This window comes from Allorhizobium undicola ORS 992 = ATCC 700741 (assembly GCF_000621665.1).
GTDB classification, from domain to species: Bacteria; Pseudomonadota; Alphaproteobacteria; order Rhizobiales; family Rhizobiaceae; genus Allorhizobium; species Allorhizobium undicola.
The window spans coordinates 228,262-343,604 of sequence record NZ_JHXQ01000001.1 but is presented as its reverse complement, the minus strand read 5'-3'; the positions used below and the strand labels follow the sequence as shown (position 1 = coordinate 343,604).

The window sequence follows — 115,343 nt, the reverse complement described above, 5'->3', positions numbered from 1 at the left end:
CCGATGCAGAAGCCGTTGCGTCGCCAGCACTTTCCACCATGGACCCTACCCTTTATTCGGCCGCTTCCATCACAGCGCCATGATCGGTGGCGTTGCGGGTATATTCGTCGATGCGCTTTTCGATCTCAGGACGGAAATTGCGGATCAGCGCCTGGACAGGCCATGCAGCGGCATCGCCAAGGGCGCAAATCGTGTGCCCCTCGATCTGCTTCGTGACCTGGAACAGCATGTCGATCTCGCGCTTTTGCGCCTGCCCCTTCACCATACGCGCCAATACGCGCATCATCCAACCCGTGCCTTCGCGGCAGGGCGTGCACTGACCGCAGCTCTCGTGCTTGAAGAATGCCGAGATACGCCAGATTGCCTTGATGACGTCGGTGGACTTGTCCATCACGATCATCCCACCCGTACCGAAGGACGACTTGACCTCCCGCATTCCATCGAAATCCATGATGGCATCAGCCATGTCTTCACCGCGAACGATCGGACAGGAGGCACCACCGGGAATAACAGCCTGGAGATTATCCCAGCCGCCCCGGATGCCGCCACAATGGCGCTCGATGATTTCACGGAAGGACAGGCCCATTGCCTCTTCGAAGGTGCATGGCTTGTTGACATGCCCCGACACCATGAAAAGCTTGGTGCCGACATTGTTCGCGCGACCAATGGAGGAAAACCAGCTTCCGCCACGACGCAGGATCGTCGGTGCAACCGCAATCGATTCCACATTGTTCACGGTGGTCGGGCAGCCATAAAGACCCATATTGGCCGGGAACGGGGGCTTCAGACGTGGCTGCCCTTTCTTCCCCTCAAGGCTTTCGAGCAGCGCCGTCTCTTCGCCGCAGATATAGGCACCTGCGCCGTGGTGGACATAGATGTCGAAGTCCCAGCCATTCTTGTTGTTCTTGCCCAGCAGGCCATTGTCGTAGCATTCGTCAATGGCGGCCTGAAGTGCTTCGCGCTCGCGCATATATTCGCCGCGCACATAGATATAGGCCGTGTGGGCGCCCATGGCAAAACCGGCAATCACGCAGCCTTCGATCAGCGTGTGCGGATCGTGGCGCATGATTTCGCGGTCTTTACAGGTGCCGGGCTCCGACTCATCGGCATTCACCACGAGGTAATGCGGACGACCGTCGCTCTCCTTGGGCATGAAGGACCATTTCAGACCCGTCGGGAAGCCAGCGCCACCGCGGCCGCGCAGGCCGGAGGCCTTCATCTCGTTGATGATCCAGTCGCGGCCTTTTTCGATGATCTGCTTGGTGCCATCCCAATGGCCGCGGCTCATCGCGCCCTTCAGGGACTTGTCCTTCAGGCCGTAGATATTGGTAAAGATGCGATCCTGATCCTGTAACATATCTCAACCCTTGGCCTTGTCGGCGTTATCGCCGGAGACTTTCGCATTATCAGCAGCAGCCGCCTTGTCTGTTGCCGGCGTCTTCAGCTTGGGATCCGTGATCGGCGTATCCGTCTGTGGCCGGGCGGCGTTCGAAGGCGGGACTTCAGCTGCATCCGCGACAGGTGCGCCATTGCCATCGGCCCAGCGAACCGCCTTGATCTCTTCCGTCAACGTCACGGCGCCACCCGCGGGCGCAGAGAAATGCCGGTCGGTCTGGGGACCGGTCTTGACCTCGGCGCCCTTGCCTGCCTCGAACGCATCGATGATTTCTTCCAGACGCTCGGGCGTCAGGTCTTCATAGGCATCCTTGAAGATAATCACCATCGGTGCGTTGACGCAGGCGCCCTGACACTCGACTTCTTCCCAGGACAGCGTGCCCGACGCATTCCGCTCCAGCGGCTCTGCGTGGATCTTGTGCTTGCAGACCTTCATCAGGTCTTCGGCGCCACGCAACATGCAAGGAGTCGTGCCGCAGACCTGGATATGGGCGCGCGTGCCAACCGGCTTCAACTGGAACTGGGTGTAGAAGGTCGCAACCTCCAGAACACGAATATAGGGCATTTGCAGCTTTTCAGCCACGAACTCGATGGCAGCCTTTGTGACCCAGCCATCCTGTTCCTGCGCCCGCATCAGCAGCGGAATGACCGCCGACTGCTGACGCCCCTCCGGATATTTCCGGATTGTTGCCTCTGCCCAGGCAGAATTTTCCGCATTGAAGGCAAAGCCCGCAGGCTGAAATTGATCTTCGGCTAAACGACGAACGGACATGCTTCCTCACGCCTTATTCAGTTTATCGGCCGGGGCCAGGGCTTCGCTCAAACGAAGTGGCACATGGACCGTTTTGTCTTGAAGGTTGGGTGTCGTGAACGGCGCGCACGAAACGGCAAGGCAAGCCGCCCTGCCCTTCGCACCAGCCACCATAGACAACAACCCGGACGGCATCAGCGGTCCACCTCTCCGAACACGATGTCGAGAGAGCCAAGGATTGCCGTTACGTCGGCCAGCTGATGGCCCCGCGTCAGGAAATCCATGGCGGCAAGATGAACGAAGCCCGGAGCGCGGATCTTGCAGCGATAGGGCTTGTTAGTGCCATCGGAGACAAGAAACACGCCAAACTCGCCCTTCGGCGCTTCCACTGCCGCATAAACCTCACCGGCAGGCACGTGGTAGCCTTCCGTGTAAAGCTTGAAGTGGTGGATCAACGCTTCCATTGACCGCTTCATTTCACCACGCTTCGGCGGCACGACCTTGCCATCGAGTGACGACACCGGACCCGTCCTTGCGTCGCCCAGCAGGCGGTTGACGCATTGCTTCATGATCTTAACGGCTTCGCGCATTTCCTGCATACGGATCAGATAACGGTCGTAACAGTCACCATTCTTGCCGATCGGAATGTCGAAATCGAGTTCCGAATAGCATTCGTAAGGCTGCGACTTCCGCAGATCCCAGGCAGCGCCGGAGCCCCGCACCATGACGCCCGAAAAACCCCAGCGCCAGGCATCTTCAAGACTCACGACACCAATATCGACGTTGCGCTGCTTGAAAATCCGGTTCTCCGTCAAAAGCCCCTCGATGTCATCGAGAACTTTGAGGAAAGGATCGCACCAGGCGCCAATATCTTCGACCAGCTCCGCAGGAATATCCTGATGGATGCCGCCGGGACGGAAATAGGCCGCGTGCATACGGGCGCCTGAGGCGCGCTCGTAGAACACCATGAGCTTTTCACGCTCTTCAAACCCCCAGACCGGCGGCGTCATCGCACCGACGTCCATGGCCTGCGTCGTGACGTTCATGATATGCGACAGGATACGGCCGATCTCGGAATACAGAACGCGGATAAGCTGGCCGCGAATTGGGATATTGAGGCCGAGAAGCTTTTCCACCGCCAGGCAGTAGGCGTGCTCCTGATTCATCGGCGCGACGTAATCGAGCCGGTCGAAATAGGGCAAGGCCTGAAGATAGGTCTTCGCTTCGATCAGCTTTTCGGTGCCACGATGAAGCAGGCCGATATGCGGATCGACGCGCTCGACGATTTCGCCATCCAGTTCCAGCACCAGACGCAGAACGCCGTGGGCCGAAGGATGTTCGGGGCCGAAGTTGATCGTAAAATTACGGACGGAATGTTCGGTCATGAGCCTGACTTACTCGCCCCCTTACTTGGCAGCTTTCTCATCGCCCGGCAGCACGTAATCCGTGCCTTCCCAAGGCGAGAGGAAGTCGAAATTGCGGAATTCCTGCTTCAATTCGACAGGCTCGTAAATCACGCGCTTCGCGGTGTCGTCGTAGCGAACCTCGACAAAGCCCGTCAGTGGGAAATCCTTGCGCAGCGGATGGCCTTCGAAGCCATAATCCGTCAGGATCCGGCGAAGATCCGGATGGCCGGTGAACAGGATTCCATAAAGATCCCAGGCTTCCCGCTCGAACCAGTCGGCGCCGGGAAACAGCGGACAGATCGAGGGAACTGGCGTCACCTCATTGGTTTGCAGCTTGACGCGGATACGCTGGTTCTGGCGGGGCGCAAGAAAGTGGTAGACCACATCGAAACGATCGGCGCGCTTGGGATAATCAACCCCGCAAACATCGATCACATTGATGAAGCCGCACTTCGGATCGTCACGCAGAAAGGTGACAAGTTCGATCAACTTGCCTGCGGTCGTCGATACGGTCAGCTCGCCAAAGGCAACATCGCAGCCTGTCACCAGCGCCGCGGCCTTTTCGCTGATATGGTTTGAAAGCTCCTGAAGGGCTTCACTCATGGATTCGGTCCCTCGCCCTTACCGTTCGATCGTGCCGGTGCGGCGGATCTTCTTTTGCAGAAGCAGAACGCCGTAAAGCAGTGCTTCTGCCGTGGGGGGACAGCCCGGAACATAAATATCCACAGGGACCACCCGGTCACAGCCGCGCACGACGGAATAGGAATAGTGATAATAGCCACCGCCATTCGCGCAGGAGCCCATCGAAATGACATAACGCGGCTCGGGCATCTGGTCATAAACCTTGCGCAGGGCCGGAGCCATTTTGTTCGTCAGGGTGCCGGCAACGATCATGACATCCGACTGGCGCGGCGAGGCGCGCGGCGCAACACCGAAACGCTCCATGTCGTAACGCGGGCCGGAAGCCTGCATCAGACCTTCCACGGCGCAGCAGGCAAGACCGAACTGCATCCACATCAGCGAACCTGTACGGGCCCAGGTAATCAGCGCCTGGGTTGACGTGACGAGAAAGCCCTTGTCGGCAAGCTCGTCATTGATTTCACCAAAGAAGGCGCTGTCACTGCCGATCGGCTTGCCGGTTGACGGATCGATAATACCCTTGGGCTGAGGCGCCACGAGGGTTTCAGTCTGACGGGTCACTCCCATTCCAGGGCTCCCTTCTTCCATTCATAGATAAAGCCGATGGTCAGCACACCAAGGAACACCATCATCGACCAGAAGCCGAACCAGCCAATGGCACCGAAGGAAACGGCCCAGGGGAACAGAAACGCCACCTCGAGGTCGAAGATGATGAAGAGGATCGACACCAGATAAAAACGGATGTCGAACTTGATACGCGCATCGTCGAAGGCGTTGAAGCCGCATTCATAAGCCGAGAGCTTTTCAGCGTCCGGCGCCTTGAAGGCCACGGCAAACGGGGTAATCAGGAGAGCGAGGCCTATGACCATCGCAATAGCGATGAAAACCACGATCGGAAGGTAAGAACTGAGCAGTTCAGTCATCATATCCATCCCTGCCTGCTGGAGACACCTGGCGACGTCCCTGGCCTCTCGGCCTGCAAGCGAAAAAAGACTGTTGCAACGCGCCGTGGTTAGCGCAGCCTGAGAGGTTGCGCAAGTGCACGGAGCGCATTTCGCACATGCACATGAAGAGTTTAACAAACACACTAACGGGGGACAAAAGGGAACGCAAACCCAATTAAATCAGAGCGTCCATAATTATAAGGGAGATTGAAAATGGCGCGAGTGACGGGGCTCGAACCCGCGACCTCCGGCGTGACAGGCCGGCACTCTAACCGACTGAGCTACACCCGCGCATATTTCAAGGCCAAATGGCCAGGGGACCGAGATCCCATTCGGGGAAACAAGATGGCGCGAGTGACGGGGCTCGAACCCGCGACCTCCGGCGTGACAGGCCGGCACTCTAACCGACTGAGCTACACCCGCTGATCTTGCAAAGGAAGCTTCCCTCCCCCGACCGAAGCGACAACCGCCGTTCGATGAGCGGCTAACTAAGTGGTTCCTGCATGGGTGTCAAGCAGCATCGAAGACAAAAATGCGACGATTTGAAAAAACTTCCATACCCCCTTGGGGAAAAACAGATGCCATCTCTAAGCGTGTGAAAAGACAGGAATTTAGAACTATTTTGTTTCAGGCATTTAGGCTGTTTTTGGCACAGATTACCCGAAAAATTGCTTTTTGCCTCTTGCGGTTTTTGCGAACAACGAATAGATCACACCCATCGACGCGGCAGCGACAAGCTGCAAAACGCGCCGGGCGATTAGCTCAGTTGGTAGAGCGCCTCGTTTACACCGAGGATGTCGGGAGTTCGAGTCTCTCATCGCCCACCATTTTCTTCCCTTTTTCGTTTGTGTTCGGTTTTGCAGCTACATCGGTTGCGTTTCGCCGTTGCTCTTGTGGTTTGGTCTTCGGCTGCTTGGATCGCCTGTAGGGTTGCGATTTCTCGACCCGAACTACTGCATAATTCCTTAAATCGGAATCGATTTAAGGAATTATGTAGCAGATTTAAAGTGTTACAGCGTCCTTCGTGCGTTTGATAAAACGCACGGCGCTGTAATGTCGGCGTGAATCGAACACCGGGAAATGTGAATCGAAAAAATCAGTCCTCAGAAATGATTCCGACACAGCTCGAGATGCTGGAAGCGCCGTGGATTTTATCAGACCGACGGCGCGGTAGGGGATTGTAGCTGAAAGCGGAAAGTAATCGTCGCTTCAAAAATGCGTAGAATCAAAAAATTAGAGCGGTTCAGTAAAACACTGAACCGCTCTGTTACGCAGCGCCTGAAGCGTCAGGCTCTTAAAAGTCTGGATCAGCCGTTTACAGCGTCCTTGAGGCCCTTGCCTGCCGTGAATTTCGGCACATTGCGAGCCGGAATATCGACTTCTGCGCCGGTAGAAGGGTTACGGCCCTTGGAGGCTTCGCGGTGGGAAACGGTGAATGCACCGAAACCAGCCAACCGAACGTCGCCGCCATTCTTCAGTTCGGCCTGAACCGTTTCGAATACGGCGTCAACTGCGGAAGCGGCATCGGCCTTGCTCAAGCCAGCCTTCTCAGCGACTGCGGATACGAGTTCAGTCTTGTTCATGTTTCCAACCTTTCTGTATGGCATGAAACGATTCAAAAAACGTAAAACCGGGACGACATTAATCATCCACCGGTCCGTCACAAGCCAAAAGCACTTGAATGGCCTGAAAAACAAGGGTTTTGGCGGCATTTACACAAAAAAAGGGCTGACCCTTGGGTCAACCCTTTCGTTTTTTCGATGCAATGGGAGGATCGCCGCAAAGCCGCCCTCAATGGGCCACGGTCGTGCCTGAATCCTCGGTTGATTCGACCGTGCCCAGCGCCGGGGTTTCGATGCTGCCATCCCATTCGATTGGTTCCGGCACACGGGTCAGGGCGTGCGAGATCACCTCCCCCATCCGCGAAACCGGCACGATCTCCAGACCGTTCTTCACGTTATCGGGGATGTCGGCGAGATCCTTGGCATTCTCCTGCGGAATCAGCACTTTCTTGATTCCGCCGCGAAGGGCAGCCAAAAGCTTCTCCTTGAGGCCGCCGATTGGCAGCACGCGGCCCCGCAGAGTGATTTCGCCGGTCATAGCGACATCCTTGTTGATCGGGATGCCCGTCATCACGGAAACGATCGCTGTGGCCATGGCAACACCGGCAGACGGACCATCCTTTGGCGTAGCGCCTTCCGGAACGTGAACGTGTATATCCGACTTGTCGAAGCGCGGCGGCTCGATGCCGAAATCCACGGCACGCGAGCGCACGTAAGAGGCGGCAGCGGAAATCGATTCCTTCATCACGTCCTTGAGATTGCCCGTCACCGTCATGCGACCCTTGCCGGGCATCATGACGCCTTCGATGGTCAGCAATTCCCCGCCAACCTCCGTCCAGGCCAGCCCCGTGACGATACCAACCTGATCTTCACCCTCGGCCTCGCCGTGGCGATAGCGCGGCACACCCAGATAATCCGAGAGATTGGCGCCGGAGACCGCGACAGAGGTGGTCTTGCCCTTGATAATCTCCGTAACCGCCTTGCGGGCCAACTTCATCAGTTCCCGCTCGAAGCTGCGCACGCCGGCCTCACGGGTATATTGCTGGATGACCGCAAGGATGGCATCGTCGGAAACCGAGAACTCCTCGGGCTTCAATGCATGTTCCTTGATCGCCTTGGGCAGAAGATGGCGCTTGGCGATCTGAAGCTTCTCATCCTCGGTGTAACCGGCAATGCGGATGATTTCCATGCGATCCATCAGCGGGCCGGGAATGTTGAGCGTGTTGGCCGTGGTGATGAACATCACATTCGACAGGTCATATTCCACTTCGAGATAGTGGTCCATGAAGGTTGCGTTCTGTTCCGGATCCAGCACCTCGAGGAGTGCAGAAGACGGATCGCCGCGAAAATCCATGCCCATCTTGTCGATCTCGTCGAGAAGGAAAAGCGGGTTGGACCGCTTGGCCTTTTTCATCGACTGCACGACCTTGCCCGGCATGGAGCCGATATAGGTACGGCGATGGCCGCGAATTTCCGCTTCGTCGCGCACGCCGCCCAGCGCCATGCGCACATATTCGCGGCCGGTTGCCTTGGCAATCGAGCGCGCCAATGAGGTCTTGCCGACGCCGGGAGGGCCGACGAGGCAAAGAATCGGCCCCTTGATCTTGGTAGCGCGCGCCTGAACAGCAAGATATTCGACGATGCGCTCCTTGACCTTGTCGAGACCGAAATGGTCCTCATCGAGGATCTTTTCAGCAAGGTTGAGGTCAACCCGCACCTTGGATTTCTTGCCCCAGGGAAGACCGAGCAGCCAATCCAGGTAGTTGCGCACAACGGTCGCTTCCGCAGACATCGGGCTCATATGGCGAAGCTTCTTGAGTTCCGCATCGGCCTTTTCCTTGGCTTCCTTGGAAAGCTTGGTCTTGGCAATGCGCTCTTCCAGCTCGGCCATCTCGTCGCGGCCATCCTCGCCGTCGCCAAGCTCCTTCTGGATCGCCTTCATCTGTTCGTTGAGGTAGTATTCGCGCTGGGTCTTTTCCATCTGCCGCTTGACGCGCGAACGGATGCGTTTTTCCACCTGAAGAACCGAAATTTCGCCTTCCATGAAGCCGAGAGCTTTTTCAAGCCGCGTCTTCACGCTCACCGTTTCCAGCATCTCCTGCTTTTCGGTGATTTTGATCGACAAATGTGAGGCAACCGTATCGGCAAGCTTGGAGTAATCCTCGATCTGGCTTGCCGCACCAACGACTTCCGGGGAAATCTTCTTGTTGAGCTTCACGTAGTTTTCGAATTCCGACACCACCGAGCGGGACAAGGCTTCGACCTCGACGGCATCTTCCTCGGGCTCGGCAAGCAAAGCCGCATGGGCTTCATAGAAGTCTTCGCGCTCGGTATAGGTCGAAATTTTTGCACGCGCCTTCCCCTCGATGAGAACCTTTACGGTGCCATCGGGAAGCTTGAGCAATTGCAGCACGTTTGCAACGGTGCCAACCTTGTGGATCGCCTCCGGGGCCGGATCGTCATCGCTGGCATTGATCTGGGTGGCCAACATGATCTGGCGATCGGAGCCCATGACTTCTTCGAGCGCGCGAATGGACTTCTCGCGCCCTACAAAGAGCGGCACGATCATGTGTGGAAACACCACGATGTCGCGCAGCGGCAACACCGGATAGGTGCTGGTTTCGCCGGCGACAGAGGTCACTTTAGTCATTCCATTTCCTTTCATTGTCCCGTTGCCGGGACCCAAGACCGCGCTTGAAAAGCCGCGGGGGACATGGCCCTGTCTCTCCCCTCAAGTGGAGAGTGCAACGATAGAATTCAAGCCCAAGGGCCGGCACCGCCGAAGGGCGGCTTCCGGCTGACGGGCAATGACGAGATGAAGCCAACACCCGGTTCAGCCGCAATCGGCATCCGCGCAGCTACTCGGCGAACACAATACGCAGCCTGGGCAAATCACCTGAAAACTCTTCACCATTCATAGCCTATTCACATGCCCGTGCAAACGGCGCGCATCCGCCAATTTGTCGGAAATACGTAAATGAAAGGCCGCAACCAGCGCATTCCGGACATGAAAAAGCCCGCACATGGCGGGCTTTAAAATCTCCAGAAGACAGACCGCTCTCAGGCGGAGGCATTTGCCTTTTCTTCCTGGCGATCCGCGTAGATGTAGAGCGGGCGTGAGGCCCCCTTCACCACTTCGTCGGAGATCACCACTTCGCGCACGCCTTCAAGCTCCGGCAGCTCGAACATGGTATCCAGAAGGATTTTTTCCATGATCGAGCGCAGGCCGCGGGCGCCGGTCTTGCGAACGATGGCCTTGCGGGCAATCTCGCGAAGTGCGTCTTCGTGGAAGGTCAGCTCGACATCTTCCATCTCGAACAGCCGCTGATACTGCTTGACCAGAGCGTTCTTCGGCTCGGACAAGATCTGGATCAGCGCATCCTCGTCAAGGTCTTCCAGCGTCGCAAGCACCGGCAGACGGCCAATGAATTCGGGGATAAGGCCGAACTTCACCAGGTCTTCCGGCTCCAGCTCGCGCAGCACTTCGCCGACACGGCGGTCGTCCGGGGCGGCAACGGTGGCGGCAAAACCGATGGAGGTCTTTTCGCCACGGGCGGAAATCAGCTTGTCGAGACCAGCGAATGCACCGCCGCAAATAAACAGGATATTGGTGGTATCCACTTGCAGGAATTCCTGCTGCGGATGCTTGCGCCCGCCCTGCGGCGGAACGGATGCCACGGTCCCTTCCATGATCTTCAGCAGGGCCTGCTGCACGCCTTCGCCCGAAACGTCACGGGTGATCGACGGGTTGTCGGACTTGCGGCTGATCTTGTCCACTTCGTCGATATAGACGATGCCGCGTTGCGCGCGCTCGACGTTGTAATCGGCGGCCTGAAGCAGCTTCAGAATGATGTTCTCGACATCCTCGCCCACATAACCGGCTTCGGTCAGCGTGGTGGCGTCGGCCATGGTGAAAGGCACGTCGATGATGCGGGCCAGCGTCTGGGCAAGATAGGTCTTGCCGCATCCCGTGGGACCGACCAGAAGGATGTTGGACTTGGCCAGTTCGACATCACCGCCCTTGGAGGCATGAGCCAGACGCTTGTAGTGATTGTGAACGGCGACAGAAAGGATCTTTTTCGCCTGTTTCTGGCCAATCACATATTCATCGAGAATCTTGATGATGTCCTGCGGGGTCGGCACGCCTTCCCTGGACTTGGCCATGGAGGATTTGTTTTCCTCGCGGATGATGTCCATGCACAGCTCGACGCATTCATCGCAGATGAATACGGTCGGCCCGGCAATCAGCTTCCGGACTTCGTGCTGGCTCTTGCCGCAGAACGAACAATACAGGGTATTCTTCGAGTCACCGCCGTTGCTTCCGCTGACTTTGCTCATAACTTTTTCCTTCCAGCACGCCGCGCCAGCCCATCAGGCACGCGGTCCACTTACACCGCCCCGGAAACCACCCCTTTCAGTGGCCGGGGCGAAATTCAATCGAAGGGACTATCCAGCTCACAACCTTCACATAAGCGAACCGGCGGCAACGACAACCTCCGACATTCCGAGACTATGTCATAAAAATTCAACATAGCCTTAATAGCCGTTCCCTGCGCGTTCGGCCACCCTATAAAAGCAGCTCCCCTTTCACACCTTGGTGCCATGATGCAAAAGGGGCTGCCGGGCAACGGCCGCTCAGGAGGCCGCCGCACCTTCGATTTCGGCGCGGGTCGTGAGGATGCGGTCTACCAGACCCCAGTCCTTGGCCTCCCCGGCTTCCATGAAGTTGTCGCGATCCAGTCCGCGCTCGACTTCCTCATAGCTGCGGCCCGTATGCTTCACGTAAATCTCGTTCATACGGCGCTTCATCTTGATGATGTCGCGGGCATGGCGCTCGATATCGGCTGCCTGGCCTTGGAAACCGCCGGAAGGCTGGTGCACCATGATGCGGGAATTGGGGGTGGCAAAACGCATTCCCTTTTCGCCGGCCGTCAGCAAAAGCGAGCCCATGGATGCCGCCAGACCGACGCAAAGCGTGGAGACAGCCGGGCGAATGAACTGCATGGTATCGTAGATCGCCAGACCTGCCGTGACGGAACCGCCCGGCGAATTGATGTAAATGGCGATTTCCTTCTTCGGATTTTCCGCTTCGAGGAAGAGAAGCTGGGCGCAGACAAGCGAGGCCATGTGATCTTCAACCGGGCCGGTCAGGAAGATAATGCGCTCCTTGAGCAGGCGCGAATAGATGTCATAAGAGCGTTCGCCGCGATTGGTTTGCTCCACGACCATCGGCACCAGTGCCATGGCGGTATCAACTGGATTTCTCATGTCCGTCCTTTTCAACCCATTCCAGACCCACCGGGTGCAGGAATCAATCCAATGCTGTCAATCCCTACATAGAGCGTCCGGTCCCTCCACTTCAAGACTGAAGGCCCTCATATCCTTAATCCAGGCTCAATCGGTTGCAAGACTGATGCCTGACCATTCCCGGCCCTTGTGGATTTTATTAGCACGAGCCGTAAAGATTGCCGCTCCCATGCCGGAGCACCGGGTGCAAATGCCCCTTGCCGCGCACAGGAAAAACAACTTATGGTGAACAACAGGTAAGAAAACCGTTTGCACCGGATTTGGTCTCTCCGGCTTGCATAAACAAGTGCTGAATAGAGTTATAATTTAAGAATTCGTTAAAACTTCGGGTTCGATAAGTCATCCATCTCCTGCCCAAGAGGCGACTACCTTGTTCGACGTCAGAACCGCATTCCTGATATGGGGCGTTCAATCCCTTACCCTCGGCGTCCTGCTGCTGACGGTGTGGCTGCATGAGCGCAGCAGAAGTTATTATTTGTTTTTTGCGTTTGGCGTTGGCCTGCAAGGCGCAAGCATTCTTTTGTTCGGTATTCGCCACGACCTGCCCTTTACGATGCCGCCTTATGCGGTAACGGTTCTGACCATGCTTGGTTTTGCAGGCTGGATTACGGGTCTGCGAAGGCTGGATGGCCGCAAGGCCTCCCTTATTGCCCTGACGCCTTTTGTCGCATGGATTATCGCGCTGGCTTTGCCCCTTTCGGATGGCAGCACGGCCGGGCGCATCCTCGTGCATCAGTTTCCAAGCTTCACGGGCTTCGTTACCATGGCCTGCACGGTGCTGAACAGCCGTTTCAGCACGTCGAGCTACCGGCGTCTGCTGTCCTCGCTCTGGTTCATCCAGGCCGCCAACAATGCCGTGACCGGCATATACACCCTGCAACTGGAACCGAGGGACATCAGCGAGCTGCGCTTCCTGCCCTATCTCGGGCTGATCGGTATTGCCTGCCTGCTGGCAGCCATCGTGCTTCTGGTCAAAATCATCATGGACAGCAATGAGGCGTCCCTGCGTCAGCAGGCGCTGACGGACCCGCTCACGGGCGCCCTGAACCGGCGAGGCCTTATCGAGTCTCTGCCGCGCGTGCTGACCGAATGTGGCAAGTCAAGGCAGATTGCCCTGCTGATCTTCGATCTCGACTACTTCAAGCACGTCAACGATAACTTCGGGCACCAGGCCGGAGATGCCGTCCTGACCTGTTTTGCCACCATGGCGCGGGGCGTGATTGGCAAAAGGGGGCTTCTGGCGCGGAGCGGTGGCGAGGAGTTCAGCGCCCTGCTTCCCGTTTCCGATCTGCGGGAGGCAGCCTTCTTTGCCGAGCAGATCCGCCAGATGATCGCCATCACCCCTGTTGCCACCGAACGGGGCATCGTTCGTCTCACGGTCAGCGCCGGCGTCTGCGCCAGCAATTGCGACAGCTTCGATTTCGACCGTATCATGAGCCGCGCCGACAGCGCACTTTACACGGCCAAGGCCGAGGGCCGCAATCGTGTGGCCGTTGCAAAGGAAAACAGCCTCTTCTGCCTCACGCCAAGCGAGGAAAGCGGCACGCCTGCGGCAATCGACAACGAGGCAGACCGGCAGGTGGCGGCGCTGCGCAGGCTTTCGAAAAAGCGGCCGCAGGCTCCGGCCTGAAATCTTCGCGCTCTATGGATCAGGCATCATGTCCGCTTCCTTTCTCTCGATCGACCCCGGTACGCGGCGTGTTTGGCTCGACGCCCGCAATCCCGGCTTTTTCGAAAATCCGAACCGCAGCTATGCGGAGCTTCATGCCAGCACGCCGACATTCTTCTGGGAACAGCAGCAGCAATGGTTCTTTGCGGGATATGACCATGTGAACAGCCTGCTGCGCGACAAGCGCTTTGGCCGCCAGATTCTGCACATCACCAGCCGCGAAGCGCTCGGCTGGCCCGAACCGCCAGCCCATACCCGCCATTTCGACAAGGCTGAGGAATGGTCGCTGCTCGAACTGGAGCCGCCGGAACACACACGCCTGCGAACCCTCGTCAATCGCGCCTTCGTTTCGCGGCATGTGGAGAAGATGAGCGGCGACATCACCGATCTCGCCAATCGGCTGATCGACGGGTTCGAGGCCGATGGCAAAGTGGAGTTGCTGTCACGCTTCGCCGACATCATTCCGGTGACGATGATTGCCCGCATGATCGGCATACCCGACGAGATGGGGCCGCAACTTCTGAAATGGTCGCATGACTATGTGGGCATGTACATGTTCAAGCGCAGCCGGGCCGATGAAGAGGCTGCCGACCGCTCGGCCCGCGAATTTGCCGATTACCTGCGCGGCATCATTGCCGAACGGCGGGCGGCGCCGCGGGAAGATCTTCTGAGCCAGATGATCCACACCCGGCACCGCGATCAGTTTCTGACCGAAGACGAGCTGATTTCCACCACCATCGTTCTGCTCAATGCCGGTCACGAGGCGACGGTTCATCAACTCGGCAACAGTGTGCGGATCATTCTGGAAAGCGGGTTTGATCCATCGACGCTTTTTGCCGATGCCGCGACAACCGAACGGACGGTGGAGGAGTGTCTGCGCATCTGCGCGCCGGTGCATATTTTCCAGCGCTATTGTCTTGAGCCTTGCGAGATAGACGGCGTTTGCTTGAAAAGAGGCGACAAGATCGGGCTCATTCTGGCCGCCGCCAATCTGGACGGCCGGAAATTTCCCGACCCTCTCACTTTCCGGCCGGAGCGCAATGACGGCGCCAACCTGTCCTTCGGGGCGGGCATCCATTTCTGCATCGGCGCGCCGCTGGCCCGGCTTGAGCTGAACATCGTGCTGCCCCTGCTCTTTCACAGGTTGCGGGGCATGAAGCTTGCCTCCACGCCCCGCGTCAAGGATGTCTATCACTTCCACGGGCTCGAGCGTCTCGATCTTGTCTGGTAACGGACCGCCGATGACTAGAGCCTTTCACTGTTTCACGGAAACGGTGAAAGGCTCTAACTATTTGTTTTTACGCATTTCCGGACGGAAAACCGGTTTCCACTTTTCCTGAAAATGCTCTAAAGCCGGATAACGTAATCCTTGGTGGTGGTTTCGATCACCTCCCAGATGCCGGTAAATCCCGGCCGCAACACCAGCCTGTCGCCCTTCCTCAGGTGAATGGGCTCACCACCCTCCGGCGTCAGAATGGAATAGCCTTCGAGAAGGTGGAAATATTCCCATTCGTCATAGGAAACCCGCCAGGCGCCGGGGGTGGATTGCCACACCCCGGCGTAAAGACCGTCCTGCTCCTCGATATTCCACGTCAGGAATCGCGGATCACCGGAAACGAGCCGGTCGGGGGCTGGCGCCCCCTCTTCCGGTGTCAGGTTCGCGAGATCGAATCCGGCAAACGGTTTCATCCGTTATGTCCTTTCCAGCGCCTGCCCGAGATCGGCGATAATATCATCGGCATCCTCGATGCCGATCGAAAGGCGCACGACATCCGGTCCCGCGCCTGCGGCGATCTGCTGTTCCGGCGTCAGCTGCGCATGGGTGGTGGACGCGGGATGAATGACCAGCGAGCGCGTATCGCCGATATTGGCCAGATGCGAAAACAGCTCGAGGCCTTCGACGAGCGCCTTGCCCGCTTCATACCCTCCCTTGACGCCGAAGGTGAAGACAGCCCCGGCCCCCTTGGGCGAATAGCGCTGTTGCAGCGCGTGGTTGGGATCATCCGGCAAGCCCGCATAGCTTACCCAGGCCACCTTGGGGTGATCTTTCAGCCACCGGGCCACCTTGAGCGCATTTTCGCAATGCCGCTGCATTCGAAGCGGCAGGGTTTCGATGCCTGTTTGCAGCAGGAAGGCGTTCATGGGCGATATGGAGGGCCCAAGATCGCGCAGGCCCAGCACGCGGGCCGCGATGGCAAAGGCGATATTGCCGAAGGCCTCACCGAGGACCACGCCGCCATATTCGCTGCGGGGCTGCGACAAGGCCGGATAGCGGCCCGGTTCCAGCCAGTCGAACGTGCCGCCATCAACAATGATGCCGCCCATGGAATTGCCATGCCCGCCAAGGAACTTGGTGGCCGAATGCACCACGATGTCCGCACCATGCTCGAGCGGGCGAACCAGATAGGGGCTTGCCATCGTGTTATCGACAATCAGCGGCAGGCGATGGCGGTGGGCAACCTCCGCAATGGCTTCAATATCGACGAAGGTTCCGGCGGGGTTTGCAAGGCTCTCGATGAAGATGGCGCGCGTATTCTCATCCACCAGCGCGGCAAAGCTTTCCGGATCGGAGGTATCGGCCCAGCGTACTTCCCACCCGAAGCTCTTGAAAGAATGACCGAACTGGTTGATCGAGCCGCCATAGAGCCGCTTTGCGGCAATGAAATTTTGCCCCGGCATGAGCAGCGTGTGGAAAATCAGCAATTGCGCCGCATGGCCCGAGGCCACCGCCAGCGCCGCCGTACCCCCTTCAAGCGCGGCAACCCGCTCTTCCAGAACGGCCTGGGTGGGGTTCATGATGCGCGTATAGATATTGCCAAACTGCTTCAGCCCGAAAAGAGCGGCAGCGTGGTCGGAATCCTGAAAGACATAGGCCGTCGTCTGGTAAATCGGCGTGGCGCGAGCGCCGGTGGTGGGGTCCGGCTCTGCCCCGGCATGAACGGCAAGTGTGGCAAAACCCGGATTTTTCTGAGACATTACGTCCTCCCTGCGCCGGCCCTGGCCGGTCTTTCCAAAACATGGTCAGGTGATGGAACCCATCACCCTTGCGTGACGATCATATCCGCAGGTTGCAGACCTTAAACAAATGGTTTTGCCTTTTTTCCACATAAGGACAAAAAACTCTCGCCCATCACCGCAAATTTGAGAGAAGATCCGTTTGATCGATCCCGGCGGTCCAGAACTCGTTTTTTAAGGCATATGCATCAGCGATGCGCTTCACCGCCGATGAGACGTGGATATTCGATTGCCGGGCAGCGGTTCATCACCACTGCCATGCCCGCCGCCTCGGCCTTCGCGGCCGCCCGTTCGTCATAGACGCCAAGCTGGGTCCAGATGACCTTGGGGCGCACCGGCAGGCTCAGCGCCTCATCCACCACGGCATCGACATATTCGGAGGCGCGAAAGACATCGATCATGTCGATGGGCTCGGCAATATCTGCAAGACTGGCCATAACCGGCTGGCCGTGAATGGTTTTGCCGGCCTGACCCGGATTGACCGGAATAACCCTGTAACCCCGTGACAACAGGAAACCCATGACTGCAAAGCTCGGCCTTTGCGGGTTTGGAGAGGCGCCCGTCAGGGCAATTGTTTGCACGGATTGCAGGATACCGCGCAACCAGGCATCACTATAGGTTTGATGATCCATAATTCCTCCTGGTTTTCGCCAGCAGCGCATGAAACAAAAGGCCTGCTCGGCCGCTTTGCGATAATGCCCTATATGAAACCGCAGCCAAGGGAGAAAAACATGAAATCGCTATTTTACCCGGCCTTCACCGTCGCCTGCCTTTGCCTTGCCGCCAGCAATGCCTCAGCCATTGGCCGGTATGATACACCCGCAATGGATTGCTCATCCGTCCGCAACCTGTTGCGCCAGGAGGGGGCGGCCATTCTCCGTCATCCATCGACCCGCGTGGCGGGCATGACCCTTTACGATCGATATGTGAGCGAAACCGGCTTCTGCCAATCCGGCGAATATGCCGAACGCGCCACGGTTCCAACGCGCGACAATCGCGCCTGCCCCGTGCTGAATTGCCAACCCGTAGACAATCTCGATGACGGTTTCATGCGGATCATTCCACGGCATCGATTGTGAGCCGAGCCGGTTCCCGTCACGACTTCCGACGATGTTTTCTCAAAGCGAGGCGACGGCCCTGTGCTGGGCCTCGTAAACCAGCGGATATTCGGCGACCAAAGCCCGGTTCATCACCACATCTATTCCCGCTTTCTCGGCGCGAGCGGCGGCTTTATCGTCTCGAACCCCCAACTGACCCCAGATCGCGCGCGGACGCGGCTGAAGCGCCAGCACCTCGTCTACCACCGCGCCAAAAGCATCGCTGCTGCGGAAGACATCCACCAGATCGATGGCAACCGGGATGGCGGCGAGACTTGGCAAAACCTTCCTTCCATGAATTTCATGGCCCGCAATCAGCGGATTGACGGGGAAGACCCTGTAGCCTTTGCCAAGCAGAAAACCCATTACCCAGTGACTTGGCCGGTCATCGCGCAGCGATGCGCCGACCAGCGCCACCGTGTGGGACGAAGCCAGAATGTTTCGCAGATAGGCATCTTCGTAGGAATCGTGATTCATGACCTGCCTCCTTCCACCGGCCATGCGCCGGTTTTAGAGCATAATCCGACCGGAGTGAAACGAGGATCGGCAAGATTATGCTTCGAAAAGAAAAGGTTACAGCGCCGTGCGTTTGTTAAAACGCACGGCGCTGTAATCTCAAGGCTCGGTGATGCTGCCACATCCCGGCGCGCAATTAACTGCCTGCCCGGCAAGTCATCGCAAACTTGAAGATGCGAAGCCGGGAAACGGCAATTTTGCTCGTCCTGTATGTGCGATGATAGACCCAATTGTTTAAGGAGATGCGAAAAGACAACGAAACAAGTCTCGGCGATCCGTCTTGTTATGGTACCATAAAAACCCTGGACGTCACTCGGTGACGCGACTTCAAAACCATGAGTGCTATTTCAGTTTTTTCTTGATTATATTTCATTACTCAACTAATGTTAACGCTAACATTGCTTCTGAGCGTAACGCTTGTCAAATTTAGCCTGTGACACGCATCACATCTGCGTGATTACGTTGTGTATTTGTATGAGATTTAATCTTGTTTTGTTCTTGTGAACTTTAGAGATGAGCGAAATATCACCCGCGCTCACCTCGTTTTTGGCCGCGCTCGAAACCTATTGATCAGGGCTTCGCGGAATGACCCGGCAGGGACGCTTTTCGATCTGATCGAATGGAAGCGACGTTCCTGCTTTTTCCGGCGATAGTCTGGTCCGTCCACCCTCAAGCTCGGAATAAACAGGCGAACGAGGCCAGAAATATCCAAACAAACAAATGGTACCCAAATACCACATAATTAAACGTCTGTTTTTATTGATATTTTTTCAAAGCCATGCCTCAGCCCGTATCTTGACGGCGTTTTCGCATCTGCGTATAAGGCCTCGCAACATGCAGATCCTGTGATCGGCGTGTCTTCTTGCTGCACCAACGGCAAGACAAGCAACAAGAAACGCCCCGGGCCCTTGCGGCTTTCGGGGACCAGATGGAAAGAAAACTCCATGTCTACTTTCGTTCAGAAGCCCGCCGAGGTGGAGAAGAAGTGGGTCATCATCGACGCCGAAGGCCTCGTTGTTGGTCGCCTCGCCACGCTGATTGCAAACCGCCTGCGCGGCAAGCACAAGGCTACCTACACCCCCCATGTTGACGACGGCGACAACGTCATCGTCATCAATGCCGAGAAGGTCGTCTTCACCGGCAAGAAGTATCACGACAAGAAGTATTACTGGCACACCGGCTATCCGGGTGGCATCAAGGAGCGCACCGCACGCGCGATCATCGAAGGCCGCTTCCCGGAGCGCGTTCTCGAAAAGGCTGTCGAGCGCATGATTCCGCGCGGCCCGCTTGGCCGTCGCCAGATGAAGAACCTGCGCGTTTACGCCGGTTCCAACCACCCCCATGAAGCACAGCAGCCGGTCGCTCTCGACGTGGCAAAGCTGAACAGCAAGAACGTAAGGAGCGCCTGATCATGGCAGACCTTTCTTCCCTCAAGGATCTGGGCACCGCTCAGGGCTCCGCTCCCTCGCATGAGCGCAAGGTTGACGCCCAGGGCCGCTCCTACGCCACCGGCAAGCGCAAGAACGCCGTTGCCCGCGTATGGGTTAAGCCCGGCTCCGGCAAGATCATCGTCAACGGCAAGGAATTCGGCGCTTACTTCGCCCGTCCGGTCTTGCAGATGATCCTTCAGCAGCCGATCGTTGCTGCTGCTCGTTCGGGCCAGTTCGACATCATTGCCACCGTCAATGGTGGCGGTCTTTCCGGTCAGGCCGGTGCCGTTCGTCACGGCATCTCCAAGGCCCTCACCTACTTCGAACCGGGCCTGCGCTCCGTTCTGAAGAAGGGTGGCTTCCTGACCCGCGACAGCCGCGTTGTCGAGCGTAAGAAGTACGGTAAGGCCAAGGCCCGCCGCTCCTTCCAGTTCTCCAAGCGCTAATCGCTGGAAATTGCCGAAATTGGAAAAGCGGGGCCTTGGCTCCGCTTTTTTCGTATCAGGCTCCCGGCAAAAGACATTTGGCTTTTTTCAGTGCCTTTGCGGAGAATCAAAAAATTCAATCTTGCCTCCGGCAAGGCAAAGGCCAGATACCGCACCATCGTTACAGACACTCGCTGCCGATTGCCCAACAGGAATGTGGGGTTTGATTTGGGCAAAAATGATCTTGATCAAAGCTCTCGCGCGAACAGAAGACTATACAGCCCTACTTCGGGTTGCTCGATTCGGAAACACGATGGCATTTCCCGCAGTAGCGTGTTCGCTTTTGCGTCCGCCAATGCGTAGAAACAGAAAGTTGGAGCAGGTCGCGGCATAGGCCTTTTCGAAGAAAATGCAGATAAGAAGAAAAAGAGCAAGGCAGACTGAGCATGGCAGAAAAATCGATCGATCACGCCTTCACGGCCAATAATCTCACCAGCGCGGCAAGTGACCCGACCTATGCAGGCGCCCTTTCCTTCATGCGGCGCCGCTTTACCAAGGATTTGACCGGCGCGGATACGGTCGTGTGGGGTATTCCCTTCGATGCGGCGACATCCAACCGTCCGGGCGCCCGCTTCGGGCCGCAGGCCATCCGGCGTGCATCGGCGATCTTTGACAATGATCCGCAATATCCCTTTGACATCGATCTTTTTTCGCGGATGCCCGTGATCGACTATGGCGATTGCCGGCTGGATTACGGCAACCACTGGCAAACGCCCGCCACCATCGAACGCGAGGCCAGCGCCATTCTTTCCAGCGCCAATTACCTTCTGACGCTGGGCGGCGACCATTTCATCACTTGGCCACTGCTCAAGGCGCATGTGGCAAAGCACGGTCCGCTGGCTCTCGTGCAGTTCGATGCCCATCAGGATACCTGGTTCGATGACGACAAGCGCATTGATCACGGCTCCTTCGTTGGCCGCGCAGTCCATGAGGGGTTGATCGACCCGGCCCGATCGATCCAGATCGGCATTCGCACCCACGCGCCGGAGGATTGCGGTATCCGGATTCTGTTCGGCTACGAACTGGAAGAGATGAGCGCCGCGCAAGTGGCAGAGACCATTATACGCCATGTCGGCGACATGCCCGCCTATCTGACCTTCGACATCGATTGCCTCGACCCCGCCTTTGCGCCGGGCACTGGAACGCCGGTGGCAGGCGGGCCTTCAAGCGCGAAGGTCCTCTCCATTCTGCAACGGCTGGGGCCGCTCAATATCTGCGGCTCGGATGTCGTTGAGGTTGCCCCGGCCTATGACCATGCCGATGTCACCGCCATTGCCGGAGCAACCATCGCAATGTATATGCTTGGCCTGCGGGCCCGGCGTTTGCGGGCGCGTTAAAGCTCGTTGAGGCTTATCGGCTTCAAGCATCGTGCTTTAAGGTCTCGTTTCAACGCATGTTGTCATCGCAACACCGCTTCACAGTTTTGCGCGACATGCTTTGAGATTTTGAATCAAGATCCTGCCGGAGTGATTCCAAAAACTGCGGCAACAGCCTGTAAAGCGAGGAAAAAATGGCAGCGAAGATCTTCATCGATGGCGAACACGGCACGACCGGCCTGCAAATCCGCAGCCGTCTGGCTGAGCGCCGCGACGTGGAGCTGCTGTCCATTCCGGAAGCCGAGCGCCGCAATGCCGCCATGCGCGAAGACCTGCTGAACAGCGCCGACATTGCCATACTGTGCCTGCCGGACGATGCCTCGAAGGAGGCTGTGTCCATGCTGTCGGCCAACAATCGGGTTCGGATTATCGATACCTCCACCGCCTTCCGGGTTTCGCCGGATTGGGCCTATGGCTTTGCGGAAATGGACAAGGCGCAGGCTGAGCGCATTCGTTCGGCACGCCTGGTTGCAAATCCCGGCTGCTACCCCACGGGCGCCATCGGCCTTATCCGTCCGCTGCGGGCTTCTGGCCTTTTGCCACAGGACTATCCGGTCAGCGTCAACGCCGTTTCCGGCTATACGGGCGGCGGCAAGCAGATGATTGCGCAGATGGAGGATGCGAGCCGGGAAGATGCCATCTCCGCCAATCATTTCCTCTACGGCCTGACATTGAAGCACAAGCATGTGCCGGAAATGAAGGCTCATGGCCTGCTGGAACATGCCCCGCTGTTTTCCCCCTCGGTCGGCCGCTTTCCTCAGGGCATGATCGTTCAGGTGCCGTTGACATTGGCCCGCCTTGCGCCCGGCACGTCACTCGAAAGCATCCATGCCGCCCTCACGGCCCATTATGCGGGACAGAACATCGTCACTGTCGCGCCGCTGGCCGAAAGCGCCAGCCTCGCCCGGATCGATGCGGAGGAACTGGCGGGCCAGGACAGCATGAAACTCTTCGTCTTCGGGACGGATGGCGGTGAACATGTCAATCTCGTCGCCCTTCTCGACAATCTCGGCAAAGGCGCTTCGGGTGCAGCGGTTCAAAACATGAACCTCATGCTTTCGGCCTGATAATCGTTCACCGTAGTTTGTGAAAATTCGTCGGATCGTTCTCATTCCTTGAACGATCCGTCATCGGTTTGCAGCGTCGCCATGGGTTAAGGAAGTTGCTAGACCTGTCTCCAGCGATGGAGCAAAAGATGAGCGAACGCTTTCCGGTATATTTCATTCCGCATGGTGGCGGCCCGTGGCCCTTCATGGATTTTCCGAAGGACGCTGCTGGCCGGGGGCCCTGGGACGACCTTGCTGATTTTCTGACCGGCATTGATGCCGAACTCGGACGCCGGCCCAAGGCTGTCCTCGTCATATCCGGCCATTGGGAACGGGAGCCTGTGCCAACGGTCAGCACCGCCCCGGCACCGGGCATGTTTTTCGACTACTATAATTTTCCTCCGCACACCTATCAAATCCGCTATCCCGCCAGCAACTCGTTGCCGCTTGCGGCGCGCGCGCGCGCGCTTCTGGCAGAATCAGGCATTGCCAGCGCCGAAGATGGCGAACGGGGCTTCGATCACGGCGTCTTTATTCCCCTCATGATGATTTATCCCCATGCGGATGTGCCAATCACCATGATTTCCCTGAAAAACACGCTGGATGCCGAAAGCCATTTTGCCATTGGCCGCGCCTTGGAACCCTTGCGGGATGAGGATGTGCTGATTCTCGCCTCGGGCATGAGTTATCACAATATGCGGGAATTTCGCCGCGCCCTGCCTGACCATGTTGCAGAAGCCACCCGCTTCGATGAGTGGCTAACCGCAGCCGTCGAGGACGCGGACCCGCAGACAAGGGCCGCACGTCTGGCAAGCTGGCACCAAAATCCCGATGCCCGCGCCTGCCACATGCCCGATCATGACCACCTTGTGCCGTTGTTCGTTGCGGCAGGCGCTGGCGGATCCGACGCCGCCAAATGCGTGTTTCGCAGCACCATTCTCGGCAAGCCCTATTCCGGCTACCGCTTTGGCTGAGGCAATTGCTGAGGCAATTCCCCGGCATCAAAGAGGCGCAGGCTGCGCCTCGCTCGAAAGGTCTCAGACGGCCAGCCGGACCTCCGTTTCCCGGGGATATTCGCCGTAGAAGCCGCGCAGATGCGCCACCGCAAATCCCAGCACGATCAACGCCCCGCCCTGATGCGACAGCGCCACGTCCAGCGGCACCTGCATGAGCAAGGTGGCAATACCGATGGCGGCCTGCCCGCAGACCAGCGCAAACAGCACCACGGCGCGCCGGGCGTGCGCGGAGCCCGGAAGGTCGAAGCGACAGCGGAACATGTGGCCCAGCGCCACGATCAGCAAGGTATAAGCCCCAAGCCGATGAACGAACTGCACGGTTTTCGGATTTTCGAAGAAATTCACCCAGGCGGGCTGTTGCGCCAGCAGGCCGCCCGGCACCAAAGCACCATCCATCAATGGCCAGGTGTTATAGGAGAGTCCGGCATCAAGGCCCGCGACCAGCGCGCCCAGATAGATTTGCAGGAAAGCAAGCACCAGCAAGACACCGGCAAGGCGGCGTGACCCGCTGTGAATAGCGGGACTTTCCGTGTGACGGGAAAGGCCGCGCATAACCCAGACGGAAGAGGCAAAGATCAGGCAGGCCATGACAAGATGCGTTGCCAGACGATATTGGCTGACCTCTGTCCGCTCGGTGAGGCCGGACGACACCATCCACCAGCCAATAAAGCCCTGCAAACCGCCAAGCGCCAGAATGCCGAGAAGCGGCAGACGCAATTGCCGCTCGATACGTCCTGTAAGCCAGAAAAACGCAAGCGGCAGCGCAAAGATCACCCCGATGCTGCGGGCCAGGAAACGATGCGCCCATTCCCACCAGAAAATCGTTTTGAACTCGTCCACCGTCATGCCTTTGTTGACAAGCTCATATTGCGGGATTTGCTTGTAAAGGGCGAATTCCTCTTCCCATTCGGCAGCATTCAGCGGCGGAATCACCCCGTGGATCGGCTTCCACTGTGTAATCGACAGGCCGGAATTGGTAAGCCGCGTTGCCCCCCCGACCAGCACCAGCGAAAACAACGCGACGATCACCACCCATAGCCAGATCCGCACGGCGCGGCGGTTCCGGCTCTGGCGATCCATGCTTGCAACGATGGTTTCATGGTGGAGGGTGCTGCTGATTGTCATGTGTCAAACCTCTTCATGGTGGAAGATGTGCATCACCCCGCCCCGGCTGGCAAGGGGTATGCCCCTTGCGACAAGGCGTCGCGGCTGCGGAGCGTCAAACCCGTGACGATACTCTAACGGCGGAAGAGTTCACCGAGAGGCTTTCAAGCGCAATGTTTGCGGCAGATATTTTTCTCGCACAGGGTTATATACGAAGGGTCAAAACCCCATTCGGACTTCGGCCCGGCGCGCATGAAAGGATGTTCAAATGCCTGTGAGACTACGCAAATTTATCGGCACAGTCGTCATCGTGGCTCTTGTCATTCTTTATGCGCTGGTGGCCACCACCATTGCCACGCTGACGCTGGCGGCCCAGCCCTGGTGGGTGCATCTTCTCTATTTCCTGCTATCGGGCGTTTGCTGGATCGTTCCGGCCATGCTCATCATCAAGTGGATGGCAGGGCCAGTGCGCAAATCCTGAGCCGATGTTTCCCCTGCCGCTACGTAGGAATATCTTAATGCTGTTTTCACTTCCCTCGCACCGTGAACCGGCGCTGAGGAGAAGGTTAAGCGCTGCCATGGCAAAGTTGCGCCATGAGCAACCACAAACAGGATCGCGGCGTGGCGGGCATCTCCGGGATTGTCATGGAAAAACCGGTCAGATCGGGCGATCCGCACATTCTTTGCGTGCGGGCGGTAAGCAGCATGGAGCCGCTGGAACGGGAATGGCGGCGTTTGCAGCGCGACCCGCTGAACTCGCTGCATCAGGGCTATGACTGGTGTCGCGCCTGGGTAAAGACCCATGGCAGCAAGCTTGCCATTCTCCATGGCAAATATGGCGATGAAACCGCCTTCATCCTGCCTCTGGAGGTTCATCGGCTTCACGGCATAAGGCAGGCGCAGTTCATCGGCGCGCGGTTCAGCAATATCAATACGGGCCTTCTTTCCGCCCGCTTCCGGGAAAGCGGCGGGCGTGTCGGCAATCTCTCAGAACTGCTCACCACAGCGCTGAAGGATGAGGCCGACCTTCTGGCACTTGCCAATATACCCTTCGACTGGCGCGGCATTCGCCACCCCTTTTGCGGGCTCCCGGCGATTGAACATCAAAATCGCAGTTTTCAGCTTCCGCTTGGCGCCACCATGGCGGAAACGATCGCCCCACTCAATGCCAAACGGCGTCGCAAGAAATATCGCAACCAGTTGCGAAAAATCGAGACCGCAGGCGGCTTCGAGCATATTGTGGCCCGGCAGGAGCAGGAGAAAGCGGCCCTCCTCGAATGTTTTTTCCGGCAGAAAGCCCTCCGTTTTCAGGCACAAGGCCTGCCGGATGTCTTCCAGCCACCGGAAACGCAGGCCTTTTTTCATCTTCTCCTGCAAGGCTCTTCCAGCGGCTATGACGTGCCGCTGGAGTTACACGCCATTCGCCTGGCTGGCAAAGAGCATGGGAATATTGCGGCCATTGCCGGATTGTCGCGCAAGGGCGACCATGTGATCTGCCAGTTCGGGTCTATCGATGAAAGCCTCGTTCCAGAGGCCAGCCCCGGCGAATTGCTGTTCTGGCTGGTGATAGAGCAGGCGCTTGACGACGGCGTGGCCCTGTTCGATTTCGGCCTTGGCGACCAGCCCTACAAGCGCCGCTGGTGCAGCGTGGAAACGGTGCAGCACGATGTGGTGCTGCCCATCACCGCCGCAGGAAGGCTCGCCGCCCTTGCCTATCGCGGCGTAACGCGCAGCAAGAGCTTCATCAAAAGCCATCCGGGCCTCTACCGGCTTATCCAGCGCCTGCGCTCGAAAAGCGAGACGAAAATGGCTTCCGACGATGATTGAGACCATGACGCTTCACGTCTTCGCAGACATGTTGAAACGGTCCAACGCCTTGCTTTCACATTTTCAGGGTATTTCAGCGGGTGTCATCAGGCCGATGCCGCCCGAGGCGCAGGGGCGATGACGTCCTCTTCCGGTAGAAAATCCGCCGCCTCGCTCATCAGCAGCAGATCGCCAACTCCGTGAGCCTCGAATTGCTCCATGAGGAGAGAAAGTTCCGCTGTATCCGGCTGCGGAACGGAAAGAATGATCTCCTGCCCGCCGTCACGGCAAAGGCGAAGTATATTATCCACTGTCGTCGGGCCGCATTCCACCACCACCAGATCATAGGCATCGGTGAGCGCGTCGGTAATCATCGTCAGCCTGTCGAGCCCGCGCAGGGCCTGACGGATGTCGGCGGCGCCCTGCGGCAGAATATGGGCCGAGGACGAACGGTCGGCATGGATGGTTTCGCCGAATGCCGCATCACCACACAAAAGATCGGTCACGCCCGGCAGGTCGTGATGCTGGGCCATGGCAAGCGTCGGGGCGCCGGAGCCTGTCATATCGACAAGAATGACGCTGCGGCCGGCATCGGCCACATACCGCGCCAGCGTGACGGTGGCGGCAGAGCCCGCATCGCCATCCGGCGACAAGACAATGACCTTCGCAACGCCGCGCTTCGAGAGATATTGCGCCACGGCAGCAATGGAATATTCGCTGGCGGCCTCATGCTGCGGCTCAACGAACCGAATGGCGGCAGGTTGCGGTTCGGAGGCGGCAATGATGGGCCGAACGGGAGAATCCTTCTGCTCGTCGTGGTGAGTCTGCCGTCTTTGCGTGGGCACATCATCCCACTCGTCCTGTTCGTCGCGCCGGCTGCGTGGCCGTTGCGGCTGCGGGGCTGGCCCCACCGGGCGCAAGGCCCGGCCGCTGAACAGCTCCAGCAGCATGATGACAATCGTGCTGACGACGAAGGTTGCCACCCCGGCCACCAAGGTGATTGGCAGGACTTTGGGAAAATTCGGTTCGCCCGGCTGCATGGCGCGGGAAATGATGCGCGCATCCGCTGGGGTGGCATTGGGATCGATACGGCTGGATGCCTCGCGATAGCGGGCCAGATAGGTTTCCAGCAATTGCCGTTGCGCGGCGGCCTCGCGCTCCAGCGCCTTCAGCCCCACTTCCTTTTCACCGGCCGTAGCGGTATCGGCCTTGATGGCGGCCAGTTGCTGCATGAGCTGTTCTTCGCGAATGCGGGCAATATTCGCGTCGTTTTCCAGGCTGGAGGCAAGCTTCCTCGTCTCGGTCTGTAGCTGGGTCTGAATGCTGGCAAGTTGCGCCTTCAGCGCCTTGAGCCGGGGATGGTTATCCAGCAGCGAAATGGAGAGGTCTGAAATCTGCGCCTTCAGCGTTGCTTCGCTCTGCTTCAGGCTCTGGATGGCGGGGGAGCCCATTACGACATCCAGATTATCGGCGGTCTGGCCGCTTTTCAGTGCGGATTTCAGATTTTGCAACCGCGCTTCGGCATTGCTGCGATCGGTGCGCACGCGCAAAAGTTCGGCGGAAATGTCGTTGAGCTGCTTGGAGGCGAAGGATGAAGAATCGCCCGCAGGAATAAGATCGGACGACTTGCGATAATCGGCCACTTTCTGCTCTGCCTCGGCCACCTTCTGCCGCAGGTTGGCAATTTCCGGCTCCAGCCAGCGGGCGGCATCCTCGTTGCTGTCCAGCTTCGCGCCGCTCTGCACGGCAAGATAGACATTGACCATGGCATTGGGGATAGCCGCGGCAAGTTTGGGATCCCTGGAGGAAAACTCCACCCCGATCACCCGTGATTTTTCAACCTGATAGACCTGTAATTTCTCGCTGAACGTCTTGATGACACGGTCTTCCGGGCTCAGCTCCAGCGGATTCTTCTTCAGATGCAGCATCACCAGAAGATCCGTCAGTGCGGAAGGGTGTAGATCCGGGTCGAACTCCTTCAGCTCATAAAGCTTGAGATCGCGCACCACCTGACGGATGAGATCGACGGAGCGGAAGAGCTGCACCTGACTGGCGATGTTCAGCTCATCCAGTACAGGCTGCGAATCAGCCGATTTTGCATTTTCGGCATCGTAATTTGGCGCGCGCGGCTCGATGAGAACCGTGGTCTCGGCGCGATAAGTGGGCTTGATCAGGCTTGCACCGGCAAAGGCAACACCGGCCATCAGGCATGTCAGGGCAAGCACCCGTCCCTTTCGCCGCCAGACGGCGGCAAGCAACTGGGCGAGATCAATATCGACATCCTGATCCGCGTGGCTGGGTCCAACCGGCATTCCGGCTCTCCTTCTTTTACCGGCAAACCGTAAATCAACATGGTAACTCAAATGTTAATTTCAGCCCGAAAGCATATTCCCGCTGCGCCCCGATCCGCGCTTTACACTCCATTAACCATAATGGCCGATAAAACGATCATTCTTGGTATGGGAGCGTCTCTGCGAAAATCATGGCGAAACGTCTGCTGCTGGCCATTGCCACCCTGCTTTGCCTCTGCGTTGCCGGCTGCTCCACCTATCAGCCCGCCTCGAAGGTGTTTCACGAAGCAACGATCCAGCCCTACCGTCTGGATAGCGGCGACCGGCTGCGCATTACCGTTTTCGAGCAACCGAGCCTGACCAATACCTACACGGTGGATCAGGCTGGCTATATCGCCTTCCCGCTGGTTGGTCAGGTGACGGCGCGTGGCATGACACTTCCGCAGCTCGAAGGGGCAATTGCCCAGAAATTGCGGCAGGGCTATCTCCGAAACCCCGATGTCAGTATCGAGGTAGACCGCTATCGGTCCATCTTCGTCATGGGAGAGGTCGGCCAGCCCGGACAATACAGCTATGTGCCGGGTATGACGGTGCAAAACGCCATCGCCGTGGCAGGCGGCTTCTCCAGCCGCGCCAACCAGCGCGATGTGGATGTGACCCGCAAGGTGAATGGAACCATTGCCACCGGCCGCGTGCCGATCACCGATCCCATTCTGGCAGGAGATACGGTCTATGTGCGTGAACGGCTGTTCTGATGCAGGATGCCGCCCCGCTCAGGATCATCCATTGTTTTCGCTCGCCGGTGGGCGGCATATTCCGGCATGTGCGCGACCTCGTGGAGCAGCACGATGCCTTGGGCCATCACGTCGGCATCATCTGTGACAGCCTGACGGGCGGCGCCCATGAAACCGCGCTTTTCGAAGCGCTGATGCCAAGCCTCAAGCTTGGCCTTACGCGCCTGCCGATCCGGCGGGCGGTGGGATTTGGCGATATTGGCGCGGTTCGCGCCTGCTATCGGCAGATCCGGAGTTTGCAACCGGATGTTCTCCACGGACACGGCGCCAAAGGTGGCGCCCTTGCCCGGATCATCGGTTCAGTGCTGCGGGTGCAAGGGTCTCGCGTTGCCCGCTTTTATTCTCCCCACGGGGGCAGCCTGCATTATCGCGCCAACACGCTGGCGGGACGGGCCATCTTCACGCTGGAGCGAATGCTCGAGCGGCATACGGAAGCGCTGGCCTTCGTCTGCGGCTACGAGCAGCGCGAATATATGCGCAAGGTTGGCCAGCCAGCCAAGCCCTTCAAGCTCGTTTACAACGGCATTGGCGAAAGCGAATTCCGCCGGCTGGAGCCACGCGCGAATGCTGCCGACCTTGCCTTTATCGGCATGTTGCGTGACCTCAAGGGCCCTGACATCTTCATCGAAGCCGTGCAGCGGGCCGAGCGGCTTCTGGCGCGCCCTCTTTCTGCGGTCATCATCGGCGACGGACCGGATCGCGACGCCTATGTCGATATGATCGAAAAGCGTGGTCTTGGACGGCGCATTCACGTCTTGCCTGCCATGCCGGTCATGAATGCCTTTCAGCTCAGCGACATCGTCGTGGTTCCCAGCCGGGCGGAATCCTTTCCCTATATCGTGCTGGAGGCGGTGGCTGCTGGAAAGGCAGTCGTTGCCAGCCGCGTCGGCGGCATTCCGGAAGCGCTGGGCAAGGATAGCCCGGCCCTCGTGCCACCCGAAAAACCGGAGGAGCTTGCAAACCGCATGGTGGAAGCACTGACCGTTCCCGGCTGGAAAGACGCCAACATGCCGGAGCCGGAAGCGTTCCGCCGGACATTTTCCACCGTCACCATGGGCGCGGACATGCTTGCGCTTTATCAGGCTCATGTGATCCGGTGAGGGCAGGCCTGCCCGACAATCTGTAGCGCTGCGGCACAGCTAACGAAAAAGCCACCATATCCCCTAGAGTTTTCTTAGTGTCTTTTCGCTATGTCTGACGTGAACTTGCGGGTTCGTGCGCATGAGGCGCGCATCGTGTTTCCGATGCGGGAAGGTTCCGCCCGCCGGAATTCTTGCCTGGCCTCATGCTCCCGCGCCGGCAAGACCATGCAAGAGACAGGTTCAGGGCCATGACCAACCTTCATTCGCTCGATGTTGAAAGACTGCGCCGCAAGCTGCAAGACAGTGCCGTCGATGCTGGCGGGCAGGCAGGATCGCAAACCAGCCTTTCTGCAGCGGCAAGCCGCATGGCCGGGCAATTCCGCAGCAACCACACATCGCCCGTCATGCTGGTGGGACAATTGGCGATCCTGGAATTCCTGTTTCTTCTGGTCCTCGCCGGGGGCTGGCTATTCTTCAGTGCCCGGCAGGGACAAGCGCCTGTGGCCGGACAAATCGGCATTTGCCTTTGCACCGTTCTGATCTACAGCCTGATCGGGCAATTGGCGGATAGCTACCAGATCACCATCCTGCGGCGGATGCGCCCGTCTGTCAGGCGCAGCATGACAGCGCTTTTGGTCGCACTGGCAATTGGCTGGCTGGCCACCATGGCACTGCTGCCCCAAGCCCACCCCAAGGCATGGCTTGCCGGTTTCAGCCTCTCGGCGCTTGCCGTGATCGGCCTGGAACGATTGGTGCTGTCACACCTCTTGCGGCGCTGGACGCGCAACGGCCTGATCGAGCGTCGCGCCGTCATCGTCGGCGGCGGCAATCCTGCCAAGGAGTTGATCCGCTCGCTGGAAAGCCAGCCCGATAACGATATTCGCATCTGCGGCATTTTCGACGATCGCGGCGGCGACCGTTCCCCCAATATGGTGGCAGGCTATCCCAAGCTCGGCACCGTGGCCGAACTGGTGGAATTTGCCCGCGCCACCCCGCTCGACATGTTGATTATCGCCCTGCCGCTCAGCGCGGAGGATCGTATTCTCCAGCTTCTCAGGAAGCTGTGGGTTCTGCCGCTGGACATTCGCCTTGCAGCCCACGCCAATAACCTGCGTTTTCGCCCCCGCACCTATTCCCATGTCGGCGATGTGGCGATGCTCGACCTGATGGACAAGCCGATCCGCGACTGGGATTCGGTTGCAAAGCGCATCTTCGACCTGTTCTTCGCCAGCCTCGCCATTTTGTGCCTGTGGCCGGTCATGGTGGCAACCGCGCTGGCCATCAAGTTCACCTCGCGCGGGCCGGTGCTGTTCGTGCAGCGCCGTCACGGCTTCAACAACGAGATCATCGATGTGTTGAAGTTCCGCTCGATGTATACCGAGATGAGCGACCCGACGGCGCGGCTGGCGGTTACGAAAAATGATCCGCGCGTGACGCCTGTCGGCCGCTTCATCCGCAAGACCTCGATCGATGAGCTGCCGCAACTGTTCAACGTGCTGCGCGGCGATCTTTCGCTGGTCGGCCCTCGCCCCCATGCGGTGCTGGCGCAGACGCGGGACAAGCTCTATGGCGACATCGTCGAGGGCTATTTTGCCCGCCACCGCGTGAAGCCCGGCGTAACCGGCTGGGCGCAGATCAATGGCTGGCGCGGCGAGGTGGATACCGATGAAAAGATCAAGGCGCGCACCGCCTGCGACCTGCATTACATCGAGAACTGGTCGCTGCTTTTCGATCTCAAGATCCTGTTCCTTACCCCCATCCGCCTTCTCAACACGGAAAATGCCTATTGAGCGCTATCGACCATAACGGCTTTGCCGTCGCTCGCCCCGGTTATGCGCTGGTTGGGTGGATGGCATCGCTTGCGATCATGCTGGCCGTGTTTTTACAGGGCTTCGTGATTCACGAGCCCTCCCCTTACGAATTGTTCATGGCGGCGCTCATACCACTCTGGTTCCTGCTGGGCCTGAGAATTTCGAGACCGGTGGCCCCCTTGATGGCATTGATGCTGTTGTTCAATGTCGGTGGCCTCCTGTCGCTTCTGGTGATGGACGATCTGGACGACGGGCCGATGTATATGGCCATTTCGTTGTTTCTGGCGCTGACCGCCATTTTCTTCGCCGCCATCATTGCCGAAAAGGGAAAAAGGCTGGAGCTGATCTTCAAGGCCTGGGCTGCGGCAGCCGTGCTGACCGCGCTGCTCGGCATTCTTGGATATTTCCATGCCATTCCCGGCGGCGAGATTTTCACCCGCTACGATCGCGCCATGGGCGCTTTTCAGGATCCGAACGTATTCGGTCCGTTTCTCATCGCGCCTGCCCTTTTCCTCATGCATGGCCTGTTGACTGGCCGCCTCATTGACGCCCCCTCGCGCATTGGCGGGCTGCTGATCATCGCCTTTGGCATATTCCTTTCGTTTTCGCGGGCGGCGTGGGCGCTATTCCTGTTTTCGGCCGTCGCCATGGTGCTTGTTCTGCTGCTGAAGGAAAGAAGCACCGCCTTTCGCATGAAGATCACCATGCTGGCGCTGGCGGCAGCCATGTTGATGGTGGTGGCCCTTGGGATTGCGCTGCAATTCGACAAGGTGAGCGCGCTTTTCGCCAACCGGACCCAGCTTGTGCAGGATTACGACGGAGGCCATCTCGGACGATTCGAACGCCACAAGATCGGCTTCCTCATGTCCATGGAAAAACCGCTCGGCATCGGCCCCATGGTATTCAGCCGCATCTTTCCGGAGGACGAGCACAATATCTGGCTGAAATGCCTGACGAGCTACGGATGGCTTGGCTTCACCTGTTTCGTGTCCATGCTCGTCTGGACCATCTGCTTCGGCTTCAGATACCTGCTTCGGCACCGGCCCTGGCAGCCCTATCTGATGATTGCCTGGATCGTGCTTCTGGGCCATGCCGGCATCGGCAATGTCATCGACATCGATCACTGGCGGCATGTCTATCTTCTCTTCGGCATTCTCTGGGGCTGCCGCGCGCTGGAGCATGGCTGGCAAAAACAAACTATTCGCCGGGGGGACGGGCATGACTGACATGAACAGCGCCGATGGCCAAAAACAAACACTCAGACTGTTGCAGGTGCTGGAGCCAAGCGGCGGCGGCTCGGGACGCCATTTCATCGACCTGTGCGCGGGTCTTGGCCGGTCGGGTCATGAGGTGACGGCCGTCTTCTCTCCCCTGAGAGCGGAGGCGCGCTTCATTGATGAGCTTTACGGGCTTGGCCTCAAGCGCGTGGTGCCGCTGGCAATGCGCCGTGCCGTCGGCCCGTGGGATCTGGCCGGATTTCACCGTCTGCGTCAGGTCATCCGGCGGGAGGGTCCGTTCGATCTCGTGCATGGCCACAGTTCCAAGGCAGGCGCGCTGACACGGCTCAACCGGCCGTTCACCAAAACGCCGGTGATCTACACCCCCCACGCCTTTCGTACCATGGACCCCACGCTTGGCCAGAGAGGCCGCCTCTTGTTCGGCACCGTCGAGCAGGGACTTGGCCGTTTTGCCAGCGACCGGATCATCTGCGTTTCCGGTGATGAATACGACCATGCGCTCAGCCTTGGCATATCGCCGGAAAAGCTGCGAATTGTCGTCAACGGTGTGGCCTGCCCGCCCATGGACAATCGGACGGCCCTTCGCGCCGGACTTGGCCTGAGGGCCGACGATATTCTGTTTGGCTTCGTTGGCAGACTTGTGCCGCAAAAGGCCCCGGAACGGCTGATCGAGGCTTTCTCCCTTGTCAGCCAGGCCATGCCGCAGGCGCATCTGATGATGATCGGACGCGGTGAACTGGAACCGAAATTACGGGCGATGATTGCCGAAAAAGGTCTGTCGCACCGCGTATTCCTGCAAAACGACATTGCCGGCCATGATGCCATTCAGGCCTTCGATGCGCTTGTCGCGCCCAGCCGCTACGAGGCCATGTCTTATGTCATGCTCGAAGCGGCCGCGGCTGGACTGCCGCTCATTCTCACTCAGGTTGGCGGTGCCAGCACGGTTCTGGATCACGATGTCAACGGCTGTCTCGTGCCGAATACCGACGATCCGGCTCCGCTCAGCCGCGCCATGTTGCGCCTGGGAGATCCGCTGATCAGGGCGGCGCTGACGGCAGGCGCGCTTGCGCGGCGCCACGGATACCAGCTCGACAGCATGGTACGCCAGACGCTTGCGGTCTATTCCGAAGTCCTGCCCTCCTACACCGCTCCGCGCGAGGCAGACAACCGCATCGATCCTGGCGTCCATGACATCACCCGCCGGATCGCGGCGGGATAAGATCACCCAACGCAAACCGGGCAGGCGCGGCAGAGATAAAAGACCGGGTGCCCCTGCCCCCCGCCGGCCTGACCTCGGCCCGCACATCGATAGATTTCAGCGGGTTGAGCGATTTTTGCGCCGGGAGACACATTTTGCCCTTGCGCCGGTGTCGCAAAGACTCTAAGTGAACCTTGCTCTTCGGAGCGGGTCGGAGCGTAGCGCAGCCCGGTAGCGCACTTGACTGGGGGTCAAGGGGTCGCTGGTTCAAGTCCAGTCGCTCCGACCATTTTTCCCCCACTTTTCTTTCATTGTGGTTTTGTTTGTCGCCGCACTTGCGTCGGGTTTTATCTTGAATATCATTTGTAATGATATTACATTACATGAAAGAAATTCGCCTTGCATATCGATCCATACTTGACGGGTTGTGGCGGCGGTCATTAACTGGACAGGACGGTTCCCCGGCCATGAAGTGTCGGGGATGAAAAGGGAACACGGTGAGGGCTACCCGAATGGGACCAAGGCCGTGGCTGCCCCCGCAACTGTAAGCGGATTGTCGCTCTTCCTCGTGATCCGGCAGGATCATGCCACTGCGTGCGCAGCCGAAAGGCGGCGAACATGGGAAGGCAGAGGAGCGGCAGATATGCGTGAGCCAGGAGACCTGCCGTCATATTTTTCCAACGTCACGGGCGGGGATGCCCGGAACAGGAGCCTATGATGACTTTTCTCTCCGCCGCACACCTGCGGCGCCTCTCCGATTCGTTCAGATCGAAAAATGCTTTCGCGCATTTCAGCGAAAGCCGGTTTCCGGCTTTGCCTGCGCAGATGCGCAAAAACACAAGTGCCGCACCTTTCCTGAAGCCAGATTGCGCCTCTACCCGGCGCTGATCATCTGCCATTTCTGTTTTCAGGAGACATTCATGACCTTTATTTCCCTGCGCGCCATTGGCGGCGCGCTTCTGGCTGCGATTGCATCTTTTTCCAGCGCCAATGCCGAGGCGACACACTATCCGCTGACGCTTGAAAATTGCGGACGCAGCATTCGCATAGACCATCCGCCGCGCCGGATCGTTTCCATCGGACAAAGCAGCACCGAAATTCTCTATCGCCTCGGTCTTGGCGAACGTGTGGCCGCCACGGCGGTGTGGGTCGGTCCGGTCCTGAAGGGCTATGAGGCCGAGGACGCCCGCGTGAAACGGCTTGCCGAAAACGATCCGAGCTTTGAAAGCGTGCTGGCGGAAAAGCCCGATCTGGTGACGGCGCAGTTTCAATGGCATATCGGCCCGCAAGGCGCGGTGGCCAAGCCGGAGCAGTTCGGCGAGCTTGGCATTCCCGTTTATATTTCTCCCGCCGATTGCCTTGGAAAAGACGCCGTGGCAGGCAGCGACGGCGTGCGCCATGACCGCTTCACGATGGAGCTGATCTACCGGGAAATCCTCGATCTGGCCAAGATCAACGACGTTTCGGACCGGGGCGAGGCTCTGGTGCGGGAATTGAAAATCCGGGAAACCACCGCGCGCGCGCGTCTTGCCTCGGTGCGCAGCGGGCTTTCGGCGGTCTTCTGGTTTTCCAGCCAGAAGGATGCCGATCCTTACGTGGCGGGCCGCAACGGCGCGCCGGGCTACATCATGCAGGCGCTGGGCCTTAAAAATGTGGTGGAGACCGATGAGGAATGGCCCACGGTCGGCTGGGAGACCCTGGCCAAGGCCAATCCCTCGCTGATCGTTGCCGCCAGGATGGATCGCCGCCGCTATCCGCTGGACAGTATCGAGGCCAAGCGCAGCTTTCTGCAAAGCGATGCCGTGGCAAGCCTGATACCCGCCGTGCGGCAGGGCCATGTGTTCGAACTGGATGCCCAGGCCATGAACCCGACGATTCGCACCATCGACGGCATCGAAGCGCTCGCCGATGCCATTTCAGCATCGGATCTTGGCAAGTGACGGCGCGACTGCCTATCCCTCACGCTCGGCTCTTTGCCCTGGCGGGGGCCCTTCTCCTGCTGCTCCTGGCCTTGTGGCTGGGGGCGGCGGTGGGGGAAACCGCCATTCCCCTGCCCGTGGTGGCAAAGACCGTTGCCAACCGGCTTTGGGATGCAGGCTATGCGGTGGAACCGCTGGATGAGGGCATTGTCTGGAGTTACCGTGTCAGCCGCGCCGTGGTCGCGGCCTGCTGCGGAGCCGGTCTTGCCGTCTCAGGCGTCGTGTTGCAGGCACTGCTTCGCAATCCGCTGGCGGATCCCTATATTCTCGGCGTATCCGCCGGTGCCTCCACCGGCGCGGTTTCCGTGGTCATTCTGGGTGTTGGCGGCGGTATTCTGGGCCTTTCCGCCGGTGCTTTTCTTGGCGCCGTGCTTGCCTTTTCGCTGGTTAGCCTGCTGGCATTCAAGGCTGGCAGGGCCACCGGCATCATCATTCTGGCAGGGGTGGCGGGATCGCAGCTTTTCAATGCCATAACTGCTTTTATTGTTGCACGCTCGGCCACGGCAGAGCAGGCCCGCGGGGTGATGTTCTGGCTGCTGGGCAATCTTTCCGGCGTGCGCTGGCCTCATGCAGGCCTTGCCGTGCCCGTGATCTGCGCGGGTGTTATCCTGTGCCTGAGCCAGGCGCGAGCACTGGATGCCTTTACCTTCGGGCGCGATTCCGCCGCGTCACTCGGCATTCCCGTGCGCCGCGTCTATATCCTGCTCATGGCAGCTTCCGCGATGATGACGGCGGTCATGGTTTCCATCACAGGATCCATCGGCTTCGTGGGGCTGGTGGTGCCGCACGCCGCACGTTTGCTGGTGGGTGTGCGCCATGAGGTTCTCATACCCTCTGCCGCGCTTGCCGGGGCGATATTCATGATTTTCGCCGATATTCTGTCACGTACGGTCGTTGCCGGGCAGGTGCTGCCCATCGGCGTGATAACGGCTCTCATCGGCGCACCGGCCTTTGCGCTCATTCTCATTCAGGCAAGGATGCGCCCCTGATGATTTCCGCCCGTAATCTCCACTGGGTTTCCGGTAAAAAAACCATCCTGCGCAATGTCAGCCTTGATGTGCAGCCGGGCGAGTTCCTTGGCATCGTGGGACCAAACGGCTCCGGCAAAAGCAGCCTTCTGGCCTTGCTGGCCGGTCTTCGCGCACCCGCATCCGGCGAAATCATGCTGGAGGGCGTTCCCCTGAACCGGCTGTCGCGCCGCAGCCTGGCACAAAGGCTGGCGCTGGTGGAACAGCAGGCCGACACCAGCGAGCAGATAAGCGGCAGACAGGCCGTGGAGCTCGGCCGCACACCCTATCTCTCGGCGCTGGCGCCCTGGTCCAGCCATCATCACGAGGTTGTCCAAAACGCCCTGTGCGATGTCGGGATGGACGAGCTTGCCGAACGTCGCTGGCACACTTTATCCGGAGGCGAAAAGCAAAGGCTGCATATTGCCCGCGCCCTGGCGCAGCAGCCGCGCCTGCTGCTGCTGGATGAGCCAACCAACCATCTCGATATTGGCCATCAACTGGCCTTGCTCGATCTTGTGAAGCGCAAGCCCATGACCGTGGTGGCTGCCCTGCATGATTTGAGCCATGCGGCCATGTTCTGCGACCGGCTGGCGGTGATGGATCATGGAGAGCTCGTGGCACTCGGCCCCCCCGGCCAAATTCTGACAGAAGGACTTCTTCGCCGAATTTTCAATGTGCAGGCCGAGATCGAGCCAGCCAGACATGGTTCCGGCCTCAACATCCGCTACCTTCGGCCTGACACTAACGCGCCTTGCGTTTTATCAAACGTACAAATGGCGGTGTAGCGCTATAAATATGATGCATAATTCCGACCTTGGAGCGCTTTTTGATCCGATTGAATCAGATATGCGCTTTAAGCTTTTATTTTTGAACCATAATCTTGTCGGTCCTCATTTCACTCCGGTCGGATTGTGCTCTAAATCGATTCCGACCCAAGCAATTATGCAGTCTGCAACTTGCCGCCGCCGAATGGAGCAAGAGCTGGCCCGCACGTCACAACTTGACGTTCAGCATTTTCGAAGGAATTCCTCGCATTGTCTCCATACTGCCTTATATTGAATGCACTGCAACAAATTCTTGATGCAGTTCAAGCAGGATGATTTTACCAAATCTCCGGCGGCAAAGGTCAGATCGGGTCATGCATTTGAAACTCCCAAAATCCGTCAGCGCTCTCATGCGCCAGCAGCGCAGCCTTCAGCGCGCCATGACCCGTGTCGCCGAGAATGCTGGCTGGCTTATCGATGAGCCAAAGCCCCGCCCTGCTTCTCGCAACACCCCTCGTTTGCTGGAGGTAACGGGCTTCGGTCATAATCCCGGCCATCTGCGGATGCTGGCCTATGCGCCGTCGCAATTGCTGCCAAACGCGCCTCTGGTCGTCGTCCTGCACGGCTGCAAGCAGACGGCCGAGGAATTTGATCAGGCAAGCGAGTGGACAAAACTGGCCAGAAAGCATGGCTTTGCCGTTCTCTATCCAGAGCAGCGGTCCTCCAACAATCCAAATCTCTGTTTCAACTGGTTCAGACCCAGCGCCGTGGCAGAAGATAGAGGCGAGCTGGGGTCGATCCGCCAGATGATCGACTGGATGATCGAACACCACGGGCTGGACGGCAACGCCGTCCAGGTGGTGGGTCTTTCGGCTGGCGGGGCCATGGCGGCGGCTCTTCTGGCCGTCTACCCGCATCGCTTCAAGGCAGGCGCCATCGTTGGCGGCTTGCCCTTCGGTGGCGCCCGCGATGCCATGGCCGCCCTTTCAATGATGCGCCAGGCTCCGCAAAAATCGGCCACGGAATGGGCCGGGCTGGTGCGTCAGGCAAGCCCGGATGCGGCAGTCTGGCCGGAAATCTCGATATGGCACGGCGATGCCGACGATGTGGTCGATCCCGGCAATGGCAAGGCCTTGGTCAGCCAATGGCTCGGCCTGAACGGGCTGGAGGACACCTCCCCGCAGCGGGAAACGCTGGCCGGAGGCGAAATGCTGGTGTGGAAGGATGAGGCCGGGAAACGCCGCGTGGAATTTGCCGCGCTTCATGGCTTTGGCCACGGTTTTCCTGTTGGCCCGAATCAAAAAAGCCAGCCTTTCATGCTGGCTTTCCCATGGTCGCTGTCCCATTTGCTTGTGAAGAAATGGGACCTGTCCTGAACCTTTTTGGCAGGCACGCTCCGTGAAAGAAGCCTATTTCTCCTGAACCTTCACGCCGTCCTGGCCGATGCTCAGTTCCACGCCCTTTGGCTTGGTTTCTTCGCGATAAACATAAACGCCGAGGCCAATCACCACCACCACCAATGCGCCAATAATAAGATAAAGACCGTTGTTACGGTTCATTCTGCATCTCCTGCTCGCGCGGCTTCACGTTTGCCCCAGATTGGCTTTGCCGCAATTCGCGAATGAGAATGCATGGTGGGCGGAATTGTTCCCTCATCACACAATATTGTCATCACACACTATTGTAGCAATGCCCACAGCAGAGGATAGCTGCGCGTCAGCGCGCCCTCTCATCGACAAAGTGCTATCACTCCATAATCCCGGTGTCGGGATTGTAGCGCTTGCCACCCATTTGCCGGGTGAAGTCCAGAATTTCATCAACGTCGTCAAGCCCGCTCTCAGCCAGCCGCTGCACAAGATCGACAGCGTTCTGCAAGGCCTCCGGTGCATCGACAAAGTCGTGTTCGCTATTCAGTCGTCTGGCTGCCTCGGCAGCGAGAAAGTCCTTTTCCATGTTTCTCCCCCCATGGTCGGTATTCGTTACAATGAAGGTGCGTGGAACACGTGCCGCAGGCTTGACCGGCAGAACGTGAAGTCAAGCGTGTCGCGATCTATCAGATTCGCTCCTGACGCTTCAGGTTATTGTTTTGCCGCATGTCGGTATCGCAAAACCGCTGCACACTTTTGCGCGACATGCTATTGTTTTGCCGCATGTCGGTATCGCAAAACCACTGCACACTTTTGCCCGACATGCTAAGAGACTTGTGCCAGCAAAGATCGAAGCCGGCCGCCAGCGATGCAGAAGGCTTCAAAGGTTCCCTCCTCTCTTTCGGCTTTATCGAAAATACCAAAAAAAGTCAAAGGAGCGCAATCCTGGAAAGCGCCAGCCAGCAACATGGCACTCAGGAATTCAATGATTGTCATGGCTGATGACCGGAACGAACCCCGCAGAACATCACGCGGGAACCGGCTCACTCTGTCTGATACGACTGCGCGCCTCTTACGCCAATCGGGGCTCTTGCAGCAGCATATGCCCGTCACTTTGAGGCAAGGTGGCTTCGAGACATCATTGCTCCAAAACCAGCACTTGTAATAGATAGCACAACATCCCCCTGCAATTAAGGCGGAGAGATGATTTTATGGGATATTTACGAATTGGTGATCAAGCCAGCCAGAATACGGACTGGAATGGCTGACGAATATCTTATCGCACCTGATCGAGCAGGCGTTTACATTCCAGCAAATCAAACAATGTTTCCTGCAACAAGGCCCGATCTTCCTTGTTGATCGACCCCTTCCCCAGCGAGATTTCCGGAATATCGTCGTCACCGCCGCCAAAGCCAAAGAAGCGGCTTGGACGAACCTTGGCCTGTCCAACGACCTGATCTTCGTCACCCAGCCGTGGTTCATCGTCATGCGATTGATTGGCGGCAACCAGGGCCTCCATGGTGGCCACATCGCCCGATGCAACGGCCATGACAAATTTGTTGCCATTGGTTTTCAAGAGCTTCTGCACGCCCTTGATCGTATAGCCGTGATCATACAGCAAATGCCGAATGCCCTTCAGAAGGTCAATATCCTCCGGGCGGTAATACCGGCGGCCCCCGCCGCGCTTCATCGGCTTGATCTGGGGAAAGCGGGTTTCCCAAAAACGCAACACATGCTGCGGCAGATCGAGATCGTCCGCTACTTCGCTGATCGTGCGGAATGCATCGGGGCTTTTATCCAAGGCTTGATCCTCAAGATCGGAACAGGTTAAGCGAATCCTTGCCTGAACGTCGCCGCAAAGCAAAGAGACTCGCGCGCACGCCCAACCTCTATTTCAATGACTTAGCGGAGAAAATTCAAGTCTTTTATGGCCTTCCCCACCCTCGCCTGCGCAGTGTGCACAGATCAGGAAATGCCACACGCCGTCCTATAGAGACGAAAGCAGGCCCTGCCGTGACGGCTGGACCTGCCAGAATAGGCTTCATACAGCCGGATTTTGCGGCTTCTGCTTTGCCTTGCGCGCCAGATGCGAGCGCAGGATACGCTGCTTGAGAACGTTCGACGCCTTGAAGGTCATGACCTTGCGAGGCGAAATCGGCACTTCTTCCCCGGTCTTCGGGTTACGGCCGATGCGCTCGTTCTTGGAGCGCACCTGAAAGGTTGCAAAGGAGGAAAGCTTGACGGTTTCGCCACGCACGATTGCGTTGCAGATCTCGTCGATCACGGTTTCCACGAGTTCCGCCGATTCGGTGCGTGAAAGGCCGACCTTTCGAAAGACCGATTCCGCCAGGTCCGCGCGTGTTACAGTTTTGCCGGTCATCTCAACCCGTCCATTCTGACTTTCTGATCCTTGATTTCAGAGAGTATTGGCAGAGCGCTTTCCGGTCAAGCTCTTGTAACAAGATGATTTTAACGCCATCACCACCGCAGCAGCACCGCACCCCAGGTGAAGCCGCCGCCCATGGCTTCCAGCAGGACCAGATCGCCCTTGCGGATGCGGCCATCACCGGCGGCCGTGGCCAGAGCCAGCGGGATCGACGCCGCCGAGGTATTGCCATGCTGATCCACCGTCACCACGACCTTCTCCATCGGGATGTTGAGCTTCTTGGCAGCGCCGTCAATAATGCGCAGATTGGCCTGATGCGGCACCAGCCAGTTGACCTGCTCGGAGGATAGGCCAGACGAGGCGAAGGATTCCTCGATCACGTCGGTAATCATTCCTACCGCGTGCTTGAACACCTCGCGGCCTTCCATGCGCAGATGCCCTACGGTGCCGGTGGTGGAAGGGCCGCCATCGACATAGAGCTTGTCCTTGTGCGAGCCGTCCGAGCGCAGCTTGGCCGAAAGCACGCCGCGATCGGCGGTCAGGCCCTGCCCTTCCTGGGCTTCCAGCACGAGAGCGCCAGCGCCGTCGCCAAACAGCACGCAGGTTGTGCGATCCGTCCAGTCCAGGATGCGCGAAAAGGTTTCGGCGCCAATCACCAGAGCCCGCTTGGCAAGCCCGCCACGAATATAGGCATCCGCCGTGGTGACAGCATAGACAAAGCCAGTGCAAACGGCCTGCACATCGAAGGCAAAACCATGCGTCATGCCAAGGCGGGCCTGAATGTTCACAGCCGTGGCCGGAAAGGTATTGTCGGGCGTGGAGGTGGCGCAGATGATCACATCGATATCGGCAACGGTCAGCCCTGCATTGTCGAGTGCGGCCTGCGCGGCAGCCGCGCCCAGCGAGGCCGTAGTTTCCCCCTCGCCCGCCAGATAGCGCTGTTTGATGCCCGTGCGCTGGACGATCCACTCATCCGAGGTCTCGACCCTGGATTCAAGTTCCTTGTTGGTAACGACCTGCTTGGGCAAGGCAGAACCAAAGCCCCGAACGACCGAACGAATCATATCTGAAATTCCTTAAATCAGGCGGCTTCGGGGCCGACACTGGATGGGAAACGGGCGTGATACAGTTTAAGATCGTTTTCGATCTTCTGTGTCAGTCCATTTCGCGCCATGTCATAGCCAACTTCGATAGCCGCAGCAAAACCCTCACCATCCGTGCCACCATGGCTCTTGATGATGATGCCGTTCAACCCCAGAAAAACCCCACCATTGACTTTGCGCGGGTCCATCTTTTCCCGCAGAAGGTCGAAGGCGCCCCTGGCGAAGAAATAGCCGATCTTCGACAACAGGCTGCGCGACATGGCCGAGCGCAGATAGGTTGCGATCTGTCGCGCCGTACCCTCGGCGGTCTTCAGCGCGATATTGCCGGTAAAGCCCTCGGTGACAACGACATCCACCGTTCCCTTGCCGAGATCGTCGCCCTCGACGAAGCCGGCGTAATTGAGGGTCTCCAGCCCCGCCTCGCGGATCATCCGGCCGGCTTCGCGCACCTCTTCCTGGCCTTTGACCTCTTCCACCCCGACATTCAGCAGGCCGATGGTGGGGCGCTCGATTTCAAACAGCGCCCGCGCCATGGCTCCGCCCATGACCGCAAAATCCAGAAGCTGCTGCGCATCGGCGCCGATCGTGGCGCCCACATCCAGCACGATGCTTTCCCCGCGCAGCGTCGGCCAGATGGCGGCAATGGCGGGGCGCTCGATATTGGCCATGGTGCGCAGGCAGAATTTCGCCATGGCCATCAAGGCCCCGGTATTGCCCGCCGAAACGGCAACATCCGCCTGACCGGTCTTCACCGCTTCGATGGCGCGCCACATGCTGGAGACATAGCGTCCGCGCCGCAGGGCCTGGCTTGGCTTTTCATCCATGCCCACGGCCACCTCGCAATCGTGAAAGACCGAGCGTTCCTTCAGTTTGGGATAGCGCGCCAGCAACGGCTCACAACGTTCCTTCTGGCCAAACAGCACGAAACTGATGTCAGGATGCCGCTCAAGCGCCTTTGCCGCACCCGGAATCACGCTTTCGGGACCGAAATCGCCCCCCATCACGTCGAGAGAAATCTTGACCACGCGCCTGTTTTTCCTTCTTCCTCATCGGGGGCAAATGCCCGCAAATTAACGGATCTTGCGGGAGAGACAATAGTGCCGCGCCCCACAAGCCCCCGGAGTTTTTCTTAAAGCACCCCCACTCTGCTGCCAAAGTCCTGACGAGTGCTGCAACCCTTCCGCCTGCCGTGCCCTTCTATATGGCGGCGCCAAGGCGGCGCAACAAGCTTACGCTTGCAAAGTGCCATTGCCGGTCCATTCACTGGACCAACAGCAATGGCTAGTCCTTTTTCCAATCCTTTAAAGCCGCAAAAGGCGACGGGCGTATGATCTCGGCGCCGGTATCTTCCGAATGGCCGGAAAATTCAACTCCCTGCTTGCGCGGATAGGGATCGATGGCAAGCGCGGCAAACTCGCTGACCAGCAGGCCCGCATCGATTGTATCGCCCGCGAAGGTCTCCGGTATATCGGGACCATCGGGGTCCAGCACCATTTCGCCCTGGCCGTCGGTCATCAGGCGGATGAGCTTGGAGCCCTCGGGCAGGAAAACCTGTTCCACCTCCTCGCGAATGGAAGAGGCAACAGGCTCAAGCGTCACCACGCAGGCCTGTTCGATCTCTGCTTCCACCGTGCCCTTGATTCGCACGCCATCCCGTTTCCAACGCGAAAGCTTGAGGTCTGCCTTCAGCGACTTTACGGCCAGCACCCGCCACAAACGGGCAAGGCCCGCGCATTCGGCCTCGTCGGCTTCCAGATGCACCTGTACGGGATTGGCCGATATATGACCAACCTTTACGGGAAAGGAAAAGGCTGTCTCTGTGTCGGTGTCGCGCTTCGTCATGTCAAACCTGTTGCTGCGGGCCAATAAGTGTCACCATGCCGGTGACGATCGCCTCTTCCGGCATATCCCGCAAAGCACCTTCGGCTGCAAGCGCCCAATGCGCCAGTTCCAGCATGGCGGGCGCGTCGTCCTGCTGCGGGTGGATGTTTCGGCGCAACGCGGCCGCCATCTCTTCTGCGCTCGCCGCGTCGAGCGCCTTTGCATAGGATTCCAGCCGTCCGTAGAACATGCCGGCCATTTTCTTCATGCGCTTCGGCACGGATTGGTCGCCAATCCCAAGTTCGCGCAAGGAATGATCGATGTCCTGGAAAAATGCGTCCACAATCGATTGGGCCACCTCCTGCCCGCTTCTTTCACAGCTTGCCGTGCGGCGGAAATAGAGAATCATGACCAGCGACAGCATCTCGAACCGGCCCATCACCGTATCGGGCACGTGCAAGCTTCTGTAGAAGTCCGGCTGGCGGGCGGCCTCGGTCAAGGCGGCATATTGCCGGTCAATGATGGCGCGATTGTTCTGACGATTGCGGAAGAGGCGGAATATCATCCCCAAAAAACCTTGCCGGTTTACTTGCTCGCGGCCCTTTGCCGATGTTGCATGAATTGAAAAGCTGGTTTACCGAAGCAGAGACGAATTGCAAACGGTTTCAAGCACGGGTGCCGGACGCAGCCAGCACCACCCGTCAGCCGCGAAATCGCGCAATGAAAAATCCAATGCCTTGGATCGTCCCCGGAATGGCCACAATGATATGGGCAAGACGGGCGAACAGGACAAGGCCAGGCGGCCATAACGACAGAGCATGATGGGAGACGCATCCTTGAACAGACGGTATTTCCGGCCGGGCGCCCGAGCAGCCGGCATGGCCGCGACGACAATGTTGATCGCAGTGGCCGGACTGTCGGGCTGCACCACCGCCAAGGTGCTGCCGACGGCAGAAGTCTATCACAACGGCTATATTGTCGATGAGAAGGCGCTTGCCCTCGTGCCCGTCGGCTCCAGCCGCGAGCAGGTGCTGCTGACACTCGGCACGCCATCCACCACGGCAACCTTCGACGGCGAGGTGTTCTATTACATCTCCCAGACCCGCAAGCGCCCCGTGGCCTTCATGAAGCCGCAACTGGTCGATCAGCAGGTTCTGGCCATCTATTTCGGCAAGGACGGCACGGTCGCCCAGCGCGCCAACTACACCATGAAGGATGGCAAGGTCTTCGACATGATCTCGCGCACCACGCCAACCGGCGGCAAGGATATGACCTTCCTGCAACAGGTTCTTTCCGGCAGCGGCGGCACGGCCAACAACGTCAAGAACATTCTGGGCATCAACTGATCCAGACACAAATGAAAAGGTCCGCAGCAAGGCTGCGGACCTTTTCATTTGGAAAGATGCCGTCAGAGACGGCAATATCCTTGGCCGCCCGCTCAACCGGCCAGAATGGCCAAAAGCAGAAGCGCCACGATATTGGTGATCTTGATGGCCGGATTGACCGCAGGCCCTGCGGTATCCTTATAGGGATCGCCAACGGTATCGCCCGTGACGGAAGCCTTGTGCGCATCCGATCCCTTCAGATGGCGGTTGCCGTCCTTGTCCACAAAACCGTCCTCGAAACTTTTCTTGGCATTGTCCCAGGCGCCTCCTCCCGAAGTCATGGAAATGGCCACGAACAGCCCGTTGATGATGACGCCCAGCAGCGACGCGCCGAGCGCGGCAAAGGCCGAGGCCTTGGAGCCGGAAACCAGCAGCACGCCATAATAGACGATCACCGGCGCCAGCACCGGCAAAAGCGAGGGCAGGATCATTTCACGAATGGCAGCGCGCGTCAGCATATCGACGGCGCGGCCGTAATCCGGCTTGTCGCGGCCTTCCATGATGCCGGGCTTTTCACGAAACTGGCGGCGCACCTCTTCCACCACCGCGCCACCGGCACGGCCCACCGCCGTCATGGCAATGCCCCCGAAGAGATAGGGAATGAGCCCGCCGAAAATCAGCCCCGCCACCACGTAAGGATTGGACAGGCTGAAGGAAATCTGCCCGACATCGGCAAAATAGGGATAGGTCTGGCCGTTGGCGGCGAAATATTGCAGATCGTTGGAATAGGCGGCAAACAGCACCAGTGCACCGAGACCCGCCGATCCGATGGCATAGCCCTTGGTGACGGCCTTGGTGGTATTGCCCACCGCATCCAGCGCATCGGTGGATTTGCGCACTTCCGGCGGCAGATGCGCCATTTCGGCGATGCCTCCGGCATTGTCCGTGACGGGACCGAAAGCATCGAGCGCCACGATCATGCCCGCAAGCCCCAGCATGGTGGTGACGGCGATTGCCGTGCCGAACAGGCCGGCAAGCTGATAGGTGGAAATAATGCCACCGACGATGACCAGCGCGGGCAGCGCCGTTGACTCAAGGGAAACCGCCAGCCCCTGGATGACATTGGTCCCGTGACCGGTGACGGATGCCTGTGCGATGGAATTGACGGGCCGCTTGTTGGTGCCGGTGTAATATTCGGTAATCACCACGATCAGTGCCGTGACGACAAGGCCGAGAATACCGCAGGCAAACAGGTTGAGGCCGGTGATCGTCATGCCAGCGACCTCGCCGATCGCGCCCCAGCCCACCGTGACCTGCGTGGCCAGCGCCAGCCCGGCAATCGAAAGAATGCCGGTTACGATCAGCCCTTTGTAAAGCGCGCCCATGATGGAGCCGTTGACGCCCAACTTGACGAAGAAAGTACCGATGATCGATGTGATCACGCAGGCGCCGCAGATGGCCAGCGGATAGATCATGGCCGATTCCAGAATGGCCGAGCCCGCAAAAAAGATCGCGGCAAGCACCATGGTGGCGACGACGGAGACAGCATAGGTTTCGAAAAGATCGGCCGCCATGCCTGCGCAATCGCCAACATTGTCGCCGACATTATCGGCAATGGTGGCCGGATTGCGCGGATCGTCCTCAGGGATTCCGGCTTCCACCTTGCCCACGAGATCGCCGCCGACATCGGCACCCTTTGTGAAAATCCCGCCGCCGAGACGGGCGAAAATGGAAATCAGCGAGGCCCCGAAGCCAAGGGCCACCAGCGCATCGATAACCTCGCGCGAACCCGATGCATGGCCAAGGCCTGCCGTGAGAACCAGATAATAGAGAGAAACGCCAAGCAGGGCGAGCCCGGCCACCAGCATCCCGGTGATCGCGCCGGATTTGAAGGCAATGTCCAGCCCGGCCGAAAGGCTTTGCGCCGACGCCTGCGCGGTGCGCACATTGGCACGCACGGAAACATGCATTCCAATAAAGCCCGCCGCGCCAGACAGAACCGCACCGATAAGGAAGCCAATGGCCGCCTCGCCCGACAGTAGAAACCATGCTGCCACGAAGACCACGGCACCCACGATGGCGATCGTCAGATACTGGCGGGCCAGATAGGCCTGTGCGCCTTCACGGATATAGCCTGCGATTTCCTGCATTCGCGGCGTGCCCTGATCGGCCGCGAGAACGGCCCGTGTGGCCCAGATGGCATAGGCCACGGACACCAGACCGCATAGAATTACGCCTGTCAAAACTGCCATTCCTCTCTCCCTCTGAAATAGGCCTTGCCCATTTTCTCGCGCAAAGACCGCAAGCGACATGCGCCAGATCAAAGCCATGCGCCTCCTCCAAAGCGCATGGCGGCAGACTGCGCCTTGTTGAAGGGCGGCGTCAAGCGATTGAGGAAAGGTTGAGAAATTATTACCCTGACGACATTCCAGGCGGAACCGGCCGGGAGGAAAATGGGTTTAAACTGCCCGCTTTTGCGCGCGAAGCTGCAAGATAATCAGCACCAGGCAAACAAGCGTGACCGGCCAGACCAGCAGGTTCATGACCGACCAGCCATAGACGGTAAAAATCCGGCCGGAGGAAAAAGACGACAGGGCAACGGTGGCGAACAGGAAAATATCGTGAAAGCCCTGCACCTTGTCGGCCTCGCTTGGCTGATAGCTGGAGGCGACAATGGAGGTTGCGCCGATAAAGCCGAAATTCCAGCCGCAGCCAAGCAGCACCAGCGCCGCCCAGAAATTCCACAATTCAATACCCGCATGGGCCACCACCGCGCAGGCCATGAGAATGACCAGCCCAATGGCGACAACCTTTTCCGCGCCGAAACGCGAAATGAGCATTCCCGTGAAAAAACTCGGGGCAAACATGGCAATCACATGCCACTGGATGCCAAGCGTTGCCAGTTCGGACGAAAAGCCACAGCCGATCACCATGGCCAGCGGCGCGCCCGTCATCATGAAGGTCATGAGGGCGTAGGTGGAAATGCCGCAAATCATGCCCGTGAGGAATTTGCGGGTCAGCACGATTTGCGAAAGCGGCCGGGCGCTCTTTGCCGTTTCGCTGGTCTGATTGAGTTTTGGCAGCTTGAGAAAGCCCAGAATGATGGCCGCCGCCAGCGCCAGCGGCACAAGGCCGATGAAGCTACCGGCAAACAGCACCGGCTCGAAGCTCGTCTTCAGCCAGATGGCAAGTTGCGGCCCGACAATGGCCGAGACAATGCCACCCGCCAGGATCCAGGAAATGGCTTTCGGCTTGTAAAAGCTTGGCGATGCATCGGCGGCGGCGAAACGGATTTTCTGCGTGAAACCGCTGGAGACGCCAATCAGCAGCAGCCCCATGGCAAACATCCAAAAATCCTGACGGAAAAGAGCCAGCGCCGCCAGAAGGCCACCCAGTGCGGCAAGGGAGGCGCCGAGAATGAAACCCGCCTTGCGCCCAAGGAAACGCGCCGAAACCGCCACTGCCACGGCACCCAGCGCCACGCCGAGATTGAAACCCGTCAGCGGTGCCGTCGCCAATGTCTTGTCGCTTCCCAGCAACTGATAGCCAGCAAGCCCGCCCACCGAAAAGCATAGCGGTCCAACGGAACCTAGAATGGCCTGTGCCGCCGTGAGAAGGGCGATGTTGCGCTTTGCGGATCGCAATTGTGTTTCAAGTCCGGCAGGCGCATCCATGGGTCGGTCTTTCCCGATTTCAGGGCTTCGGTCAGGACTTCGGCGCGGCGCGAACCTGCTTGGCAATCCGGTCGAGAACGGCATTCACCAGCTTCGGTTCGTCTTCCGAAAAGAATGCCTGGGCAATCTCGACATATTCCGTGACGATAACCGCCACCGGAACATCCTTGCGCTCCAGAATCTCAAAGGTTCCGGCCCGCAGAATGGCGCGCACCGTGCTGTCGATGCGCGAGAGCGACCAGTCATCCTGAAGCGCCGAGCGAATCAACGGATCGATCCTGGTCTGATCGCGCACCACGCCCGATACGATAGAGCGGAACCACGAGGCATCCGCCTTGAGATAGGTGTCGCCATCCATTTCCTGGCCAAGGCGATGGGCCTCGTATTCAGCCACGACCTCCAGCACGCCGCTTCCGCCAATATCCATCTGGTAAAGGGCCTGCACGGCGGCAAGGCGGGCGGCGCCGCGCTGGTTGGCGGTCTTGATCTGCGGGGTATTCGTTTCAGAGGTCATGCTGTCAGCCACCGAATTTCTGCTTGAGGGCAATCATCGTCAGCGCGGCGCGTGCCGCAAAACCACCCTTGTCCTTGTCCGTACGCTTGACGCGCGCCCAGGCCTGCTCGTCGTTCTCGACGGTCAGGATACCGTTGCCGATCGGCAGCGATTCCGACACGGACAAGTCCATCAAGGCACGCGAGGATTCATTCGCCACAATATCGAAATGATAGGTTTCACCGCGAATGACCATGCCAAGCGCCACGAAGCCGTCATAAAGAATGCCGCCATTATCCGCCCCGTCCAGCGCCATGGCAATGGCGGCAGGAATTTCCAGCGCACCCGGCACGGTGATGACGTCATAGCTTGCGCCCGCTTCATCCAGCGCAGCCGTTGCACCTTCCAGAAGAGCATCCGCCATGTCGTCATAGAAGCGCGCCTCGACGATGAGAAGATGTGGCGCGGAAGACAGTTCAGCCATAGGCGATTACCCCGGAACGGAATGAGGATGATTTCGATGATTTGGATGGGCGGTCAAACCACGCCCTGCGGCGAATGGCAAGTGTTTTTCCCGCAAAAGCCCCGGATGCGACGGGCGCAGCGCAAGCGTGACACAAAATCGTGAAGCCATGTTTGCGTTCCCGCTTGCCGTTTCAAGAGACTGCGGATACGCCATTTCCACCCAGGAAAAACCCTGCCGTCCCCACTTAACTATATGTTATATATCGTTTTTTATCACCAGAAAACGCATTGGCGCCGCTTATATTCGCGCGCGCGAAAATGGGCGTTTTGATGATGATGAACGTGAACAATTTGTAACCGCAAGCACCACCCTCGACCACTGGAAAAGACTGAGGTTTGGCGCCACATTCAACAGGCAGCGGCGAAATGCCGCCGTCATCGTTGAACAGGAGAAATGCGATGAACCGTTTCGGACATATCCTGAGCGCCTCCACCCTTGCCGCCGTAGCCTTTGGCGGCGAGGCCCTTGCTGCAAGCGACGCCCAGATCGATGAAAACAATGGCACCCCGGTCAGCAGCCTCAGCCTGAAGCGCTTCAACATGGTGCCGGTGCGCGGCCCGGAAGGTGCGGCGGCAGCGGGCTTTTCCACGCTTGATCCGCACGCGCCGGAAGCGCGCCATCTGCAAGCCTCCATCATCGCCAATCCGCGGCTGATGATGCAGATAGAGGCGCAGAATGTGGATGTCACCAACATCGTTGCCGCCAGCGCCAGCGAAGACGGGGCAATAACCTTCTACCACATCTGACGGATCGCTCCCCGCGAAGACTTTCACGGGGAGAGCCCTTGCAAGCGCGCCGGAAGCTATTTCCCTTCACCCGGCAACCACGCGCGGAAATTCCGCAAGCCGCGCTGCATAGCGCGCCATGGTATCCACCTCGAAATTCACAGCATCGCCAGCCTGCCGCTCGCCCCAGGTGGTCACGTCCAGCGTATGGCGGATCAGCAGAATGTCGAAATCACAGCCATTGACGGCGTTGACGGTCAAAGACGTGCCATCCAGCGCCACAGAGCCCTTGGGCGCCACGAAACGCGCCAGATGCTCCGGCACCCGCAGCGTGAAGCGGGTAGCGTCACCCTCCGGCTTGACCGAAAGGATCGTCGCCATGCCATCCACATGGCCCGAGACGATGTGACCACCCAATTCGTCACCGATTTTCAGCGAACGCTCCAGATTGACGCGACGTCCCGCCGCCCATCCGCCGATGGTCGTCAGGCGCAACGCTTCTTCCCACGCCTCCACCTCGTACCAGCGGCTGTTGGAGCCCTCCTGCCCCTTGGCAGTCACAGTCAGGCAAACACCGGCATGGGCAATGGAGGCACCAAGATCGATGCTGGCGGGATCGTAATGCGTGGCAATGCGCAAACGCACGCCTTCCTTCAAGGGGGTAACGGCCTCAACCGTGCCGACATCGGTGATTATGCCTGTAAACATCAGAAATCCCGTTCATATTCGAAGAACAGGTCAGCGCCGAAGCGGGCCTGTCGCAAAAGCTTGAAAGTTTGAGGTATATTGGCCCGTGTGAGGGCAGACGCAACCCCTTGCGCACCGATCACAGTCTGCCCCTCATAAAGCTGGATGCGATCCACCAATCCCGCCTCCAGAAATGACCGGACGACCGCGGCCCCGCCCTCAACCAGCAGCGAGGACAGACCGCGCCCGGCCAGATGCGCCAGAAGGGCAGACAGATCCGGCAGGATCAGCGTTTCGACCCCCAGCGCCGAAAGGGCTTCCCGGCGCAGGCGCATTGTGCCGTCATTCTCCGACGTGTCATGACAGCAGGAAACGCAGAGCGTTGCAACCTGCCCGGCCGTTCTTGCAAGATGTGAAGTCAGCGGCAGTTCGAAGCGGCGATCCAGCACGATGCGCAGGGGCGAACGCTGCTCCGCGCCCTTGAGGCGAACGGTAAGGGCCGGATCGTCCACCCGCGCCGTGCCGATGCCGACAAGGATCGCATCTGTTTCGGCCCGCAGCATCTGCACCTGACTGCGGGAAATGGGACCGGTAATGGCAACCTGCCCTGCCCCGATTTTTCCAATCATGCCATCGGCTGAAACCGCAAGTTTCACGGTAACATGGGCGCGCCCTTGAATGTGGCGCATGAGGTAGGGCGCAAGGTCGCGTCTGGCCTGCCCGGCAAGCAGGCCCGTTTCAACCGCAATACCGGCCTGCCGCAGCATGGCATAGCCACGGCCACTGACGCGGGGATCGGGATCGTCCACCGCCACCACCACGCGGGCAATGCCTGCCGCAATCAGCGCATCGGCGCAGGGCGGCGTCTTGCCGTGATGGGAACAGGGTTCCAGCGTGACATAGGCGGTGGCGCCGCGCGCCTTTTCTCCCGCCAGCGCCAGCGCCTGCCGCTCGGCATGGGGACGCCCGCCTATTGCCGTCACGGCCTCTGCAACAATTCTGCCCTGCTGAACGATGACGCAGCCAACGGATGGATTTGTGGAGGTCTGGCCAAGATGACGGCGGGCGACGCGAATGGCCGCGGCCATGAAAGAACGATCGTCGGCCTTGTCCGGCATCGTCTATTCCATGTCGCTATCGCGGGAAATTTTCGCCGTGATCTCGCTGATGACCTGTTCGAAATCCTCGGCATGGGAAAAGTCGCGGTAAACGGAAGCGTAGCGCACGAAGGCCACGTCATCCAGGCTCTTCAGCGCTTCCAGCACCTGAAGGCCGATCTGTTCGGAAGAGATTTCCGTTTCGCCGGAGCTTTCCAGCCGCCGCACGATGCCGGAGACGGCCCGCTCGATCCGGTCGCGATCCACGGGACGTTTGCGCAGCGCGATCTCGAATGACCGCACCAGCTTGTCGCGATTGAAGGGCACTTTCCGCCCGGTCTTTTTAAGGACCGTCAGTTCCCGAAGCTGCACCCGTTCGAAGGTCGTGAAACGCCCGCCGCAATCCGGGCAAATCCGCCGCCGGCGGATGGAGGTATTATCCTCCGCCGGGCGCGAATCCTTCACCTGCGTATCGTCCGAACCACAAAAGGGGCAGCGCATCGGGAACCGTCAGCCAATCACATATAAGGATACATGGTGAAGCGGTCGGTCAACGTCACCACCTTGCCACGCACGGCCTCTTCCACGGCGGCATTGCCCTCGTCGGAATTGGCAACCTTCAGGCCATCGAGAACTTCGACGATCAGATTGCCGATTTCGGTAAACTCAGCTTCCTTGAAACCGCGCGTCGTACCGGCTGGCGTGCCGAGGCGGATGCCGGAGGTGACGAAGGGCTTTTCCGGATCGAAGGGAATGCCGTTTTTGTTGCAGGTGATATAGGCGCGGCCAAGGGCTGCTTCGGCGCGCTTGCCGGTGGCGTTCTTCTTGCGCAGATCCACCAGCATCAGGTGGTTGTCCGTGCCGCCGGAAACGATGTCGAGGCCACCGGCCTTCAGCGTTTCAGCCAGCGTCTTGGCGTTTTTGACGATCTGCGCGGCATAATCCTTGAATTCCGGCTTCAGCGCTTCGCCAAAGGCCACGGCCTTGGCGGCGATGACATGCATCAGCGGGCCACCCTGCAAGCCGGGGAAGACGGCGGAGTTGAACTTCTTGGCCAGATCCTCGTCATTGGTGAGGATCATGCCGCCACGCGGGCCGCGCAGCGACTTGTGCGTGGTGGTGGTTGCCACATGGCAGTGCGGGAATGGCGAGGGATGCTGGCCACCGGCAACCAGACCGGCAATGTGGGCCATGTCCACCATGAGATAGGCGCCGACGGAATCGGCGATTTCGCGGAAACGCTTCCAGTCCCAGATGCGGGAATAGGCGGTGCCGCCGGCAATGATGAGCTTGGGCTTGAACTGCTCTGCCTTGCGGGCAATATCGTCCATGTCGAGCTGGTGGTCTTCCTCACGCACGCCGTAGGAAACGACGTTGAACCACTTGCCGGACATGTTGACCGGCGAACCGTGGGTCAGGTGCCCCCCGGAATTCAGGTCGAGACCCATGAAGGTGTCGCCCGGCTGGAGCAGCGCGAGAAACACGGCCTGGTTCATCTGCGAGCCGGAATTCGGCTGGACGTTGGCAAAGTTCACCCCGAACAGCTTTTTGGCGCGTTCGATGGCCAGTTCCTCGGCAATGTCCACAAACTGACAGCCGCCATAATAGCGCTTGCCCGGATAGCCTTCGGCATATTTGTTGGTCATGATCGAGCCCTGCGCTTCCAGAACGGCGCGGGATACGATGTTTTCGGAGGCGATCAGCTCGATCTCATGGCGTTGACGACCGAGTTCCTTTTCGATCGCGCCAAAGATTTCGGGATCGGCCTCAGCCAGCGGGCGGGAAAAGAAAGCTTCGGTGTTGGACATGATCGCAATCTCCTGAAGGCGTTGATGCCGTGGTGTCTTACAGCGCATCCAGAAACCTGTGAAGCGGTTTCCATGACCGACGCGATGCAGGACCAAAAGACAGCCCCCAGCGGGCCATCTGTTTTCGCTGCATCCTGTAGCGCCCCGCGCCGTCAAGGGCAATACGGGCCGCGACATTTGCAATGCAAACTACGCAGGCAAGGCCCGGTGGATCACCGGGGCGGTCTTGAAAATGAAAAGGCCCGCACAGGCGGGCCAATGTCACGGTCATATGGACAAGGGGTCAGCGCGGCAGGTTGTCATCCTCGATGCTGCCCTGCACCGGCTCCACGCCGATATTGGATTGCAGCGCCAGTTGCTGATCGCCGTCGCGCTTGTAGATGTCATCGCGGAACTGCACCACGCCATCGCGCGTGGACCATGCGGTGATGTAAACGATATAGACCGGCACTTCCTGCGCCAGCTTGATCACGTTGTTCTGGCGGGTGGAAATGACGCGCTCGATTTCCTGGCGCGGCCAGCCAGCGGTATCCTTCAGCAACCAGGTCGTCAGGTCGCGCACATTCTGCACGCGCATACAGCCGGAGGATTCGAAGCGCATCAGCTTGTTGAACAGGCCCTGCTGCGGCGTATCGTGCAGATATTCGTTGTTGGGGTTGTGGAAGTTGATCTTGGTGGATGCCATGGCGTTGATCTTGCCCGGATCCTGACGGAACATCAGATTGGGCGCCTTGGGGGCGTTCCAGTCCACGGTTTCCGGCGCCACTTCCTGACCACGGCCATCGAACAGGCGGATATTGTTGCGCTTCAGATAGGTCGGATCCTTGCGCATCAGCGGCACGATGTCCTTTTCGACAATCGAGCGCGGCGCCGTCCAGTAGGGGTTGAGGATCACTTCGTAGATCTTGGAATTGATGACATGCGTGGGACGGTCGATACGGCCAACCACCGCATTGGTGCGCAGCGCCACGCGGTCGTTTTCGACGGCCTCGATATACATGGCCGGAACATTGACCATGACATAGCGCTGACCGAGATCGCCCGACATGGATTGCAGGCGCACGACATTGGTGTTGAGCTGGTTGAGGCGCACATCGGCCGGTACATTGATGGCCTTCAGCGTATATTCGCCAAGCTGGCCATCGGTGGGCAGGCCATGGCGGGCCTGAAAGCGCTTGACCGCGCCATCGACATAGGTGTCGAAGGAATTCGACATGCCCGCTTCGCGCGCAAGATCGCCCGAAATCATCAGGCGCTGGCGCAAAACCTGTACGGCGGGATCGACGACGCCAAGACGAAGCGGTGCGGCCCCCGGCTGGACCATCGGCCAGCCACCGGCTGCCACGATCTGCTGGTAGGAGGCAACCGCCTGTTGCACATAGGGCAGATTATTGGGGCTGAGAATGGGCGTGGTGGAAAGCACCTGGGCGGAAGCGCGCGAGGTCTGCGCATCGAACTGGTCGTCCCAGTTGCCGCGCGAGCGCGCATTGATCAGATCATCGACGGCAGATTGCGCAAAAGCCTGACCGGCGATCGATGCCATGCCAAGGCCGGCAGCACCCCGCAACAAGGCCCTGCGCGAAACCGCAACCTGATTGTTTTTTTCCGCCATCGTTTCTTCTTCCCTCAGCTCACCCGACAGACCGTTTGCCCGCAAACGCGCGCAGGTCGTTTCCATGACAGGGGCACATAAGCCTTCGGCCATGGATTTCCAGTCATTTCTAATCCTTGGCGCTCCCATAGCAATATGGCCAAAGCTTGTCAGTTGCCATTCGGTCACAACACTGTGTTGATTTCAGCGCATGGCTTGATGAAGCGCGGGTTTTTCGCACCGGGAAAGCAGAAATCCAGACCGCAAGCCGTTTTGCGATCCCGTTTCATCCTGGGGTAAGGACAAGCCGGTCAGGCGCCCTTTGCGTGCAAAAGGCGATATGCCGTCTGGCGCAAGGCGCCGCCGGTTACAGGCGGTACATGATGCTGTCGTTCCAGAACCGGTCCAGACGCTGAAGCAGCTTGTTCATCTGGTTGAACTCGTCCGGTCCGATGCCGCCGACTTTCTGAATGGAGCCGACATGGCGTTCGTAAAGCCGGGCGACGGTTTCGGCGATTTCCTGACCGGCAGGCGTCAGGCTGATTCGCACCGACCGGCGATCCACACGCGAGCGGGCATGGTTGATAAAGCCGAGATCGACGAGCTTCTTGACGTTATAGGAAACATTCGAACCGAGGTAATAACCGCGCGAGCGCAACTCGCCAGCCGTCAGCTCCGAATTGCCGATATTGAACAGCAGCAGCGCCTGCACGGCGTTGACGTCGTTGCGGCCCTGACGGTCGAATTCATCCTTGATGACATCGAGCAAGCGGCGATGCAGACGCTCCACCAGATGCAGGGAATCGAGGTAGAGAGAACGGACGGTCTGCTCCTCGGCGTCAAGGGCAGGCACTTGCGGCTTGATCCTGGTATTGGTCATGATTGATTGCCTCACTGTTTGGGTGGCGGTTTGTTGTTTTTCCCCGCCTTGTGAGTGAGACTATCGAATACCGATAAAATTCTATTTAAAACGCAGCCTTAACAGAGGCTTACCAAATGGCCTGTTTGTCTCAGGGTAAATCAAGCCTTACCTCTTCCTTCCGTCGCCACTCTATATAGAGCATGATACGGAAGGCCAGATAGGCGCCCGCCACCGCCAGATGGAAGAGGATGACGGGCATGTCCGGCCCGAAAATGCGTGGCCACACGCCATGCATGGCAATTTGCGCTCCGGCCCCGATGATCCAGATGACCACGCCCCAGGATACCGTCATCCACAGCCCGATGGCCGCCACCGGAAAAACCACCGCAAGCGACGTGGCAGCCACCCGCCAGGGTATGGGCATGAGATCGAAGCGCATTGCCCCCTGCCCCGGAAAGCCGACCAGCATGGCCCAATATTTCAGCCCGACCCAAAGGCCGCAAAATGCCACGATACGGAGGAAGAGCACGAACAGAAGGTCCGTGAGGCTCGGTTTTGGAGTGTGAACGCTTTCGTCTTGCATGGAGCAAGGATAATGCGAAGAGCGGGGCCGCGCCAGAGGCTGAAAATGACTTGCGGCACGGGAGGGCGCCTATTCCAAAACCCAACCAGACATTAGAGCGCTTTTCGAAGGATAATCTTGTCGATCCTCGTTTCACTCCGGTCGGATCATGCTCTACTGCATAATTCCAAATTATGCAGCAGATTTAAAGTGACAGCGTCCTTTGTGCGTTTGATAAAACGCGCGGCGCTGTATGCAGCAGCATTTCACAAAAGGCCGGGCGTGGTGGGCAAGGACGGCCGTCCATGCTATTGGAGCCGCAGGCCTGCCTCATCGTCAGGCTTCCTCCTTCGGTTTCACACACCGTCATACGCGAAAGCCCTTTCCAAAAGCCCGAAAACGCCAGCATTCGGGAGCGGAGACTATCATGGACAAGACACATCTCGTCGATCACATCACCGGCCACCGGCGTATGCGCCGCAACCGCAAGGCGGACTGGACGCGCAGGCTGGTGCAGGAAAGCCGGCTGACGGTGGACGACCTGATCTGGCCGATCTTCCTGGTTCCCGGCAGCGGCATTGTCGATCCCATTCCGGCCATGCCCGGCGTGAACCGCATGAGCGTGGACAAGGCGGTGGAAGCGGTGAAGGAAGCCGCCGATCTCGGCATTCCCGCCATCGCCACTTTTCCCAACATCGCCCTTGACCTGCGCGACCAGACCGGCTCGCAGATCCTGGAGGCCAATAACCTGCTCAATCAGGCAACCATGGCCATCAAGAAGGCTGTGGCGAATATCGGCATCATCACCGATGTGGCGCTGGACCCCTTCACCGATCACGGCCATGACGGGATCTTGCGTGAGGGTGAGATCGTCAATGACGAAACCGTCGATCAGGTGGTGCGGGCCGCCATTCTCCAGGCGGATGCCGGTTCAGACATCATCGCCCCGTCCGAGATGATGGATGGACGCATTGGCGCGATCCGCCGGGGGCTGGATGCGGCAGGCCATCAATCGGTCGGCATCATGTCCTATGCCACGAAATTCTCTTCCGGCTATTACGGTCCCTATCGCGAGGCGATTTCCACCGCTGGCCTGCTGAAGGGCGACAAGAACAGCTATTATGTCAGCCCCGCCAACGGCACCGAAGCCGTGCGCGACGCAGCCCTCGACGTGGAGGAAGGCGCCGACATGCTGATGGTAAAACCCGGCCTGCCCTATCTCGATATTTGCTGGCGCCTCAAGGAGGCTTTCAGCCTGCCGGTCTTCGCCTATCAGGTTTCCGGCGAATATACCCAGATCAAGGCTGCCGGAATGCAAGGCTGGATCGACGAGCAGCGGGTGATGATGGAATCGCTCCTGTGCTTCAAGCGGGCCGGCTGCGATGGCATATTGAGCTATTTTGCGGTGGAAGCCGCAAGGCTGCTGGCCAGGGCATGAAGGTTTGATGGCGCGGAAATTTGCAATTCAGCCGCGCCACTCCCATATCTCCTGTCATTGTCAAGGAGACGATCATGAGCTTCGAACCATCGGTCCAGACCGCCGCCCCCACGGATTGGCGCGCCTTCAGCGGCGTGCTTTCACGGCGCGCCATGGCTTTCATCATCGATTACGTGCTGGTGGGACTGCTGATGCTGGTGGCCATCATTGCCGTATTTTTCCTCGGCATCATCACGCTGGGGCTGGGCTGGCTGCTTTATCCCATCCTGTTCTTCATCGTGGCGGGACTTTATTTCGGCACCTCCATGGCAGGCCCCGCGCAGGCAACGCCGGGAATGCGCGCCGTGGGCATAAGGCTCATTCGCCTTGATGGCGGGCGCATCGATTTCGTCACCGCCATTGCGCATCTTGCGCTGTTCTGGTTCCTGAACTCGATTTTGACGCCGCTCATCCTGCTGGCGGGCCTGTTTATCGAGCGCTCGCGCCTTGTCCACGATCTGCTGCTGGGCACAGCCGCGGTGCGCAGTTTCTGAATTGCAGGTCGGCTGCCCTGTTTTGGCGCGATTACCCGGCAGGCTTTCGTTTGCCGGTTGACCTTTGCGAAAGTTACGCCATGCTTATGCAGACTTGAGGATGATAGCAGGCAGCGAATCGTCGCTTCACCATCTGCCGGTTCGGCCATCTGATCCAAGGGATGCGTCACGCCGGCCGGATTGAAGGACAGTTTCGTGGCATGAATACACAGGCAACGACCTCACCGCAGTTTTACCTCACGGCACCGGCGCCATGCCCCTATTTGCCCGGCGAAATGGAGCGCAAGGTCTTTACGCATCTTGTTGGCCCCCGCGCCACGGAAATGAACGATCTCCTGACCCAGGGCGGTTTTCGCCGATCACAGAACATCGCATACCGGCCCGCTTGCGAAAGCTGCCGGGCCTGCCTTTCGGTTCGCATTATCGCCGGTGAATTCAAGCCTAACCGGACCATGCGCAAGGTGGAGGCGATGAATGCCGATCTGGTCAGCACGGCCTATCCGGCACAACCTTCAACAGAGCAGTTTTCGCTTTTCCGCCGCTATCTCGATCACCGCCATCAAAATGGCGGCATGTCGGACATGTCGGCGCTGGACTTCGCGATCATGGTGGAAGACACTCACGTCCGCACCAAGGTGATCGAATATCGCAGCAGACCCAGGGAGGGCGAGGACGGACCAGGGCGCCTGATGGCCGTTGCACTGACGGACGTGATGAGCGACGGCCTTTCCATGGTCTATTCCTTTTTCGATCCGGAACTGGAACGCCGCTCGCTTGGCACTTTCATGGTGCTGGACCATATTCGCCGCGCCAATGAGATGGGGCTGCCGCATGTCTATCTCGGCTATTGGGTGCGCGGCTCGCGCAAAATGGGCTATAAGATCAGGTTCCAGCCGCAGGAGCATCTGCTGGGTCCGGGCTGGACCCGGCATGACGCCACCGAAGACGTGGAAGGATGAGCAGAAGGCTCAGGATGCGAAACTGCCAGACGCGAAAAACCCGGCCATGTGCCGGGTTTTGCATGTTTGAAAGCGATTGAGCGACGAAAGCGTGTCGCGATCTTCCAGATTCGCTCCCGACGCTTTACAGCGCCGTGCGCTTTATCAAACGCACAAAGGACGCTGTAACACTTTAAATCTGCTGCATAATTTTCACCTTAAATCGATTCCGATTTAAGGAGTTATGCAGTAAGTCATTGTTTTTTTCGCATGTCGTTATCGCAAAACCGTGGCACGGTGTTGCGCGACATGCTTGAGTGCCAGCGGTGGTGGATGACGGCAGCCCCTCTCGCCGGGAGGAAAGCGGGAGCCGCCGCAAAACTGCAAACTGTTTCAACGCATTCGGTATTCTCTGAAAAGCCGCGGCCTCTGCGTGCCACGCGCAGAAAGGACCGGACCCGCTCAGGAAAGCTTGCGGATGAGACCGTAGACGATATTGCGGTTTGCGCCGAACCTTACCTGCGCTTCCACCTGCCCCTCTTCCGTGCTGCCACGGATGATGCGCCACATATCTTCTTCCGTCCGCAGCAGCAGCGCCCAGTTCATGAAGGTTTCCATGTAGCCGTCAACGATGATGTCTTCTGCGAAGTTGGCGAACAGGAACACGCCATTGGGCTTGAGCATGTCCATGCACTTGCGCGTCAGCTTGATGGACACCTTGTCGTTCAGGTAATCGTAGAGGCCGGAGGCGTAAACGAAATCGAACTTTCCAAGGTTGTGCCTGTCGGTGAACACGTCACGCACGGAACCCTCAACCGGCTCGATGCAGGTGCCGGCGAAATCCCGCGCGATGGAGCCGATGCTGATCGGATCCTGATCGAGCGCAACCCAGCGCTTGAGGCGACCCTCCGCCAGAGCCTTGGAGCGGTTGGCTTCCCGCAGATGACCGGCGGCAATGGTCAGGATTTCGGCCTGCGGCCCGCGAGAACCGGCAATTTCATCGACATATTGGGTCAGGATGTCACGGCGCTCACGCACGGCAACCGAGGAAGAGGCATCCTTGGTGTAATCGTAAAGCGCAAGACCAAGCGGCGTGGAACGGGCGATTTCATCGGCAACGCTTTCGTGACCGTAAATGAAATCCAGCAATTGCGCATCGCCGGAATAGCCGCGCGGCTTGTCGTAGGACCAGCGGGTAAAGGGATCCTGCCGGAAATATTGGGAAACAGGATGCGCCTGGGCAATTGCAATCAAGGCCTGCCATACCAACGGCGAGGACTTGATGCGGATGGTGTGGAGCGCGGACGCCGTACGGGCGATGATCATCGCCGGATCGGTCTTCTGTTCGAATTGCTGATTCGCAATATTGAGAACCAGAGCCAACTCCGTTCTGGCCAGCGCCAGTTCGGTTTCGTTGAGCTGCGAATTGGCCGGAGAAGCAACTTCGGCCGCCATGGATTCCGGGGTGATGAGGCTCTGCCCGTCCATGGAAAATTCGACGCTACTCATATTAGACCTTTCGTATTTTACAGTAAATTAATGGGGGTGTTAATAATTTGGTTACTATAAAAGCCTGTTTTCGAAATGCGACTGGTTTTGGAAACTTTACGTCGATAAGGTTAACGCAGCCGAGATTTCTTTACTTTTATTAACGAAGCCGTTTTAAAATGAGACCCTTTATTCCTTTCGACCCAAAATGAGCCGTTTTGCTACAGTGGCATTTTCGGGTGTATCGCCCTATGACGGCAAATGGACAAACAAGGTCCACCTCTTGTAACGTCGAATGAGTAAGTATGACGCGAAACTCCGGTGGTCGGTGAAGACATATGGATCACGGCATGAAGCAGGCCCAGCCCCTGAAAATAGAGGCCGCGACCGCGCAGGGGAGCGAGCTGCCAACACCCGCAGAAGTATGGCGCCTCTACCGCACCCGCAACGAGAGAGCGCGCGCCAGCGCCACGCGCAGCGGCCTGTGGGTATCGGTCCTCGTCTATCTGATGTTTGCCGTCACCGATTTCATTCTGCTTGGCGACGTGGCCGTTGCCACCACGATTGCGCGCTTTTGCGTGGGAATTGGCGCTCTGTCGATGATCGAGTTTCAGGTTGCACGCAAGGCAAGCGCCGATCACCTGGACCTGACCTGCGCGCTGGCTCTGATTTGCGGCTATGCCTTCTGGCTATACCCTGCCCTTGGCACCAGCGAAGTCGAAAACATGCGCTATTACATGGTGTTCGGCGCGATTTTCATGATGGGCGCAAACCTGTTTTTCAGCTTCGAGGTCTGGCTGTCCATTCTCACCTCCTGCGTGGTGCTCGGCCTGTTTTTCATGGCCTTGCTCACGGTTTTTGTCGGAGAATATTTCTACGCGGTGGCCTTCGGCACCTTTTACGTAGCCTGTTTCACCTTCACGACCTACGTCAATCTGAGGCTGAACAAGGAGCGCTATCAGGTTTTTCTCAATGCGCTGGAGGCCGAACACCAGCATCGGGAAGCAACCGAGCGCGGACGCGCGCTTTTCCGCCTGTCCCATACCGATTACCTCACCGGTATCGACAATCGCCGCGCCATCGATCAACGGCTGCGGGAATACTGGAACGCCTGGCAAACCGACGGCACCGCCTTTTCCGCCATTCTGGTCGATGTCGATTTTTTCAAGAAATACAATGACTGCTATGGCCATCAGGCTGGCGACCGCTGCCTGATTCTCGTGACCAATGCGCTCAACGAGGCCCTGCTTCCCTTCAACGCCTCGCTCGGCCGATATGGCGGCGAGGAATTCATCGTGCTTGTCAGGGTCGGCGGCGAAGCGCAGGTGCTGCAAATCTGCGAACTCATCCGCGCCACGGTGGAAAAACTGGCCCTTGTCCACGACCAGCGGCGCGACGGGCTGGCGATCATTACCGTGAGTGTCGGCGCGACCTATACGCGCGAACATATGCCGCCAAAGCTGGAACGCATGATTACCGAGGCCGATCGCTCGCTCTACAGCGCCAAGGCAAACGGCCGAAACTGCGTACACCTCTTCGATCCGACAGATCCTTCCACCGGGGACGAAAGCGAAAACATCGCCGCCCTGCTGAAGGTCGCCGTCAATCGCGACCTCGTTTCTCTGGTCTATCAGCCAATCTACAATCTGGAAAACGGCACGGTGGCCGCCGCCGAAGCGCTGATGCGCCTGAAAATGCTGGATGGCTCGCCCGTCAGCCCTGCCCTGTTCATTCCCGTGGCCGAGCGGACAGGCTCCATCATTGCTCTTGGCCTGTGGAGTATTCGCAAGGCCTGCGAGGACATGCTCGTTTCCGGCAAGGCGCCAGTCGTCAGCGTCAACGTTTCGCCGCTGCAATTGAAGGCGCGCGGTTTTGCCGAGGGCGTGCGCAACATTCTGACCGAAACGGGTATCGAGGGGCACCGTCTTGCCTTCGAGATCACCGAAGGCATCGACATGGAAGGCCAGTCGGACATTCTGCGCTGCCTCAAGCAATTGGAGAAACTGGGGATTCGCATCTGGCTGGACGATTTTGGCACAGGCTTCGCCGGCTTGTCCTGGCTACGGCTCATCCAGTTTCATACCGTCAAGATCGACAGGTCGTTTCTGGTGGATTGCGACAGCGAGCAGGGCAAAACCATGCTGCGGGACATTATCAGCCTGATCCGCCATCGCGGAAACCGCATTCTGGTCGAGGGTATCGAAACCGAAGAGCAACTGGCCCTGATGCGCGAGTTTCGCATCGATGACGTCCAGGGCTATTTTACCGGCAGGCCCATGCCACCGGATCTTTTCGTGGACCGCCACAGCAGGCTTTAGAGCATTTTCAGGAAAAGTGGGAACCGGTTTTCCGTCCGGAAATGCGGGCCGAAAGCAGGCATCACGCCTCCCGAGGCGTAATCACCGGAGTCTGGAAAGCGGGGAAGACACCCCGCCCCTCACCCGGCGAATTTGCCGCTACGCGGAAAACCCTTCGGAACAGGACGGCCGGAGGCGGCGCGGTCGCCAAGCCATTCCAGCAATTCGTCCTTGTTTCTGGTGAAGATCCGGCCTGCGCTGTCTTCCCAGGTCAGGCCATCGGCAATGGAAAAGCACTTGATGTCACTGACGCCGCCATCCTTGTAGCGTTGCAGGCGCACGCCCTTGCCGCGGGTCATTTCCGGGATCTGCGCCAGCGGGAATACCACCAGCTTGCGGTTTTCACCCACCACGGCCACATGATCGCCCGTCACGGGAATCACAAGCTTTGCCTCATCCGGCATTCCGACATTCATCACCTGCTTGCCCTTGCGGGTATTGGCGATGATTTCGTTTTCCGGCACGATGAAACCATTGCCCGCCGTCGAGGCCAGAATGAGCTTGCGGGCAGGATCGTGCACGAAGGCCGTCAGCACGTCCTGATCGTTTTCCATATCCACCATGATGCGGATCGGCTCGCCATGACCGCGCCCGCCGGGCAACTTGTCGCCACCCAGCGTATAAACCTTGCCCCCGGTCGTCACCAGCAGGATCTTGTCGGTAGTCTGGGCCGGGAAAGCCACCTTCAGCCCGTCGCCTTCCTTGAAGGTCAGGCCGGAGGTATCGGAGATATGGCCCTTCAGCGCCCGGATCCAGCCCTTTTCAGAGACGACCACGGTGATCGGCTCTTTCTCGATCATCGCCTGCTGGATGGCTTCCAGATCGGCTTCCGGCGCATTGGCAAAGCTGGTGCGGCGACGGCCAAGCTCGGTAGCCTTGGCGTATTTCTTCTTCACCTCGCCGATTTCCCAGGCCACGGTCTGCCAGAGCTTTTCTTCCGAGGCGAGCAGCGATTCGATCTCCGCCTTCTCGGCGGACAGCGTCTCATGCTCCTTGCGGATCTCGAATTCTTCCAGCTTGCGCAGATTGCGCAGCCGCATGTTCAAGATCGCTTCCGCCTGATTGTCCGTCAGCGAGAAGGTGGCAATAAGCACCTGTTTCGGCTCGTCTTCCTCGCGGATGATGCGAATGACTTCATCGAGGTTGAGATAGGCGACCAGAAGACCGCCCAGAATTTCCAGCCGCCGGTCGATGGCGGCCAGCCGGAATTGCGAACGGCGAACCAGCACTTCCCTGCGATGGTCGAGCCACTCGGTCAGCACCTCGTTGAGAGCCATGACCTTCGGCACCTTGCCCTGGCTCAGCACGTTCATGTTCAGCGGAATGCGGCTTTCCAGCTCGGTCAGCTTGAACAGCGATTCCATCAGCAGGGTAGCATCCACCGTTCGGCTTTTCGGCACCAGCACGATGCGCACGTCTTCCGCCGACTCGTCGCGAACGTCTTCCAGAAGCGGCAGCTTGCGGGCGATCAGCAGTTCGGCGATCTTTTCGATCAACCGCGACTTCTGCACCTGGAAGGGAATTTCGGTGATGACGATCTGATAACCGCCCCGGCCGAGATCCTCCTGCTCCCATCTGGCCCGCACGCGAAAACCCCCGCGGCCCGTGCGGTAGGTTTCAATCATGCTGGCGCGGCTTTCGACGATGATGCCGCCGGTGGGCAGGTCCGGCCCTTCTATGCCGCCGCGCTCGGGATGGGCCGGATCGGCCAGCAACTCTTCCACCGGCGCGCCGGGATTCTTGATCAGGTAAAGCGCCGCATCGCAGATTTCATGGGCGTTATGCGGCGGAATGGAGGTCGCCATGCCCACGGCAATGCCGGAGGCGCCATTGGCCAGCAGGTTGGGAAAGGCGCCCGGCAGCACGACGGGCTCGTCATCTTCCTCGTTATAGGTGGGGCGATAATCCACGGCATCCTGATCGATACCTTCCAGAAGCAGCGCCGCCACTTCCGTCATGCGCGCCTCGGTATAACGATAGGCGGCGGCGGCATCGCCATCGATATTGCCGAAATTGCCCTGGCCATCCACCACCGGATAGCGCTGCGAAAAATCCTGCGCCAGACGCACCAGCGCATCATAGACCGACTGGTCGCCATGCGGGTGGAACTTACCGATGACATCGCCGACGATACGGGCGCATTTCTTGAAGGCGGAATTGGGCCGGATGCCCATTTCGCTCATGGCGTGAATGATTCGCCGGTGCACCGGTTTCAACCCGTCACGCACATCCGGCAAGGCGCGATGCATGATCGTGGAAAGCGCGTAGGCAAGATAGCGCTCTTCCAGCGCCGATTTCAGATCGACCGGAATGATGTTATCGCCGCCGTCTTCGGGCGGTAAGAGATTTTTACCCATGGTTTTTTCTAGCCGAGAAGCCTCGGATCGGCAAGGATTCCGGCCTTCTGCCCTGTGGATTAACCCAAAGCTGTATTTTTTATCCGGCCGCGAAAAATCTCAGCCATTTCCATAAAAACGCTTTGGCGGATCCGGACGCCGCCCTATAAAAACCACTCTGCCCAACGAGGGCGATTAAGACACGGGCTTTCTGGATGATACGGGGTGTGCGTTCGGACCACACACCCGCTCCGGCATTTTAAGGGGACAGATCATGACATTCCACTTCGCACGCCACCTGATGGCGACGGCTGCCATTCTGGCGGCGCCATCCTTCGCCTGGGCGCTGGACGGACAGGATCTCCTCAAGAAGATCAACGCCTCCTATGGCGGCGGCAACATGACGCTTGCGGCAGGTGCGGTGGATGTAAGCGGCGACAACGTAACCCTGCGCGGCGCCACCATGACAGCCGACGCCCCCGATTCAAAGCCCGTTTCGCTCGGCGACATCCGCATGAGCGGCGTCAGCGCCAATGATGACGGCTCCTATGAAATCGAAAAGGTGGATTTCCAGCCGATCAATTTCGCCGATGAAAAAACCACCATTCGCGCCGATAACCTTTACCTTGCAGGCGTGAGCGTGCCGGCGAAGACAAACGGCAACGACCTGTCATCCGTACTGATCTACGAAAAGGCTCATGCCGGGCCGATCACCATCACCAACGAAGGCAAACAGCTGCTTTCCATCAATGAAGGCGAAGGCAATACCGCCATCGAGGATGACGGCGCCGCATTGAGCTTCGATGCGGCGATCAAGGGGATCCGCATCGACCTGGCCGGGCTCAACGATCCAAAGGCTTTGGAAACAGTCGAAAAGCTCGACCTCAAGACCCTGACCGGCGAAATCTCCATGGCCGGTAGCTGGGAGCTGAAATCCGGCAATATCGATATAACCGATTACACCGTCGATTTCGACCGCATCGGCAAGCTCGGCATGGCCGTCAGCCTGTCCGGCTACACGCCGGAACTCATTCGCCAGATTCAGGAAACCAGCAAGATCGCCAGCCGCGCCGCCAGCGATGCCCAGTCGCAGCAGCAGGCCCAGCAGGCCGCCGGTCTTGCCATGCTCGGCCTCATCCAGCAGCTTTCGCTGGTCAGCGCCGATATTCGTTTCGACGATGACGGCATTACCCGGCGCGCCTTGGACTATAGCGGCAGCCAGCAGGGCGTTTCCGGCAAGGACATGGCGCAAATGATAAAGGCCATGGCCCCCATGATGCTGGCTCAGGCCAAGCTGGGTGATTTCCAGAAGCCGCTGATGGAGGCGATCAACGCCTATCTGGACAACCCGAAGAGCTTTGCCGTTTCGGCCGAACCGGAAAACCCCGTTCCCTTCCCGATGATTGCAGGTGCTGCCATGGGCGCCCCGGAAACCCTGCCCAAGGTTCTCGGCCTGACCGCCTCCGCCAACGAGACGGAATAAGCCGTCTCCAGCATGGCCGGGCAGGATTTCAAACGCCTCTGCCATTGCTGCACAAAACAAACGCAGGCGCGACCCTATCGCGCCTGAATGTTATGAGCGGCTTTCATTTTTCGGTCCGATCTAGCCTCTTTGCTGGCGCATCGGATAATCTGCGAAAACCGGTTCCCACTTTTCGGTCCGATGCTCTGTGTGAAACCGGGAAAGAAGCTGGCGCAGCCGGGCTGCCTGCTCTGCCAGGAGTGCGGTGGCGGCGGTGTTTTCCTCCACCATGGCGGCATTTTGCTGTGTCATCCGGTCCATATCGCCCACGGCGGCGGTGATTTCGTTGAGGCGGCCTGATTGATCCATGGTGGCGTTTGCCAGCGAAGACATGTCGGTATCGATGGCCACCACCCTTGCGGCAATGTCCTGCAAGGCCTCCCCCACTTTTCCGACGAAGCGCACGCCTTCGGCCACATCCTGCCCGGAAATATCGATCAGTTCGGCAATTTCGCGTGCCGCCTGTGCAGAGCGCTGGGAAAGCTGGCGCACTTCCTGCGCCACGACGGCAAAGCCCTTTCCGGCCTCCCCGGCCCGCGCTGCCTCCACGCCCGCATTGAGCGCCAGAAGGTTGGTCTGGAAGGAAATGTCGTTGATGACGTCGATAATGCTGGAAATGCGCGCCGAGGAGTGTTCGATGCGCTGCATGGCTGAAACCGCCTCCCGCGTCAGGCTGCCGGTTTTATCCACGGCGGCGCGGGCGCTGGCGGTATCGTGCCGCGCCTTGCCGCTGAGGTTCGACGTCTGGGCAACAGTGGTGGAGATGCCTTGCACGGCAGCCGCCGTTTCCTCAAGCGACGCCGCCTGCCCTTCCGTGCGGCGCGACAATTCCTGCACGCTCTGCATGATTTCGCTGCTGCCGGTTTCTATGGAATCGGCAGCGCCCCCGATTTCCGTCATCAACCGGGCCAGATCGGCCACCGTGCTGTTAAGGTGATGGCGCAGCGCCTCGAACTCTTCCGCCACGGGCTCATCCAGACGGAAGGAAAGGTCGCCTTCCGCCAGACGTTCGAGACCGCTCATCAGGGTTTGCGATGCTTCAACCTGCCTTTGCCGGGCCTCCTCTTGTGCCCGGATCTGTAAAGCGGCGCGCTCAGCCTCAGCATGGGCGCGGGCCTTGGCCGCGTCCGCCTCCAGCTTCTGTTTGGCAAGGGCTGCCTGCCGGAAAAACTCCAGCGTCCCGGCCATGGCGCCAAGTTCATGGCCACGGCCAAGGCCGGGAATGGCAATGGCCGTATCGCCATCGGCAAGCGCGCGCATCGCGCCTGTGATCGAACGAACCGGGCGGCTGATCGAGCGCCCCGTCAACCACACGCCCATGAGCAAAATCAAGGCTCCCGCCGCCGAGGCTGCCATCATGCCCTGCATGGCGGCAGTGGCCGCGGCCTCGTTATCGGCCAGCAAACGCGCCTTTTCGTCGCTGAAGCTTTTCGAAAGCCGGTCCGCCGTCTGCTCGAGCTGTTTGTAGGCGGGGTCGAGTTCCGCCCCCGCCGCCTCGGCCAGAAGGCCGGTTTCGCCATAGATGCGGAAGGCATTGGCATAAACATCCAGCGCCTGCGAAACCTTCATGCGCAGGGCACCGGGCGGAATAGCCGCTTTCAACGCACGGGTGAAGGTCTGAAATTCCGCCGCATGGCGCTCCAGCGTCGCCTGATCGCGCTGAAGAAGAAAATCCTTCTCGAAGCCGCGCAGCCGCGCCATGCTCAATTGCAGTTCCGGGCTCTCCACTTTGCGCATTTCCGCTTCCGCAGACAATGTCGCCTCCTGCATGGCGCCGCGCAGGCCACTCTCTGCCGTCATGCCAAGCTGCTGGCGCAACGCCAGAAATTTCTGAAAGCGCTCGGCAAAGGCCGAAATCGCCCGATCGAGCCCCGCCACATCCGCCGCCAGCGCCGTGTCACCACTGCCCAGTCCGCCGAGGGCTGCGCGCGCCCTGTCCAGCGCGGCACCAAAACGCTCCACCGCCGTCTGATCGCTGCCGAGGGCAAAACTGCGCTGCCACAACAGGCTGTCGCGCAAGGCTGCCGACACTTCCATCATGCGCCCTTCCCGACGGGAGATGTCTTCGGCTGCGTGCTGCGCCCTCGTATCGGCCTGTCTTTGCAGCAAGGACAGCCCGCCAACCAGCAACAGGCCCGCAATGGAAATAGCCGCCAGCAGCCCGACGCGCTGGGAAATGGAAAGATCAAAGCGGATACGCATGAGCAACCTATCAGGAGCCAGCAGGCAAAAAGACACGTATCCCTTGTCGGGCATCAGCCTTAACCGATCTTGAAACGCAGATGAAGCTTTTATGAAATCATAGCAATCCTTGATTGAATTAATCGGAATGGCGTAACCTGGAGGCCATGAACCTCAGACCATTGAAACGAAAAAGCGCCGTTCCGGCGTGACCGGAACAGCGCTTCCCAAGCTTCAAAATTCAAACCGGCGGCCGGGCCGCCTTACCGTCAATCCTTCTTGGACGGCACGACGCGCAGCGCAAGCTCACGCAGCTGCGTGGGCGTGGCGGGGCTTGGTGCATTCATCAACAGGTCCTGCGCCTGCTGGTTCATCGGGAAGAGCGAGATTTCGCGCAGGTTCTTCGCCCCCACCAGCAGCATGACGACGCGGTCAATGCCGAAAGCGCAGCCGCCATGCGGAGGGGCGCCATACTGGAAGGCGCGGTAGAGACCGCCGAAGCGTTCCTCAACATCCGTCTGGCTGAGGCCGACCTTTTCGAAGGCCTTGACCATCAGTTCCGGCGACTGGTTACGGATCGAGCCAGAGGCAATTTCAAAGCCGTTGCACACCGCGTCATACTGGTAAGCCTTCAGCGTCAGCGGATCTTGGGTATCGAAGGCAGCCTCTCCACCCTGCGGCATGGAGAACGGGTTGTGGGCAAAGTCGATCTTCTTTTCTTCCTCGCTCCATTCGTAGAACGGGAAGTCAACAATCCAGCACATTTCAAACCGGTCGCGGTCGATCAGGTTCAGCTCTTCGCCTGCACGGGTGCGGGCTTCGCCAGCGAATTTGTAGAACTTGGCTGGATCACCGGCCACGAAGAAGCAGGCATCGCCCGCACCAAGGCCAAGCTGGGCGGCAACGGCTGCGGTGCGCTCCTCGCCAATATTCTTGGCGAGCGGACCGGAACCGGCCACCTTGCCCTCTTCTTCCTTCCAGAAGATATAGCCCAGGCCCGGCTGGCCGGTGGACTGCGCCCAAGCGTTCATACGGTCGCACACGGCGCGGCCAATCGGGCCAGTGGCGTCTGTATGCTTGACCGGAATAGCCCAAACCTCAACCTTGGGGTTGGATTCGATCATGCTTGCGAAAATCTTGAAGCCGGAGCCGCGGAAATGCTCGGTCACAGCCTGCATGACAATCGGGTTACGCAAGTCTGGCTTGTCGGAGCCGTATTTGCGGATGGCCTCATCGTAAGGAATGCGCGGCCATTGCTTCGTCACAGGCTTGCCGTCGGCAAACTGCTCGAACACCTTGGTCATCATTGGTTCCATTGTGGTCCAGACATCTTCCTGGGTCACGAAGCTCATTTCCACGTCGAGCTGATAGAACTCGCCCGGCAGGCGGTCTGCACGCGGGTCTTCATCGCGGAAGCAAGGGGCAATCTGGAAATAGCGGTCGAAACCCGCCACCATCAGCAGCTGCTTGTACTGCTGTGGAGCCTGCGGCAGCGCAAAGAACTGACCTTCATGGATACGGCTTGGCACCAGAAAGTCACGCGCACCTTCTGGCGAAGACGCCGTCAGAATTGGCGTGGTGTATTCAGCAAAGCCAAGCTCGCCCATGCCATTGCGCATGGCGGAGATAATCTGGGTGCGCTTGACGATGTTCTTGTGCAGGGTATCGCGGCGAAGATCGATGAAGCGATATTTCAGGCGAACGTCTTCCGGATAGTCCGGCTCGCCGAACACCGGCAGCGGCAGTTCCTTGGCCACCGACAGCACTTCGATCTCGTGGGCGTAAAGCTCGATCTCGCCGGTGGGCATTGTCTTGTTGACCGTATCCTCCGTGCGGGCCTTGACGACGCCATCGATGCGGATGACCCATTCGCCGCGCACGGTTTCGGCAACCTTGAAGGCGGGGCTGTCGGGATCGGCCACCACCTGCGTCATGCCGTAATGGTCGCGCAGATCGATGAAGAGAACGCCGCCATGGTCGCGGACGCGATGAACCCAGCCGGAGAGGCGAACGGTCGTGCCGACATCGGCTTTGCGAAGAGCGGCACAGGTGTGGCTGCGATAGCGATGCATTTCGGTATCCTGGAATCGCAAGAACGTTTCAGTGTTTCCGGGAAACGCGGAACCGCCCTTAAGTTATTGTTGAATGCATTTCCGGATGGAAAACCGTTTTCCGCCTGTCCCGGAAATGCCTTGATGCCGACCAACGCACAGTGTCGGCCAGCATGATGAATTCGGGCGGAAAAGCGCATGACACGCCCGATTTGTCAAGGCGGCACGCATTCTGCGCGCCCCTGTCCAATGGTTTCGCGCCGGGCTGCGATGGGCTCAAACAGAATTGAACACGCCTGTGGCATCCGGACCCATTGCTGATTTTACCTCTCAACTTTAAAAGAGTGGAGCAATTCAGGAACCTGCCATGCACCGCCTTTCCCGCCGCACGCTTCTCAAGGGCTCCGCTCTTCTTGCCGCCTATGGCGGTGGACTGGGCATAGCCAGCCGCTTCAATCGCGCCGAGGCCGCCCCTGTCCCTCTGGACATCGAGGCCAGAACCACCGCTGCCGTGCTGGATGGAAAGAACCTGACGAAAAACGTCTTCACCTACGGCCTGGAAGGCCATGAGGGGCCGATGCCGCCGGTGCTGCGGCTGCGCCGGGGCGAACCCTTTGCCGCGCGCCTCCACAACAGCCTTGACGACGCCACCACGCTTCACTGGCACGGTCTGCGCATTCCCAATGCCATGGATGGCGTGCCGTTTCTGACCCAGCCCTATGTCTACAAGGGCGACCGTTTCGATTACACCTTCACCCCGCCCGATGCCGGAACCTTCTGGTATCACCCCCATTGCAGCACGCTGGAGCAAATGGGCCACGGCATGACCGGCCTTCTGATCGTGGAGGATCCGAAAGACCCCGTTTTCGATGCGGAAGTGACGCTGAACCTGCGCGATTGGCGGCTGGGGGCCGATGGCCAGTTCATCGACATGTTCAAGCCGCGTGATACGGCGCGGGCCGGAACCTTTGGCACGGTGCGCGGCGCAAACTGGTCGCCGGAACCAAGGCTGGATGCGCCAGCCGGAGGGCTGGTGCGCCTCAGGCTTGCCAATACCGATGTGACGCGCCTCTACAATCTCCGGCTCGAGGGCGCGCAAGCCGTGGTTCTGGCGCTGGACGGCCAGCCGCTTGCCGCCCCGCGCCCGCTGGACATGGTGGTGGTGGCGCCGGGCCAGCGGCTCGATCTTGCCATCGTCATGCCGGCATCGGAAGGGCTGGAGGCTGCCCTCATGGACCTGCGCCCCAGCACGCCAAAGGTGGTGGCCCGCTTGCGCGCACTTGGCGCCTCTCTCAATCGGGCGGCGGGCGATGTTACGCCGCTTCAGCCCAATCCCTTCCATGAGCCGGATGTCGCAGGCGCCGAACATATTCCGCTGGTGTTGAGCGCCACGGCGGAAAACGCCGCCCGCGATTCGGTCTGCGGCACGCTTGGTTACAGTTTCTGGGCGATCAACAAGGTGGTCTGGCCGGGCGACACGCCAGATCCCATGGCCCCGCTGGCCGAACTCAAGCTTGGCAGAAGCTATGTCTTCGACCTTGCCAACACCACGCCGCACGCCCATCCCATTCACCTGCACGGCATGAATTTCAAGGTGATTTCCTCTTCACGCGGGGCGGTAGACCCAGTGATTTCAGACACCTATCTCGTGCTTCCCGATGAAAAGGTTCAACTTGCATTTGTGGCTGACAATCCGGGCGACTGGGTTCTCCACTGCCACATCATCGAGCATCAGAAAACCGGCATGACCTCCTATATCCGGGTAAGTTAGGGCGCTCGCGCAATATTGAGCGTGCAAATCCCTCTTCAGGCCCGTGAAAGCACCCTGCTTGCCGCCGATCCGTATTGACAACGGGGGTCTGAGGGAGAACTAAGGGGGATTACTATAAAAAAGCTGGGGCAAAATGATTGTCACAACCGAAAAATTGGAAGAAGCCTGCCTTGCGTTGGCACAATCCGATTTCATTACCATCGATACTGAATTTCTGCGCGAAACGACCTTCTGGCCGGAATTATGTCTGATCCAGATGGCAAGCCCCGAGCTGGAGGTGATCGTCGATCCCCTGGCGCCGGGCATGGACCTCAAGCCCTTTTTCGATCTCATGGGCAATGGCGCCGTTACCAAGGTTTTTCACGCCGCGCGTCAGGATATTGAAATCATCTTTCATCTGGGGAACCTTATCCCCCATCCGATCTTCGACACGCAGGTTGCCGCCATGGTGTGCGGCTTCGGCGACAGTATTTCCTACGACCAGCTCGTCCAGCGGGTCAAGAATGTCCACATCGACAAAAGCTCCCGCTTTACCGACTGGAGCCGCCGCCCGCTTTCCGACAAGCAGCTTGAATATGCGCTGGCCGATGTCACCCATCTGCGCGACGTCTATATCAAACTCAAGGCGGAGCTGGAGAAGGAAGGCCGCGCCAGCTGGCTGAACGAGGAAATGGCCGTTCTCGAAGCCCGCCAAACCTATGACCTGCATCCTGACGATGCCTGGCAGCGCCTGAAGATGCGGTTGAAAAAACCGCAGGAACTGATGGTGCTGAAGGGCGTGGCCGCCTGGCGCGAGCGCGAGGCGCGCGCCCGCAACGTGCCGCGCTCGCGCGTGCTGAAGGACGATGCGATTTTCGAAATCGCCCAGCAGCAGCCCAAGGATGCCGAGGCGCTGGGCCGTCTTCGCACCGTTCCGAAAGGCTGGGAGCGCTCCTCTTCCGGCGCGGCCATCATTGATGCCGTGAATGCCGCCCTGTCCATTCCCAAGGCCGACTGGCCGCAGGTGCAGCGGCAGGCGCATGTGCCGGAGGGAACCGCCTCTGCCGTGGAGCTTCTGAAGGTTCTGCTGCGGCTGACCTCCGAAAAGCATGGCGTGGCCGCCAAGATGATCGCCAATACCGAAGATCTCGAAAAGATCGCGCTTGAAGGTGAAGCCGCCGAGGTTGCCGCCATGAGCGGCTGGCGGCGCGATCTGTTCGGCGATTATGCGCTGAAGCTCATCAATGGCGGCGTGGCGCTGCGCTTCGTCGGCAAGAAAATCGAGGCCGTGGAGCTTTCCTGATGGCGGCAATCCGCATACGCCGGGCGCTTGAGGCCGACATCGCCTTCATGATGTCGGCCGAAAGGCAACCCGGCTATGCAGAACTTGTCGGACGTTTCAGCGAAGAGGACTATCTGGCGGAAATGGCAAAGGCCGATTCCGCCGTACTGATCGGCGAGCAGGCAAACCGCCCCGTGGGTCTCGTGATCCTGCAAAATATTCACCACCATTTTCGCAATATCTACATCAAGCGGGTGGTGGTGGCCGAGGCGGGTAAGGGCACGGGAACGGCCATGATGGCCAGCCTCAATGCCTTCGCCTTTCAGGAGTTGAACGCTTATCGACTGTGGCTTTCGGCGCATGAGCATAACCATCGCGCCCGGCACGTCTATGAAAAGCTCGGATACCGGCAGGAAGGCATTCAGCGCGGGGCCTATGGCTGGCCGGACGGACGCTTTACCGATCTTGTGCAGATGTCGCTGCTGCGGCCCGAATGGGAAGCCTTTCCCAATAGCGACCATTTGCGATAAGACCAGCCCGCCACCTCAACCTCTACGGATCGCCCTCTTGGAATTGCCCGCCCTTTTGAAAAGCGCCGTCGAGCGCCTTCTGCAAAACCAGCCGCTCGATGCGCTGATGAAAGCGTCGGAGCGCCTTTCAAGCCGTTATCGCCGGGAAGTGCGCGATGGCGGGCTGCATATCAACGACGAGCTTGCCGCCAAGGCCTATCTGGCCGCCCGCCTGCCCGCCACCTTTGCCGCCGTGCGCGCCGCCTTCGAAATCGTGGCAGAGGTGCGCGGTGCGTTTTCACCTCAGAGCCTGATCGATGTGGGTTCCGGCCCCGGTACCGCCCTTTGGGCGGCCCATGATTGCTGGCCGGGTTTTTCGCAGGCCGATCTGGTGGAAGCCAGCCCTGCCATTCGCAAAGTGGGCGAAACGCTTTCCGCCGCCCTGCCCTTTTCCTGTCACTGGCAGGCTGGCGATGTCATCAAGGATTTTCCAGCACTTGCGCCCGCCGATCTCGTGACGCTCGCCTATGTGCTGGACGAGCTGCCAGTGGATGCGGTTGCCGCGGTCACGAAAAAGCTCTGGGCTGTGACCGCCGACGTCATTGTCATCATCGAACCCGGCACGCCAGCAGGCTGGAACCGCATTCTGGTGGCGCGTCAGACGCTGATCGATGCGGGCGCCCATCTGCTTGCGCCCTGTCCGCACCATGCGCCCTGCCCCGTTCAGGCGCCGGACTGGTGCCATTTCTCCCGCCGGGTGGCCCGTTCCCGTCTGCACCGTCAGGTCAAGCAGGGGGAAGTGCCGTGGGAGGACGAGAAGTTCATCTTCATCGCCGCCTCCCGCCAGCCGGCAACGGCAAGCGCCCGGCGCATTCTCTCGCCCCCGCGCATTTCCGGCGGCGTGGCGCGGCTGAAACTCTGTCGCAGCGACGGCGCATTGGAGGAAAAGCTCCTGAGCCGCCGCGATGGCGAGGCCTTCAAGCTGGCCCGCCGGGCCAACTGGGGCGACAGCTTTCCAGCTGAGTAACCCGAGCAACACCACGCACAGCCAAACCCCATCGTCACAAAAGCTTCACCCCTTCGCAATCCAGCCGACATGAGCGGCCCCTAAAGGAGCTGGGCGCTTTGCACAAAGGCGTCTCGCACCGGGCATCTTCGAATAAGACGCCCGGTATTCCTTTTTCGACGGTCTCAAGGTTCTGACGCAATTGAGATCGGTCAAATGTCTTCAAGGCCGCGATGCGTTTGCATCTTCAATGCCTTGGTATCATGGGGGATTTCATGAAAAAGCTTTTGCTCGCGACCGTTTCGCTTACCCTTCTCACCAGCTTTGCCATGGCCGAGGAGAAGGCCTTTCCCGCGAAACTTTCCGCTCAGGCCGTGCTGCCTGCCAATACCGTCATTGATGCCCCTGCCGATGCGCCGGACGCCCTTAAATCGGCGGCGAAGTTTACGACCCCGGACCGCAAGCGCGCCACAGGCGCCGTTCCCGGCATGGATGGCATTCACCCCACCGGCCTTTCCATGCCGTTCAAGGGGCAGGCCGTGCAGGGCTTTTCCGGCATCAAGACCATGAAGGACGGGAGCTTCTGGAGCCTGTCCGACAACGGCTTTGGCACCAAGCTGAACTCGGTGGATGCCATGCTGATGCTGCATCATCTGACCTTCGACTGGACAGGTGGCAAGGTCGAGCGGCAGGAGACGATCTTCCTTTCCGATCCCAACCGCATTGCTCCCTTTCCCATTGCCATGGAAGGGGCTGAAAAGCGTTATCTGACGGGTTCGGATTTCGATCTCGAATCGATCCAGCCCACCGATGACGGCTTCTGGCTGGGCGAGGAATTCGGGCCTTATCTCCTCAAGGTCAATCGCAAGGGCGAACTGATGGCCGCCTATCCAACCATGGTGGATGGCAAGCCGGTAATGTCGCCGGACAATGCCATGCTGACCCTGCCGTCCGACCCCTCAAAGCCGCTGCCGCCTTATAATCTGCGCCGTTCCAACGGCTTTGAAGGACTGGCGATGTCGAAGGACGGCAGCCGGCTTTATGCCCTGCTGGAGGGTCCGCTCTATCTGGGGGATGGCAAGTTCGAACAGGTGGACGGGCAGAATGCGCTGCGGGTCATCGAATTCGATACTGCCGCCAAGGCCTGGACGGGCAGAAGCTGGTTCTATCCGCTTTCGGCAGGCGGCACGAATATCGGCGATTTCAACATGATCGACGATACCACCGCCATGGTGATCGAGCGCGATGGCGGCGAAGGCACTGCCGATAAAGCCTGCGCCGATCCGGCCAGGCCGCAAGCCGATTGCTTCGAAAAGCCTGCCCGCCACAAGCGCATCTACAAGATCGAATTTTCCGACGCCAATGTCGGCAAGCCGGTGCGCAAGATCGGCTATATCGACCTGATGAATATTGCCGATCCCGACGGCAAGGCCAAGCAGGGCAGCGTCAATGGCGTTTACACCATGCCTTTCGTGACCATCGAGAATGTCGATGTCGTGGATGCCACCCACATCATCGTCGGCAATGACAACAACCTGCCCTTCTCGGTCGGCCGCCGGGTCGATGCCAATGACGACAACGAATTCGTCATTCTGGATGTCGCGGATTTCCTCACGGCGAAATAAGCATGATGCCATTTCCCGGTGCTGGTTCAGCGCCGGGAAATGTCCCGCTGTCAGGCGCCGAAAAACGTATCCCACAGCAGCTTGATATTGAGCGCAATGATGATACCGGCCACTGCCCATGCAAGAATGGCAACGGGACGCGGTATGGTGAAATTGCCCATCTTGCTGCGATCGGTGACGAAGCTGATGAGCGGAACCACCGCGAAGGGCAGCTGCATGGACAGCACCACCTGGCTCAGCACCAGAAGTTCCGCCGTGCCCTTGTCGCCATAAATCCACGTGACCACCACGACGGGGATGATGGCAAGGCCGCGGGTGATCAGCCGCCGCGCCCAGTTGGGAATGCGAAGGCGCAGGAAGCCTTCCATGACGATTTGGCCTGCCAGCGTTGCCGTGACGGTCGAATTGATGCCGGAGGCCAGCAAGGCCACCGCAAACAAGGTGGAGGCGATGGTAAAGCCCAGGAGCGGCGAAAGCATTTGATGCGCCTGCTCGATCTCGGCCACATCCGTATGGCCATTGGCATGAAACACGCCTGCCGCAACGATGAGAATGGCCGCGTTGACGAAAAGCGCCAGCATCAACGCCACGGTGCTGTCCACCGTTGCCCAGCGGATTGCTTCCCGCCTGCCGGGTTCGTCGCGCTTATAGGCTCTTGTCTGCACGATGGAGGAGTGGAGATAGAGGTTATGCGGCATGACGGTGGCGCCGATAATGCCGATCGCCACATAGAGCATATCGCCGTTGGTAAGGATTTCGCTCTTGGGAATGAAGCCGTTCAGCACCTCGGCCACGGGTGGCTGCGCCATGGCAATCTGCACGAGAAAGCAGATGGCGATGATCGACAGCAGCGAGACGACGAAAGCTTCCAGAAAACGGAAACCCCGGTTCATCAGCATCAGCAATAAAAACACGTCCAGCGCCGTGATCACCGCGCCCAGCACCAGCGGAATGCCGAAAAGAAGCTGAAGCGCGATGGCCGTGCCGATAACTTCCGCCAGATCGCAGGCGATGATGGCCAGTTCGCAGGCGATCCACAGACAGATCCGTACCGGCGCGGAATAGTGATCGCGGCAGGCCTGTGCCAGATCGCGCCCCGTGACGATGCCGAGCCGCGCCGAAAGCGCTTGCAGCAGGATGGCCATGAGGTTGGAGATCATGATGACCGACAGCAGCGTATAGCCGAAGGCCGAGCCACCGGCGATGTCGGTTGCCCAGTTGCCGGGATCCATGTAGCCGACCGACACCATATAGCCCGGCCCGGCAAAGGCCAGCAGTTTGCGCACCCAGGAGCCGCCCTGCGGCACCCTGACGCTGGCGTGAACCTCCGAGAGGCTTTCGCGCCCCGGTTCCGTCTCGGTGAATTTCCACCCCTGCCCGGAAACACTGCCCGGCTGCGACATGCTCATGATGAAACCTTATTGCAAATGACTTGCAACAATGTGCCGCCATTCCCAACATTATGCAAGAGGCTATATTTTATTGCCTGTGCTGTAATCGCGAAAATCCGCATTGCTGCCGAAAGGCGGCAGCCCTCCTGTTCATTTGCGGCAAGGGTTGCTATAGGCGAGGCAGCACCCTTACAGACAGGAAGGCAATATTGACGCGCTCATCCCTCCCTCATTCCCGCCGTGGCGCCCTGCCCGAAGCAGAGGCCCATTGCGAGGGGTTTCGCCAGACCCGCGAAGCCCAGCGGCTGGCGCTGGTGGAGGATTATGTGGAATTGATCGCCGACCTGATTGCCGAAGGGCAGGAAGCCCGGCAGGTGGATATAGCCGAACGCCTGGGCGTGGCGCAGCCGACCGTTGCCAAGATGCTGGCGCGACTTGCCGAAAGCGGGCTGATTTCCCGCAAGCCCTATCGTGGCGTTTTTCTGACCGAGGCGGGCGAGAAACTGGCGCGGGAAAGCCGCGAGCGCCATGAGGTCGTGGAGGATTTCCTGAAAATGCTGGGCATTGACGAGCGCACCGCGCGTATCGACGCGGAAGGCATCGAGCATTACGTCAGCGCCGAAACGCTGGAAGCCTTTCGCCGCGCCTTGATCAAGGGGATTCCGGGAAAGGGCTGATTGCCGGGCGCCTTATACCAAGGCTCGAAGATGCGAACGCATCCTCGCCTTGAAGAGATTTCGAATATCTCAAATGCGGCAAAAGCTTGAGATATTCGAAAGGGTAATACCAAGGGTCATTGTCAATGACCCTTGGTATTACACCTCAGGAGAAGCGGAAGGCCAGCCGCTTGCCGGTCAGCTTGGCCAGTTGTTGCAAACGGCCATCGAGCCGCTCGCCGGCAAAATCGGCATAGGCTTCGGGCACCACGAAATCCAGATCGGCGTCGCTTCTGCTGCTGCGCTCGAAGGTCAGATGATCGACCACGCCCGGCATGGAGGCCGAGAAAAGGTAGACCACGCGCAACAATCCACCCAGAAGCTTTGCGCCGTTCAGCAGCCGTTCCGTGGCAATCGCGGCCAAAGGCCCGGTTTGTCCGTCGTCATGCAGGCCCTCGAAACGATAGTAATTGGCCAGCGCAATATAGGCACGGCCCGGATGGGTAATGCCCACCACCGAGGAATGCGCAATGAGGTTGAGCGCCTGAAGCCCGCGATAATCCGGATGGGCGCGCCAGCTTATATCGGCAAGAAGGCAGGCGGCCTGACGGTAGCGGGCTTCCTCTTCCGTCTCGGCCACGTCGAAAAAGGGCATCATCTCGCCGGTCCAGCGGGCAAGCTCGCGGGCATGTTCGGGCGAGCGGGCACGCAATATGGCCATGCCGTCCGCCGCTTCCAGCAGCGGGTCCAGAGCGCGGTCCTCTTCGCTCAACAGCGAATAGAGATAGCCTTCGCGCACGCCCTGCGCCGAAAAGCAGATGCTTTCCGGCTGCATGGCTTCCAGCACCTCGCGCATGGCAATGGCGCCAAAGGGAATGAGCGCGCGGCGATTTTTGGAAATCCTCTGCCAGGCCGCCGTTCTTGCCGCAACGCCCGAGATGATTTCATCCAGAAACAGCAGCATTTCGCCCAGCGGCAACTGATAGCCCTGCATCATGTGCAGCGGATAGTTGCGAATTTCCATGTGCAGCTTGGCAATATTGCGCCAGGTGCCGCCCACCGCATAGAAAATGCGGCCCTTGCCTTGCCGGAGCAGGTCGGCATCCTTCACGTGCTTGCGCACGATGGCGCGGGCCTTGTCGAGCACACCGCCCGATTGTTCGGAAAGGCGCAAGCCTCCAAGCGGCAGGGTAATGCCCTTGCCGATCCGCTTGCCGACAATATCGACCAGTTCCAGCGAGCCGCCGCCGAGGTCGCCCGCAATGCCATCGACATCATGGAAGCCGCTGATGATGCCATAGGCGGAGTAAAGCGCCTCTTCCTCGCCGGTCAACACCCGGATGTCGTGATCCAGAATGCGGCTTGCCTCGGCAATGAAGGCGGGGCCGTTTTCGGATTCACGCGCCGCAGCCGTGGCCAGCACATGCATAGAAACCGCCCTTGCCTGCCGCGAAAGCGCGTGAAACCGCTTGAGCGCGGCAAGCGCACGGGTGACGCCCTCGTCATCCATACGGCCGGTTGTGGCAAGACCCTTGCCAAGGCCGCACAGCACCTTTTCATTGAACAGGATGGCAGGGGCGCGCGAAAGCCCTTCGTAAATCACCAGTCGAATGGAATTCGAACCGATATCGACAACGGAAACAGGGGCAATTCCGGGAAGGCGCCCCCGGGCTTCAGATTGGGTCATGAATATCCGTATTGCTATTTACGGCCGGAAACGACCCCGGCAATCAGCTTTGGCGCGCTGGATTTCAGGGCCTCTCCCCGGCCTGACAGGCTGGGATTGGTCATGAAATAGTGCTGCGCGTTAAAAGGTTCCTCTCCCTGGCGCACTTCCATCCGCCGCGATGTTCCATCGGGCAATATCTCGTAGCTCTGCTGGTTGTCAATGAGATTGCCAAGCATGATCTGCGAGAGAACCTGCTCATGCACAGTGGGATTGATCAGCGGCACCAGCGTTTCCACGCGCCGGTCGAGATTGCGCGGCATCATGTCGGCGGAGCCGATATAGACCAGCGCCTTGTCGGAGGGCAGACGATGGCCATTGGCGAAGCAGAAAATCCGGCTATGCTCCAGGAAGCGTCCGACAATCGATTTGACGCGAATATTATCCGAAAGGCCCGGCACCTGCGGCCGCAGGCAGCAAATGCCCCGCACCACGAGATCCACCTCCACGCCGGCGCGGCTGGCGGTGTAAAGCGCATCGATGATTTCGGGATCGACCAGCGAATTCATCTTCATCCAGATGCCGGAGGGCTTGCCCTCCTGGGCGTTACGGATTTCCTCATCGATATGGCGAAGAATGCGCGATCGCATTGTATAGGGTGAAACGGCCAGCTTCATGTTTTCTTCCGGCTCGCCATAGCCGGTGATGAAGTTGAACACATTGGCCATGTCATGGGCAATCTTCGGATTGCAGGTGAAGAAGGACAGGTCCGTATAGATCTTGGCCGTCACCGGGTGATAATTGCCGGTGCCGAGGTGGCAATAGGTGCGCAGCTTGCCATCTTCGCGGCGCACGACCATCGACATCTTGGCATGGGTTTTCAGCTCGATGAAGCCAAACACCACCTGCACGCCCGCCCGCTCCAGATCGCGCGCCCAGCGGATATTGGCCTCCTCGTCGAAGCGGGCCTTCAGTTCCACAAGCGCCGTCACCGACTTGCCCGCTTCCGCCGCATCGATCAGCGCGCGCACGATGGGGCTGTCGTTGGACGTGCGGTAGAGCGTCTGCTTGATCGCCAGCACGTCCGGGTCTCGGGCCGCCTGGATCAGGAATTGCACCACCACGTCGAAGCTTTCATAGGGGTGATGCACCACCATGTCCTTTTCGCGAATGGCGGCCAGGCAATCGCCCATATGGTCGCGCACGCGCTCCGGGAAACGGGCATTATAGGGCTCGAAGCGCAGATCCTCGCGCGGGGCCTTGGTGATTTCGGAAATGGTATTGAGGGCAAGCAGGCCGGGAAGCACGGCCACGCGATTGTCCGGCACGCCCAGCTCCTCGATCACGAACTGGCGCAGCGCCACCGGCATCTCCGAATCCGTCTCGATGCGGATCACCGAACCCCGGCGGCGGCGCTTCAGCGCCGTTTCGAAGAAGCGAACCAGATCTTCGGCCTCTTCCTCCACTTCGATGTCGCTGTCGCGAATGATACGAAAGGTGCCGTAACCCTTCACATCATAGCCCGGATAAAGCCTGTGGATGAACATGCCCACCACGTCTTCCAGCGTGATGTAGCGAATGGTCGTCTTGTCATCGGGCAGACGGATAAACCGGTCAAGCGTGGTGGGCAGACGCAAAAGCGCCGTCATCGGCTCCTTGCCGCGCAGACTCACCAGCTCAAGCCCCATGGAAAAGCCGAGATTGGGAATGAAGGGGAAAGGATGGGCCGGATCGATGGACAAGGGCGTCAGCACCGGAAAGATCGACTGTTCGAATTCCGATTCGAGCCAGCCGCGATCCTCCTCCGACAGCGCCGCCGGGCGCACGATCAGAATGTCTTCCTTGGCCAGATATTGCTGCAAGACGGCAAGCGATGCCTGCTGCTCCATCTGAAGATTGTCGATTTCCTTGAGAATATCCTCAAGCTGTTCGGCGGGGGTGCGGCCATCCGGGCTCTTCACGCCGATATTCTGGCGCACCTGGCCTTCCAGACCTGCCACCCGCACCATGAAGAATTCATCGAGATTGGCCGCCGAAATCGACAGGAAGCGCACGCGCTCCAGGAGCGGATGGGCTGTATTCAGCGTTTCTTCCAGAACGCGGCGATTGAACTGAAGCCAGGAAAATTCGCGATTGATGAAGCGGCCTGGACTGGTCAGCAGCTCCTCGCGCGCGGCTTCAGCTTCGGTCAGGGCTGCCTGCGCTTCGGTTGAAATGCTGTCCATCGATCACTCCCCGTCAGTTCCAGAAAACGCCAAAATTCGACGCCTGCGCCCAATATAACAATTTCACGACGATCCTGTGACGATCGAACCGTGCCGCAACAGAAGACAGCCGCTGACCATCACGATCCGGCCTTCGCCGTGGCCGCCTATTCAGCCGTGGAAGGCTCCCTGCCGCGCATTTCGTCCAGAACCTCCAATGCGAGCGCGCGGGTGATTTTCGAGCGGCGGGCAAGCGCCAGCCGGTCGATCCGCTCCACCAGTTCCTGTGCCGATGCCAGCGAGCGCTCCATGCGATTGAGGATGGTTGCGACAATCCTTTCATCCACCGCCAGCTGCCGGTCGGCAAACAGCTTGAAGATAACCTGACCGAGCAGTTCCTCGTCCGGCTCGCCGATTTCCACCAATGTCGCAGCCTTCAGGCGCGAGCGCAGATCCGGCAGCTTCACATTCCACGACAAAGGCCAGCTTCGGGAGGTCATCAGCAGACTGGTGCCATGCTGGCGCACGCTGTTGATGACGTGGAACAGCTCAACCTCGTCAAAGCCCGCCCGGTCGGCATCTTCGAACAGAACAGCATGGTCACGGGCAATGGCTGCCGCCTGCGAGCCCGTCACGGGAGAAATATCGCGCGCTGAACTTTCGTTGCGCCAGACCTCGGCCAGATGCGATTTTCCCGAGCCTTGCGGGCCGGTGAGAATGACGACGGGCGAGGCCCAGTGCGGCCAGCTGTCGATGATGGCGACGGCAGCAGCCAGCCGCTCGGACACAAGAAGATCCTCCCGCCCGGAGGCGGCTTGATGGCCAAAGGCCAGCGGCAGTTGTTCGCCCGTCTTTCGGCGCTCCGCCAACTTGTCGTTATCACGCATTTACGTCTCTGAAATCACCGGAGGGCGGACCTCTTCGATCACCGTTGCCGGCTCTCCATAATACAAATCACTGTCAAGATACCGTTTCACCGCGAAACGGACAAGCACGCCGATGGCTGCCGAGCAGGGAACAGCCACAAGTACCCCCAGAAAACCGAAGAGCGCGCCGAAGGCAAACAGCGCAAACATCAGCCAGACCGGATGCAGCCCGACGCTGGAGCCAACAAGCTTGGGCTGAAGAATATTGCCCTCGATGAATTGGCCGGAGAAAAAGAACAGCAGCGTAATCACCACATAAATATAATCCGGCCAGTACTGGACGGTCGCCACGCCTACGGCCAGAAGCAGGCCCACGGTGGAGCCCACATAGGGAATAAAGCTGATCATGCCGGAGAAAAAGCCGATCAAGAGACCGAAATTGACCCCGATGATCGACAGGCCCAAAGCATAGTAAATGCCGAGAATAAGGCAAAGCGACCCTTGCCCGCGCACGAAACCGGCAATGGTGCGGTTCATCTCGCGGGCGATTTCCCTGACCGCCCCCACCTGGTTGCGGGGAATGAGGCTGTCCAGCTTGGCCATCATCCGGTCCCAGTCCAGAAGCAGGTAAAAGGCGACGACCGGCGTGACCACCAGCAGCGACAGAATATCGAGAAGCGCCTTGCCGGAATTCCAGATTTGCGAAAGAAGCGTGCCCAGAAAGCCCGCGCCCTCCGCAAGATAACGGGAGAAATTGGCCTTGATCGACGCCATTTGCCCGGTAATCTGGCTGTTCAGCCATTTCGGCGCCCAGGTATTGGATCTGGCGACGAGCGACTGCAACTCGCTGACATAGGTGGGCAGCTTGCCGATGAAATCATTGAGCTGGGTCACGAGCAGCGGAATGATGATGATGAGCGAAAGGGCAAAGACCACGACGAAAGACGCCAGAATGACGATTGTTGCCATCATGCGCGAAAGGCCCAGACGTTGCAGGCGGTCTGCCACGGGATCGAGAAAATAGGCCAGCGCCATGCCCGCCACGAAGGGCAAGAGTACCGAGCTGAACAAAAACAGAAAGGCGACGATGACCGCCAGCGTTCCCAGCGAAAAGAGGAGCTGCCGCCACAAAACCGTACCGCTGACGCGCTTGACCATGTTCAATCCTCTTTGCACCGTTGCCATGCAGAGATATGCGCTTGCGCTTGCCGGGGTCAAGAAGCAGCATCGGGCCAATGGCATTAGAGGGGTTGTTTGCCGAGCGGCGATCGCGACCGCATCCGTGGCGGAAAAAGCGCCCGCCAGCACGGTAATGGCGGGAAATCATCGCGATTGACCGGCGCTGGACCTTGAAACCTGCGGCCCTTCATGTCAATGGCTCCGCCATATCTTGAGGCGTGTCGCGACCTTGCGTCAAAGGCGCTCCCGCCTCCTGTTTTGTTTTGATGCCTGCCGCAACGAACCCTGAGCGTTCGCCGCCACAGGCCTTGAACCCTGGAGACGCATGATGAGCGAGCATGGCAAGAACGGTTTGACCTACAGCGATGCCGGGGTGGACATCGACGCTGGAAACCTGCTGGTGGAGAAAATCAAGCCTGCCGTGCGCTCAACCCGCCGTCCCGGCGCCGATGGCGAGATTGGCGGCTTCGGCGGCCTGTTCGACCTCAAGGCCGCAGGCTTCAAGGATCCCATTCTCGTGGCGGCCAATGACGGCGTGGGCACCAAGCTGAAAATCGCCATCGACGCCAATCTTCACGATACGGTCGGGATCGATCTCGTGGCCATGTGCGTCAACGATCTCGTGGTACAGGGCGCCGAACCGCTGCTGTTTCTCGATTATTTCGCCACCGGCAAGCTGGACCCGGAACAGGGCGCGGCCATCGTCGGCGGCATTGCCGCTGGCTGCCGCGAGGCGGGTTGTGCGCTGATCGGCGGTGAAACGGCGGAAATGCCCGGCATGTATGCAGGCGGCGATTACGACCTCGCCGGCTTTGCCGTAGGGGCCGCCGAACGCGGCGAACTTCTGCCCGCCGGCGACATCGCCGAAGGCGACGTCATTCTGGGGCTGGCCTCCTCCGGCGTTCATTCCAACGGCTACTCGCTGGTGCGCAAGATCGTTGGGCTTTCGGGCCTTTCCTGGGATGCGCACGCCCCCTTTGCCGAGGAAGGCATTTCGCTCGGCACAGCCCTTCTCACGCCAACCCGCATCTATGTGAAGCCGCTTCTGAAGGCGATCCGCGAGACCCGTGCGCTGAAGGCCCTGGCCCACATTACCGGCGGCGGCTTTCCGGAAAACATTCCGCGCGTCCTGCCCAGACATCTGGCAGCGGAAATCGATCTATCGGCCATCCCGGTTCCGCCGGTCTTCTCATGGCTGGCCAAGACCGGCGGCGTTGCCCAGAATGAAATGCTGCGCACCTTCAACTGCGGCGTCGGCATGATTGTCGTCGTTTCCGCCGATCAGGCAGAGGCAGTTTCCACCGTGCTTGCAGGCGAAGGCGAAACCGTCATGCGTCTTGGCCGCATGGTGGCGCGGGAAGACGGCGCGCATGGCACCATCTACAAGGGCACGCTTGCCCTATGAGCGAGAAACGCAAACGCATTGCCGTGCTGGTTTCCGGTGGCGGCTCCAACATGCTTGCCTTGGCCAAGGCCTGCGAGCAGCCGGATTTTCCGGCTGAAATCGTCGCGGTCTTTTCCGACAAGGCCGAAGCGGGCGGGCTTGAAAAGGCCCGCGCCCTTGGTATTGCCACGGCAGCCTTTCCCCGCAAGGACCACGCCGACAAGGCCGCGCATGAGGCCGCCATTCTGGCAGCCCTCGATGCGGTCAATCCGGATTTCATTTGCCTTGCCGGGTACATGCGGCTTTTATCGGCGGATTTCATCCGCCACTATCAGGGCCGCATCCTCAACATTCACCCGTCGCTGCTGCCCCTGTTTCCGGGCCTGCACACCCATCAGCGGGCGCTGGATGCGGGCATGAAGCTTGCGGGCTGCACCGTGCATTTCGTAACCGAAGGCATGGATGAAGGCCCCATCATTACCCAGGCCGCCGTGCCTGTGCTGCCGGTGGACACGGCCGAAAGCCTTGCCGCACGGGTGCTGACCGTGGAACATCGCAGCTATCCGCTGGCCCTGCGGCTGGTGGTGGAAGGCCGCGTACGAATGCTGGCCGATGGCCGCGTGGAGCGCAGCGGCTATATTGCCGATGACGCGGATTTCGTGATCAGCGGCTAGAGCGGTTCATTGTTTCACGGAAACATTGAACCGCTCTAACTATTTGTTTTCACGCATTTTCAGACGGAAAACCGGTTTCCACTTTTCCTGAAAATGCTCTAATGCATAATTCCTTAAATCGGAATCGATTTAAGGAATTATGCAGCTCATTTAAAGTGTTACAGCGTTCTTTGTGCGTTTGTTAAAACGCACGGCGCTGTAGCGCATTTCCAGGAAAAGTCTATTCGGTCTTGTGTCCGGAAATGTGTTAAAACAGACAGTTGCAGCGCTTTGCGCCCTCACTCACTCCGCAAGGTTCAGCGCTGCCCATTGCAGCAGCATGATGGTCTTGGCATCGACGATCTCGCCGGTGCCGATCATGGCAATCGCCTGTGGCAGCGGAATTTCCACCAGTTCCAGATCCTCGTTTTCCTCTGCCAGACCGCCGCCCGCTGCGATCCGGTCGGCATCGGTAACGGTGGCGGCATAGAAATGCAGCTTTTCCGTTACCGCCCCCGGCGACATATAGGAGGAAAACAGGAAGGTCAGGTCGCGTAGCCGGTAGCCGGTCTCTTCCAGCACCTCGCGGCGGGCCGCCGTTTCGCTGTCCTCGCCATCGGTCATTCCGGCGGGGACTTCCAGCAGAAAGGGCGTGTCGCCCATGAGGTGCGCTGGCATCCGGAATTGCCGCACCAGCAAGGTGGTGCCCCGTTCGGCGTGGTAAAGCAGAACGGCCACCGCATGGCCCCGATCGAAGACCTCCCAGCTCAACCGGGCCGTTTCGCCGTTCTGTTTGCGGTAATCGAACACCAGCTTGCGCAGATGGCTCCAGCCTTTCCACAGCGTGCGGTCTTCGATGATGTCGATGCGGTTTTCAGGGTCCGTCATCATTCGCCTGCTCTTTCGAGCCAGACCTTGTTATCGTGAAAGGCTGCGCCGCCATGGGGCGCCAGCGGATCGGCCCCCGTCAGCACGTTGATACCCTCCCCGTCCAGATGCGCCTTGTTGGGCCACAACCCCTCCGCCACCAGCACGCCCGGCTTGACCGCCTCGGTAATGCGGGCATGGATACGCAGCGCGCCCCGTGCATTGCCAATCCGCACAATATCGCCCTGGGCGATACCATGGGTGGCGGCATCCGCCGGACAGATCATCACTTCCGGCCTGCCCTCCTTTTCGCGAGAGGTGCGGGTTTCGGCAAAGCTGGAATTAAGAAAATTGCGCGCCGGTGACGTCGCGAGCCGGAAGGGGTGGGCCGCATCCGCAACTTCAATGACATCCACCTGATCGGGAAATTCCGGCAGCCGCTCCACCGGGCCGAAAGAACCCAGATTGGCGGGCGGCTTGTTGGGCGCAGGCGTTGCCAGCCAGTCAGGCCGGAAGCGGAACCGGCCATCGGGATGGGCAAATCCATCGAGATAATGCGCCTCTTCGAAGGAAGGCTGGCAATCCAGCCATTTCTCCTGAAGGAAAAAGTCGAAATCCGGCTTGCCGCTGGCGGACAACATCCTGTCGATATGCTGGCGCTCGCTGAGGCCGAAACCGGGAAGATCGCCCACACCCAGCCGCTTTGCCAGTTCATCGATCACGAAGAGATTGGTGCGCACCGTTTCCGGCGGCTCCACCAGCTTCGGGCCGATCAGAATGTGGCTTTGGCCGCCGCCACGATAAATATCGTCATGCTCCACGAACATGGTGGCGGGCAGCACGATGTCGGCAAGCTCCGCCGTCTCCGTCATGAACTGCTCATGCACGGCCACGAACAGGTCATCGCGCAGAAAGCCCTGCTTTACCAGCCTTTGCTCGGGCGCGACATTCACCGGATTGGTGTTCTGGATCAGCATGGCCGTCACCGGGCCGCCATGGCGCAACGCCTCGGCATCTCCCGTCAGCACCCGGCCAATCTGTGACTGGTCGAGCATACGGATAGCGGGATCGGCAAGGGCCGTGCCTTCCAGCTCGGCCTTGTTCAGCTTGAAAATGGCACTGTTGGAATGAAAGGCCCCGCCCCCCTCATATTGCCAGCTGCCCAGCACCGTTGCCAGCGACAGCGCCGAATGCATGGCAACGGCCCCGTTCCGGCTGCGGGTAAAGCCGTAGCCGAGGCGAAAAAAGCTTTTTTTCGTGGTGCCGACCAGCCTTGCAAAGGCCTCGATCTCGTCTACCGCAAGCCCGGTGATGGCAGAGGCCCATTCAGGCGTTCTGCTTTTCAAGTGCGCTTCGAGGCCAGCCGGATCGTCGGCATATTTTGCCATATAGGCGCGATCGGCATAACCATCGCGGAAGGCGATGTGCATGGCCGCGCAGGCCAGCGCCGCATCGGTGCCGGGCCGCAGGATCAAGGCCATGTCGGCCTGTTTCATCGTCGGATTATCGTAGATGTCGATGACGACGATCTTCGCGCCGCGTTCCTTGCGGGCCTTGACCGCATGGGTCATGACATTGACCTGCGTGGCCACCGCATTGGTGCCCCAGATGACGACGCAATCCGAAAGCGCCATTTCGCGCGGGTCCGGGCCGCGCAGCGTTCCCGTGCCCATGACATAGCCGGTCCAGGCGGGATTGGTGCAGATCGAGCCAAAGAAACCGGAATAACGCTTGGCGTGCCTGAGCCTCTCGATGGAATCGCGCTGTACCAGCCCCATGGTTCCGGCATAGAAATAGGGCCAGATGGCTTCGCTGCCATGGGTGGCTTGCGCCTGCACGAAACGCTCGGCAATTTCATCCAGCGCGCTTTCCCAGGAAATCTCCTGCCAGGAGCCCGCGCCCTTTTCGCCCTTGCGCCGCAAAGGTCTCAGCAAGCGGTCGGGATGGTAGAGCCGCTCGGCATAGCGGGCCACCTTGGCGCAGATTACGCCCGCCGTGTAGCTGTTGTCTCCCGCCCCGCGCACCCGGCCGATACGGCCATCTTCCGTCAGATCGACTTCAAGCGCGCAGGTGGATGGACAGTCGTGCGGACAGGCCGTATGACCGGTGGTGGATTTGCGGATCGGCTTTAAAATGTTCATGTCCGATTTATAAGCCAAGGCATCCTGCGCCAAAAGCCCCATCTCCAGATTTCATACGAGCCATCGGAAACAGTCATGAATTATCGCCATATCTATCATGCAGGCAATTTTGCCGATGTGCTGAAACACGCCGTTCTGGCGCGGCTGATCGTTTACATGCAGCAGAAGGACAAGGCATTCCGGCTGCTCGATACCCATGCGGGCATCGGCCTTTACGACCTTTCGGGCGAGGAAGCGCAAAAGACCGGGGAATGGCAAGAGGGCATTGGCGCGGTGCTGAAGGCCGAGCTTTCGCCTGCCGCCCGCGAGATCCTCAGGCCCTATCTCGAAAGCGTCGAGGCGCTGAACCCCAAGGGCGGCGTCACCTTCTATCCCGGATCGCCCAAGCTTGCCCGCATGTTGATGCGCCCGCAGGACCGGCTCTCAGCCATGGAACTGCACCCCGAAGACTATCGCCGGCTCTATCGCCTGTTCGAAGGCGATTATCAGGCGCGCATTACCGAGCTGGATGGCTGGCTGGCCCTGGGCGCGCATTTACCGCCCAAGGAAAAACGCGGCATTGTGCTGGTCGATCCGCCCTTCGAGCTGGAGGGGGAATATGAGCGGCTGGTGGAGGGGCTCGCCAAGGCCTGCCGCCGCTTTGCCAATGGCGTCTATTGCCTGTGGTATCCCATCAAGCGCGGCGCGCCGATTGCCGCCTTTCACGAGGCCTTGAAGGAGGCCGGCATTGCCAAGATGCTATGCGCCGAACTTTCCGTGAAAAGCGACCGGGATACGACCGGCCTTTCCGGCACCGGCCTTATCATCGTCAATCCACCCTTCACGCTGAAGGATGAGTTGCATGTTCTTCTGCCGGAACTGAAGCAGGTGCTGGCAAAGGATCGTTATGCGTCCCAACGTTGCTTCTGGCTGCGGGGCGAGGAATAGGCTATCTCTCTTCCGGCCTTGCAGACCCTCCGGCTGCCAATGTCAGCCATGACCTGCCTGTGCCGCAACCATTCAGGAACACGCCATGAAGCTGCTTTTTTCCCCCGCCTCCCCCTATTCGGCCAAGGTGCGCATGGCCGCGCATCATCTTGGAATTGCGCTTGAGGAAATCAAGGTGGACACCAATGCCAACCCGGCGGAACTGCTGGACAACAATCCGCTCGGCAAGATCCCGACCTTGGTGACGGACGATGGCAAGGCGATCTATGACAGCCGCGCCATCATGCAGTATCTCGACCAGCTTTCCGGCGGGAAGCTTTACCCGAAGAAGGATGAAAAGCGCGCCGACGCGCTGGTGCTCGAAGCCCTGTGCGACGGCATCTGCGATTCGCTTCTGCTTATCGTCTATGAAAAGCGCTTCCGCCCGCCGGAATTCCAGTATCAGCCCTGGATGGACCGCCAGTGGGAAAAGGCCGTGCGCGGTCTTGCGCATCTGGAAGCCAACATGCCCAAGCTCGGCAAGAAGCTGCATGGCGGGCATTTCGCCATGGCGGGTATGATGGGTTATCTGATGTTGCGCTTTGCCGGTCAGTGGGAAAACGGCCATGTAGAGCTGACGGCATGGCCAAGCCGTTTTGCGGAAAAATTCGAAGCCTATCCGCTGCTGCGTTCGCAGGCCTGAGAGCGAGCGCTCGCGCTGCCGGTGATCTTGCCGGTCGCACATAACGAAAAAAGGCCGGGCAATGCCCGGCCTTCATTTTTGCCGACAAGGGGCAAAATTAGAACTTCACGCCCATACCGACGCGAACGCTCTGATCGTCGAAGCCGCGCGATACGCGGGTACCGCCGACGTTGTAGGTCTTGTCCTGGTAATCGGTGTAGCGATATTCGACGCGGGCGGTGACGTTGTTGGTCACTTGCGCTTCGACACCGGCGCCAACCGTGTAACCAAGAGCGGCCTTGCTGTCGGAACCGGCAGCACCGGAAACCTTGGTGTCGGCAGCGGCCACACCGGCGGTGCCATAAACCATGAAGGGGCTCAGGTCGTAACCGACGCGGCCGCGTACGGAGCCGTTCCAGCCCTGCTTGCCCTGGAGGCCTGCACCGGAAACCGAGTCAGCGCCGCTGTAACCAACGTCAGCTTCACCGCCGTAAACGATCTTGTCGTTCTGCATGTTGTAGCCGCCGTAAAGCTGGCCGCCGAACGAACGGGCGCTGAAGTTGCTGCCGTGCGAACGGCCCATGTTGTAGGTGCCGGCGCCACCGACATAAGCGCCTGCCCAGCCGCTCGGCTGAACCGTATCAACGGCTGCCGGAGCTTCCGGAACCTGCATGACGGCATCGGCAGCCTGAGCGCCGGTGACAATGGAAAGGCCAGCAGACGAAGCCAGCAGGATCATAACAAGAGTACGCATACCAAATCTCCTTCTGAAACCTTCATCCGGGAACGATGGAGGCTCCTATTTGCCAAACGCAGGCCCGAAATGGCACAACCGCCCTTTTCGTTCCCGCTTTACCCGCGCCGTTGGCGAAATATCGTCTCTTGCGGCCCGGACACTTGCAGGGCACTGCCTGCTCGCTTGACGTTGAAAATGGAGGGCAAATACGGAATTGAAAGAGCCGAAATGTGAATTCTTTGTGGCATCGAGCAGGCAAAAATGCGACGTTGCTTCGATGCAACAGGGTATTTATTAACCATAATTTTCCGTTAATTTATCAATACTGCACAAGAAGGCGCTATTTACTTGTAATGTCTCAAATAAAAACAGCCATCGGCAGGCGATGTCGATCCCCATCGCGGGATGGAACAAATTCATGCCCCGCCGCCGCCCTTGCCCTTTCCCCGCGCGCAAGACGCCTTATATCGAAGGAAAATGAGTCGAGAGGTGCAGCTTGTCTTCCGCCATCACCAAAACAGCCCTGATCACCGGCTCGGCCAAGCGGCTTGGCCGCGCCATTGCCGAGGATCTTGCCGAACACGGTTTTGCGGTGGCCATTCATGCCAATCATTCGATAGACGAGGCAAAAGAGGTTGCCAGGGCCATCACGGACAAGGGAGGCCGGGCCATCGCGGTGCAGGCCGATCTCTGCGATATTGCACAGACATCCTCCCTTCTGGAAAAGGTCAATGGCTCGCTCGGCACGGTCGGGCTTCTGGTCAACAATGCCTCGGTCTTTCTGGAAGACGATGCGGACCGCTTCGATGCCGGGCGATTCGCGCAGCATTTCGATCTGCACCTGCGCGCACCGGCGATCCTCGCAGACAGGTTCAATCATCAATTGCCGGAAATGCAGCAAGGTCTGATCGTCAACATCATCGATCAGCGTGTCTGGGCGCTGAAACCGACTTTCTTTTCCTACACGCTCTCGAAATCGGCGCTGTGGACGGCGACGCGGACGCTGGCGCAGGCGCTTTCTCCGCGAATCCGCGTCAATGCCATCGGCCCCGGCCCCAGCCTGCCGAGCGACCGCCAGCGGCTGGAGGATTTTCAGGCGCAGATCGAAACGCTTCCGCTGAAACGTGGCCCCGCCATCGAGGAATTCGGCCGCACCGTCCGCTTTCTTTTTGACACTCCCTCCGTCACAGGCCAAATGATTGCGCTCGACGGTGGCCAGCACCTGATTTGGCCCGGTGCAAATGGCGCGGAAATCGCCGAGTGAGGAGTGTGGAGCATGAACGGAGGACGGCAGCCGGAAGGCGGCATTCTCTATGACGGCACAGAAGAGGACGAAGACGATCTCACCCTGGAGGGCGAGGTTGCCTCTGCCCTGCCGGGTATCGACTGGTCGGAAGACAATCTGCACGGATCGGGCCTGACCGGCGCCGAACTCATCGCCGAATTCGTCAAGAAGCTGCCCAACAGTCCCGGCGTTTACCGGATGCTCAACGCCCAATCCGAGGTTCTCTACGTCGGCAAGGCCCGCAGCCTCAAGAAGCGTGTGAGCAATTATGCCCAGGGGCGCGTGCATTCCAATCGCCTTTCACGCATGGTGCGCGAAACCGTGCATATGGAATTCGTCACCACCCGTACCGAGGTGGAAGCGCTGCTGCTGGAAGCCAATCTGATCAAGCGGTTGCGCCCGCGCTTCAACGTGCTGCTGCGCGATGACAAAAGCTTTCCCTATATCCTGATTACCGGCGACAGCCGCTCGCCTGCGATTTACAAGCATCGCGGCGCGCGCGCCCGCAAGGGCGATTATTTCGGCCCCTTTGCTTCCGCCAGCGCGGTCGGCCGCACCATCAATTCGCTGCAACGGGCCTTTCTGCTGCGCACCTGTACCGACAGCGTTTTCGAAAGCCGCACGCGACCCTGCCTGCTCTACCAGATCAAGCGCTGTTCCGGCCCCTGCACCCACGAAATCAGCGATGAGGATTACCGCCTTCTGGTGCGTCAGGCGCAGGATTTTCTCTCCGGCAAGAGCCAGAACGTCAAGGAAGCCATGGCGAAAGCCATGAACGAGGCGGCGGAAGAGCTGGATTTCGAGCGCGCCGCCGTTTTCCGGGATCGCCTGGCGGGGCTTTCGCATGTGCAGAGCCATCAGGGCATCAATCCCGCCGGGGTGGAAGAGGCCGATATTTTCGCCGTGCATCACGAAGGTGGCCTCACCTGCATTCAGGTCTTCTTTTTCCGCACGGGGCAGAACTGGGGCAACCGCGCTTATTTTCCAAAAGCCGATCCGCAATTCACCAGCGCCGAGGTGCTGAGCGCCTTTCTGGCGCAGTTTTACGATGACAAGCCTGTTCCAAAGCAGATCTTACTGTCAGAAGGCGTGGAGGAGCAGGAGCTTCTGGCGCTTGCCCTTTCGGAAAAGGCGGGGAACAAGGTGTCGATCCTCGTGCCGCAGCGGGGCGAAAAGAAAGACCTCGTCGATCATGTCGTGGCCAATGCCCGCGAAGCGCATGGGCGCAAGCTCGCCGAAACCTCCTCGCAGGCACGCCTCCTGAAGGGCCTTGCCGAAACCTTCAACCTTGCCTACGCGCCGCGCCGCATCGAAATCTACGACAACTCCCACATCATGGGCACCAATGCCGTGGGCGGCATGGTGGTGGCGGGACTGGACGGTTTCGTGAAAAGCCAATACCGCAAGTTCAATATCAAATCGACCGACATCACCCCCGGCGACGATTTCGGCATGATGCGCGAAGTGATGACCCGGCGCTTTTCCCGATTGCTGAAGGAGGAAGGCAAGCCGGACCGCACCGCGACCCAGCCGGAGGATGCGGCAGATGCGGGTTTTCCGGCCTGGCCGGACGTGATCCTCATCGATGGCGGTCAGGGCCAGATGACAGCCGTGCGCGCCATTTTGAAAGAACTGGACATAGAGGACTGCGTGACGGCGATTGGCGTGGCCAAGGGCATGGACCGCGAGGCGGGCCGCGAACGTTTTTTCATGGCGGGCAAGCCGGATTTTTCGCTGCCCCCGCGTGACCCGGTGCTGTACTTCATCCAGCGCCTGCGCGACGAGGCGCATCGTTTTGCCATCGGCTCGCATCGGGCGCGGCGCAAAAAGGAAATGGTGCGCAATCCGCTGGACGAGATCGGTGGAATCGGGCCGTCGCGCAAACGCGCCTTGCTTCAGCATTTCGGCACGGCAAAGGCGGTTTCCCGCGCCGCCATCAGCGATCTGATGGCCGTGGAAGGCATTTCGGAAGCCGTTGCCCGGCAGATATACAATCACTTCCACGAGAGTGGTGGGGATTAGGTGCTGCATCGTCATAAAACAGCCTGCCCGAAGCGTAGATTATGACTTTCCCGGCTTGACGATTGCCCCCCTTCCCCGCCATCTTCCGCCGCACCGGAAAAAGATAGAGCATCATGGCCTCGCGCACCTACAGCATTCCCAACCTGCTTACCTATGGCCGCATCGTCGCGGTTCCGCTGATCGTCGTCTGCTTCTTTCTGGAAGGCCAGTTGCAGAGCACCGATTTTGCCCGCTGGGCGGCATTGGGCATTTTCGTCGTCGCATCGATCACCGATTTCTTCGATGGCTATCTGGCCCGCATCTGGAACCAGACATCGAATATCGGGCGTATGCTGGATCCGATTGCCGACAAGCTACTGGTGGCAACCTGCCTCATCCTTATGGCCGCCGACACCGAAAAGACCATTGCGGGCTGGTCGCTCTGGGCCGCCATCATCATTCTGTGCCGCGAAATCCTGGTGTCCGGCCTGCGCGAATATCTGGCCGAACTCAAGGTCAGCGTGCCGGTGACGCGCATAGCAAAATGGAAGACCACGGTGCAGATGCTGGCGCTTGCCTTCCTGCTGGCAGGCCCGGCAGGCGACAAGGTGTTGCCGCACACCACTCATATCGGCATAGCCCTTCTGTGGATCGCCGCTCTTTTGACGATGTATACCGGCTATGATTACTTCAAGGCCGGGCTCAAACACATGGTGGACGAGTGAGATGGTGAAACTCGTCTATTTCGCCTGGGTGCGCGAGCGGATCGGCAAGGACGAGGAAGAGCTTGACCTGCCCGACAGCGTCAAGACCGGCAGCGAGCTGATTGCCTATCTGAGCGGCCTTGGCGAAAATTATGCCGAAGCCTTGCAGTTTCCCAAAGCCATCCGCATCGCAATCAATCAGGAACATGTGGACCACCACGAAGCGATTGCCGGCGCGCGCGAAATCGGCCTTTTCCCGCCGATGACCGGAGGCTGAGATGGTGGCCCCCACCATCCGCGTCCAGCGCGAGGATTTCGATGCCGCTATCGAAACCAAGGCATTGACCGCAGGGCGCAGCGATATTGGCGCCGTCGTCGCCTTCACCGGGCTTTGCCGCAGCGAGGGCAACCGGCTGGCCGCGCTGGAGCTGGAGCATTATCCCGGCATGGCGGAGGCGGAAATGCGCCGCATCGCCACCCTCGCCATCGAAAAATTCAGCCTTCTCGGCCTCACCGCCATCCATCGCCACGGGCGGATCGAGCCCGGCGGCCAGATCGTGCTGGTGATTGCCGGGGCATCCCATCGGCAAGCCGCCTTCGACGGCGCGAATTTCATGATGGATTTCCTGAAAACCGCCGCCCCCTTCTGGAAAAAGGAACACGGCGCCGATGGCCGTAGCGGCGACTGGGTGGCCGCCCGCGATGCCGACGATACGGCGCTGACGAAGTGGCGATAAACACAAAACCCGGCGCTCGGGCCGGGTTTTGCATATCACTCGAAATCCGGCAGAAAATCAGCCGACGATCTCGGTCGAAGAGAACCAGTATGCGATTTCTTCAGCGGCGGTTTCCGGGGCGTCGGAGCCGTGAACGGAGTTTTCGCCGATGGAAAGGGCAAACTGCTTGCGGATCGTGCCTTCGGCAGCCTGGGCCGGGTTGGTGGCGCCCATCAGCTCGCGGTTCTTGAGAATGGCGTTTTCGCCTTCGAGAACCTGAACGACGGTCGGGCCGGAGGTCATGCCTTCAACCAGTTCGCCGAAGAAGGGGCGATCCTTGTGAACGGCGTAGAAGCCTTCGGCTTCGCGCTTGCTCATCCATACGCGCTTGGAAGCAACGACACGCAGGCCGTTGTCTTCAAAAACCTTGGTGATGGCGCCCGTCAGGTTGCGCTTGGTTGCGTCCGGCTTGATCATCGAAAAGGTGCGTTCAATCGCCATCGTTTCGTCCTCTAGGGTTGTGCCTTGCGACCCCCGGAAAAAGCAGATTGCCGCTTTTTCCGAAAATGCCAGCAATGCATGGAAAAGTGGGCGGTTTCTACCTGCCCCGAATCACGAAAACAAGAGGGAAGACGGAATTTCACGCCAGCGTCACAAAGCAGGACCGTTCAGGCAACGGCACGTCCGGCCCCGTCGTGAAGATCGAGAAGGCTCTCGAACCAGACCCGGACCGGATCGCTTTCCGGAAGGGGCAGAAGGCCGGTGGTGATTCGCAGCCATTGCAACGCGCCAAACACGATGTAATCGGCAAAAATCGGGTGCTTGCCGCCGATAAAGTTCTGACTGGCCAGCATATGCCGCAGCGGCGTCAAAAGACCGGGAAGATCCCGCACATGCGCCTCGCGGCTGGAGGCCAGTTGCTCCAGTGTCTGGCCCAGCCGCTTTTCCCGGCTCTCGCGGAAATAGGCCTGATCGGCAGGCGCCAGCATGGCATGAATATCGCCCACCGCGATGCGGGTGATGACCGGGTGCAGCACCGTCTGCGAAAATCCTTCCACGAAGCGCGCCGTGGCAATACCACCCTCACCGCCAAAAAGGCTCGGACGTTCGGGATAGGCCTCTTCAAGATAAAGCGCGATCTTGAAACTGTCCGCCACCAGATGGTCGCCATCCTTGAGCAGGGGGACGGTGTTGGAAAACCCCTCCTCCGCCGCGGCGATGCCGGTAAAGGGCAGCGGTTTTTCCTGAAAAGCCAACCCCTTGTGATGCAGGGCCATCACGATTTTCCAGCAATGCGGCGAAAAAGGGCGCGAGACATCGGCACCGGCCAGCGAGTAAAGGGTGATGGTCATGAAAGCTCTCCTGTTCCCGGCGGTTTGCAGAGGAGAATGCGATGAAAATCAAATCAAGAATTTTCATGCGTGCCATCAGCCCCATTGTACTTCATCGGTGATATAGGTTTGAGGACCATCGGAGGACGAAATGCTCGACCACTGGACCATGTTTGCCGCCTATAACGAATGGGCGAACCAGACGCTTTACGAGGCCGCCGCCACGCTGAGCGAAGAGGAACTCCACCGGGAAACCGGCGCCTTCTTCGGATCGCTCTTCGGCACGCTCAGCCACCTTGTGGTCGCAGACCAGATCTGGCTGCGCCGCCTTTCCGGCGAGGGTCCCACGCACACCCAACTGAACGCAAAGCCCTGCGCCGATTTCCACAGCCTGCATCAGGCGCGTGTGGAAACCGATGCCCGCCTGCGTCAGTTCTGCGAGGCGTTGACGGAAGAGAAACTTGCCGGTGAAATCGAATACCGCCCCGTGACATCCCCGGAACCGGTTCGCCAACCTCTGGGGCAAATCCTCGCTCATCTCTTCAATCACCAGACTCATCACCGCGGACAGGCGCATATGATCCTGACCGTTCTGGGCAAACCGTCACTGGTGCTTGATCTGGTCTATTTCCAGCGGCTTTCAAAGCAGGCATGGCCCCTCTTGCCTTTGGCGGGGTGATCCGCCAAAACACCGGCCATGATTACGATTTCCGATGTTTCCGCCCGTATCGCCGGCCGCCTGTTGATCGACCATGCCAGCCTGTCCCTGCCCGCCGGCACCAAGGCCGGTCTGGTGGGGCGCAATGGCGCGGGAAAATCCACGCTGTTTCGCATCATCACCGGCGATCTTGCCGCAGAGACCGGCTCGATCGGCATTCCCAAACAGGCCCGCATCGGCCAGGTGGCGCAGGAAGCGCCGGGCACGGAAGACGCACTGATCTCCATCGTCATGGCAGCGGACAAGGAACGCGCCGCCCTTCTGGCGGAAGCCGAAACCGCCACCGACCCCAACCGCATCGCCGAGATCCAGACGCGGCTTGCCGATATTGGCGCGCATTCGGCGGAGGCGCGGGCGGCCACCATTCTCTCCGGCCTCGGCTTCGATCATGAGGCGCAATTGCGACCGGCCTCCTCCTTTTCCGGTGGCTGGCGTATGCGCGTGGCGCTGGCGGCAGTGCTGTTTGCCGAGCCCGACCTGCTGCTGCTCGACGAGCCGACCAACTATCTCGATCTGGAAGGCACGCTGTGGCTGGAGGATTATATCCGGCGCTATCCGCACACGGTCATCGTCATCAGCCATGATCGCGACCTGCTGAACACCGCCGTCAACTCCATCATCCACCTCGACCAGAAAAAGCTGACCTTCTATCGCGGCGGCTATGACCAGTTCGAACGGCAAAAGGCCGAGAACGACGAGTTGCAGATGAAGGCCAAGGCGAAGAACGACGCCGCCCGCAAGCATCTGCAAAGCTTCATCGACCGCTTCCGCGCCAAGGCCACCAAGGCCAAGCAAGCGCAAAGCCGCATCAAGGCGCTGGAGCGCATGGGCACGGTGGCGGCGGTGGTGGAAGATCACGTCCACCCCATCACCTTTCCCAAGCCGGAAAAGCTGCCCGCCTCGCCCATCGTCGCCATCACCGGCGGTGCGGTGGGTTATGCGCCCGGCAAACCCATTCTGAAAAACCTCAGCCTGCGCATAGACAATGATGACCGCATCGCGCTGCTCGGCTCGAACGGTAATGGCAAATCCACCTTCGCCAAGTTCATTTCCGGCCGATTGCAGGCGGAAAAGGGCGAGATCAAGCTGGCGCCGCATCTCAGCATCGGCTTTTTTGCCCAACACCAGCTGGACGATCTCGTGCCCAATGAAACGCCGGTGGATCACATTCGCCGCCTGATGCCGCAGGCGGGCGAAGCCCAGCTTCGCGCCCGCGTGGCGCAGATGGGGCTTGCGACCGAAAAGATGGATACCGCCGCCAAGGACTTGTCCGGTGGCGAAAAGGCCCGCCTGCTGATGGGCCTTGCCGCCTTCCACGCGCCGAACCTGCTGATCCTCGACGAACCGACCAACCATCTGGACATCGACAGCCGCAAGGCGCTGATCGAAGCGCTGAATGATTACGAGGGCGCGGTCATCCTGATTTCCCACGACCGGCATCTCATAGAGGCCACCGTGGACCGGCTGTGGCTGGTCAATGACGGCACCGTCTCCAGTTTCGATGGCGATATGGAGGAATATCGCAGCCTCATCCTCGCCTCCGGCAAGAAAAGCAGTGACGACAAGCCGGACAATCCGGGCGCACAGGTCAACAAGGCCGACCAGCGCAAGGCCGCCGCCGACAAGCGCGCCAGCCTTGCGCCGCTGAAGAAAAAGATCAACGAAATCGAGTCCCTGACAAAGAAGCTGGAGACTTTGATTCAAGCTCTTGATGTAGAGCTTGCAGATCCGCTTCTCTATGAAAAACACCCGGCCAAGGCGGCAGAAAAGGCAAAGCAACGCGGTGAAGCCGCGGCAAAACTGGCCGCGGCGGAAGAACAATGGCTGGAGCTTTCGGCGGAATATGAAGAGGCCATGGCGGGCTGAACGTTCAAGCCCCGGCCGTCAGTCGTGACGGCTGTCATCCTCTTCTGCTCAAGGCAGGCGCCATCGACCAAGGCTTTTGGAGGTTCATGCGTCACTCCGCTCCCCCTGCTCCAAAGCAGGCAATGCCGCGCGCTTTCCTCACATATCAATGCCAATCCGAAATTCACCCCAGTTTTGGACGAAATGTTAGCGCCAACACGGGCGATTTCGACATTCGTAACTAAAACAGTACATCCTTATATTAATTTATTTTAAATATTTTAATTACAGATTATGCGGGAAAGTTTTCCTCGCCACACCCGCCCACCTTTTCGCTCGCCCCCGCGGCAAGGATGGGACCGTGCGCGCCCAGTTCATCCCGGCTGCGGGCTTTGCCTGCACCTTCATCACGTCGCGCAAGCGGACCCTGCACCGGTCTGGCTTTGCGCCCAAAGGAGGCGTCATGCTCGTCAATCGTTCGATCAAAGCCATTCTCTTCAGCGCCTTCGCCATTTTGATGCTGCTCCTGGTCGCCCAGGGCGCGTCCGGTCTTCTCTCCATGGGGCGTGTTTTTGACAATGTCTCGAATCTGGCGCGGGATTCGGTCCCAAGCGTCGATGTCACCAACCGCATCAATATTTCCATTGCCAATCTGCGCGGTCTGGAGGCCCGGCACGTGCTGAGCACGACGCCGCAGGCATTGAGCGAAGCAAACAGCCTGCTCGACAAGGAGGTGAGCAAACTTCGTCAACGTATGGCTGCTTATGAACAGCTGATTTCGCTTCCCGTCGAAAAACAGGCTTACGAAGAATTTAAACACCAGCTCGAAGCCTATCTCAAGCTCGACCGGCAAATGGTGGCGCTTTCCCAGGCTGGCCAGAAAGAGCAGGCTGCGGCCATGATGACCGGCGACATGGCAAAGCTCTACAGCCAGATGGACGATCAGGCCGATATTTTCCGCGATGCCAATGTGGATGCGGCCAAGGCGATGTATGAGCAATCGGCCCGCGCCTATATGCTCTCTTTCGTGCAGAACGCCGTCATTCTTCTCGCCGGGGTCGTGGCCGGTTTTACTGCTATTTTCTTCGTCTCGCGCCGGGTTTCCACGCCCATCATCCGGCTGACGGCGCTGATGCGCCGCCTGGCGGGCGGCGATTTCAATCTCAATATTCCCTTTCTTGCCCAAAGCAATGAACTGGGCGACATGGCCCGCGCCATGGAGGTGTTTCGCGATAACGCTGCCCGCGTGGTGGCGATGAACGCGCAGGAAATTCACATGCGCACGAAGTGCGACGAACTGCGCGACCGCTTGGCCGAGGTGGTGACAGCCGCCGTGACAGGTGATTTCTCGCGCCGCATTCATGCCGATCTGGAGTTTGCCGACCTTAACGCCTTTGCCGCTTCGATGAATGCTCTGGTGGAATCCATCGATACGGGGCTTGGCGAAACGCGGCGCGTCGTGGCCTCTCTGGCCGAAGGCGACCTCACAGACAGTATGCAGGGCGAGTTTCAGGGCGCCTTTGCTGAGCTGCAAGCCAATGTGAACGCCAGCATGGCAAGGCTGCACGCCATTATCAGCGAAGTGCGCGCCGCAATCGACCTCATCAATTCCGGCTCCGGAGAGTTGCGTACCGCCTCCGACGATCTGGCCCGGCGCACGGAACAACAGGCGGCTTCGCTTGAGGAAACCTCCTCCGCGCTTGAGGAAATCACATCTGCAATCCATCTCTCCACCCGCCGCGCCCATGAGACGAGCCGGATGGTGGATGCTGCGCGCCAGAGCACGGAGGAATCCGCTTCCGTTTTGAGCAATACAGTGGAAGCCATGGGCCGTATCGAGGAGGCATCCGGGGAAATCGGCAAGATCATCAATGTCATCGATGAAATCGCTTTTCAGACCAATCTTCTTGCCCTGAATGCAGGTGTCGAGGCCGCGCGCGCCGGTGAGGCGGGCAAGGGCTTTGCTGTCGTGGCGCAGGAAGTGCGGGAACTCGCCCAAAGATCGGCGGGCGCGGCAAAGGACATCAAGAGCCTTGTTGGCCGTTCGGCCAGCGAGGTGAATTCCGGCGTCACCCTGGTAACGGCAACCGGCGCTGCCTTGAACCGCATTCGCGACCATGTGCTGGAAATCAACAGCCAGATGCACGACATGGCCAATGCCACGCAGGAACAGTCCGGCAAGTTGCAGGAAATCAATGCGGCCGTCGGCCAGATGGATCAGGTCACGCAGCGCAATGCCGCCATGGTCGAGGAAACGACGGCCAGCACCAACCGGCTGGCAGACGATACGGCAACGCTGGCGCGTCTGATCTCGCATTTCAAGCTTGCCCGGCAATCGGGCGCATCTTCGGAAAACCAGTCCCGTCAATATCAACCATTGCGGGCCCATGCGGCCTGAGCCACAGAAGAATTGCCCATCTCTTCAGGGCGCCTTGCGGGCAGAACCCGCAAGGCGCTCCTCATCACTTTTAAGGAATTGCGCAATAATACCAAGGGTCATTTTCAATGACCCTTGGTATAACGGCCGCCCCCCTTACCGGCCGGAGACGATCAAGATCCGGTGAACAGGCAGCGGCCCGTAACCAGACATTAACCACAAGCCGCCTAAGAATGCATTGCACCATGTAGCGGATTGTCGCGGCGAAAGTCGCGCCGATATTCTGAGGCAAGGCGGCGGATTCCTTATCACGCCCGTCCAAAATCAGGCACCGCGCATCTTCCCACCCTTAGAGCGCCTTTCGATCTGACTGAATGAGATTGGCGCTCCAAGATATTATATTCGAAGCATAATCTTGCCGATCCTCGTTTCGCTCCGGTCGGATTATGCGCTAACTGCGCAAGCCTCCCGCCATGATGATCCGCCTGCTCGCGACGCTTTCCCTGTCTCTTGCCCTGACCGCCTGTGCGGGCCAGCAGGCCAAGCCGGTAAAAGCCCTGCAAACCTCCTTTGCCCCGGTTGCCGAACCGCACGCGCCCCTCAAGGCCGACGACCCGCTGCCAATGGAGCCGCGCAAATGGACGGCCAACAGCCCGAAGCCCGATCTGGGCGGGCGAACGATCATGGTTTCCAGCGTCAAGGATCTGGTTCTCAATCCCAAGGAGGTCGCCCTGACCTTCGATGACGGCCCGGCACCGAAGAAGACCGACCGCATTCTCGAAATTCTCGAACAATATCACGTGAAGGCCACCTTCATGATGCTGGGAGAAATGGCAAAGGCGCATCCCGAACTGGTGCGTCAGGTGGTTGCCGCCGGGCATGAGGCTGGCAGCCATACATTCCACCATCACGATCTCAAGGCCATTGCCTTCAATCAGGCCATGCAGGAGGTGGAGGAAGGCCGCTCCGCCGTGCAGGCCGCCAGCGGCGGCGCCGATGTCGGGCTTTTCCGCTTCCCCTATCTTTCGGAAACGCCGCAATTGCGCCAGGGCCTTGCCGCCCGATCCATCGTTTCCGTCGGGGTGGATGTCGATACCAAGGATTACTTCAAGAATACGCCAGCCCAGGTGCTGGACCGCGCCATGGCGGAACTGCGCAAGAAACAGGGCGGCATCATCCTCATGCATGACATCCATGCCCGCACCGTGGTCATGCTGCCCATGCTGCTCGACCGGCTGGCTGCCGAAGGCTACAGCGTGGTGGCGCTGCATTATCAGAAACCCGCAGCCCCACAGGAAATTGCCGGCCACAGCTGAGGCGGAAAACCTTGGCCTCAGGCTTTCTTTTCCCACCGTCCCTGTGGTGACTGCTGCCAATAGGTCAGGTCGTTGCCTTCGGCCTTCAGCCGTTTCCACTCCGCGCGGGCAAGATCAAGCTCTTCCTGATCATGCCCGTCGAACACGAAGACGACCCGCTCGTAATCCAGCGCGCCGGAAGGCTTTGCACCATCGACGTAAAAGCGGACATTGGCCTGATTGTCATTATCGGCACGCAGCGTCAGAAGGACCGGCTGGCGCTCGGGATACGAGGCAATGTCTGTTCCATGCGGCAGGAAGCTCTCGTCACGATAGGTCCACAAATGCTGGTCCAGCCGGTCGCGCCGGGCGGGATCGCGCATTTCCACCGCCACCCGCCAGCCGCGCTCCAGGCTCTTTTCCAGCAGGGCCGGAAGCGCATCTTCAAGGCGGGTTTCCGTCAGGTGATAAAACAGGATCTGGGTCACGCCGCCTCACGCCTCGAAGCTGTTGCGCACCAGCCGGTCCAGAAGCCGCACCCCGAAACCGGATGCCCAGGACTGGTTGATTTCGTCGGCAGGCGAACTCATCGCCGTTCCGGCAATATCCAGATGCGCCCAGGGCGTTTCGCCAACGAAACGCTTGAGGAACTGGGCAGCCGTTATGGAGCCTGCATGGCGGCCACCGGAATTCTTCATATCGGCAAAGCGCGAATCGATGAGCTTGTCATAATCCTTGCCAAGCGGCAGGCGCCACAGCCGCTCCTGACTGTCCTGACCGGCAAGCAACAGCTTTTCCGCCAGCGCATCGTCATTGGAAAACAGTCCGGCATGGAAGTTGCCAAGCGCCACCAGCACAGCGCCCGTCAGCGTGGCAAGATTGATCATCATGGATGGCTTGAAGCGTTCCTTGCAATACCACAATGCATCGCACAGCACGAGACGGCCTTCGGCATCGGTGTTGACGATCTCGATCGTCTGGCCGGACATGGAGGTGACGATGTCGCCGGGACGCTGGGCATTTCCATCCGGCATGTTTTCCACAAGGCCGAGAATGCCGATGGCGTTTACCCGCGCCTTGCGCGCCGCCAGCACATGCATCAGCCCCAATACGGCGGCAGCGCCGCCCATGTCGCCCTTCATGTCTTCCATTCCCGCAGCGGGCTTGATGGAAATGCCGCCGGTATCGAAGACCACCCCCTTGCCGATGAAGGCAAGAGGCGGCGTCTCTTCCTGCCCGCCCTTCCACTGCATCACCGCAAGCCGTGGCGGACGCGCCGAGCCCTGCGCCACGCCAAGCAGCGCGCCCATGCCCAGCGCCTTCATCTCCACCTCTGTCAGAATTTCCACCTCGACGCCAAGCCGAGCCAGATCGCTGGCCTTTTCGGCAAATTCCACGGGACCAAGGATATTGGGCGGCAGGTTGACCAGTTCCCGCGCCAGAAGAACCCCTTCGGCAACAGGCAGCGCATCCGTCCTGAAAATCTCCTCCGCCTCCTGCGCCGCCGCCGTAACAATGACGATCCGCAGGCTGGCGGGCTTGTCATCCTCATCCTTCCTGCGTGTCTTGAACCCGTCAAAGGCGTAATTGCGCAGCATCATGCCAAGCGCAAGATCCGCGGCCTTCCGGCCATCCACGGCAAGGCCGTCCGCATCGAGAAACAGCGTTGCTTCTGCTGCCCCCTTGAGGTTTGCCAGAGCCGTGCCGCCCAGGCGCAACCAGTCATGCGCGGCAAGATCCCCACCCTTGCCCGCGCCCAGTATCACCAGCCGGTCCACCGGCGCGCCCTGCGGGGCGATGAGATCGAGCGTGGAAAGCGATTTGCCCGTGAATTTCGCCGTTGCGGCCGCCTTTGCGAAAACCGATTGCGGATCGAGGCTTGCCGCCCCCGCAAAACCTTCCCCATCCTTTTCCTTCAGCGCCAGTGCGAGCCCGCCTGAAAGCGGGGCGGACGAGACGAAGGAAATATCAAGACTTGCAGGCATTTGGCACTCCGGAAAATCATTGCTCCAAGAGCGGGATGTTGACCCTTTCGCGCAGGATTTCAACTCCCCGCGAAGATTTCGCGCGCTTTTCTGTACCTGCAACCGTCAAACTCATGCTGATAAGCCTCGCCTCCCCCCTGCACATTCGCCTGCAAGCTCATTATAAGCAGCCTCCGGACAGGCGTGTGCCAGCCATCACGCCGAGCCGACTGACGGAGGGGCACCGTTTTGCAAGATGAGACCGAAGGCAATGGCCTGGGACCGATGGGACAAAATTCCGGCCTGTGGGCACTGGCGCTTTGCGCGCTGTGGGTGGTGCTGCTGGCCATTTTCTACAGCTTTCCGCAAATCGACCTCTCCGTGGCCGCTTATTTCTTCGAGCCATCGGCCTGCGCGGCCGGCGCTGTCGTGGACGTCTGCGGCCATTTCCCCCTTGGCCAGAGCGAGGCATTGCGCGGACTGCGCAAGATGCTGTTCTACCTGCCGCACATTGCCGCGCTGGCGGTTTTCCTGTCGCTGGCAGCGGGGCTTTCCGGCAAAGGCCGAGGGCCCGCGCGGCGTGAGCCGGTTCGTCCCAAGGTCATTGCCCTTGCCGTGCTGGCCATCGGGCCGTGGCTTATCGTCAATGCGGGCCTGAAGGAATATTGGGGCCGCCCGCGGCCCAACCAGACCGATGTCTTCGGTGGCGATCTCTCCTTCGTTCCGGCAGGAAGTCCCTTCGGCCATTGCGACCAGAACTGTTCCTTCATATCGGGAGAAGCGGCGGGCGCGGGCTGGCTGATCTGTCTTCTGCCGCTCATGCCGCCGGCCATCCGGCGCTATCTGGGCCTGCCGGTCATTCTGGCCTGTCTGGCAACGCCGGTTCTGCGCGTCGCTTTCGGTGCGCATTATCTGTCGGATGCCGTGCTCGGCTGGCTGTCATCGCCGGTCGTCTTTGCCCTGGTTATTTTTTTCACCGAAGAGCTGGAGCGTCGCAGAAAACGCACAGTTCAACGTCAACGACAGTCCTCAACAGGCGAATGAGCCTGCCGCTCTTGTGTTTTGCCGCGCCTGTGGGCAAATAGGTTCGGGCGCCGAACCCGCTTGATCGCGGAAAAGCGCCACAAGCCGCTGGCCGAAAGGGGACGACCGGTGCGCTCGATGTCATTTTGCCGACCGGCTGGAGCAACTGCCCCTGCCCGAGCGGCCCGGAGCCGAGGATTGCTCATGCCGAAACCCTGTGACTGGCACAGCCCCCGTGACTGGCACAGCTTTCATGATTCGTCGCAGCCGGATGCGGGCGCGCGCGCCTGTGGCCGCGCATCACGCCCGCGACCAGTGGCCGGCATCGCCGCATGGCGATGATCGCAGGAATCAGGACGCAGGCATGAAGCTTCTCGAACTTTATATCTCCCGACGTGTGATGCAGATGTTCATGACGGCGCTGCTGCCGGTTCTGGCGATCATCTGGACCACCCAGGTGCTGGCGCGCATCAATCTCGTCACCGATACGGGCCAGTCCATCGGCTCCTTCGCCACGCTGGCAACGCTGATTCTGCCGACGATCATTCCCATCGTCATGCCCTTTGCGGTGGTGATCGGCATTACCCAGAGCCTGACGGCCATGAACAACGACAGCGAACTGGCGGTCATCGATGCCGCTGGCGCGCGCCGTTCGGTCATCATCCGGCCCATTCTGGTGTTCGCCATCGCCATCAGCCTGATCACGCTGGTCATCACCAATGTCATTCAGCCCAAGGTGAAGGTCGCGGCCCGGCAGATGATTGCCAATGCCTATGCCGATCTCCTGTCCACCGTCATCGAGGAAAAAACCTTCCGCAAGGTGGAAGACGGCCTTTACGTCCAGATCTCCCAGCGACTGGCTGGCCGCGTGCTGAAGGGGCTTTTCGTCGCCGATTACCGCGATCCCGGCTATTCGCTGATCTATTATGCCCGCGAGGGCGCTGTGGACGAAACGGGCACCGCGCTCATCATGCATGATGGCGAGGTCCACCGGAAGGCGCCCGGCGGCAGCGTTTCGGTGGTGCGTTTCGATTCCTACGCCTTCGACCTGTCCGACCTGACGGAAAGCCGGGGCAAGGCGAAAATGCGCCCGAGCGACCGCGATCTTTTCTTCCTGCTCGATCCCGATCCCGATGACGAGGACTATCAGGACCACCCCGGAGAATACCGCGCCGAACTGCACAAGCGCCTGACGGAATGGCTGCTGCCGCTTTCCTTCGCGCTGATCTCGCTTGCCATTGCCGGTGATGCCCGCTCCCACCGCGAGGCACGGCTGCACCCCATGGTCTCGGCGCTCACCATCGCGCTTTTGCTACGGTGGCTGGCCTTTTACGCGGCCAACAAGGCCGAGTCTAACGGCGCCTTCATCATCCTCATGTATGCCACCCCGCTTTTGAGCGGCGCCATCGCCGTTTCCGCCATGGTGAGGCAGAAGAAGTCACGCCTGCCTGCCCCGCTGCGACGGGGGCTCGACGAGGTCTGGCCCAGGCTGCGCCGCCTTGTGCTGCGAAAGGCCGACGAGCGGAAAGGGGGCCAGTCATGATTTTGGGAACGCTGAGCCGCTATTTTCTGAAACGCTACGCATTGACGGTTTTCTGGTTCGTCATCGGCGTGGCCGCGATTATCTTCCTGATCGATTTCAGCGAAGTCAGCGGACGTTTTTCGGATAATGAAGGCTCCTCGCTTGCCGGGGTTTTCCTGCTCACCTTGTCGCGGCTTCCCGCGCTTTTGCAGCAGACCATTCCCTTCATCAGCCTTTTTGCGGGAATCACCACGCTGATCGCCCTCAACCGCCGTTCGGAACTCGTGGTGGCGCGCGCGGCGGGAATTTCCGTCTGGCAATTCATGATGCCCTTTCTGACCGGCGCCTTTCTGCTGGGCATTGCCTGCGTGGTGATTCTCAACCCGCTGGCGGCACTGGGCCAGAAGCGTGCCTCCGAGATGGAGGCGGCCTGGCGTGATTCCAGCAAGCCCGCCTCCAATACATCCGTGCCGTGGATGCGCCAGATCACCGGCAGCGACGATGCCATTATCGGCGCGAATTCCGTCTTGGAAAACGGCACCCTGCTGATGCAGGCGGTATTTATCCACTTCGATACACAGGGCCGTATCATTTTGCGACAGGATGCCCGGACGGCGAAGTTGCAAAATGGTTACTGGTTGCTTAACGACGTCATAGAGACAAGGGATGGAGAGGTGCCGGCGCGCAAGCCTTCGGCACAGGTTCGTACCAATCTGAAAAAGGAATTCGTACAGGAGCGCTTGGCACAGCCGGAAACCGTTGCATTTTATGATCTTTCTCAGAAAATCTCGGTCGCCCGATCCTTCGGCGTATCGACGAAGATGCTGGAAACGCAGTTTCATTCGCTGCTGTCCCTGCCCTTTCTTCTCGTTGCAATGACGCTGATCGCGGCAACCGTTTCCCTCAAATTCAGCCGGTTCAATCAATCCCGCTCAGTGATTCTGGGTGGAATCATTTCGGGCTTCGTGCTTTATGTGGCAACGGTGCTCGTGAAGGCTTTCGGAAGCAGTGGCGTAGTGCCTCCGTTTGTCGCAACCTGGGTGCCTGTCATCGTGGCAATGGCGCTTGGAGCGACAATCCTGCTTCATCAGGAGGATGGTTAGTGGCGGCAAGTGACCGCAAGAGTGTAAAGAGGCTGTTCACGGCTCTCATGACCGGCGTTGCGCTGAGCGCATCGATTCTTCCTGCTGCGCGCGTTTTTGCGCAACAGGCCTCCGGACAGGGCGTGTTGAACCCCAGGCTTCCCGATAATGCGAAGCTCATGCTCGCTGCAAACGAGCTTGTGTACAACAAGGATGCCGAAAAGGTCGTGGCGACCGGCGGCGTCCAGATGAATTACGGCGGCTATCAGATGGTGGCCCGGAAGGTCGAATACGACCAGAAATCCGGGCGCATGATGGCCTTTGGCAATATCGAACTGGTGCAGCCGGACGGCAACCGCATCTATGCGGACAAGCTGGACGTCACCGACGATTTCGCCAACGGCTTCGTGGACGCGCTGCGGATCGAAACCACGGACAATACCCGCATGGCCGCCCAGAAGGGCGAGCGCATCAATGGCGAGCAGATGATCCTCTACAAGGGCGTCTACACCGCATGCCTGCCTTGCGCGGAGCAGAACCGGCCGCCATTGTGGCAGATCAAGGCCGAGCGGGTGGTTCAAAACGGCAAGACGCATACGATCCGCCTTGAAAAGGCGAAGTTCCAGCTCTTTGGCCAGACCATTGCCTCCATTCCCTCCATCGAGGTTCCCGACAACACGGTGAAGCGGAAATCCGGCTTCCTCTTCCCGGAAATGAGTACGACGCAAAATCTCGGTTTCGGGCTGGTCGTACCCTATTACTGGGCGATTTCCCCGCAGACGGACGCCACCATCAAGCTCGGCGGCTATACCAGTCAGGGTGTTCTGCTGGATACGGAGGTGCGTCACCAGTTCGAGGACGGGCTTGCCACCCTCCGCTTTGCCGCGATCAACCAGCTCAATCCGGGCAAGTTCGACGAAGGCACCACGGATGCCGAAAAAACCTTCCGCGGCATGGTCGGCTCCACCGGCAAGTTCGAGATTAATCCCCGCTGGACCTTCGGCTGGGATGTCATGGCGCAGACCGACAATAACTTCTCGCGGACCTATGATCTCGAAGGCTTCAGCCAGAAGACCCACACCAATCAGCTCTATCTGACCGGCCTTGGCGACCGCAACTATTTCGACATGCGCGCCTATTACTTCGACGTGCAGGATGCCGATCTGAAGAGCGAGGCCGAGAAGCAGCAGCCGATCGTCTGGCCGGTGCTGGATTACAGCTATTATGCGCCGGAACCCGTTTATGGCGGGGAATTGTCCGCAAAGGTCAATTTCACGACGTTGACGCGCTATAATAACGACTTCACCTCGCTCTCCAACGGCAATACACGCTATCAGGGGCTGAAAGGCACCGATAGCAGGCTTTCCGCAGAGGTGGAGTGGAAGCGCACCTATGACACCCCGCAGGGTGTTTTGCTCACCCCCACCCTGGCCGCACGCGGCGATGCCTTTGGCATCGACATGCGCTCGCCCACCGGCTATGGCGGCAATTACAACGACACCGCCGCCGTGACCCGCTCCATGGTGACGGCCGGGCTTGAGGTCCGCTACCCGTGGCTTCTCAGTACGCCAAACAGCAATCACGTGATCGAGCCGATCGCGCAGATTTTCGTTCGGCCTGACGAGCAACAGGCAGGCCGCCTGCCGAATGAGGATGCGCAGAGCTTCGTTTTCGACGCCAACAACCTGTTCGAACGCGACAAGTTCTCCGGCTATGACCGGGTTGAAGGCGGCACGCGCGCCAATGTCGGTTTCCGCTATACCGGCTCCTTCGACAATGGCTATTCGCTGAAGAGCATTTTCGGCCAGTCCTATCAGTTGGCCGGCCAGAATTCCTTCGCCACGCGGGACCTGGTCTATGCAGGCAATGAATCGGGGCTTGAAACCGCCGTTTCCGATTATGTCGGCATGGTCGGCATCGATACGCCCTATGGCATTACCGCTTCGCTGAATGGCCGCTTCGACGAGAAAACCTTCGAAGTGCAGCGCACCGATTCGGCTCTCGGCTATAATGGGGACCGGTTCCAGACGAACTTCATCTATACCCAGGTCGCGGCACAGCCCGATTACGGTTACGATTACGATCGCGAAGAAGTGCAGAACAACAGCTCCGTGAAGATCGGCGATTTCTGGTCCATCTTCAGTTCGGTCACATGGGATGTGAAGAAGAGCGATGTGAACCGTTACGGCATCGGCGTATCCTATGCCGATGACTGCACGGTCTTCTCCATCGTCTACAAGCAGAAGCGCGATACCGACGACGAGAGCGCCAATGACTGGTCCATCGGGGCGCGCATCTCCTTCCGCACCCTTGGTGACGTGAAGGTAGGCGATACGGACGTCTCGAACTTCGACTGATCGCGGACAGACGCGACA

General features: G+C 59.3%; 102 protein-coding genes, 4 tRNA genes and 1 riboswitch (1 of these 107 running past the window's edge). Of the genes, 52 read left to right on the top strand and 54 right to left on the bottom strand.

Annotated elements, in window-relative coordinates; all coding sequences use genetic code 11:
• From T424_RS19940 to T424_RS0101635, 9 genes are all read right to left on the bottom strand, one after another.
• On the bottom strand, positions 1 to 40 hold the beginning of the coding sequence (locus T424_RS19940; protein ID WP_051558717.1) for a hypothetical protein. Its footprint begins 587 nt before the window's first position; only the first 40 of its 627 coding nucleotides appear in the window; its start codon is at positions 38 to 40; its stop codon lies beyond the left edge, outside the window.
• Between the two features lie 12 nt (positions 41 to 52).
• Positions 53 to 1,357 (bottom strand): NADH-quinone oxidoreductase subunit NuoF, encoded by a 1,305-nt coding sequence (gene nuoF, locus T424_RS0101675; protein ID WP_027486180.1) that lies wholly within the window; start codon positions 1,355 to 1,357, stop codon positions 53 to 55.
• Between the two features lie 3 nt (positions 1,358 to 1,360).
• Positions 1,361 to 2,167 (bottom strand): NADH-quinone oxidoreductase subunit NuoE, encoded by an 807-nt coding sequence (nuoE, locus tag T424_RS0101670; protein WP_027486179.1) that lies wholly within the window; start codon positions 2,165 to 2,167, stop codon positions 1,361 to 1,363.
• Between the two features lie 173 nt (positions 2,168 to 2,340).
• Positions 2,341 to 3,531, bottom strand: coding sequence for an NADH-quinone oxidoreductase subunit D (locus tag T424_RS0101660; RefSeq protein WP_027486178.1), 1,191 nt, complete (start codon positions 3,529 to 3,531; stop codon positions 2,341 to 2,343).
• A gap of 21 nt (positions 3,532 to 3,552) precedes the next feature.
• On the bottom strand, positions 3,553 to 4,155 hold the full coding sequence (locus T424_RS0101655; protein WP_027486177.1) for an NADH-quinone oxidoreductase subunit C: 603 nt from the start codon (positions 4,153 to 4,155) through the stop codon (positions 3,553 to 3,555).
• Between the two features lie 18 nt (positions 4,156 to 4,173).
• Complete coding sequence (locus tag T424_RS0101650) at positions 4,174 to 4,758, bottom strand: NuoB/complex I 20 kDa subunit family protein (protein WP_027486176.1); 585 nt, start codon at positions 4,756 to 4,758, stop codon at positions 4,174 to 4,176.
• Positions 4,749 to 5,123: an NADH-quinone oxidoreductase subunit A gene (locus T424_RS0101645; protein ID WP_210164374.1), complete on the bottom strand. Its 375-nt coding sequence runs from the start codon at positions 5,121 to 5,123 to the stop codon at positions 4,749 to 4,751. Before T424_RS0101645 ends, T424_RS0101650 begins: the two co-directional genes overlap by 10 nt.
• A gap of 226 nt (positions 5,124 to 5,349) precedes the next feature.
• Positions 5,350 to 5,426: transfer RNA gene (locus T424_RS0101640), tRNA-Asp, on the bottom strand.
• A gap of 55 nt (positions 5,427 to 5,481) precedes the next feature.
• Positions 5,482 to 5,558, bottom strand: a tRNA-Asp gene (locus tag T424_RS0101635).
• A gap of 328 nt (positions 5,559 to 5,886) precedes the next feature.
• Between T424_RS0101635 and T424_RS0101630 the strand changes: the two genes are divergently transcribed.
• A tRNA-Val gene (locus T424_RS0101630) sits at positions 5,887 to 5,962 on the top strand.
• 480 nt (positions 5,963 to 6,442) lie between these two features.
• Here the strand turns inward: T424_RS0101630 and hupB are convergent.
• From hupB to clpP, 4 genes are all read right to left on the bottom strand, one after another.
• Positions 6,443 to 6,718, bottom strand: a complete 276-nt coding sequence (hupB, locus tag T424_RS0101625; protein WP_027486174.1) for a DNA-binding protein HupB — start codon at positions 6,716 to 6,718, stop codon at positions 6,443 to 6,445.
• Between the two features lie 208 nt (positions 6,719 to 6,926).
• The gene (gene lon / locus T424_RS0101620) at positions 6,927 to 9,347 is read right to left on the bottom strand and encodes an endopeptidase La (protein WP_027486173.1); all 2,421 of its coding nucleotides are present in this window, start codon (positions 9,345 to 9,347) and stop codon (positions 6,927 to 6,929) included.
• A gap of 410 nt (positions 9,348 to 9,757) precedes the next feature.
• Positions 9,758 to 11,035: an ATP-dependent Clp protease ATP-binding subunit ClpX gene (gene clpX / locus T424_RS0101615; RefSeq protein ID WP_027486172.1), complete on the bottom strand. Its 1,278-nt coding sequence runs from the start codon at positions 11,033 to 11,035 to the stop codon at positions 9,758 to 9,760.
• Positions 11,036 to 11,332: 297 nt separating this feature from the next.
• The gene (gene clpP, locus T424_RS0101610; RefSeq protein WP_027486171.1) at positions 11,333 to 11,965 is read right to left on the bottom strand and encodes an ATP-dependent Clp endopeptidase proteolytic subunit ClpP; all 633 of its coding nucleotides are present in this window, start codon (positions 11,963 to 11,965) and stop codon (positions 11,333 to 11,335) included.
• A 409-nt stretch (positions 11,966 to 12,374) separates the two neighbouring features.
• On the opposite strand from clpP, the gene T424_RS0101605 reads away from it, so the two are divergent.
• The gene (locus T424_RS0101605; protein WP_027486170.1) at positions 12,375 to 13,634 is read left to right on the top strand and encodes a GGDEF domain-containing protein; all 1,260 of its coding nucleotides are present in this window, start codon (positions 12,375 to 12,377) and stop codon (positions 13,632 to 13,634) included.
• A gap of 28 nt (positions 13,635 to 13,662) precedes the next feature.
• Positions 13,663 to 14,904, top strand: a complete 1,242-nt coding sequence (locus T424_RS0101600; RefSeq protein ID WP_027486169.1) for a cytochrome P450 — start codon at positions 13,663 to 13,665, stop codon at positions 14,902 to 14,904.
• Positions 14,905 to 15,020: 116 nt separating this feature from the next.
• Here the strand turns inward: T424_RS0101600 and T424_RS0101595 are convergent, their stop codons facing one another.
• The 3 genes from T424_RS0101595 to T424_RS0101585 form a co-directional block, all read right to left on the bottom strand.
• The gene (locus tag T424_RS0101595; RefSeq protein ID WP_027486168.1) at positions 15,021 to 15,362 is read right to left on the bottom strand and encodes a cupin domain-containing protein; all 342 of its coding nucleotides are present in this window, start codon (positions 15,360 to 15,362) and stop codon (positions 15,021 to 15,023) included.
• Positions 15,363 to 15,365: 3 nt separating this feature from the next.
• Entirely contained in the window at positions 15,366 to 16,649 is a 1,284-nt protein-coding gene (locus T424_RS0101590) for an O-acetylhomoserine aminocarboxypropyltransferase (protein WP_027486167.1), read from the bottom strand.
• A 227-nt stretch (positions 16,650 to 16,876) separates the two neighbouring features.
• Entirely contained in the window at positions 16,877 to 17,320 is a 444-nt protein-coding gene (locus tag T424_RS0101585) for a CoA-binding protein (RefSeq protein WP_027486166.1), read from the bottom strand.
• A gap of 99 nt (positions 17,321 to 17,419) precedes the next feature.
• Between T424_RS0101585 and T424_RS0101580 the strand changes: the two genes are divergently transcribed.
• Positions 17,420 to 17,767 carry a hypothetical protein gene (locus T424_RS0101580; RefSeq protein WP_027486165.1) on the top strand — a complete coding sequence of 116 codons (348 nt, stop codon included), beginning with the start codon at positions 17,420 to 17,422 and terminating at the stop codon, positions 17,765 to 17,767.
• Between the two features lie 39 nt (positions 17,768 to 17,806).
• Here the strand turns inward: T424_RS0101580 and T424_RS0101575 are convergent, their stop codons facing one another.
• Entirely contained in the window at positions 17,807 to 18,262 is a 456-nt protein-coding gene (locus T424_RS0101575) for a CoA-binding protein (protein WP_027486164.1), read from the bottom strand.
• Between the two features lie 983 nt (positions 18,263 to 19,245).
• Here T424_RS0101575 and rplM point away from each other — a divergent pair.
• The 5 genes from rplM (at position 19,246) to T424_RS0101545 (ending at position 23,612) form a co-directional block, all read left to right on the top strand.
• Positions 19,246 to 19,710, top strand: coding sequence for a 50S ribosomal protein L13 (gene rplM, locus T424_RS0101570; protein WP_027486163.1), 465 nt, complete (start codon positions 19,246 to 19,248; stop codon positions 19,708 to 19,710).
• 2 nt (positions 19,711 to 19,712) lie between these two features.
• Complete coding sequence (gene rpsI / locus T424_RS0101565; protein ID WP_027486162.1) at positions 19,713 to 20,177, top strand: 30S ribosomal protein S9; 465 nt, start codon at positions 19,713 to 19,715, stop codon at positions 20,175 to 20,177.
• Positions 20,178 to 20,602: 425 nt separating this feature from the next.
• Entirely contained in the window at positions 20,603 to 21,553 is a 951-nt protein-coding gene (gene speB, locus T424_RS0101555) for an agmatinase (protein WP_027486161.1), read from the top strand.
• Positions 21,554 to 21,726: 173 nt separating this feature from the next.
• The gene (gene argC / locus T424_RS0101550; protein WP_027486160.1) at positions 21,727 to 22,659 is read left to right on the top strand and encodes an N-acetyl-gamma-glutamyl-phosphate reductase; all 933 of its coding nucleotides are present in this window, start codon (positions 21,727 to 21,729) and stop codon (positions 22,657 to 22,659) included.
• Between the two features lie 128 nt (positions 22,660 to 22,787).
• Complete coding sequence (locus T424_RS0101545; RefSeq protein WP_027486159.1) at positions 22,788 to 23,612, top strand: DODA-type extradiol aromatic ring-opening family dioxygenase; 825 nt, start codon at positions 22,788 to 22,790, stop codon at positions 23,610 to 23,612.
• Positions 23,613 to 23,675: 63 nt separating this feature from the next.
• On the opposite strand, the gene T424_RS0101540 is transcribed toward T424_RS0101545, so the two are convergent.
• Entirely contained in the window at positions 23,676 to 24,779 is a 1,104-nt protein-coding gene (locus T424_RS0101540; RefSeq protein ID WP_027486158.1) for a COX15/CtaA family protein, read from the bottom strand.
• Between the two features lie 247 nt (positions 24,780 to 25,026).
• On the opposite strand from T424_RS0101540, the gene T424_RS0101535 reads away from it, so the two are divergent.
• Both T424_RS0101535 and T424_RS0101530 read left to right on the top strand, forming a co-directional pair.
• Entirely contained in the window at positions 25,027 to 25,239 is a 213-nt protein-coding gene (locus tag T424_RS0101535; protein WP_027486157.1) for a DUF2842 domain-containing protein, read from the top strand.
• 113 nt (positions 25,240 to 25,352) lie between these two features.
• Entirely contained in the window at positions 25,353 to 26,585 is a 1,233-nt protein-coding gene (locus T424_RS0101530; protein WP_037066254.1) for a GNAT family N-acetyltransferase, read from the top strand.
• An 86-nt stretch (positions 26,586 to 26,671) separates the two neighbouring features.
• Here T424_RS0101530 and T424_RS19935 read toward each other — a convergent pair whose 3' ends face one another.
• Positions 26,672 to 28,876 (bottom strand): GumC family protein, encoded by a 2,205-nt coding sequence (locus tag T424_RS19935; protein ID WP_037066252.1) that lies wholly within the window; start codon positions 28,874 to 28,876, stop codon positions 26,672 to 26,674.
• Positions 28,877 to 29,046: 170 nt separating this feature from the next.
• On the opposite strand from T424_RS19935, the gene T424_RS0101520 reads away from it, so the two are divergent.
• The 10 genes from T424_RS0101520 to T424_RS19920 all read left to right on the top strand — a co-directional run bounded on the left by T424_RS0101520 (position 29,047) and on the right by T424_RS19920 (position 40,107).
• Positions 29,047 to 29,610 (top strand): polysaccharide biosynthesis/export family protein, encoded by a 564-nt coding sequence (locus tag T424_RS0101520; protein WP_037066250.1) that lies wholly within the window; start codon positions 29,047 to 29,049, stop codon positions 29,608 to 29,610.
• Positions 29,610 to 30,749: a glycosyltransferase family 4 protein gene (locus T424_RS0101515; protein ID WP_027486154.1), complete on the top strand. Its 1,140-nt coding sequence runs from the start codon at positions 29,610 to 29,612 to the stop codon at positions 30,747 to 30,749. The genes T424_RS0101520 and T424_RS0101515 overlap by 1 nt, the downstream gene beginning before the upstream one ends.
• Before the next feature lie 230 nt (positions 30,750 to 30,979).
• Complete coding sequence (locus tag T424_RS0101510) at positions 30,980 to 32,521, top strand: undecaprenyl-phosphate glucose phosphotransferase (RefSeq protein WP_027486153.1); 1,542 nt, start codon at positions 30,980 to 30,982, stop codon at positions 32,519 to 32,521.
• Positions 32,518 to 33,768 carry an O-antigen ligase family protein gene (locus T424_RS0101505; RefSeq protein WP_027486152.1) on the top strand — a complete coding sequence of 417 codons (1,251 nt, stop codon included), beginning with the start codon at positions 32,518 to 32,520 and terminating at the stop codon, positions 33,766 to 33,768. Before T424_RS0101510 ends, T424_RS0101505 begins: the two co-directional genes overlap by 4 nt.
• Positions 33,761 to 34,999 carry a glycosyltransferase gene (locus tag T424_RS19930; RefSeq protein ID WP_084268350.1) on the top strand — a complete coding sequence of 413 codons (1,239 nt, stop codon included), beginning with the start codon at positions 33,761 to 33,763 and terminating at the stop codon, positions 34,997 to 34,999. The genes T424_RS0101505 and T424_RS19930 overlap by 8 nt, the downstream gene beginning before the upstream one ends.
• 191 nt (positions 35,000 to 35,190) lie before the next feature.
• Positions 35,191 to 35,267 (top strand) — tRNA-Pro (locus tag T424_RS0101495).
• 148 nt (positions 35,268 to 35,415) lie between these two features.
• A riboswitch (cobalamin riboswitch) is annotated at positions 35,416 to 35,661 on the top strand.
• A 237-nt stretch (positions 35,662 to 35,898) separates the two neighbouring features.
• The gene (locus tag T424_RS22990) at positions 35,899 to 36,918 is read left to right on the top strand and encodes an ABC transporter substrate-binding protein (protein ID WP_027486151.1); all 1,020 of its coding nucleotides are present in this window, start codon (positions 35,899 to 35,901) and stop codon (positions 36,916 to 36,918) included.
• The gene (locus T424_RS0101485; RefSeq protein ID WP_245269377.1) at positions 36,915 to 37,946 is read left to right on the top strand and encodes a FecCD family ABC transporter permease; all 1,032 of its coding nucleotides are present in this window, start codon (positions 36,915 to 36,917) and stop codon (positions 37,944 to 37,946) included. Before T424_RS22990 ends, T424_RS0101485 begins: the two co-directional genes overlap by 4 nt.
• On the top strand, positions 37,943 to 38,752 hold the full coding sequence (locus tag T424_RS19925; protein ID WP_051558716.1) for an ABC transporter ATP-binding protein: 810 nt from the start codon (positions 37,943 to 37,945) through the stop codon (positions 38,750 to 38,752). Before T424_RS0101485 ends, T424_RS19925 begins: the two co-directional genes overlap by 4 nt.
• A 353-nt stretch (positions 38,753 to 39,105) precedes the next feature.
• The gene (locus T424_RS19920) at positions 39,106 to 40,107 is read left to right on the top strand and encodes an extracellular catalytic domain type 1 short-chain-length polyhydroxyalkanoate depolymerase (RefSeq protein ID WP_051558715.1); all 1,002 of its coding nucleotides are present in this window, start codon (positions 39,106 to 39,108) and stop codon (positions 40,105 to 40,107) included.
• Positions 40,108 to 40,140: 33 nt separating this feature from the next.
• Here the strand turns inward: T424_RS19920 and T424_RS22805 are convergent, their stop codons facing one another.
• Entirely contained in the window at positions 40,141 to 40,290 is a 150-nt protein-coding gene (locus T424_RS22805) for a hypothetical protein (protein ID WP_027486149.1), read from the bottom strand.
• Between the two features lie 187 nt (positions 40,291 to 40,477).
• Positions 40,478 to 40,684: a hypothetical protein gene (locus T424_RS0101465; RefSeq protein ID WP_027486148.1), complete on the bottom strand. Its 207-nt coding sequence runs from the start codon at positions 40,682 to 40,684 to the stop codon at positions 40,478 to 40,480.
• Positions 40,685 to 40,824: 140 nt separating this feature from the next.
• Here T424_RS0101465 and T424_RS22390 point away from each other — a divergent pair, with 140 nt between their 5' ends.
• Complete coding sequence (locus T424_RS22390) at positions 40,825 to 41,100, top strand: hypothetical protein (RefSeq protein WP_154664764.1); 276 nt, start codon at positions 40,825 to 40,827, stop codon at positions 41,098 to 41,100.
• A gap of 274 nt (positions 41,101 to 41,374) precedes the next feature.
• Here the strand turns inward: T424_RS22390 and T424_RS0101450 are convergent, their stop codons facing one another.
• From T424_RS0101450 to T424_RS0101425, 6 genes are all read right to left on the bottom strand, one after another.
• On the bottom strand, positions 41,375 to 41,899 hold the full coding sequence (locus T424_RS0101450) for a MerR family transcriptional regulator (protein WP_027486146.1): 525 nt from the start codon (positions 41,897 to 41,899) through the stop codon (positions 41,375 to 41,377).
• A gap of 240 nt (positions 41,900 to 42,139) precedes the next feature.
• Positions 42,140 to 42,478: an integration host factor subunit alpha gene (locus tag T424_RS0101445; protein WP_027486145.1), complete on the bottom strand. Its 339-nt coding sequence runs from the start codon at positions 42,476 to 42,478 to the stop codon at positions 42,140 to 42,142.
• A 98-nt stretch (positions 42,479 to 42,576) separates the two neighbouring features.
• Positions 42,577 to 43,548: a beta-ketoacyl-ACP synthase III gene (locus T424_RS0101440; RefSeq protein WP_027486144.1), complete on the bottom strand. Its 972-nt coding sequence runs from the start codon at positions 43,546 to 43,548 to the stop codon at positions 42,577 to 42,579.
• A 17-nt stretch (positions 43,549 to 43,565) separates the two neighbouring features.
• The gene (gene plsX / locus T424_RS0101435) at positions 43,566 to 44,612 is read right to left on the bottom strand and encodes a phosphate acyltransferase PlsX (RefSeq protein ID WP_027486143.1); all 1,047 of its coding nucleotides are present in this window, start codon (positions 44,610 to 44,612) and stop codon (positions 43,566 to 43,568) included.
• A 256-nt stretch (positions 44,613 to 44,868) separates the two neighbouring features.
• A complete protein-coding gene (locus T424_RS0101430) occupies positions 44,869 to 45,429 on the bottom strand; it encodes a YceD family protein (RefSeq protein WP_027486142.1) in 561 nt (186 codons plus the stop codon).
• Between the two features lies 1 nt (position 45,430).
• Entirely contained in the window at positions 45,431 to 45,973 is a 543-nt protein-coding gene (locus T424_RS0101425) for a ubiquinol-cytochrome C chaperone family protein (protein WP_027486141.1), read from the bottom strand.
• Between the two features lie 313 nt (positions 45,974 to 46,286).
• On the opposite strand from T424_RS0101425, the gene T424_RS0101415 reads away from it, so the two are divergent.
• The gene (locus T424_RS0101415) at positions 46,287 to 46,754 is read left to right on the top strand and encodes an outer membrane protein assembly factor BamE (protein ID WP_051558714.1); all 468 of its coding nucleotides are present in this window, start codon (positions 46,287 to 46,289) and stop codon (positions 46,752 to 46,754) included.
• 92 nt (positions 46,755 to 46,846) lie between these two features.
• On the opposite strand, the gene T424_RS0101410 is transcribed toward T424_RS0101415, so the two are convergent.
• From T424_RS0101410 to ribH, 4 genes are all read right to left on the bottom strand, one after another.
• The gene (locus T424_RS0101410) at positions 46,847 to 48,985 is read right to left on the bottom strand and encodes a sodium-translocating pyrophosphatase (RefSeq protein WP_027486139.1); all 2,139 of its coding nucleotides are present in this window, start codon (positions 48,983 to 48,985) and stop codon (positions 46,847 to 46,849) included.
• 207 nt (positions 48,986 to 49,192) lie between these two features.
• Complete coding sequence (locus tag T424_RS0101405) at positions 49,193 to 50,407, bottom strand: MFS transporter (protein WP_027486138.1); 1,215 nt, start codon at positions 50,405 to 50,407, stop codon at positions 49,193 to 49,195.
• 31 nt (positions 50,408 to 50,438) lie between these two features.
• On the bottom strand, positions 50,439 to 50,921 hold the full coding sequence (gene nusB / locus T424_RS0101400; RefSeq protein WP_027486137.1) for a transcription antitermination factor NusB: 483 nt from the start codon (positions 50,919 to 50,921) through the stop codon (positions 50,439 to 50,441).
• A 4-nt stretch (positions 50,922 to 50,925) separates the two neighbouring features.
• Complete coding sequence (gene ribH, locus T424_RS0101395; RefSeq protein ID WP_027486136.1) at positions 50,926 to 51,384, bottom strand: 6,7-dimethyl-8-ribityllumazine synthase; 459 nt, start codon at positions 51,382 to 51,384, stop codon at positions 50,926 to 50,928.
• A gap of 440 nt (positions 51,385 to 51,824) precedes the next feature.
• Between ribH and T424_RS0101385 the strand changes: the two genes are divergently transcribed.
• The gene (locus T424_RS0101385; RefSeq protein ID WP_027486135.1) at positions 51,825 to 52,172 is read left to right on the top strand and encodes a hypothetical protein; all 348 of its coding nucleotides are present in this window, start codon (positions 51,825 to 51,827) and stop codon (positions 52,170 to 52,172) included.
• A gap of 66 nt (positions 52,173 to 52,238) precedes the next feature.
• Here T424_RS0101385 and T424_RS0101380 read toward each other — a convergent pair whose 3' ends face one another.
• From T424_RS0101380 to T424_RS0101350, 7 genes are all read right to left on the bottom strand, one after another.
• Positions 52,239 to 52,859 carry a riboflavin synthase gene (locus T424_RS0101380; RefSeq protein WP_027486134.1) on the bottom strand — a complete coding sequence of 207 codons (621 nt, stop codon included), beginning with the start codon at positions 52,857 to 52,859 and terminating at the stop codon, positions 52,239 to 52,241.
• Positions 52,859 to 53,956 carry a bifunctional diaminohydroxyphosphoribosylaminopyrimidine deaminase/5-amino-6-(5-phosphoribosylamino)uracil reductase RibD gene (ribD, locus tag T424_RS0101375; protein ID WP_027486133.1) on the bottom strand — a complete coding sequence of 366 codons (1,098 nt, stop codon included), beginning with the start codon at positions 53,954 to 53,956 and terminating at the stop codon, positions 52,859 to 52,861. The genes T424_RS0101380 and ribD overlap by 1 nt, the downstream gene beginning before the upstream one ends.
• Before the next feature lie 3 nt (positions 53,957 to 53,959).
• Positions 53,960 to 54,436 (bottom strand): transcriptional regulator NrdR, encoded by a 477-nt coding sequence (gene nrdR, locus T424_RS0101370; protein ID WP_027486132.1) that lies wholly within the window; start codon positions 54,434 to 54,436, stop codon positions 53,960 to 53,962.
• Positions 54,437 to 54,453: 17 nt separating this feature from the next.
• A complete protein-coding gene (glyA, locus tag T424_RS0101365) occupies positions 54,454 to 55,743 on the bottom strand; it encodes a serine hydroxymethyltransferase (protein WP_027486131.1) in 1,290 nt (429 codons plus the stop codon).
• A gap of 283 nt (positions 55,744 to 56,026) precedes the next feature.
• On the bottom strand, positions 56,027 to 57,355 hold the full coding sequence (locus T424_RS0101360; protein WP_027486130.1) for a L,D-transpeptidase family protein: 1,329 nt from the start codon (positions 57,353 to 57,355) through the stop codon (positions 56,027 to 56,029).
• Between the two features lie 346 nt (positions 57,356 to 57,701).
• Positions 57,702 to 58,214, bottom strand: coding sequence for a transcriptional regulator LdtR (gene ldtR, locus T424_RS0101355; RefSeq protein ID WP_027486129.1), 513 nt, complete (start codon positions 58,212 to 58,214; stop codon positions 57,702 to 57,704).
• A gap of 130 nt (positions 58,215 to 58,344) precedes the next feature.
• Positions 58,345 to 58,779: a DUF6163 family protein gene (locus T424_RS0101350; RefSeq protein WP_027486128.1), complete on the bottom strand. Its 435-nt coding sequence runs from the start codon at positions 58,777 to 58,779 to the stop codon at positions 58,345 to 58,347.
• A 403-nt stretch (positions 58,780 to 59,182) separates the two neighbouring features.
• On the opposite strand from T424_RS0101350, the gene hemB reads away from it, so the two are divergent.
• The 3 genes from hemB to T424_RS0101335 all read left to right on the top strand — a co-directional run bounded on the left by hemB (position 59,183) and on the right by T424_RS0101335 (position 61,688).
• Positions 59,183 to 60,196, top strand: a complete 1,014-nt coding sequence (gene hemB, locus T424_RS0101345; RefSeq protein ID WP_027486127.1) for a porphobilinogen synthase — start codon at positions 59,183 to 59,185, stop codon at positions 60,194 to 60,196.
• A 74-nt stretch (positions 60,197 to 60,270) separates the two neighbouring features.
• Positions 60,271 to 60,729: an RDD family protein gene (locus T424_RS0101340; RefSeq protein ID WP_027486126.1), complete on the top strand. Its 459-nt coding sequence runs from the start codon at positions 60,271 to 60,273 to the stop codon at positions 60,727 to 60,729.
• Positions 60,730 to 60,929: 200 nt separating this feature from the next.
• On the top strand, positions 60,930 to 61,688 hold the full coding sequence (locus tag T424_RS0101335) for an arginyltransferase (RefSeq protein ID WP_027486125.1): 759 nt from the start codon (positions 60,930 to 60,932) through the stop codon (positions 61,686 to 61,688).
• 441 nt (positions 61,689 to 62,129) lie between these two features.
• Here T424_RS0101335 and T424_RS0101330 read toward each other — a convergent pair whose 3' ends face one another.
• A complete protein-coding gene (locus T424_RS0101330) occupies positions 62,130 to 63,176 on the bottom strand; it encodes a class I SAM-dependent methyltransferase (RefSeq protein ID WP_027486124.1) in 1,047 nt (348 codons plus the stop codon).
• Positions 63,177 to 63,505: 329 nt separating this feature from the next.
• Here T424_RS0101330 and T424_RS19910 point away from each other — a divergent pair, with 329 nt between their 5' ends.
• Positions 63,506 to 65,473 (top strand): putative bifunctional diguanylate cyclase/phosphodiesterase, encoded by a 1,968-nt coding sequence (locus T424_RS19910; protein ID WP_154664763.1) that lies wholly within the window; start codon positions 63,506 to 63,508, stop codon positions 65,471 to 65,473.
• Positions 65,474 to 65,592: 119 nt separating this feature from the next.
• On the opposite strand, the gene parC is transcribed toward T424_RS19910, so the two are convergent.
• On the bottom strand, positions 65,593 to 67,869 hold the full coding sequence (gene parC / locus T424_RS0101320; RefSeq protein WP_027486123.1) for a DNA topoisomerase IV subunit A: 2,277 nt from the start codon (positions 67,867 to 67,869) through the stop codon (positions 65,593 to 65,595).
• A gap of 253 nt (positions 67,870 to 68,122) precedes the next feature.
• Between parC and T424_RS0101315 the strand changes: the two genes are divergently transcribed.
• Positions 68,123 to 69,331, top strand: coding sequence for a hypothetical protein (locus T424_RS0101315; RefSeq protein WP_027486122.1), 1,209 nt, complete (start codon positions 68,123 to 68,125; stop codon positions 69,329 to 69,331).
• A 120-nt stretch (positions 69,332 to 69,451) separates the two neighbouring features.
• On the opposite strand, the gene T424_RS19905 is transcribed toward T424_RS0101315, so the two are convergent.
• Positions 69,452 to 71,572, bottom strand: coding sequence for a methyl-accepting chemotaxis protein (locus T424_RS19905; protein WP_051558712.1), 2,121 nt, complete (start codon positions 71,570 to 71,572; stop codon positions 69,452 to 69,454).
• A 248-nt stretch (positions 71,573 to 71,820) separates the two neighbouring features.
• Positions 71,821 to 73,623: an aspartate--tRNA ligase gene (aspS, locus tag T424_RS0101305; RefSeq protein ID WP_027486121.1), complete on the bottom strand. Its 1,803-nt coding sequence runs from the start codon at positions 73,621 to 73,623 to the stop codon at positions 71,821 to 71,823.
• Positions 73,624 to 73,969: 346 nt separating this feature from the next.
• On the opposite strand from aspS, the gene T424_RS0101300 reads away from it, so the two are divergent.
• The 5 genes from T424_RS0101300 (at position 73,970) to T424_RS0101280 (ending at position 79,774) form a co-directional block, all read left to right on the top strand.
• Positions 73,970 to 75,373, top strand: coding sequence for a multicopper oxidase family protein (locus tag T424_RS0101300; protein ID WP_027486120.1), 1,404 nt, complete (start codon positions 73,970 to 73,972; stop codon positions 75,371 to 75,373).
• Between the two features lie 133 nt (positions 75,374 to 75,506).
• Positions 75,507 to 76,655, top strand: a complete 1,149-nt coding sequence (rnd, locus tag T424_RS0101295) for a ribonuclease D (protein ID WP_027486119.1) — start codon at positions 75,507 to 75,509, stop codon at positions 76,653 to 76,655.
• Positions 76,655 to 77,164, top strand: coding sequence for a GNAT family N-acetyltransferase (locus T424_RS21650; protein ID WP_027486118.1), 510 nt, complete (start codon positions 76,655 to 76,657; stop codon positions 77,162 to 77,164). Before rnd ends, T424_RS21650 begins: the two co-directional genes overlap by 1 nt.
• A 37-nt stretch (positions 77,165 to 77,201) precedes the next feature.
• The gene (locus T424_RS0101285) at positions 77,202 to 78,170 is read left to right on the top strand and encodes a small ribosomal subunit Rsm22 family protein (RefSeq protein WP_027486117.1); all 969 of its coding nucleotides are present in this window, start codon (positions 77,202 to 77,204) and stop codon (positions 78,168 to 78,170) included.
• A gap of 254 nt (positions 78,171 to 78,424) precedes the next feature.
• A complete protein-coding gene (locus T424_RS0101280) occupies positions 78,425 to 79,774 on the top strand; it encodes an esterase-like activity of phytase family protein (RefSeq protein WP_027486116.1) in 1,350 nt (449 codons plus the stop codon).
• 50 nt (positions 79,775 to 79,824) lie between these two features.
• Here the strand turns inward: T424_RS0101280 and T424_RS0101275 are convergent, their stop codons facing one another.
• Positions 79,825 to 81,177 (bottom strand): Nramp family divalent metal transporter, encoded by a 1,353-nt coding sequence (locus T424_RS0101275; protein WP_027486115.1) that lies wholly within the window; start codon positions 81,175 to 81,177, stop codon positions 79,825 to 79,827.
• Positions 81,178 to 81,374: 197 nt separating this feature from the next.
• Here T424_RS0101275 and mntR point away from each other — a divergent pair, with 197 nt between their 5' ends.
• Positions 81,375 to 81,842, top strand: a complete 468-nt coding sequence (gene mntR, locus T424_RS0101270) for a manganese-binding transcriptional regulator MntR (protein ID WP_027486114.1) — start codon at positions 81,375 to 81,377, stop codon at positions 81,840 to 81,842.
• Positions 81,843 to 81,987: 145 nt separating this feature from the next.
• Here mntR and ppx read toward each other — a convergent pair whose 3' ends face one another.
• The 4 genes from ppx to T424_RS0101250 form a co-directional block, all read right to left on the bottom strand.
• Complete coding sequence (ppx, locus tag T424_RS0101265) at positions 81,988 to 83,508, bottom strand: exopolyphosphatase (RefSeq protein ID WP_027486113.1); 1,521 nt, start codon at positions 83,506 to 83,508, stop codon at positions 81,988 to 81,990.
• 14 nt (positions 83,509 to 83,522) lie between these two features.
• Positions 83,523 to 85,712, bottom strand: a complete 2,190-nt coding sequence (locus tag T424_RS0101260) for an RNA degradosome polyphosphate kinase (protein WP_027486112.1) — start codon at positions 85,710 to 85,712, stop codon at positions 83,523 to 83,525.
• Between the two features lie 146 nt (positions 85,713 to 85,858).
• Positions 85,859 to 86,578, bottom strand: coding sequence for a DnaA regulatory inactivator HdaA (hdaA, locus tag T424_RS0101255; protein ID WP_027486111.1), 720 nt, complete (start codon positions 86,576 to 86,578; stop codon positions 85,859 to 85,861).
• Complete coding sequence (locus T424_RS0101250; RefSeq protein WP_027486110.1) at positions 86,579 to 87,715, bottom strand: AI-2E family transporter; 1,137 nt, start codon at positions 87,713 to 87,715, stop codon at positions 86,579 to 86,581.
• A gap of 349 nt (positions 87,716 to 88,064) precedes the next feature.
• Between T424_RS0101250 and purM the strand changes: the two genes are divergently transcribed.
• A complete protein-coding gene (gene purM, locus T424_RS0101240; protein ID WP_027486108.1) occupies positions 88,065 to 89,141 on the top strand; it encodes a phosphoribosylformylglycinamidine cyclo-ligase in 1,077 nt (358 codons plus the stop codon).
• The gene (gene purN, locus T424_RS0101235; protein WP_027486107.1) at positions 89,138 to 89,794 is read left to right on the top strand and encodes a phosphoribosylglycinamide formyltransferase; all 657 of its coding nucleotides are present in this window, start codon (positions 89,138 to 89,140) and stop codon (positions 89,792 to 89,794) included. The genes purM and purN overlap by 4 nt, the downstream gene beginning before the upstream one ends.
• A 282-nt stretch (positions 89,795 to 90,076) precedes the next feature.
• On the opposite strand, the gene T424_RS0101230 is transcribed toward purN, so the two are convergent.
• Both T424_RS0101230 and T424_RS0101225 read right to left on the bottom strand, forming a co-directional pair.
• Entirely contained in the window at positions 90,077 to 90,661 is a 585-nt protein-coding gene (locus T424_RS0101230) for an NUDIX domain-containing protein (protein ID WP_027486106.1), read from the bottom strand.
• Positions 90,661 to 92,781, bottom strand: coding sequence for a molybdopterin-containing oxidoreductase family protein (locus T424_RS0101225; protein WP_084268356.1), 2,121 nt, complete (start codon positions 92,779 to 92,781; stop codon positions 90,661 to 90,663). The genes T424_RS0101230 and T424_RS0101225 overlap by 1 nt, the downstream gene beginning before the upstream one ends.
• Before the next feature lie 75 nt (positions 92,782 to 92,856).
• Between T424_RS0101225 and T424_RS0101220 the strand changes: the two genes are divergently transcribed.
• Positions 92,857 to 93,708, top strand: a complete 852-nt coding sequence (locus tag T424_RS0101220) for a 23S rRNA (adenine(2030)-N(6))-methyltransferase RlmJ (protein ID WP_027486104.1) — start codon at positions 92,857 to 92,859, stop codon at positions 93,706 to 93,708.
• A gap of 85 nt (positions 93,709 to 93,793) precedes the next feature.
• On the top strand, positions 93,794 to 94,390 hold the full coding sequence (locus T424_RS0101215) for a glutathione S-transferase (RefSeq protein WP_027486103.1): 597 nt from the start codon (positions 93,794 to 93,796) through the stop codon (positions 94,388 to 94,390).
• Positions 94,391 to 94,487: 97 nt separating this feature from the next.
• Here the strand turns inward: T424_RS0101215 and T424_RS0101210 are convergent, their stop codons facing one another.
• The gene (locus T424_RS0101210; RefSeq protein WP_027486102.1) at positions 94,488 to 95,123 is read right to left on the bottom strand and encodes an outer membrane protein; all 636 of its coding nucleotides are present in this window, start codon (positions 95,121 to 95,123) and stop codon (positions 94,488 to 94,490) included.
• 478 nt (positions 95,124 to 95,601) lie between these two features.
• On the opposite strand from T424_RS0101210, the gene T424_RS0101205 reads away from it, so the two are divergent.
• The 5 genes from T424_RS0101205 (at position 95,602) to T424_RS0101185 (ending at position 99,832) form a co-directional block, all read left to right on the top strand.
• Positions 95,602 to 96,369 carry an SDR family oxidoreductase gene (locus T424_RS0101205; protein WP_027486101.1) on the top strand — a complete coding sequence of 256 codons (768 nt, stop codon included), beginning with the start codon at positions 95,602 to 95,604 and terminating at the stop codon, positions 96,367 to 96,369.
• A 12-nt stretch (positions 96,370 to 96,381) separates the two neighbouring features.
• Positions 96,382 to 98,412, top strand: a complete 2,031-nt coding sequence (uvrC, locus tag T424_RS0101200; protein ID WP_027486100.1) for an excinuclease ABC subunit UvrC — start codon at positions 96,382 to 96,384, stop codon at positions 98,410 to 98,412.
• Between the two features lie 113 nt (positions 98,413 to 98,525).
• Positions 98,526 to 99,116, top strand: coding sequence for a CDP-diacylglycerol--glycerol-3-phosphate 3-phosphatidyltransferase (gene pgsA / locus T424_RS0101195; RefSeq protein ID WP_027486099.1), 591 nt, complete (start codon positions 98,526 to 98,528; stop codon positions 99,114 to 99,116).
• Between the two features lies 1 nt (position 99,117).
• A complete protein-coding gene (moaD, locus tag T424_RS0101190) occupies positions 99,118 to 99,372 on the top strand; it encodes a molybdopterin converting factor subunit 1 (RefSeq protein ID WP_027486098.1) in 255 nt (84 codons plus the stop codon).
• 4 nt (positions 99,373 to 99,376) lie between these two features.
• Complete coding sequence (locus T424_RS0101185; RefSeq protein ID WP_027486097.1) at positions 99,377 to 99,832, top strand: molybdenum cofactor biosynthesis protein MoaE; 456 nt, start codon at positions 99,377 to 99,379, stop codon at positions 99,830 to 99,832.
• A gap of 57 nt (positions 99,833 to 99,889) precedes the next feature.
• Here the strand turns inward: T424_RS0101185 and ndk are convergent, their stop codons facing one another.
• Complete coding sequence (ndk, locus tag T424_RS0101180) at positions 99,890 to 100,312, bottom strand: nucleoside-diphosphate kinase (protein WP_027486096.1); 423 nt, start codon at positions 100,310 to 100,312, stop codon at positions 99,890 to 99,892.
• Between the two features lie 167 nt (positions 100,313 to 100,479).
• Positions 100,480 to 101,163, bottom strand: coding sequence for a glutathione S-transferase family protein (locus T424_RS0101175; protein WP_027486095.1), 684 nt, complete (start codon positions 101,161 to 101,163; stop codon positions 100,480 to 100,482).
• Positions 101,164 to 101,293: 130 nt separating this feature from the next.
• Between T424_RS0101175 and T424_RS0101170 the strand changes: the two genes are divergently transcribed.
• The 4 genes from T424_RS0101170 to T424_RS0101155 all read left to right on the top strand — a co-directional run bounded on the left by T424_RS0101170 (position 101,294) and on the right by T424_RS0101155 (position 107,398).
• Positions 101,294 to 101,821: a DinB family protein gene (locus tag T424_RS0101170; protein WP_027486094.1), complete on the top strand. Its 528-nt coding sequence runs from the start codon at positions 101,294 to 101,296 to the stop codon at positions 101,819 to 101,821.
• A gap of 18 nt (positions 101,822 to 101,839) precedes the next feature.
• Positions 101,840 to 103,726 (top strand): ABC-F family ATP-binding cassette domain-containing protein, encoded by a 1,887-nt coding sequence (locus tag T424_RS0101165; protein WP_027486093.1) that lies wholly within the window; start codon positions 101,840 to 101,842, stop codon positions 103,724 to 103,726.
• Between the two features lie 442 nt (positions 103,727 to 104,168).
• A complete protein-coding gene (locus T424_RS0101160) occupies positions 104,169 to 106,103 on the top strand; it encodes a methyl-accepting chemotaxis protein (protein WP_027486092.1) in 1,935 nt (644 codons plus the stop codon).
• Between the two features lie 452 nt (positions 106,104 to 106,555).
• The gene (locus tag T424_RS0101155) at positions 106,556 to 107,398 is read left to right on the top strand and encodes a polysaccharide deacetylase family protein (RefSeq protein ID WP_051558711.1); all 843 of its coding nucleotides are present in this window, start codon (positions 106,556 to 106,558) and stop codon (positions 107,396 to 107,398) included.
• 17 nt (positions 107,399 to 107,415) lie between these two features.
• On the opposite strand, the gene T424_RS0101150 is transcribed toward T424_RS0101155, so the two are convergent.
• Together T424_RS0101150 and T424_RS0101145 are read right to left on the bottom strand one after the other, a co-directional pair.
• Positions 107,416 to 107,865 carry a DNA polymerase III subunit chi gene (locus T424_RS0101150; protein WP_027486090.1) on the bottom strand — a complete coding sequence of 150 codons (450 nt, stop codon included), beginning with the start codon at positions 107,863 to 107,865 and terminating at the stop codon, positions 107,416 to 107,418.
• A gap of 6 nt (positions 107,866 to 107,871) precedes the next feature.
• Positions 107,872 to 109,362, bottom strand: a complete 1,491-nt coding sequence (locus T424_RS0101145) for a leucyl aminopeptidase (protein ID WP_027486089.1) — start codon at positions 109,360 to 109,362, stop codon at positions 107,872 to 107,874.
• A 228-nt stretch (positions 109,363 to 109,590) separates the two neighbouring features.
• On the opposite strand from T424_RS0101145, the gene T424_RS0101140 reads away from it, so the two are divergent.
• From T424_RS0101140 to T424_RS0101125, 4 genes are all read left to right on the top strand, one after another.
• Positions 109,591 to 110,385, top strand: a complete 795-nt coding sequence (locus T424_RS0101140; RefSeq protein ID WP_051558710.1) for a phosphatase PAP2 family protein — start codon at positions 109,591 to 109,593, stop codon at positions 110,383 to 110,385.
• A 343-nt stretch (positions 110,386 to 110,728) separates the two neighbouring features.
• Entirely contained in the window at positions 110,729 to 111,907 is a 1,179-nt protein-coding gene (gene lptF, locus T424_RS0101135; protein ID WP_027486087.1) for an LPS export ABC transporter permease LptF, read from the top strand.
• Entirely contained in the window at positions 111,904 to 112,989 is a 1,086-nt protein-coding gene (lptG, locus tag T424_RS0101130; protein WP_027486086.1) for an LPS export ABC transporter permease LptG, read from the top strand. The genes lptF and lptG overlap by 4 nt, the downstream gene beginning before the upstream one ends.
• Entirely contained in the window at positions 112,989 to 115,325 is a 2,337-nt protein-coding gene (locus T424_RS0101125) for an LPS-assembly protein LptD (protein ID WP_027486085.1), read from the top strand. Before lptG ends, T424_RS0101125 begins: the two co-directional genes overlap by 1 nt.
• The last annotated feature ends 18 nt before the right edge of the window (positions 115,326 to 115,343 follow it).

Coding starts and splice junctions, on each gene's coding strand:
- clpP (WP_027486171.1), bottom strand. CDS start 11,965: ATGAGAAATCCAGTTGATACCGCCATGGCACTGGTGCCGATGGTCGTG.
- purN (WP_027486107.1), top strand. CDS start 89,138: ATGAGCGAGAAACGCAAACGCATTGCCGTGCTGGTTTCCGGTGGCGGC.
- T424_RS0101250 (WP_027486110.1), bottom strand. CDS start 87,715: ATGGTCAAGCGCGTCAGCGGTACGGTTTTGTGGCGGCAGCTCCTCTTT.
- rpsI (WP_027486162.1), top strand. CDS start 19,713: ATGGCAGACCTTTCTTCCCTCAAGGATCTGGGCACCGCTCAGGGCTCC.
- T424_RS0101300 (WP_027486120.1), top strand. CDS start 73,970: ATGCACCGCCTTTCCCGCCGCACGCTTCTCAAGGGCTCCGCTCTTCTT.
- lon (WP_027486173.1), bottom strand. CDS start 9,347: ATGACTAAAGTGACCTCTGTCGCCGGCGAAACCAGCACCTATCCGGTG.
- T424_RS0101340 (WP_027486126.1), top strand. CDS start 60,271: ATGAGCTTCGAACCATCGGTCCAGACCGCCGCCCCCACGGATTGGCGC.
- T424_RS19910 (WP_154664763.1), top strand. CDS start 63,506: ATGAAGCAGGCCCAGCCCCTGAAAATAGAGGCCGCGACCGCGCAGGGG.
- T424_RS0101330 (WP_027486124.1), bottom strand. CDS start 63,176: ATGAGTAGCGTCGAATTTTCCATGGACGGGCAGAGCCTCATCACCCCG.
- glyA (WP_027486131.1), bottom strand. CDS start 55,743: ATGTCCAACACCGAAGCTTTCTTTTCCCGCCCGCTGGCTGAGGCCGAT.
- speB (WP_027486161.1), top strand. CDS start 20,603: ATGGCAGAAAAATCGATCGATCACGCCTTCACGGCCAATAATCTCACC.
- T424_RS0101520 (WP_037066250.1), top strand. CDS start 29,047: ATGGCGAAACGTCTGCTGCTGGCCATTGCCACCCTGCTTTGCCTCTGC.
- T424_RS0101275 (WP_027486115.1), bottom strand. CDS start 81,177: ATGTCGCAGCCGGGCAGTGTTTCCGGGCAGGGGTGGAAATTCACCGAG.
- T424_RS0101165 (WP_027486093.1), top strand. CDS start 101,840: ATGATTACGATTTCCGATGTTTCCGCCCGTATCGCCGGCCGCCTGTTG.
- T424_RS22805 (WP_027486149.1), bottom strand. CDS start 40,290: ATGAACCGTAACAACGGTCTTTATCTTATTATTGGCGCATTGGTGGTG.
- T424_RS0101230 (WP_027486106.1), bottom strand. CDS start 90,661: ATGACGGACCCTGAAAACCGCATCGACATCATCGAAGACCGCACGCTG.
- T424_RS0101645 (WP_210164374.1), bottom strand. CDS start 5,123: ATGGATATGATGACTGAACTGCTCAGTTCTTACCTTCCGATCGTGGTT.
- T424_RS0101215 (WP_027486103.1), top strand. CDS start 93,794: ATGAAGCTGCTTTTTTCCCCCGCCTCCCCCTATTCGGCCAAGGTGCGC.
- ldtR (WP_027486129.1), bottom strand. CDS start 58,214: ATGACCAATACCAGGATCAAGCCGCAAGTGCCTGCCCTTGACGCCGAG.
- T424_RS0101360 (WP_027486130.1), bottom strand. CDS start 57,355: ATGGCGGAAAAAAACAATCAGGTTGCGGTTTCGCGCAGGGCCTTGTTG.
- ribH (WP_027486136.1), bottom strand. CDS start 51,384: ATGGCTGAACTGTCTTCCGCGCCACATCTTCTCATCGTCGAGGCGCGC.
- moaD (WP_027486098.1), top strand. CDS start 99,118: ATGGTGAAACTCGTCTATTTCGCCTGGGTGCGCGAGCGGATCGGCAAG.
- T424_RS0101545 (WP_027486159.1), top strand. CDS start 22,788: ATGAGCGAACGCTTTCCGGTATATTTCATTCCGCATGGTGGCGGCCCG.
- T424_RS0101380 (WP_027486134.1), bottom strand. CDS start 52,859: ATGTTTACAGGCATAATCACCGATGTCGGCACGGTTGAGGCCGTTACC.
- T424_RS0101350 (WP_027486128.1), bottom strand. CDS start 58,779: ATGCAAGACGAAAGCGTTCACACTCCAAAACCGAGCCTCACGGACCTT.
- nusB (WP_027486137.1), bottom strand. CDS start 50,921: ATGACCTCTGAAACGAATACCCCGCAGATCAAGACCGCCAACCAGCGC.
- T424_RS0101145 (WP_027486089.1), bottom strand. CDS start 109,362: ATGCCTGCAAGTCTTGATATTTCCTTCGTCTCGTCCGCCCCGCTTTCA.
- lptF (WP_027486087.1), top strand. CDS start 110,729: ATGAAGCTTCTCGAACTTTATATCTCCCGACGTGTGATGCAGATGTTC.
- nuoF (WP_027486180.1), bottom strand. CDS start 1,357: ATGTTACAGGATCAGGATCGCATCTTTACCAATATCTACGGCCTGAAG.
- nuoE (WP_027486179.1), bottom strand. CDS start 2,167: ATGTCCGTTCGTCGTTTAGCCGAAGATCAATTTCAGCCTGCGGGCTTT.
- T424_RS0101440 (WP_027486144.1), bottom strand. CDS start 43,548: ATGATTCGTTCGGTCGTTCGGGGCTTTGGTTCTGCCTTGCCCAAGCAG.
- aspS (WP_027486121.1), bottom strand. CDS start 73,623: ATGCATCGCTATCGCAGCCACACCTGTGCCGCTCTTCGCAAAGCCGAT.
- T424_RS0101465 (WP_027486148.1), bottom strand. CDS start 40,684: ATGGAAAAGGACTTTCTCGCTGCCGAGGCAGCCAGACGACTGAATAGC.
- parC (WP_027486123.1), bottom strand. CDS start 67,869: ATGGGTAAAAATCTCTTACCGCCCGAAGACGGCGGCGATAACATCATT.
- T424_RS22990 (WP_027486151.1), top strand. CDS start 35,899: ATGACCTTTATTTCCCTGCGCGCCATTGGCGGCGCGCTTCTGGCTGCG.
- T424_RS0101660 (WP_027486178.1), bottom strand. CDS start 3,531: ATGACCGAACATTCCGTCCGTAATTTTACGATCAACTTCGGCCCCGAA.
- pgsA (WP_027486099.1), top strand. CDS start 98,526: ATGGCCTCGCGCACCTACAGCATTCCCAACCTGCTTACCTATGGCCGC.
- T424_RS0101225 (WP_084268356.1), bottom strand. CDS start 92,781: ATGAACATTTTAAAGCCGATCCGCAAATCCACCACCGGTCATACGGCC.
- T424_RS0101445 (WP_027486145.1), bottom strand. CDS start 42,478: ATGACCGGCAAAACTGTAACACGCGCGGACCTGGCGGAATCGGTCTTT.
- T424_RS0101580 (WP_027486165.1), top strand. CDS start 17,420: ATGAAATCGCTATTTTACCCGGCCTTCACCGTCGCCTGCCTTTGCCTT.
- ribD (WP_027486133.1), bottom strand. CDS start 53,956: ATGCCGGACAAGGCCGACGATCGTTCTTTCATGGCCGCGGCCATTCGC.
- T424_RS0101415 (WP_051558714.1), top strand. CDS start 46,287: ATGGCCGCGACGACAATGTTGATCGCAGTGGCCGGACTGTCGGGCTGC.
- T424_RS0101510 (WP_027486153.1), top strand. CDS start 30,980: ATGACCAACCTTCATTCGCTCGATGTTGAAAGACTGCGCCGCAAGCTG.
- T424_RS0101425 (WP_027486141.1), bottom strand. CDS start 45,973: ATGATATTCCGCCTCTTCCGCAATCGTCAGAACAATCGCGCCATCATT.
- T424_RS0101540 (WP_027486158.1), bottom strand. CDS start 24,779: ATGACAATCAGCAGCACCCTCCACCATGAAACCATCGTTGCAAGCATG.
- ndk (WP_027486096.1), bottom strand. CDS start 100,312: ATGGCGATTGAACGCACCTTTTCGATGATCAAGCCGGACGCAACCAAG.
- T424_RS0101220 (WP_027486104.1), top strand. CDS start 92,857: ATGAATTATCGCCATATCTATCATGCAGGCAATTTTGCCGATGTGCTG.
- lptG (WP_027486086.1), top strand. CDS start 111,904: ATGATTTTGGGAACGCTGAGCCGCTATTTTCTGAAACGCTACGCATTG.
- T424_RS0101335 (WP_027486125.1), top strand. CDS start 60,930: ATGAATACACAGGCAACGACCTCACCGCAGTTTTACCTCACGGCACCG.
- T424_RS0101155 (WP_051558711.1), top strand. CDS start 106,556: ATGATGATCCGCCTGCTCGCGACGCTTTCCCTGTCTCTTGCCCTGACC.
- ppx (WP_027486113.1), bottom strand. CDS start 83,508: ATGACCCAATCTGAAGCCCGGGGGCGCCTTCCCGGAATTGCCCCTGTT.
- T424_RS0101410 (WP_027486139.1), bottom strand. CDS start 48,985: ATGGCAGTTTTGACAGGCGTAATTCTATGCGGTCTGGTGTCCGTGGCC.
- T424_RS0101405 (WP_027486138.1), bottom strand. CDS start 50,407: ATGGATGCGCCTGCCGGACTTGAAACACAATTGCGATCCGCAAAGCGC.
- T424_RS0101515 (WP_027486154.1), top strand. CDS start 29,610: ATGCAGGATGCCGCCCCGCTCAGGATCATCCATTGTTTTCGCTCGCCG.
- clpX (WP_027486172.1), bottom strand. CDS start 11,035: ATGAGCAAAGTCAGCGGAAGCAACGGCGGTGACTCGAAGAATACCCTG.
- hupB (WP_027486174.1), bottom strand. CDS start 6,718: ATGAACAAGACTGAACTCGTATCCGCAGTCGCTGAGAAGGCTGGCTTG.
- nrdR (WP_027486132.1), bottom strand. CDS start 54,436: ATGCGCTGCCCCTTTTGTGGTTCGGACGATACGCAGGTGAAGGATTCG.
- T424_RS0101160 (WP_027486092.1), top strand. CDS start 104,169: ATGCTCGTCAATCGTTCGATCAAAGCCATTCTCTTCAGCGCCTTCGCC.
- T424_RS0101655 (WP_027486177.1), bottom strand. CDS start 4,155: ATGAGTGAAGCCCTTCAGGAGCTTTCAAACCATATCAGCGAAAAGGCC.
- T424_RS0101280 (WP_027486116.1), top strand. CDS start 78,425: ATGAAAAAGCTTTTGCTCGCGACCGTTTCGCTTACCCTTCTCACCAGC.
- T424_RS0101595 (WP_027486168.1), bottom strand. CDS start 15,362: ATGAAACCGTTTGCCGGATTCGATCTCGCGAACCTGACACCGGAAGAG.
- T424_RS0101585 (WP_027486166.1), bottom strand. CDS start 17,320: ATGGATCATCAAACCTATAGTGATGCCTGGTTGCGCGGTATCCTGCAA.
- T424_RS19905 (WP_051558712.1), bottom strand. CDS start 71,572: ATGCGTATCCGCTTTGATCTTTCCATTTCCCAGCGCGTCGGGCTGCTG.
- T424_RS0101535 (WP_027486157.1), top strand. CDS start 25,027: ATGCCTGTGAGACTACGCAAATTTATCGGCACAGTCGTCATCGTGGCT.
- T424_RS0101575 (WP_027486164.1), bottom strand. CDS start 18,262: ATGAATCACGATTCCTACGAAGATGCCTATCTGCGAAACATTCTGGCT.
- T424_RS19935 (WP_037066252.1), bottom strand. CDS start 28,876: ATGCCGGTTGGACCCAGCCACGCGGATCAGGATGTCGATATTGATCTC.
- argC (WP_027486160.1), top strand. CDS start 21,727: ATGGCAGCGAAGATCTTCATCGATGGCGAACACGGCACGACCGGCCTG.
- T424_RS0101600 (WP_027486169.1), top strand. CDS start 13,663: ATGTCCGCTTCCTTTCTCTCGATCGACCCCGGTACGCGGCGTGTTTGG.
- T424_RS0101430 (WP_027486142.1), bottom strand. CDS start 45,429: ATGACGAAGCGCGACACCGACACAGAGACAGCCTTTTCCTTTCCCGTA.
- T424_RS0101260 (WP_027486112.1), bottom strand. CDS start 85,712: ATGGACAGCATTTCAACCGAAGCGCAGGCAGCCCTGACCGAAGCTGAA.
- hdaA (WP_027486111.1), bottom strand. CDS start 86,578: ATGCGTGATAACGACAAGTTGGCGGAGCGCCGAAAGACGGGCGAACAA.
- T424_RS0101650 (WP_027486176.1), bottom strand. CDS start 4,758: ATGGGAGTGACCCGTCAGACTGAAACCCTCGTGGCGCCTCAGCCCAAG.
- T424_RS0101170 (WP_027486094.1), top strand. CDS start 101,294: ATGCTCGACCACTGGACCATGTTTGCCGCCTATAACGAATGGGCGAAC.
- T424_RS22390 (WP_154664764.1), top strand. CDS start 40,825: ATGTCGGTATCGCAAAACCGCTGCACACTTTTGCGCGACATGCTATTG.
- T424_RS0101530 (WP_037066254.1), top strand. CDS start 25,353: ATGAGCAACCACAAACAGGATCGCGGCGTGGCGGGCATCTCCGGGATT.
- uvrC (WP_027486100.1), top strand. CDS start 96,382: ATGAACGGAGGACGGCAGCCGGAAGGCGGCATTCTCTATGACGGCACA.
- rnd (WP_027486119.1), top strand. CDS start 75,507: ATGATTGTCACAACCGAAAAATTGGAAGAAGCCTGCCTTGCGTTGGCA.
- T424_RS19930 (WP_084268350.1), top strand. CDS start 33,761: ATGACTGACATGAACAGCGCCGATGGCCAAAAACAAACACTCAGACTG.
- rplM (WP_027486163.1), top strand. CDS start 19,246: ATGTCTACTTTCGTTCAGAAGCCCGCCGAGGTGGAGAAGAAGTGGGTC.
- T424_RS19920 (WP_051558715.1), top strand. CDS start 39,106: ATGCATTTGAAACTCCCAAAATCCGTCAGCGCTCTCATGCGCCAGCAG.
- purM (WP_027486108.1), top strand. CDS start 88,065: ATGAGCGAGCATGGCAAGAACGGTTTGACCTACAGCGATGCCGGGGTG.
- T424_RS21650 (WP_027486118.1), top strand. CDS start 76,655: ATGGCGGCAATCCGCATACGCCGGGCGCTTGAGGCCGACATCGCCTTC.
- T424_RS0101175 (WP_027486095.1), bottom strand. CDS start 101,163: ATGACCATCACCCTTTACTCGCTGGCCGGTGCCGATGTCTCGCGCCCT.
- T424_RS0101385 (WP_027486135.1), top strand. CDS start 51,825: ATGAACCGTTTCGGACATATCCTGAGCGCCTCCACCCTTGCCGCCGTA.
- T424_RS0101315 (WP_027486122.1), top strand. CDS start 68,123: ATGACATTCCACTTCGCACGCCACCTGATGGCGACGGCTGCCATTCTG.
- T424_RS0101590 (WP_027486167.1), bottom strand. CDS start 16,649: ATGTCTCAGAAAAATCCGGGTTTTGCCACACTTGCCGTTCATGCCGGG.
- T424_RS0101210 (WP_027486102.1), bottom strand. CDS start 95,123: ATGCGTACTCTTGTTATGATCCTGCTGGCTTCGTCTGCTGGCCTTTCC.